Raw genomic sequence first — 110,649 nt, forward strand, 5'->3', positions numbered from 1 at the left:
TTTGATTAAATTCGTTAAAAGCTGTGAACGCTCGGCATTCTCAAGATTTTTGAAGGCTTCATTTAATGAGGCTTCCTCATCATCCGCTTGATATTTCTCTAACATGCTCTGTGCCAAATCTGTTATCAATTGCGGGGGGGGAGGATAAGGTAAATTAAAGATTTCAGCAGTCGCTGAGTTACAAAACTCGGTTATTCGTTGTGCTTTATTTTCCAGGCCACCAAATGTTTTCAGCTTATGCAAATGGCTTTCAACTTCTTTGTAATATTGCGTGCAATCCTCTTCTGATCTTCCCTTTGGTTTTGGTGTTGGATTGGCGCGCAAGAATTTTAAAGTATTACCATCGATAACCGTAGTCTGATACAGTTTCAAAAATTCCACTTCAGGTGGGGCATAATCGACTGTATCGACTTTTGCGTGCTGTCCAACTAACTCTTCAGGGGTTAACTTAACAGATTCAACAACAGGTTCCTTGACTTTTTCTCTCGTGCGGATCTTATCTAATAATCCTCCGGCTTGCATGAGTTTTGATAAAATAACTCGCCCAGCATCCATGCGCTCTTTACGTTTAGCTTCGATATTAATGGGCTGCCACATCTCCTTAATTTGACTCTCGTTGAGGTTTATAGGATATCCGGATTGCACCAGAGCACCGTATTTCATATTTGCTTTTTGTTCTAGAAAGTGATGAAACGCATTATTAATTGCTGTGACCTGGTTTGTACTATTCTGAAGTTTATTTAACTTCTCTGGATGCTCATGTTTCAACCAAATCGAAAACATTTTTTCAACCCATTCTTTCTTGATTGCATCAGGAATGGGTTGCTTGCTGATGCTCCCCGCAACTGTATCCAGTTTTATGTATTCAGCATTTCCGGTAGCGATTGAATCGAAAGTATTTGGACTATACTCATCCGTACTTAATATTACTTTTTGTTCGACAATTTCAAACACTTTTTCTTTTAGCTTCTGATTTAAGCTTTGGATTTCCTGGAATACTGAACCAAATAAGAATGTATTTTTTCCTTGTCTGTAAAACTCAATCCTTTCCTCAGGAGTTTGCTTATACATATCCCTATTTTTATCAATTTCCAATCCAAGCCTTCCTGAGGCGAGTTCATCTAATATCCTGTATTCAGAATTAGCTTCTAAATGATTGCTAATTACTCGCTCACGGAATCTATTAAAGTGATTGAGGCGGTCGTTTGCCTGTTCTTCGATATTATCGACTTCAAATTCTCTTATTGCCCCCTCCGTCTCTTTTTTAACACTATCCAACGCATAAACAGCTGTTCTGAGTACTTTACTTATAGCGTTGATAGTTCGCAAATCCGGGGGAACTTTGGTCTTTAACTCTTGCAATTTTGCCAATAGCGTTTTTGCTGTAGCGATATTCTTTTTGGGGCCAGGAACCTCTTCATCGATTTGAAGTGTTTGAAGTTTGGTTGCAATCGAACGCTGCAATGCGTTTAACTCATCCACTTCTTTATTTAAAAGATCAAGACGTGCTGTCAGATTTCTTAATTTGACTGAGTTTTTATTATCACCAATAAGCTTTTGCTCTGTTTCTATTTCTTTTTTAACTGATTCAATAAGTTTTTTAGACTGATCAATCTTTTCGTCCAGTTTTTTATTAAATTGATTCAACTTATCTATAGTTTCTTTCAAGTTTTTGGCAGTTTGATCAATGCTTGAAGTCATTTTATCTTCAAACGCTTTGATCTGATGTTTATATACTTGTTTTATATAGGTTTCTTTATAAGCAGTAGAGGCATTACATAAATAATTCAACAGATCAACAACTTTAGGACTTGTAAGAGCTTCCCTATCTGCTCGTAAACGCTTGAAGTATGCATTAATATCAATTTCTTTTCGTTTACCATCTATATTTATCTCAATTTTAATCGTTTCTTTTCTGGCTTCACCGGAATTAAAAGTAACTAGGTTTGCATCGATTAAATCTTCTGTCGTAACACGGGATAAACGACTTGTTGAAGATAAGCGCTCTTTTTCAGAATGTATATGTCTTTCATTGACATTTAGTTTTTTAATTTGATGATTCATTAATTGAATGGTGGCTTTCCATGCGAGAAAGTTAGAGTGCTTACTTAATTCTGTTAAAGCATCTGGATCAATTTTTCCTTCTATAGTCTTTAATGGCATTCCATCAGATGGCCAATCTTTAGGCTCTTTATTGTAAAATGCCGGGTCAAAAATTGCTTCAATTCTATCCTGTTGTTTGTTTTCTTTTAAATACAAATAAAATTCTTTAGCATGACTATTAATTTTGTCATTAATACGATCAATTGCTGGTTGATTTGAAGTCTTATTCTGAGCAATTAGCTGTTCTTTCGCTTTGATCAAAGCTTCAAAATAACTTTTATAGTACTCTTCCGTCGGTGGTGTTTTTAATTCACTCAGACGCATAGATACTTCATACAACTCGTCTGGAGATAGTATTTCAGGTTCCAATGCCATTTTCCTCAGTGCAACAGCATAGGATCCACTTAGTAATTTGGTTGCTTTGTCACTTTGTGCGACACCTTCCTTACCGCACACATCATCCAATATACCTTGCCTTTGATCCAGCATCATCGCCAATCTAACTTTTTTATAGGTTGGTTTCCCTAATTCATACAGTTCGCAAGATTGGGCTTTTTTCGCAAAACAGTTTTGCGTATTTTGCGGTCTTTGTAGTAAATCCTGAAACTCAGGAGGTGAATCATCAGAGGCGATTGACGTAAAATTTTTGATGTAATTTGAATAGACGTCTGATTGGGCATTTAAAGCCATCAGCTTTTCCCAATAGCCCATATGGCTACGCTCTTCCATAGTGGTATGTTTAATTTTTAAATCAATATGAGTCTCTGCCCAGCCAGCCATGGAGTTAGATTTTATTAAGGTCCTTAAGTAATCCAATCCGTCTGAAGTGTATAATTTTTCTTGAGGAACAGAAAAAGTTAAGGCATTTCTTCTCATGGATTCTTCGCCCATGCGCCACAACTTGAAGAGACCAGATACAGTGCTGGCAAGAGCACCAAGCCCAGCCCATAAACCTTTTTTAGCAAAGACATCCCTAAAGTCCTTAGCACCCTCCTTGATAACAGAAAGCCCTCCTTTCGCAAGCGCAGTATTCTCTAAAGCGCCAGATGAGTCATACGTTGAAAGCTTGATATTCCCACCTTCTTTCTTGATAACTAACTGCATAGCATGGCCTTCCAGGCCTGTCTCAAGATATAGTGACTCCCCATCCTTTAGATTTTTAATCGCTTCCTGAACAGCTCGGCTTGCTAACAACAGCTTTTTTTCAAATTCTTGTTGTTTCTTTTCAAAATCATGTTCAACCTTCACGTAACTATCTTTGGGTTCCCCTTTTTGGGGTTCTGTTGGTCTATACCCCCCCCAATTCGCACCCACAGCCTTCAGTATATGACTCAAGTCTTGAGTATTTTTCATAGTGTCGTGATATTTCTTAACTTGTTCTTTTTCTGTTTTTGTTAACTTCACACCATACTTTTCAAATTCCTCTGGCTTCTCTACTAGTTTACTAAACAGCTCTCGTTCCATAGAGGTGACCATATCTGGATCGCCACCAGTAGAGCAAGCATGCTCACCATTTAGAGGATTTTCGACGAAAGGATCAATGACTCCTTTAATCGCATTTTCTACTTCCTCAATGGTATCGTTGTCATCAGTGCTTCTTGCTAGTGATTCAATAACGGTATTTAAATCGCGGTGATGTGAATTTTTTGTCCCAGCCATCATCTGCGACGCTATAACCATACCAAATCGAGAGTGTAATGAGGTCAAGACACTCGCTTTATCGCGTTTCTTTTCACCGCCAAAGCCAGTTAAACCTGTAGCCTTTGCGACCTCTTGCGCACCTTTCAGGCGTAATCCATCTAAATTATCCTTATCCTCTTCATTGAGTTCGATAACTGGGGGTTTTTCCCTGACTTCTGATTCTTGGGGAGCATTTTTAAATAAACTACCTACCTTGTAAATGCCATAAGGTATAGCTCCCAAAACAAAAGCAGTGACCTTTAATACCCCAGCGCCCAGAGCAGTCCCTGTATCAGCAAGCCAAGAGCCTGCTCTGGACCAAAAGCCTGGAACGCGCTTGGGAGAATCTTCATATGTTTTGACTGACGGTTTATAAAGTTCTGCTTTAATTTGATTACTATGACTAATCAAGTTTTGCCAGAGCTTGCCCTGCCAATGAAGATTATTCCCGTTTATCTTTCTTTCTTTTAACTCATTTTCCCATATTACAGAGTTTATATTTTCATCTTTTTCCCTTTTTTCCATCTCGGTTTGAACGCTGAGATGCAATTCTTTTGCTGAATCATGGTGAAGCATCGCGCTTAGTTTCTTTTCAAGCACAAATAACTCATTGTAGGACGCTCTTTCCAGAAGAAGTGTTCTTTCAACCTCGCTGTTAAACCCCAAAACCACATTCTGAGTAATCTCATCAAATATCCCTTTAAGTGAATCACTAATGGGTGTGTTTTCTTGAACAGCTACCTTAAGAACTGAATCTTTCTCAGCACTGGCATAAATTTGCTGCTCACGCTCATTAAGAAGCGATCTTAATTGTTTTCTTCTTTCTAAATCTGTTATTTGAGGCAAAACACGAGAACGCATGACCTTGATTTGATCAATGCTCATCTTTTGCAAAGAAGATTCTACCTGTTTTATGTCTAAGCCAGAGAGTAGACCTGCAATTTGTTCAACATATTTAGTCATCACAACCCCACAAGATAGTTGTTTAAATGTTTCACGGCCGTAGGATTAACTCCCATTTTAAATTCAAATTCATATTTATTTTATTATAGAATTATAGAGCACTATGAAATATTATTTATCAAATTTTATATTTTTTTACTTTTTTATTAAAGTATACTCCTAAAAAATTAACGAAAAATTAACTTAGTGCTCTATTGAAATCCATATTGACTTTTATTTCACATAAATGAGTGGTCATATTCTGGCTGCAATTGGACTGTTAACTTGTGTGAATGCGATATAATGCCGTTTATAAGGAGGCTAATCTGATAGATTGCATGTGTGTGAAAAGCGTTACAGGCCCTGTCCTTGAGAATTTGTTTAGAAAGAGGCTTTCCTATAGGTCATTAAAATAAATCAACCATGTGTGTGGTCAATCCGAATAAAGCATGTATGCCCGTGATCGTTAAAAATGCTTGCATTGTTAAAAAAATGGGTTCATGGTGTGGTGTATGAAAAGATTATATTTAAACTCAGAAGAGAAAAATCACCTTGAGCGAGGGCATACTCCGAAAGAAAATGGAAAAGAGCGAGTATTGGCTTTATTAGGTTGGTCATCGAGCAGCTCCACTAGGGGTCGGGTTGTCTAATGGCGCATATTTTTCTATTTCTGCTAAAGTGGCTTTATAGCCCGTAGTTAATAAATCATAATCTTTATTGTCTGCCAAAATATATTCTTTAGCATAAGCAATTGCATCTTGGGCTTGCTCATAAAGCCGGCTATAAACTTCGGGGATCACTTCTAAGTTTCTAGCGGCTAGTAGAAAAAGGGATAATGAGTGGAGCATTCTTGCATAACGGACTGGATAATTATTCCAACTATGTTTTTTAAGTGCTGCGAGATACATTGATATCGAGTTAATGTAAGTATCTGTGAATTGTTTGTCACGAAGTAAAGTTTGAGCTTCAACTAAGTTGATGGAAGCATCATAATTTCTTTGCTCCCACATCCATTCTTTGGGAACATGCATAGGAAAAATCCACCAATCATAATGGTATTTTTTAGTGAAAAATTCATTTGGCTTTTCTTGAAAGAGATGTTTATAAGTATGTTGTTGAACTTTTGCAATGATATTTAAACGTTTATGTTGATTAAAATGCACAATTATCATTTTTTCTCGTGGAGTTAATTCAGGATTCTCTAAACATCTTTCAGTATATTCTTCAATTTTTTTGGGGTCTTTAAAAAATCCTATTGCTTTGTCAACTTCAGTTTTTGAATTGGACATAAACATCTCCTCTAAACTTTGTAATTCTTTGTAACACTATTGAAAAATTTTTCACCTTATTTCTTCAGATTTTATCCAGAAGAGGTGATACCTGCTTCCGAAAAATAATGTTGTATTTTTTCAGGATAATGTTGCTTTAAGAGATGGCTCAAATTAGTTGTATCGCCCTGCTCTAAAGCATGATGCAAATTATTAAATAAAACGGGATTTTCTTTTTTAAAAACGATTTCATATTGTTCAGAGATATTCATTACGGGCACAACAATTTCTATTCGTGGAAAATGATGGTTTTTAATTTCCCTTACTGTTACACATTCAGTATTGTGCTTAATTAAAGAAGCAAGATCTATACGGGGATTATCATAAAAGGGATTTATTGCTACAAAATCATTTTCATTGGCTTCTTTGTGTTTCTGACGAGACATTTTTGTCAATTGTAAATCCTCAAGGTGGCATCTGCAGGTTGTATCCGTTTCCAGATCATAAACAGCTTTTTGAAAATGAATCGATTCTTTCTTTGTTGGCCACTCTCCAAGCAATAATTTTGTAAGGTAAAGTGAGATAAATTGCTCTGATGCAGAATACTCTCTTGTTCCAGTTGTCATATCATTTTTATTGTAGGTGCGTTCGTACAAATCTAAAAATTCAAATGGGATTAAATATCTTATTAAGCCACTGTCTATGGCTTGAGACTCCAGTTTAATCACAGGGATTAATTGTCTGAATTCTTCTTCGATGAAGTACAGCTCATATACAGTGGTATGTGACGTGTCATGATAAAGGGAAAGCGTGTGTCCACATTTGATAGCTAAAGGCTCTTGCAGATCAATGATGTCTATAAAATTATGATTACTGCTATCAAATCCAAAATAAAAGTCATCACCACAATATAAATCAGTTCTTTGAGCCATGATTGTGATTTTATCAGGCTGAGTTAATATTTTGGCCGGTGAAGAAGAGTGAAGGCCAAATCCACTTATATTGATTTTCATAGAAAACCCCTTGACTGAGGCGAAAGGCATTCCTTTGATTTCGGTATATTTTATCAGTAATCGATTGCTGTGTTAAATCTGGCTAATTGATTTTAAATGTTATTCAAATTATAGACTATTCTCGTGAAAAAATGCTTGTTTTTGATCAATCTCTTTTCCTAGCTGGATCACGCTCCGAAAAAGGTGAATTAATGATTATTGCAACGAACCAAGATCACTGAAATGGTATTCCAATTTATCTGCGCGGGTGAATTACAAAAAGATCTGGATGAATGGATGGATTACTATAATAATCAATGCACTCATCAAGGTAAAATTTGTTGTGGGTGTACTCCAATGCAAACCTTGATAGGGGCAAAGAAATCTGGATGGAAAAATTTATAAACTAAATTTGACCTGACAGACACTTCTTGAAAAAAAGTAACTGTCAGATCAAGATTGAACTACTACAACTTATGAAAAATTACCAAGCCCATGCTCGTTCAGAATAAAAGCATTTTTCAGCTTTGGAAAAAATTTGCGGCAAAGCCGTTTATTGCATGTTCACATTGAACAATAATCTCCATCTTGAGAGCTTTCTTTTGCTTTTGTTTAAGTTTGCACTTCTATCAAAAAAGAAACTCTGATTTTTTCAAGTGTTTATTTCAAATTAGTTCCATGGTAATTCAGTCAAGCAAATCTTAGTTTGATAGTTTTTTAGTCGATTCCTCTTTGAGAAGTGCCTCTACATCAAGTTTGTCAACTAATATCCCAATAGAATGAAGAGTTCTTTGTACATTTCTACATAAAAGTGAATCGCCTGTCAAAATATGTTCTCGTTCAAGTAAAGGAGTTTTGGACAGAGCTTCTTTTATAGTATTAGCTTGTTTTAGGCTAGTTCGAGAACCAAAAAAGCCAGATGCGTTGTATTCAAGCCTAGCAATTTCTTTTTTAATATCTTGCATTTCCGGTGAAGTTATTACTCCATGAACTTTTACCAGATCATGGAATCGACCCAATAGGAAAAGATAATCATTTTTATTTTCTTCTACCATTTGCTTCATAATATCACAGAAATTCTTTGTTTTCTTGTCCATTGATCCGAAGCCATTTGCCTCAATGTTTTCAATTAATCCTTCAACCTTTTCACGTATAGCATCAATCCTCGGTTGGAATGATAATGCCTTCGCGTCTTTAAAATACATCTTTGCAATTGACTCTCTACCATACTCAACTAGCAAAAGGTAATTATTGGCATCTTCCATACCACGATTCTCAACAAGAGACATCGCATTTTTCAAATGTTCTTGGCAATTGACAAGTGGCATCACAAGGCTCATTCGCTTATATATTTCAATCAGATCATCTAAGCAAAATACATCTTTTTCCTGAGAGGCTAAAAGGGCGATTGCTTTAGCTGTAAGTTCAACGCCCCAAAGATCATGAGCTTTTAGAATACTGCTTAATGAAACTGATTTATCTGAGGCCGCTAGTACATGAGCGTAACTTTCTTTATATTGTGGATGAGCATTTAATAATTTTATAAATTCATCTAATTTATTTTTATTATTTTCATTGTTTGAAGATGGATTTAATAGTAATTCCACTGTTGTTTTCTGGAGTAAAAGTATGTTATCCAACTTAAGTGAACTTTGATCTCGTAGATTAATTTCTACTATAGCGGCAATACGCTCATGGTGGCTTTTTAACACATTTTGAAGACTTGACAAATCAATAGGTTTTTTCAAATTTTCAATTTCGGATTTTAAATCAGATTTTTCAATAAATGTTTCTTTTCCCACTGATTCAACTTGAGTTGGTTGTGCCACTTTTATGTCTTCTCGGACTTCTTCAATTGATGGTTTGGGAGGAGCAAGAAAATCTCTTACCGCTTTATGATTATTTTTTTCAGCAACCAAGACTGCTTTTTCCAATAACATTGGCGAGATAACAAATGATCGGTTTCTCGCCATTTCTTGCACCAAAGAAAGATTTCCTAATGCGATCTGACGCAAAAAAAACTGTTCTTGTTTCTCTTTATTTTTTTGTGAAAAGATCTGTTGCATCAATTTGCGTTCGCGCGCTAAACCACCAAGAACATCCATTTGCTCAACAATTGAATCGATAGCAACATCAATTTTTACTTCGTCAAGTGTTTCAGAATCAATTTGCCCCTTCTCAAGCTGTGTTATGTCAGTTAAAGGCAGCGCTAATTTAAAAAGATTAACTAATAAGTCTTTTTGATAAACCTGATTTTTTTCTTCATAAACGTCATCGCCACCAGAGGTTTTCTTACGTATTCGATTTCCATCTTTGTCTCTAAGGGCATTCCCTTTGGAATCCAGTTCATAAGCAATAGTTTTCGTTTTGTCGTATGGGAACTCTCCTTTACGCAAAAGATCATAAGCAGTCTTAAGATCTTCCTTAATCATTGCCTCTGTATAATGATAAGGTGGCTTATCCTGACTTAGAACCAAAAGAGGCACATCATATTGATATTTCTTTTTAATTTCGAGAGCATGAAATGCTAAATTAAGGCGATCAAAAAGTTGATCACGAGTTGCATAGAAAGCTTGTGTAGCCCCTTTTGTATTCCCCGCTAGAATTTCATTATGCCCTCCAAGCTCAACGCGTTCCTTTTGCAGTTGAATTAATTGACTAAGATTAATCGCATATTTTGAACTTTTTCTAGCAGCCTCAATATTAATACGTTCAATCATCGCTGAATAAAGTTCTTTAATTTCTTTTTGTGCGACTTTATTCTTAGTAAAACGATTAAGATATATTTTCCGCTCTTGCTGAAGCAAGTTTTTAAAATCTTGCAAGGCTTCATCATTTGGTCGATAAGCTTTGGCCTTAAGTACATCAAAGATCTTTTTCTTTCGCTTTTGCAAATGTTCTATGAGCTCTTCTTTAGTGCTACTTTCTTTTAAAAGTTTACTCTTGTCCAAAGCAATAAAATTAGTTTTTGGGTAACGCTTAGGCTGCCCGGATTTTTCCATCTGAGCATTCAAATAATTACAAAAGTCCAAGTTAGTTTTAGAATGATCCTTTATCCAAAATTTGTTCACCGTATCCATGTTCTCAGACCAGATATAGCGCTCATCTCTCAGATCAACCTGGCGAACGTCTGAAAGAACACCAATAGGGAAATAATTCCATTTTTTATCTGGATAACCAGAAAATGGTATCACTTTACCATGAGGAGGTAGTAAAGTATGAGCCAGTTTCTTAGTAAAAATCGTATTTTGAGGAGCGCCTGGCTTGCCTACTACCCAACCATCTGCAACCTTGTCTTCAAACTTAACCGGCTCAGTTACTGGCTCTTGAAAACGAACCTCAGGAAGTGTAGTGGTAACTACTTTTCGATCATAAACTCTGTTTGTTCTTGGATCGGTGTATTTTCCGTGAATGACCGGGAAATGTATGTTCTCTCGAATAGTAGGAGTATAACGCTCATGAACTGGATCTTCAAAAGCTCTTAAAAGATAATCATAATCAGGAAAAGTCTCGCCGCTTAATGCCGTAGTAGAAACAAGACGAACTAAAGCCCGGCTATTTTGTATCATATCCAAAGCAATAATATTACCTTCGGGATCAACCAAAGAATCTTCTCTATTAATCACTTTGGGAACAGAAACTTGCTTAAATTCAACCAACTTATCATCACGTAATTGCTTGTAATGTTCCCTGTTCACCTCAAGAGAAAATTGTTTAGGTGAGTGTTGAGTAATATCTAACTTAGCTCCAAAAAGAGTATCATACATTTCTTTAAAGGATTGAGCTTGTTCCTGACTCTCGAAAGAAACAGTAACTTTATTGCCCAATCTATTATGTTTTACAGCAGAAATAACAGGTAAATTAACCTTGGTTACTCCTTTTACTGGGGTAATAGATTGCAATCCATTGACTAAGCTGACCGCATTTTTATGATGATCAATTTTATGAGGATTACCTTCTTGGGTGTTTTGAAAGTCAAACATTCGTTTATCAGTCGTTAATTTAGGAGCTGCTGTGATATGTTTTACTATTTCCTGAAGAATTAAATGCTTACGGTAAGCTTCAATCGTTGGATTGCTTTTATTACTAAGTGCCAAACTGCCTTCTAAATTTTTATAATAATTATCTGCTTCACGAGCTTTTGTAATCTCTTCAATCAATTCTGCACGTGTTTCTTTCTTGATAGGAGTTTGGAACCGTTTGTTAATATCCTGAATAGCTAACAAAATACTGTCTTTTTGACTGTCAAAAGTCTCCTGAGAAATCAAGCCAAACATTGACCTCTGCCCTGTTAGCTGCAGGGTATCAAAACTACAACGTAAGAATTTAAACACGGATTCCAATTTTTCTAAATTGGCACTTTTTAACGACTCAGAAAGACCAGATAAATTGACATAATCTTCTATGATACCAATCGCCTTTGCCCCCCCTTTTTTTGAAGGATACAGCGGATAACAACGAGTTAGATCGATACCATGTGCGTCGTTCATCATATCTAACTTGGCATCAGCAAGTTCTTGAATAGGGCCTTTGGGAAAAAATTTATCAAGACTATATTTAGGAGTTTTATTCTTGCGAGATTGGGGTTTGATTGTCAAATTTAGCGCTTCCTCACGTGAAATATCGTTCCCTAATTGCTTTTCTTTTTCAATAATGTAATCGATAAATACTTGTGGTGGATCATCTTCTCTTCTATCTATTCGATCTTGAATATTGGAATAACCCATAAGTTCTACAATAATAGCATCCCGATACATGGCATCCAGATTGTCTTTATACAGATCTGTTAAATGGGCACGGCAGTACTTAAGATACTCTCTTCCTGAGGTTGTTCTAAAACTCTCATAGGTTTCACAACCTTTGACATTGTCACCGGTGTCATTAAAACCAGTTTCATCGCGACGGCCTACGACACTGAAAAGCATCATCATCTGCGACTTTTCAAGTTCTGTATTATCGTCGAGTGCTTTTGAATGTTTATTAAACTCCTGTTTAAAAGCATGAATACCAGTCACAAGATAAGAAACTCTAACTGAGTGGGTTAAACCATGATTTGGGCGATGAACAATTTGAGTTATCTTTGAATCATATTTTTTTTCTAAACGTTCTTCATTTAAAGAAGAAGTACCGCGCTCAACTATGTCTTCATATAATTTTTTTGCTTTTATTTTATTATTATCAAACTCTTCTAATTTTTTTTCTTCTGCTTCCAGTTGTCCCTTTTTCTCTTTATTCTCGGTGACTATGTTTTTCAATTCCTCTTTCAGTTCCTCAATTTTTTTTACCAGAGCAGCTCGTTCTTTTTCATGTTCTGAGCGCTGAGAATGGAATTGAAACACGATTGCCAAATCTTTTTTATCAACCACTTTTCCATCTAAGGTAATATCAACAAATTCGGTTGCGTCTTTACCTGATAGATGTACTATCTTCCCGTTTGCAAGATGCACCATTGACAATTGATTAAACCATCTATCTACCATAGGGGATATGGAATAAGGCTTTGAAAAATGATTCTCACTAACATATTCAATAGCTTTGAGAAACCGATTTTGATTGATTAATGTCCTCATTAGATAATCTCACTAAATTATAATGTACTTTTAATGCAGTATTTGTATATTTTATAATCATATAATTATCTAGTCTAGTTTATTTTTTGTTTTTTGTGACTTTAATTTATAAAATTTGATTTATTTTGGTAAATTGAGTTATTATTTGATCTATTGTTTGGATAAATGTCATTGATGTATGTTTTTTTGACAAAGGAAATGTTCAAGCCTATGATTGAGATCGAAGAGGAATCAAATTGGAGAGAGTAATGCCTAGAATAGAAAGAAATAGAAAAATTGATAATTTCGTTAAAATTGCGTTTCAACGTATCCGAGATACAATGAGGTTACTAACATCTACATTAGCAGATACGGATAGTGAAGAAGAGAAATACCAATTAGATTCGCAATTTAAGGCTCTTTCTGCATATGAAGACAGAGTAGTTTCTGAATTCCGAACCCTGCAAATTGAAAAATCCCCCCCACCTGACTCAGTACTCAGAATTTATCAATCTGCTCTTGAGGAGACTAAGAAAGCGATTAATCATTTAAAAGGTGATAGCAAAGCCTGCGAGCTAATATTAACTAACTTTGAAGAAGTAACCAATTTTTGCACCAATGTGCTCACTAAAGAGAATGGTATGAAGTTTTTCGATACGAAAGGACTTAATGTCGACGAAGTCAAAAGGGTAAATGGTGAAATACAAGAATCATGGGAAACATTCACCAAAGAAAGTAACATTATTAACTCCTCACAACAAATTTTCAATAAAACTATGTAGAGTTTAATATTGTCCAAGCCGAAAAGAAAACACCAGTAATATGGCACTGTTAATAAAGTAGAGAATGGAGAAGAAGTTACGAATTATTTCCCGCCATTAATAACAATTAAAGATTGCATTCGTCTTTATTAGTACATGTCCTGGCAGTTGCTTTATGGTCACATTCAGAACCTTCGTGTAAATGGCGAAGTGGTTTCGCTTTAAAATAATGTTCAGTAACGTTCAGGGTCAGATCTTGCTTTTTTATTTTAAGAATCAAAAAGCAAGATCTGACCCTAGTCCCACTAGTCCCAATCCGCCCCCCAATTATTCAACCTCTTTCATTATTGATTCCTTGATTTACATAGTCGCTTTAGGATCTCAATCGATGTTCCCGATCAGTAACATTTTCATTTAATATGTGAAAAATATCAATTTATTACCGATCGGTAACATTTTATGGAATTTTCTTCAAATAGGGTATAAAATTACCGTACGGGAACATTAGAAGAAAAATGATGATTCAATCCCCAGAAAATATAGGACGTTATATTCGCAAAGTTCGTAAAGAACTTAATGTTACCCAAAAAGATTTGGCTTTAACTGCTGGAACTGGATTGCGTTTTATTATTGATTTGGAAAATGGAAAACCCACTTGCCAAATTGGAAAAACACTGCAAGTACTACAAGTACTTGGGATTCAACTCAACTTATCTCATGCTGATTTCGAAAATGAAAAATCATAAACTGGATGTCTATCTTAACCAAATGCTAGCAGGCCAATTAAGTATTGATACGTATGGCGATATGTCTTTTGTGTATGATGACGGCTACCTGGAAAACAAGAAAAATCTCCCGTTGTCACACTCCCTTCCTCTTCAACAAGACCCTTACTCAACGAAGCAATGCCGTCCGTTTTTTAGCGGACTATTGCCTGAAGCCCATATGCGTACTGCTATTGCTCGTCAATTGGGTATCAGTGAAAAAAATGATTTTGCCTTATTAGCAGCTATTGGTGGTGAGTGTGCCGGAGCTGTCATGGTATTACCTCAAAATACATCCATAACTCAGCTAAAGCCAGACTATAAAATTATCAAAAAACAGGACGTATTAGAAATCCTGCAAACCATGCATCAAAGACCTATGATAGTCGGTGAGGATGGAGTTCGTTTATCCCTTGCTGGAGCTCAGGATAAAATCCCAGTTGCCATTATTGAAGGAAATCTCGCAATACCAATGAACGGTGCACCGAGTACTCATATTTTAAAACCAATTAATCGAGACTTTCCCTCCTTAATTGAAAATGAATGTTTCTGCCTTAATCTGGCACAAAAAATTGGATTAAATGCCGTGGACGCATCAATCCATTATACTGATGGTACCCCTTATCTGTTGGTTAAACGTTATGATCGGGTTGAGACAGAGCAAGGAATCCAACGTCTTCACCAAGAAGATTTTTGTCAAGCAATGGGCATTAGCCCCGAAATGAAATATCAGCAAGAAGGCGACCCCCAAATTAGTGAGTGCTTTGGTTTGATAAGAGAGATATCAAGTCTCCCTGTCTTTGACATAAAAGAATTATTACAAGGGATTCTGTTTAATGTTATTATTGGCAACAATGATGCACATAGCAAAAACTTCTCTTTGCTCTATCATGGTTCAAAAACTCGTTTAGCACCTTTCTACGATATGATTTCAACCGTATATTATCCTAATCTTACCGGTAAAATGGCGATGAAAGTTGGAAGTAAATATGGTTTTGACAGCCTATTTCCACGCCACTTTATACAAATGGCAGAGGAAGCTCGTTTATCGGGTACCCTAGTGTGTAAAGAAGTCTTGAGTCTAATTAGCAAAATTCAAAAGAACATAACGTCTAGCCCCTTTACCAGCATCATTTTGCAACGTGCTGACAAATTATTTCAAAGGTTTCAGAAGACTTCAGCAGGATAATATTTGTAATAATAGTTAGCTACGTCAAATATAATCAACTAAACTCCGCTGTTTCCATCGTATGATCAAGTATAAAATTAACAACCTGCTGCATCGGCTTACGCAACCGTTCAATATCTTTCATGATATATCCTGCTGTAGCATAATTGTTCATTTTATGATTAAGAAGTCGCTTTAACGCATAAGCAGGTAAATCAAGGCTATCTGCGATAGCCGCAAAAGTTCTACGAATATCAGGCAAAGTAAATAGTACACCAGACAACTCAACCACCCTATTCACCGCCTTTTTTAGATTCATAGATATAGCCGGTTTTACTTTCAGCCGGGAATACAAATTCACTGGTTTTATTTCGGCTTCTACGTTCCATTAAAACATAGACAAAATCAGACATAGGCAATGTGTATTTATTGATTTTTGGTGTCTTGCAAAGTGATGGTTTTGGATCTGAGATCAATATCCTCCCAGCGTAAAAAGGCAGCTTCCATTAAAAAATAATCATGCCACAGTAAAGCATTGCGATAATTGTCATTCTCTGCCGATACTATGTGGACTTGCCTGCCCTTTCAAATCACACTTAATGTCTTTGGAACAATAGATTCTGCTCTGTCAAAAGAATTTCTGACAATCGCTGCACTGATTTGGCAAAACAAATACGAATATATTTTGACCAATAGCCGATATAAAAAAAATACGTCCTGGAATCGTGGCTATTTTTGCCTTTTGAAGGAACTGCATTGATGCAGTTTCATCGTCATTAAAGCCGGTAGAAATATCAATTAAAGCATAGTAGGTTCCTTGAGGCAGAATTGGTTTAAAGCCAAATTCAATGAAGGTATTAATCACAATATCACGTTGTTTCTGATAAAATTGAATCAGATTTTTATAGTAGGATTCCTGTAAAAATACGGCATTCATTGCTGCATATTGTAATGGGGTAACGGGACATACGTACAATAAGTCTTGAATTTTAGCCATTTGGCGTATGATGTGAGATGGCCCCGCAGCATATCCTAATCGCCACCCCGTTGCATTATAGGTTTTTGAAAATCCTGAAATTGTAATAGTCCTTGATTTATTAGTCCCTAAGCGAGCAAAAGAAACATGCCGATGAGAATCATAGGTAATATATTCATATATTTCATCAGAAATCACATTAAGATTATACTTCTCAACAATTATACTAATGACATTCAATTCATTTTCCTGAAACACTTTACCTAAAGGATTTGCCGGGTTACAAAGAAGTAATCCTCGTGTCTTACTGCTGATGGATTGTTCCAGTTGCTCCAGATCAAAGGATAAATTACTAAGACGAATTGGAACTAACTTGACATTGACTCCAAAAAACTCCAAAAGACCTCGATGTGCTGGATAAAATGGCTCAAAAAGAAGCACCTCATCTCCCGGATTGAATAAAGCTTTTATAGCACAAGCTAATGCCCCAGTTGCTCCATGTGTAATGATCACCTCCGTTTCCGGATCAACTATTATTTGGTTGAAATGATAGAACTTATTGGCAATCATCTTTCTTAAATCGCCTATTCCTTTAGGAGATGAATAATGGTGCGACATCTCATCAAGCAGTGTGTTATCTACTCCTACTAACATTTCTTCCGGAACGGATAAGGACGAAATACCTTGTCCTAAATCTACTCCATTTATCCTCTGACAATATTCAGTAATCGCGTCTATATCCCACTCGCTATCCATATTACTCAGCAACATACGTTTTCCTTTTTTACAAACCTATTCATTAGCAAAAATAATTTGTACAGTAAAGCCTTATTAGAAAATTGATACCAACCAACAAAATGTTCCTTTATAAAACTCAGGGAAATAGTGTTTGTCACCGAAGAGAACAAACCGATTATTTGCATGTCGATGAATCGAATAGAAAAACGCAATAGATGAATTAGTTGATCACAAAGAAACAGAGCATGCTCATTTAAAGCATATAACTTATTTTTTAGAACATTCAATTGCAGCATGGGAATATGATTCGCCTGGCTCAATAAAAACTGCATACAAGCCTCTTTATCTAAAGACCAAATCGCATGCATTTTTCTTTGAGCTTCGCGAGATATTTTGCATAATACTTTCATGAAACTTCTGATAAACGATGCATCCAAATCAAATTGCGATGCCATCTCCATTAAATGGCGGCATTGTTCCTTTTCAACAGATGGTGCATAAATTGTTTTTTTAAGAATAAACTTCAACGATGCAATAATATGCACATAATCCATTCTCATGTGCATCAATCGAATTAACTCATCATAGGCTGCTCGCATCTCTCCCCCTTAACTCCTAGTTTTGAATCAACCATTTTTGAAAAAAGACTGAGTTCATATTGACGTATTTTTTGATGTTGCCGCATCAGCTTCTCCCGATTCATTCCAAGTGAGTTAACAAAACCAGGACAATTAATCAGTGTACTTGTTTGTTCAAGAACGCCCTGTGTTTTCATAAACACACTGTGAAAATAGGGTAAGCTCTTCACTGACACTAAATCTGGTTGATTACAAATTACTCCTTTGATTGGAGAAATCATAAAGGTACATAGAAGACGTTTACATAAAGGCAACTTATTTCCAGGCCTTAATACTTTATGAAAATGATCTGGGTTAAGATAAGATTCAACAATCATAGAAATGTGGTTATATCCTAATGCTTCCGTATAAGCGGAAAGATCTATTCCTCCAATCGGCCTTGCAGCAGTTTCAATAAGCACAGGAGTCTTATCATTGACTAACATCACCTCACTGTGACCTGCACCAAATTTTATACCCAAGGCATCAAGCGATTTTTTAACGTAATCAGCTAGAACTTTGTAAAGTTCCTGATGTTCTGAAGTAGATAACAACTCTGCGTAATCATAGACAGGAGAAGCGTTGATGGTTATTTTATTGACTCGAATCATATCCGTGATGTAATGCTTCCCATCGTGACTCACCGTATTAACTACATATTCTGTGCCATGAAGGTATGGTTGAACGAGCAGCTCGTCATTGTTCTCCCCAAGGGCATTGACTGTGCCAATCAGTTGATTAAAAGCAAGCTGAACATCTTCTTGATTTTGACAAATGCTTACACCATCAGTTCCTGCACTGGATAAGGGTTTTAGCACAATAGGGTAATCAAGACATTGAGCCTTCAGCCAACTAAAAATTGCATCAATCTCATTCGTTTTAAAAACTGGAATTGATTTGATTCCCGCACACTCAAGTGCTTTTTGCATCTCATATTTATTTCTCCTTGCTATGCTCAGGGTTGGATCATTGGTTGTTGGAAGCGATAATTTTTGACTAAGGCTATCAGCAAGTAAAACAGCTATTTCCGAACCAGGAATCACTGCTTTTACATCAAACTCACAGAGCTCCCGAAGGATTTTTTTATCATCACCGTCCCAAACCAGATTTTTAATAAAATCCTGCGGCCTATACGAGTCTAAAAAATAAGGGCTAATTGTTGTTCCAGGTTGAATATGAATACATTGATACCCTCGAGAAATAAAAGCCGGCGCCAAATACTGACCTGTAGAATAAGCGCCAACAATGATAATTAATTTATTGTTTAAATGCATCACATCATCCTTTTTTATTGATTGTTATAAAGAAGGGAGTTGAGACTTTCACTAATCTAGTACTAAGTCCTACTCCTAATAAACTCAAAATAACGCCTATCATTTGTAATAAGCTAATTGATTGCTGCAAAACAACAGCTGCTAGCAGCAAAGCAAAGGGAGGCATTAACAGAGTAATCACTCCTGTTTGTGAGGAGCCAAGATACTTCACACCATGAGACCACCATAAAAAAGAAAGCACCCCACCCAATATGATGAGATAGCCCATATATAAACCAAAATCTATGCTGAGGTACTCCAGAATAAGGTGGTGATCACCAAAAAAACTGACTGGAAAAAACAAGAGGCTTCCGATAATGGTTGCATAAGCTGTGGTATGCAATGAAGGGAGGTGATTTAGCACTGATTTGCTTAACGTGGAATACAATGAAAAAGAAAAAGCAGCCAAAAGAAGGAGTAAATTACCTAGTATATTGTGCAAACCAGGATGTAAACTCCAATCACCCGTTAATGTGACTATTGCACCTGAGAAACCAGCAAGCAAGCCTAGATGTTGTGACCGACTGAATTGGTCTATTTCTTTAATATGAGTGATAAGCACCGTAGTTAAAGGTTGCACTGTTGGGATTAAAAGTGATGCACTAATCGCTGAAGATAACAATAAGCCCCAGTAAGCTAAGATATTATAAAGCACTACACCAAAGAGCCCCATGCCAAACAGAGGCCATATAGTGGGACGAGGCAACACCAGCCACCTATATTTTTTGGAGCAACAAAGAATCAGGATAAACCCTAAGGAAACGCCCAGATTGCGAATAAGCAGAGTCGTCATGACCGGCTGCTTTGTTAATGCAAGCTGTCCTATTATAAACGCACCACCCCAAATAAGTTGCACTATTATCAACTGCAAATAAACACTAGCCTCTGATTTTTTTTCCATTTTAAAATCCTTAACCCGCTAAATAACCACCATCAACCGGCAAGATGGCCCCAGTAATAAAAGAGGCCTCATCAGATGCCAAAAATAAAACAGTCCGAGCAATCTCACTAGGGAGCCCTAAACGTCCCAATGGATGAATTTTTCCCTTTAGCTTTTTTAGTTCTGTGACATTAGAAATAGCACCAATAGCTCTATCCGTCATCGGTGTATCGATTATTCCAGGCGCTACTGCATTGACACGAATCGTGTAGGGGGCGTATTCGACTGCCATTGCCTGAGTCAATAATTTAACTGCCGCCTTACTTGCGCTATAAAGTGCATCATCGTTCCACGCTAAAAAAGAAGCAACCGAAGCCATATTAATGATGACTCCAGAAGAGCGTTCCCGCATATGTTTCAACACATACTTCGAACATAAAAAAACACTTTTTAAATTAACATCCATAAGTTGCTGATATTCCTCTTCTGTGAAATCAACAACAGCTCCAGAAATCTCTATTCCGGCATTATTAAACAGAATATCTATTCTTCCATATCGCTCAATCACCGTATTCACCAGCCTTTGCACTTCATTGGTGTTGGCTACATTAATGTGATAATAAATACATTCCTGGTTCCTCTTTTTAAAAGCGGCTTTAACCTCTGCTTCTTTTTCAGCATTAATATCCGCAATGATGGTTATTGCTCCTTCTGCTGCAAATTGATGTGCTGTTTCAAATCCAATTCCTGATGCGCCTCCAGTAACAACAACTACTTTATTATCAAATCGATTGTTCATGATTTCTTTCCTGTTATACCCCTTGAGATAAGCCACCATCAATACAAATGGTTGTTCCTGTAATGTAATCTGCCAGACTCGAGGCTAAAAAAGTAATTAAAGCTGCGACTTCCTGAGCCTTGCCAAGCCGTTTCAACGGAATCTCTTCGCAAATATTCTTTTCGATTAATTCATCAGGATGCCTGGAAGCCTTGGATAATGTATGAATCAATGATTGATATCTTGGCGTTAAGATAAAACCTGGATTAATTCCTGTAATGCAGACATTGTACTGCGCGGCTGTCTTTGAAAAAGTTTTAATAAAGTTCATTAATCCTGCATTAATAACACCAGACATCATTAAATTAGAAGAAGGCTCTTTACCAGTTAAACCAACAACATTAATGATTTTTCCTGAATATTGTGTTTTCATGAACTCAAATACATATTGTATTAACCGGATATAACCTAACAATTTTTTTTCACAAGCCTCCAACCAACTTTGATTGCAAAAGACTTCTGTGTCAGGAGTAAAAGAAGCCCCCTCGGTACTGTTCACTAAAATATCTATTGTTCCAAAACAACGAACTGCTTGAGTAACCAATAACTGAGCTGCTTCCACTTCATAAATATCCGTTTCAAAAATTTCAATCATGCAATAAGGAGATTTAGCCAAAATAGAGGCTTTTGCACTTTCTAATCTTGTTTGTGTTCTCCCACATAAAAGTAAACAACAGCCCTCTTGAGCTAATTGTTGAGCAGTTGCCAGTCCAATACCTGAACTACCGCCTGCAATAAGCGCTACCTTTCCAGTAAGATGTAAATCCATGATTAGGAACCTCGTTTATACTTTCTGGGTTTATTGTAGCGATGCGGCAAAAACAAATTGAGAGAAAGTGCAGTTTCTTTAAATGGATTATACGCACTATGAACCACCTCATCTGGGGCATAATAAATTTTCCCAAAATGAAAATGTTCCTCTTCATCACCTACTTGCATGAGGTAATTACCTTGGACTGCGATACCAATTTGTTCACCACTGTGTTGATGAGCCGGCATCGAAGCATGCTGTGGTATCCTACTTAACATCACCTCGCACCAAGAACTAACAAAAAAGCACATATTAATTCCTGTTCTCAATGTGCGTTCATTTTCAGGATAAATAAAATAATCCTGTTTTTCAGGAAGGGTTTCCTCACATATCTTGCGTTTAATATCAAGGCCAACAGCAACTTTCTCTGAGCGATTAAATGCCGCATGGGGTACATTTGGAGGAATAGCATATGCTTTTTTTAGCTCATTCAACTGCTCTTCTTTTCCATCAATTTGCATCGTAAAGGAACCTTTTAATGCCATTCCCATTTGTCGTTCAGGATGCGCGTGCACTTTAAGCTGCGCATCCGGTTGAATATAAGAAATTAGAATTTTTGTTTGTTTTGGATCATTTAGGTCAAACAAATAGGAGTTAATTCCCTCTCCAGAGTTGATGTGCTGAGGAATCGGAAAAAAATCACTCATGCTCTTAGCTCCTTTTTAATAAATACGGACCATCCCATTTGAATCGTACCGTACAAAGCACAGCAAACGAGATCATATTTCTTCATCGCATTCATGTTGGTTAACGCTAAATCAGCCCTCTTTTCATAAACTTCTTCAGCAGCTTTGCTTGTTGAATTGACAAATGTAATTTCATAGCGCGATAAGCCCATCTGAGTTAAAAGAGTATCCAATAAATGAGCCGGTGCCGGATGAGATACGACTCGGCAATAGTGCTGAGAAATAATGCCATCTGACCGCTTTGCCAATCCATAAGGAGGAGTATTGAATGTAAACATTCGATATAAGCTAATTTGGGGATTAATATAAAATAGATTAATTGCACTGTATGCATGGGGAACGATGGCTAATGAAAGATCACCATAAATTAATTCATGCAAAACAGACTGAAAACTATTTAATAAAACCGTTGAATAATTTTCTGATTTTTTTTTAAAAATCTGAATAAAATGGGTTACCGCGGCCTCACTGCTTGTGCCTTTAGGCCCCAAGGTACCTATTTTTATGTTTTGTTTTAATTCGTTCATGTTGAAGTCTCTTATTTAACACGTTTAACGTTCAGCATATTGTTTGGCAACACAATGAATAACATGCATCGTTTGTGCGTAATTTAAACGAGGATCCACTAAACTTTTGTAATTTTTCTTAAAGTCGCAAAGAGAGGATTGGTAATCTACGCATTCCGTCACATCCTGATGTGTTGCTTCAAGATGGATGGCATTAAGTTGACTCCCAATCTTTTTATGAATCAAAAAAGAACTCTTGATTTCCTCAATAATATTGCTGAGCTTCCTGATCTTCATTCCTGCATTAATCGTTTCAGTATTGCCATGCATGGGATCACAACTCCATAAAACAGTACGTTTTGTTCCTTTTATAGCATCAATTAACTGAGGTAAAATGCGATGGACTTGTTGTGCTCCTAATCTTGGAATCAGGGTAATACGCCCAGGAAGATAATTTGGATCTAATTCATTGATGATCTTGATAAGGTTCCTAATAGAGGTGTCAGGACCGATTTTCACAGCAATCGGATTTGCAATTTTTTTCAAATAGTTGATATGTTGGATGCTGCTTACTGTGCGTTTACCCAGCCATGGAAAATGTGTTGACAGGTTATAATATAATCCCGTTCTATCATCCAGCCGAGTTAATGCTTGTTCGTAATAAAGTAAAAATGCTTCATGACTTGTATATATTTTTTGTTGTGGCACTATTCTTCGGTTCCATCGACTCATTTCTCGATAAATAGAAGCTGAGCAATTATAGCTAAGAAGCATTCGCCATGGATCAGGGGTTCGATGTTTTTTATGAGATTGATTCACCATATCGCCAAAATAGGAGTAAATCCTTTCATTTTGAGAAAACTCATAAGGATTGCTTCTAGGCTTTGCATATTGCCCTGCTATTCGGCCAACCTGGATTACAGTAACTCCAGTCTTTCTTTGGAAAAATTCGGCTAGCTGCTGAATAAACCCTAATTTTGCATGAGTTGTTTCTTGATCACACTCATAAAAACTCTCAGCACAATCTCCTGATTGTATTAAAAAATATTCTCCTAGTGATGCTCTTGCCACCAATTGGTGGAGCTTATTAACTTCTTTGATAGAAACTATGGGGGCTTGAGATTTTAAAATGTTTTGGATGTGTATCAGTTCATTAGTAGAATGATAGAATGGAAGGTATTGTTTTCCCGGATTTTTAATTTGTTGGACAGATTCAAACATATTCATCACTCCTTATCATCACGATAGATTCCCAAGACAAGATTCAGCTCAGTACTCATTTTCATTCCATTAGCGAAATAGTCAGAATAACTTTAGCATCACATAATTACATAAAAGTAAAACAACGATAATATTTTTTTACTAAAAAGTAAATTGCTTTAGATACATAAAAGTAAAAAATAATAATATATTTTCAAATAAGTAAAAAAATGTTATCTTGGAGTATTTATAAAAATGAGAATAATTTTGGTAGAACAACTTCTTAATAATCATTCTATAAATAGATTTAATGAGAATTTATCTAACAACCTTTCTTTATTAATGAAAGAGAATAATGTTTCAGAAAGCGATTTGGCTCGTGCGTTAGGTCTTCCTTACAACACGATTCATAGACTTGTAAGTGGACATACGACTGATCCTAGAATTTCAACATTAAAATCAATTGCTGCATACTTTAATGTCAGTTTAGATACTTTGCTTAATCCCATCGAATCTGTTACGAACCCATTAAAAACTAATAGAAATCCAAAAGCGGTCCCTATTATATCATGGGAGCAAATATCAAATAATGAACTTTTAAGTTCAATTGACCATCAAAACTGGGTTAATTGGTTACCAATACCCTTAGTTTCTATCGACAATCTCAGTTTAAATGCTTACGCTTTAGAAAGTCGGCCTTCTATGTACCCAAGATTCCCTACAGGTACTTTTTTTGTTATTGATCCAGAATGTAAGCCAATAGATGGTGACTTAATTCTTATTAAAATTAAAAAAGATGGGGCAGTTTCCCTTCGTGAATTAATGATTGATCCCCCAACAATGAAACTATTGCCGATTATTCAAAACTCGGACTCACTGAACTTCATTGAAAGTGAACATGAGATCATTGGTGTTATAATATTATCAATGCATTATCTAAGAAGAGGCTAAATATGTTACCACTATCAATAAGGAAATTTCTTAATCTTCTAACTAATTTTTTCAAATTATATTTCCCAGAAAAAAAATATCTTTATAAAATTGAAGAAATAAATGAATGTCTAAATCAAGTAGTCATATCATGTCGAGGGAAAGGTGTCACCTTAGTCTCAACTATTGAAGATATTGGATATGATCAATATATAATCACCTCTCTTCCCCCACATCAAGCCTGCTGGATTGGGTATTATTTGGGGAAAAATTGGTGTAAAAATAAAAATCAGCAGAAAATAAACCCTTCTTCACCACAATATCCTAGCCATCAAAACTCAAACTACAGAGTCATTTGCCAAGACCGCATTGGAGATATCATTTATCAGAACTCTCATAATGGATTGATATATAAAATGGACCCTATAGAATTAGCAAAAAGCAAAACCATCATCCTATTTAATTCATCACAAGCATTTTATATTGGTTTTCTTGCTAGCCTGAAAAATAGTAAAGATATAAAGAAAAAAATTAACATTAATAAACCTATTTTAAAATTAGTTAAATAAAACAATTCGATAATGCTAACCAAACTATCACAAATAAAGAGCTCCAATACATACTGCATAGGCACATACAAATATATTACTTTTCTTTCCATGCTTTATTTGGCTTGTGAACTTGCTTCCTTAGTTTTATCTTTTAAGATAATAAAGTTACAATTTTTTTTTGGTGCAGCAGCATCCTTAATTTTTCCGATAACGTACACTTGGAATGATATAATCACCGAAGTATATGGTTTTAAAATTACAAAGAAAATTATTTGGTTTGTTTTCGTATGTGATTATCTCTTCGTATTTCTAGTGTTCTTTGCTATTCAAGCACCTTCACCCATATTAAATCAAGAGGAATCGTATAATCTTGTCCTAGGCTCACTCTGGCGTTCATTATCAAGTGAAATGATCGGCGTACTAGCAGGAGCGTTCATAAATTCAACTATTATTTCAAAATGGAAAATAATTACAAAAGGAAAACATTTTTGGCTGAGAAGCATTTGTTCGTCTGCTATTGGCGAATTAATTATGCTATGTATTTCCGTTCCCTTGGCATTATATGGAACTTTAAACATTAAAGAAATAACGACTTTAATCGCATATGCTTATACATATAAAATTATATTTGCTGTAATTATATCAGGACCAGCTAATTTTCTTGCAACCTTATTAAAATCCAAAGAAAACATTGATATTTACGACTACAATGTAAGCTATAATCCTTTTAAAACCGATTAATTCAAAGATCTTTGCAAATAGGGCAAGCTGGTATTTTTTCCCAAGTCTCTTGAACAGTTATATGTGTAGTTTTGAAATTAAAAACACACAACTTTCCTAAGGCGCTAGGCTCTGAAATATTGGTTACTATTTTTAAAAACTCGGTCGAAATAAGACCCGAAACCATTGAAATCATAGGCATAATAGCTACATTTGGCGAAACAGCAGAAACAAAATGCTCTTCCCGTATTATATCCTGATAAAGAGAACTACAACTACTAGCAGATTGTTTCCAACACTCCATGCATCCACTAACACCTGGAATTATAGAAAAGTAAGTAGCCCATAGACTATCCAATCCCCCACTTATATATGGTATTTTGAGTTTTACACATGCACTATTAACCCAATCTAAAATTTTATCGCGGGGAATATCTGCTGCGGCGATAACAATATCCTGACCTTCCATGATATCCAGAACACCTTTTTCACTCTCAAGCTTTTTATTAAACTGCTCTATATTAGCTTTAGGCAAAAATTGTAAAATTTTAGATTTCGCGATCTCGCATTTACAAAATCCCACATCTGTTTCATTATAAAGAATTTGACGATTTAGATTAGATAAACTTACTTCATCAAAGTCAACAATCCTAAAATTTAGCACACCAAGAGCAGCCAAATTTAGTAATACATTTGAACCTACGCCACCAAGCCCTAAAATGGTAACCTTTATTGTACTTAACGACTTTTGTTTTTGATATTTATTTTCATTTGCCCGACAGTATGAGCCAAAAAACTCAGTATTTTTAGACCATCTCTCTTTATCATCAAGAGATGTATCTGAAACATTATAAAAAGAATCCTCAAGCAAATACTCGTTATCGAGAACTGTCAATAAGTCTTCTATAAACTGGCTTTCTTTAGGATAAATAAGTGATATTTTTTCTTTTAAAATATCTAAATGTGTTGCGCCATCCATCATACAACAAACATTATAAATAAACTTTACTTCATCATTAAGATTGATTGACAGTCCTGGGATTTTGAAAAAAGAAACCATACCATTTCTCCAACAAAATTCCACAAAGGGCTTTATTTTAGGGTATACAAATCTAAATGAAGGCATCTAGGATATAAAGCAGTCGGTTAATATGGAACTGCACTCCCTGCTATACTTACAGGTACATATTTAACTTCAAAACTCATAACTTCCTCCTTAAAATTAAGGAGGAAATTATATCTTTTTAAAATTATTAAGCAATGCCATCTTTATGGTTTTTTTGATTAAAAATCAATAGGGATAAATGAAAGAATTATTGAGCCTTAAATTTAAAAAAACTATAATTCTCAAAATTCGACGCTAAGTTAGAAATAATGAAAAAAAGTCCTGATATTAACGAAAAAAAAATTAATAGTATTTCTATTCGTGAAAATAATGAGCCTCTAGTTGATTTAAAAGAACAACAAGAGCTTGCTTATGGACCTCCTCCAGATACACCCTTAACCCAAAATGATTACACTAAATTAAGAAAAACCGTATATGAAAAACTCTGTCTTGCTCAAAAGCAACTTCCAAATGGTTGGAAATTCAGAATTTATGAAGGGTTACGAAGCTTAAATGTTCAAAAAGTTCTATTCGATGAACACTATAGCAATTTGAGATTAAAAAACTCCAATAAATCGGAGGAAGAGCTTTTCAAAGAAGCCAGTTTATTAATTGCCCCCGTAAACTTTTTTAAAGGAGCACCGAATATACCCCCTCATAGTACTGGTGGTGCAGTAGATCTTGAAGTTATTGACTCCAATGGAAATTTAATTGATTTTGGTATGGCAATTAAAGATTGGTACAAAGTCGATCCAGATATTTGTGAAACCTATTCTCAGAATATTTCAGCTGAAGTATTTCAGAATAGAAAAATCCTTCTTGATATAATGTACGAGCATGATTTTGTTAATTATCCGCGTGAGTGGTGGCATTTTTCATATGGAGATCGTTTATGGGCATTTTTAAAGGGAAAACAAGAGGCTATTTATGCCGGAATTACTTTGGTAAACTCTCATGAGCTGGACGAAAGATGCTTAAGATTTAGCTATGATTCCACATCTACTTAGAACTAGGCTTTTTCAAATTTTAGGCTTTATGACTCAGGAATTAACAGAATAATAAAACAACATCACTATCAAGCCACACTAATCATTAGAGTTAAACACACTAACCCCGATTACGCTGATTTATCCAGAATCAGATAATTGATGAGGGAAGATATTGCTTATAGTTCACAAGAAAATTACGAAACGGTTGAAAGCAATTAGATCGATGGCTTATAAGTTTGTTTCCGCCTCCTTAATTACTTTATCAATTAAAGTATTAGCACGTTGGCATGAATTGCTATAGAAAAGGAAGCGATTTAAAATCGTTGACAGAGCTGCTTAATTAGTTTCTTTTGCCAGTTTAAAATCTCTGACCTTGTTTTAGAGACAACTTATAATTCGCCTCAGTTAAACCAGATAAAAAAATATCCCCTGATTATTTATTTTTCAATTTCCAATTTCGAAACCGTTATTTTCCAAACGAATGCATTCTACAAAAAATCAAATTGTGTAAAATAATGACATTTAGACTTAAATTAGGAATATAATATGGGAAATAAAACAAAGGCATTAAATTTTCTTAACCGTATTAAACGATTTCTTGTACCCCAATCAAATCCTCAAATAATGAAGCAATTATTATCAGCTCTTGGGCTTGATAAGCTAACTACTGGTAATGAAGAGTATAAGTTTTTTATCCAAACAATTAAAAAGAAAAGCATTGATCTGAATCCGTTAATTAGCAAGGTCAAATCAGATATTTTAAATAATGATCCTTTATGGACTTTGCTTGACTATATCGAAGAAAACGAATTAATTGATGACGCTGAAATCGAAAACGCTTCTTCTACGATACAGCTTCAAATTAATTTATTATGCCTTTTAGAGGCGATAACCATTACAATGGCTAACAGTAACGATTTTGCTCATGATATTTATAACCATATGATGAAGCAAAGAGGAAAAGGCGCAACAGGTAATCCTTTTTACAATTTTTTATTTGGAGTACCTTCTCGTGCCACCTTATTTGAAAGATTAAAACTGATTTCCATAGATCCTGGTTTGACAAGCATTATATTCCACCGACTGATGGGAGCAAATCCCGAAACTCAAGCTGATCTCGATGATTTTGTAAGCCAAAATCGTTTATCTGGGTGGAATGCAGATATAGAACTTGCTAATTTTGATGTTGCATCAACAAGTACTTTACCCGCTATGGGAGTTAATATTTTAGAAGCGGTTTGGGAAGATGCAACAGGCCACAATAAAAATACCAGTGGTATTTTAAATGCACAAGCTGGCTTGGGATTAATTGGCGTCATGGAAGAACAAGAATACACCACTTCTTTTAAATTAGCTGAAACTACTTTGCCCCAAGGCACTACACTTCATTCAGATTTAGGTTATTCATTGATGCCTGAGTTAAAAGTTGATAACTCACCTAAAAAAATATCCCAATTTCATATCGATAAACAATGGATGAATTTATACAATAGTTGGAATTTATTGTTTGTGATTGGAAATATTGATTCTGTATTTGTACCACTTAAGTTGTTAATGCCCAGTGTGTTTTCAGCGGAACCATCAAATTATAAAGAAACGAGAGTGCTCACCTTATTTCTTGTTGCTAATCTCTTCTTAAATCAACAAACTCTTAATAACCCTCTATTTTCCAATAATTTTTCCTTTCGAAATGGAGCTGCCATTATGAAAAAATGGGGTGAAATCAATAAAAATCATGCAAGTGAATTATTGCAACAATTTTGTCCAGAAAAATGCAAGGAGCTCGACGATTTATATAATCACGTACTCGGTAAAAACCCTCACTTAAACTTTGGATTAAAACTTTTCTCATATTTTCAGGATTCACATCAATTTAGACTCACTAAAAAAGCACAACCAAGTACATCCAGTTATTATTCATTTTTCTCAGGTAATACCCCATCTGAGAATAATTCAGAGAAAATGGGTGTAGCTCTTCATAGTTCTTTATATACAAAATAAAATGTTATGCTTTATACCCAGGAAATAAATAGCAGAATCGGAGACAAATTATAGGAAATCTTTCACGGGGATACTTGATTATCCGCTTTAACTGCTGTTTTCATGTAATAAACTAATAGCGTTGGTCTATGTCAGGAGATATGCGGTTGATTTACAAAACTGGTATATAGGTCTATACCATCTAAAAAGAGCTCGATTAAGAAAATTTTAAGATGAATATTTTATCCTGTTTGAAAGGCTTTATTGCAACCGTTGATTGTAAAAGCTTTTCAAAAGCAGCGCAGAAATTGTACATATCCCCCTCTAAATTGAGCAAACAAATAACCTGGCTGGAGGAGGAGTTAAAGGTTACTTTATTGATACGCTCTACGACACGATTAACTGTAACTGATTCAGGCCATAGGTTGTATGAAAAGTCACTGCAGCTTTTCGATCAATTAGAGGCCGTCAAAGTCATTACAACACCTGATCAGCTCGAATTAAATGGCGTAATCAGGCTCTATCTTACTGTTACTCCGGCAATTCCCTATTTAACCACATTAAGTATTCAATTTATGCGGCAATACCCCAAGATTGAAGTAGATATTATTGTCGGTTCGGATACAAAAGAACTCTATTCCTCTACCTTTGATCTAGCTATTTCATTTGATGATGTCAAACATCCAAAACTGGTTTGTAAAAGGTTATTTTCAAAGGTCTTTGCCTCACCTGGTTATATTGCTCAACATGGACTTCCTCAGACACTCGACGAATTACCAAAGCATAATTGTTTGATTAATACTCTCTATGGCCTGCAAAATAAATGGGTTTTTAACAGAAAAATCATTCATGTCTCGGGAAATTTATAAGCAACAATGCTGGTGTCTTAAAACAGGCTGCAGTAGCAGACGTGGGGATTTTGTGGGTACCTTATTTTTCAGTTTATGAAGAAATAAAAAATGAAGCATTAATTCCAGTATTGCCCCATGAATCTTCACCAGATATCAATCTTTATGCAATTTGCCCCAAGCCCACTGTAGATGAACAAAAAATTAATTTACTTTTGAACTTTTTTTGTGAAAAGGCCTTGTCAGAAAACATTGCGACATCCTTTATTGATGAAAATAATTAAAGATGGGTCAGTAATTTAATCTATTTTCTATTGCAAATTCAAATAATTAGATTAATTTATCTAAGATTAAAGTACCACTTATTGGAGGGTGGCCCCTCCTTTTGAGTAAAGCCAAACTTAATAAGAGAGCCAACTCAATGCCCTCAATAAGAAACATTGAAAAACATAACGACTCCAATCCTACATTGCGAGCACTAAGTCTATCAGCCTTGGGCATAGTTTACGGAGATATTGGAACAAGTCCTCTTTATACTTTTAAAACGGTGATATTGCTGGCTGGAGGAGGAACTCCGGACGTAGCTACAATTATGGGTTCGGCATCATTGATTATATGGACTCTGATAATCATCGCGTCTGTTAAATATATTTGCTTTGCTTTACGGATTGACAACGATGGAGAGGGAGGTATTCTCGCGTTGATGTCTCTTTTAAGTTTAAAACTAAAACAAAAGCCTTTCATTATTGCAGTTGGACTTATGGGGGCTGCTCTTATCTATGGAGATGGCACAATTACCCCAGCCATATCGGTACTCTCTGCTGTAGAGGGACTTGAGATCCTTTCCCCATCGCTTAAGTATTATGTTTTACCTATTGCGATAACAATTCTGATAACACTTTTTGCGATTCAATCTAAAGGTACCACAACTATTGGAAAGGCCTTTGGCCCAGTGATGGCATTTTGGTTTTTAACCATTGGTATTTTAGGGGCAAGAGGAATTATTCAACACCCTTTTGTCTTAGCGGCGATAAACCCTGTTTATGGCTTAAATTTTTTATTTTCAAATGGCGCAACAGGGTTTTTTATTCTATGTGGGGTGTTTCTTTGTGTCACTGGTGCAGAAGCTTTATACGCAGACCTGGGACATTTTGGTACCACCCCAATTCGCTGCGCCTGGTTTGGTCTGGCATTTCCAAGCCTTATCTTTAACTATCTGGGACAAGCCGCTTTGGTTTTGGAAGGAGCATCTACAGAGCATAATATTTTTTACATGCTGTGCCCAAGTAACTTTTTATTACCGTTAATAATTCTGTCTACCGTCGCAACAATTATTGCCAGCCAAGCCATTATTACCGGGGCATTTTCCATGACAAGACAAGCAATGCAACTGGGCTGGCTACCCAGGTTACGAGTCACGCAAACGTCTTCAGAGGGTTATGGGCAAATTTATATAGGAGTTGTTAACTGGCTTTTAATGCTGGCTACCCTTGGGCTTATTATTGGATTTGGGAGTTCTGAAAAATTGGCTACTGCCTATGGCATTGCTGTTTCAGCGACTATGCTTTGCACCACTGTGCTTTTATTTATTGCACTGCATAAACTATGGAAATGGAATATTATCACATCAGGGCTTGTTGCTGGATTATTCATGATTGTCGATGCCTCTTTTTTTGCGGCCAATCTCACGAAGTTTTTCAATGGCGGATATATACCAATCACATTGGCAATCATAATCTATTCCATAATGTATATTTGGCATAAAGGCTATAAATCCATCGCTATCAGGCAAAAAGGAAAAAATATAACAGTCGATTCCTTTCTGGACAGTATTCAAAAAGAGGGGGTAGTCCGTGTGCCTAAAACTGCTGTTTTTCTTACATCTAAGGAGCAGGATATTCCTCCAACCCTGGTTTGGCATGTAAAGAAAAATCATGTGTTGCAGGATAAGGTTATTATTTTAAATATTAACAACTTGTCCATCCCCTGGTGTAAACCGGGTGATCAATTACAAATTGTAGAAACAGGAGCAGGCATCTGGCATGCCGTAGCAAATTATGGCTTTATGGAACAACCTCATATTCCAAAATTATTAAAGAAATTAGAGGCTCAAGGCTATGGCATGAATATCAAAGACATAACCTATTATATCGGTCATGAAACAATATTTGTCCGCAATGTCCGTCATACTCTGTCAAAATACATTAAAATTCTCTTCGTTTTTATGCATCGCAATGCCCTTCCCATGAGTAACTACTTTCATCTTCCGCCAGAATCAGTGTTTGAAATAGGACGACAGATAGAAATTTAGTGAAAATAATTGATCCCTAACATGGAAAATCTTAGTGGGCAAGCGCTGTTTTATGGTCAGGATTGAATTTTGCACCTGGCCTTATAGCACCTGTGACAAATCAAGATTAAATCCTGGCTTTTGCTCTTTTTCAGATTATACCCAGATCCTGAAAAAGATTAAAAACATACCAAAAAAGTGACCTATAATTATAAAACAAATACTTTGAATGATAGAAATGATTCAATTTGCTAAACCATCTATTGGCCCTCCGGCTGATTGTGGACGAATAAATCTCTAGATTGAACGTGAGTTAGGTCAATATCAAAATATCATCCAAAAATGGATTACTAATCTCGAAGACAACGCGAAACAAAAACCTTGTAATATTTCTGAATTTAAATTTGGAAAAATTTTAGGATATCTTTTACTTCAAAGCTTAAAGAAAGCAAATTTACACCCAGACAACTTCAGATCTTTTGGTTCAGACCCTTGGGAATAACCTCATTATCAATCGGCACGAATCGCTGGAAAATATGTGGTAACTTAAGATACGTACCGAATTTACTTTGATATACCAAGAATTGATCATTCAGATAAGGAAAAAATAAAGGCCAATTAAGACCATGCGCAGATACTTTATTTCCAACAATGACCAATGATGGCCTTATGGTTTTTTCCTTTGAAGAGAAGGTAGAGAAAATAGAGCCTAAATTATTTTTGAAACTGGCAAAAAACATAGAGGTAGAATCAAATGCATGGGCACAATTAATTGGCTTTATAGAAGAAATGTTGGGGATGGCAGAAAAAACGAACATGAATGTTGCATTAGAAAAGTCAATAAATAGTAGGCAAGAGAGCCCCGCGCTGCCTTAACGGCCAACCCTGCAATGGACGAACCCATGATTTTAAGGTATGGTTATTCACTCACCTAATGTGAAGAACATACATTACAAGGGTTGTGAACAATGACCATCTATTTTTTGTTTGGCAAAACTGGCTCGGGTAAAAGTTATATTGGAGAGCTGCTCAGACACCTTAAAATCGTCCATATCGATGGTGATAACCACATCACCCAAAAAATGCGTGACTGTTTAATTGAAGATGAACAAATGACTCCTGAGATGATTGATGAATTTGTCGATGTCTTGATAGATGTTATTAATACTCAAAAAGAAAAAACGCCCAAAGAGAGTTTTGCTATTTCGCAAGCGATGTATCTCGACAAGCACCGTATCAAGTTATTAAACGCCATACCCGAACTCAAATTTGTAATGATTGATGTCACGCCTGTACTGCGAGCAAGTCGCATCACCAACCGATTTCGCAGCCAGGAAAGCAAAGTAAGCTTGCGCTACGCCACCAAAATGGATACATTTTTTGAGTATCCTTCACATGAAACAATCCGGCTTGAAAACAATCAAGGCTCAGATGAAACGCTTACAGAGCAAATCCGTGAAAAATTGCCTGCACTGTTTAACATGGATTCAAAAGAAGAATTAAACCCAAGCATAAAGCTTCAGTTTGCATAATATTCAGATCCATATCCAGATATGGTTGAAATAAAGAACTTATGTAACAACTGTCTTGAAGTTAGAACTTAAGACAGTTGCCAGTTGAGATTAGAGAATTTGACCTTTTAAAAAAGATATTGTAACCCAAGAGCAACAGTATAGTGTTTATTGGATAGGCCTGCTGAATCACCGAAATAACTGCGCTCACCCGTTTCATTGTCAATGATTTCAGTATCCGCTCTCCCATTAGAATAATGATTGTAAGAGGCCTCTACAAAAATCTTCGTATTAGGTTTCAAAAAATAGCCAGAATGAATCGTTGCCGCATAATATCTGGAGCTATTTCCCCGCTCATTGAATGTTAAGTTACGGGCATAATGCTCATCATGATCTTGAGCTGAAACCCAATCACTAAATTTTAAAAGACCACTAAACTCAAAATTATTAATAAAATACTTCCCTGCCAGACCAACATAAGGGGTTCTAAATTTTTGTTGGTATCCTATTCCAGGTTGATCTCCTGGAAAACAACCGGCATAGAGCCCTCCGTTATATTGATAACAACCCCCGGTAGCTTTCCAGTCAAAGGAATTCCATTGATAACCAGTAGCCAGGCCTAACTTGTAATTTTGTTTTTGCATCAACCAAGCCCTTAAGCTCATATCTAACTCATTTGCATAATTGAGATGCGTATCTTCATGATGAGACCAGTGAGTCCACTTATCTTGATAAGGATTTAGCCAATCATAATCATCCATAGCAGCTTTATTTTTTACCAAAGTTGTCCAGCCTCTACTGTTCATGCTAAGCCAATCCATGAAATCATAATTTAATTCCCCTTTTATTATCGGAGCATTTTTTATGCGCCAATCCAGCTGGCTTAACTTAGTGTCTGTCTCTGGATGGTAAACATATTCATGAGCTTTACCTGACAGAATGCCTAGAGAAGCACTTAATGACAAACCATTAAATTCGTAATCCGCAGCATAAGTAGAGAATGAGAAAAGAAAGGATAAAGAGACTGGAGCCAACAAAACTATTTTATTTTTCATATTTTTCCTAGTTAAGGCTGGCAATCCTTGCAGCAAAGTGACTTTAAAAAACCAATCGCATTATCATGATCCATAATGGTCATGTCAAGATCAACATTGAATAATATTAATCATTAAGGGCTCTAATCAAGCAATATTATATCGCTCAATTGAGAAAGCAGGAGCAGTTATATTAGTGTGTGTATTTTGGGCAACCATGTTTTGAGTGTAGGCATTGGGCTTTCTGGACAATAGGGCAAAACCAAATACAAGCAAGCTGAAAACTAATAAATACAACAAATCCCAATACTGTGGAAGGATATGCTTACCACCATAATTACCAAGAAATGAGAAAATACCAAGTCCAAAAAGATAGAATATAAACCATAGTGCTTGTTTGCTATCAATCTCCCGATGTGCATTTTTTATAAGGCAATAGAGGAAAGAACACACTACTCCCAGAATAGTGATCACCAATAACTTTCGTACGCTATGGAAACCTGCCCAATAAACACCAACTGTACAAACATAAAATCCGAGAAAGCCAATAAGGTTACTCCCATGCAAACGAAAAGGACGCTTATAGTGCGGTAATTGCTGACGTAAGCAAACCAGTGCTACAGGCCCTATGGAATAGCTAATCATTAATATTGCCACAAGAAAAGCCGACATTTCTTGCCATCCGCGCAACACGAGCGACATGGTGCCAGCGAGTAAGAAATTTACGCCTAAACTAACCCAGGGAACTTGATACCTGTTTTGTTTGGTAAGAATTACAGGTGTAGGAACAACTGATCCCATACTGCTTAGCATGTGAGCTGCTGTGGTTGAATAAACAAGACCAGTGGAATAAGGTGATATAAAAGCATCGGCGTACAATAAAATACTCAACCAAAGCATACCGGCCATTGCAGCGAGAGCGGCAAATGGTCCTGCATCACCAGTAAAAGACAAATTCACCCACCCTTTTTCCAGGGCTTGCTCGCTGACACTCCCAATAAAGGACCATTGTAAACCAGTGTAAAGTAACGTCACGAACACTAGTGAACCACCCAAAATCAGGGGTATGTATTGTCCTGGTTTCTCCAATTCACCCATCATGATAACCACTTGTCGAAACCCTAACAGTGAAAAAAGCACACCTCCGCTTGACATTGCTGCCATAACGCCCTGCCAACCATAAGGCATAAAACCACCGTGCTGAAAAAAATTACCCGGGTGATAACTCATGGTTACCAAGCTTGCGATAGTAAGAATAGGGATTATTATCTTCCAGATAGTAAATGCGGCATTAATGCGGGCAAACAAACCAATACCAAAATAATTAAACAAAACAAAACTCATTAATACAACCAGGGACAGCATATAACCTGCTGGTGTATTTCGATAGTGCAAAGAGTCATGAGATACCAGATCTGGAATATAATTACTGGCATATTGAATGACACCTTGCGTTTCAATCACTGGCAAAATGGCCAGGGAAAACCACGTCATAACACTCATGATAATGCCAGTCAAACGTCCATGGGTATATAAAGGCAAGCAAGCCAGGCTGTCGGACTGTGGAAACATCGTAGCTAACTCAGCGTAAGACAAAGCAACAAACAGAAGTAAAAAACCTGCCAGTGGCCAAGCGATAATGGCGGCAGGACCAGCAAAATGAGCAGAATATAGAGAACCAAATAACCAGCCCGAGCCTACCATGCTGGTAATTGAAATCCAAAGTAAACTCAAAGCACTTAAATTTTTATTCATCTGATTTTCACATGTCCTTATGATTTTGATGCGAGTAAACAATTCGCCAGTTAGCAAGAGCGAAATCATTATATTTTTGCATTGTAAACAGAAATATCATGACTACCAACCCTATAAGAGTCAAGTTTAACCAGGTAGTTTACGAATACCTTCCAGCATCAGGAAAAATGAAAAACAAGAACTCGCAGCAGTGATTTTCTTTGCTATGGATTCGGCATTTTTCACTCTGCAATCTCTCGCTTGATAGTGTCTTTGCTTCGATTGCTTAGCTACCCTGCCTTAAGCTATAGTTAGGTCTCTAGTGAATTATGATCTGCGACCAGGAGTGTTTATGGATGGAAAAGTTGGAAATACAGCAACCGGGTGTCCGGTGATACATGGCGGGATGACATCTGCAGAAACATCCAACACGGCATGGTGGCCCAATGCCTTGAACCTGGATATATTGCATCAGCATGACACCAAGACAAATCCAATGGGAAAAGATTTCAACTATCGTGAAGAAGTCAAGAAACTGGATTTTGAGGCACTCAAAAAGGATTTGCATGCTTTGATGACTGACAGCCAGGCATGGTGGCCTGCTGATTGGGGGCACTACGGTGGTTTAATGATTCGTATGTCCTGGCATGCTGCAGGTTCTTATCGTGTTGCGGATGGCCGCGGCGGTGCTGGTACAGGCAATCAGCGCTTTGCCCCATTGAATTCATGGCCTGACAATGTGAACCTGGATAAAGCACGTCGCTTATTATGGCCCATCAAGAAAAAATATGGCAACAAGATTAGTTGGGCAGACTTGATTGTCCTGGCTGGCACCATCGCTTATGAGTCAATGGGACTTAAAACTTTCGGTTTTGGTTTTGGCCGCGAAGACATTTGGCATCCCGAAAAAGATGTTTATTGGGGTTCAGAACAAGAATGGTTAGGCGCCAAGCGTTATGATGATAAAGACCGTCAATCCCTGGAAACCCCGCTAGCGGCAGTACAAATGGGCTTAATTTATGTAAACCCTGAAGGAGTGAATGGTCAACCTGACCCGCTGCGCACAGCGAAGGATGTTCGTGTAACCTTTGGGCGTATGGCTATGAACGATGAGGAAACCGTTGCTCTGACTGCCGGAGGACATACTGTTGGCAAATGTCATGGTAATGGCAATGCAAAATTTTTGGGACCAGAGCCTGAGGCAGCTGATATTGAAGACCAAGGGCTTGGCTGGATTAACAAAACCACCAGAGGCATAGGCCGTAATACTGTTTCAAGTGGTATTGAAGGCGCATGGACGACACACCCTACTCATTGGGACAATGGCTACTTCTATTTATTGCTGAATTACGATTGGGAACTGAAAAAAAGCCCCGCCGGTGCCTGGCAATGGGAACCCATCCATATTAAGGAAGAGGACAAACCAGTAGATGTCGAAGACCCCGCCATTCGGCACAATCCAATCATGACAGACGCTGACATGGCAATCAAAATGGATCCTGTTTATCGTAAAATCGCCGAGCGCTTTTACAAAGATCCCAACTATTTTGCAGAAGTTTTTGCACGAGCCTGGTTCAAACTGACCCATCGCGATATGGGGCCGAAGACGCGCTACATTGGCCCTGATGTTCCTAAAGAAGATTTGATTTGGCAAGATCCGGTGCCTGCTGGTAACAGGGCATATGATATTGCTGCCGCCAAAGCAAAAATTGCGGCCAGCAATCTGACCATCGGTGAAATGGTTTCTACTGCATGGGACAGCGCACGCACTTTCCGCGGCTCAGATAAGCGCGGTGGTGCGAATGGAGCACGTATACGACTAAAGCCACAAAAAGACTGGGAAGGCAATGAGCCACAACGCCTGACTAAAGTCTTGCGAATTCTTGAAGACATCGCTGCTGATACAGGTGCAAGCGTGGCAGATGTGATTGTACTTGCCGGAAACGTCGGTATCGAGAAGGCTGCCAAGGCGGCTGGCTTTGACATTATCGTTCCCTTTGCTCCTGGCCGTGGGGATGCAACCGATGACATGACGGATGCAGAATCCTTTGACGTTCTGGAACCGCTTCATGATGGCTATCGCAACTGGCTTAAGAAGGCATATGATGTCCGTCCTGAAGAGCTCATGCTAGATCGCACTCAACTCATGGGACTGACAGCCCATGAGATGACAGTCCTTGTTGGAGGTCTGCGCGTGTTGGGTACTAATCACAACAATACCCAACATGGTGTATTCACTGATCGCGTTGGTGTCCTGACTAATGACTTTTTTGTCAACTTGACCGATATGGCCAATGTATGGATACCAAGCAAAGACAATTTGTACGAAATTCGAGACCGTAAAGCAGGTAACATCAAGTGGACAGCGACTCGTGTAGATCTGGTTTTTGGCTCTAATTCGATTCTGCGCTCCTATGCTGAAGTCTATGCCCAGGATGATAACAAGGGAAAATTCATACAGGACTTTGTTACAGCATGGACAAAGGTTATGAATGCCGATCTCTTTGATTTGGCATAATCATTTGCAAGTTGTCACACCATAGATAATCATACTAGAAATTCTTCCGATTATGTTTAGCTTTGATTGCCTTTTATCGCATCAAAACTAAACATAGCGTACTACCATAAAATGTTGTTTCAAAAGCGAACATTTACGATGGTTTGCATTAGGCCTGATTTGCCTAACTTGTCTCTTTTGTTTTATTTCTGCGTTGCAAACGTTTCTGTAAGTCTCATCTACTGCATGTAAACCCCAATCTTCAAAACGTTTGCTCCTTGCCCTAAAACAAAATAATCAGATCATGCAAGAGGTCTATTTATATTATGTCTCAGCATAAACGACATACTTCAGCATTTATATCACTGGAAGATGCTTCATCATTGCCTTTGTCTTGTGCCATAACCGAATGCATTTCAGACGATATTCTAAGTTGCGTTGATTGAAAGAAGCCAAATGCTTCTTTAGCCTTTACACTTAAACTATGTAAATCACTTAAAATTTCACTACAAACCAAGCTCTTTTTTTCTACCATCTTTGCATCAAGAGCGCCCTCTGCAATAATTGATGCGCGTGCTTGTATTTTAAATGCAAGCTCTACTCGCATTAAAGCATCCTCTTCAATACTCACATTACTTGATAAACACTGTATTTCTGTATGACTTGGAATCCCTTTTCTCGGTGTATTGGAATAACAAATAACTTGAGGATATTTTTCTTCCAGAATTTTGTGAATATTAAGGCTCATTGCAATACCACAACCCTCCTGGCTAAATTGTTTTGCTTGGCAGAAATTGACTTTATCAATCGCTGGATAGTGAAATTTAGCCAATAATGCATTGACCTGTGGGAGAATATGCATTTTGTAATCTTCCATGTAATACATATAAGTATAGTAATCAAACGAAGCTAATAGGTTTTCTGATTCAATATAATAAAGTGAAGGAATATTATTTTCGTCGATAAATAACATACACAAATTCCAGTGATGAAGACCACCTTTTGTTGCCACTGGGATTAATAGCTGCCTAACCACAGAACTGTTGCTTAACGAACACATTTCCTGGACATATGGAAGAAGAACTTTACTCACATCTCCATTATTTTTTTGATTAAATTCATAATCCTCATCCCCATCAGTTCCAAGTAGATGAATAAAAGGAGTGATTGTTTGCAAACAGGTTGAGTTACTCTTGGGATGAAAATTGTTAAGAACCATATGGATTAACAAATTAACATCACGGATATTAAAAGTTTCATCCATATCCAGAATATTGTTATCTTGAAAAATTATGGGATTTCCATCAACCTTTACTTTAATTCTACGGTGTCTGTTTTCACCTTCATCAACTTTAGGTATTTCTATTTCAATTTTTTTGTTAAATGGATTACCATCCAGATCAATATCTTCTTTATAGTAGGTGATAACTTTTGATTGTTTTTCATAATAATCGAGCGGTCTTTCTGAAGCAGAGCCCCAAGGAATAGGGTAGTGAGATTCGGTAATAATTTCTGTATCAATACCGCCTATCTCTTTTTTTTCCACATAAATATATTGGCTTGATTTTTGATCTGCATTTTGATCATTTGTTGTCTTATTTATTTTCATTTATTTCTCTTGGAAAATAGTAATATTTATTACTTCAATACATTCGATCTCAACTATTCCCTGATATTTGGCAAGAAATTTCGGAATACTTGATCTCCAAACTAATTACCGATGAGAAAACACTGAAGTGCCATTAACTTCTTTTATCTGGTGGATTTGAAATTTTAAAAAACCGAGGGCTATCTGATATAGCGAGATTTTCCGCACCTTAGAGATTGATTTCGGATACCAGGGTTGATACCACTCATTTTTAGCATTCGTTGGCCCGCAGTAACTTGCTTTTATCGAGCTGAAAAACTGTTTTTTGTTATGTATTAAATTGCAAATCCTTTTCAGGTTTTGCATTTCTTCCGGAGAAATAAAAACTGGTGCAGTATCTGGCAAATCAATTGGCTTGAGAATCCACAATTTTGGAAACTATTTTTTTCATAAATAGAAATTTTTTATAAGGTGAGACCAACTTCCATATTTCCACAGTCAGGATAAATATATTTTACGCAACCAAACTGGGCACATTTTTGTGTTAGATCACTGTTTTTCGTACCATAAACCAATAAATTAATTCGTGCCTTTTTCTTGAATCAACCGTAGGGCAGGAAGAGTCAACAAAGCCATCACCATCAAATAAATAGAAAATGCAAAATGAATGAAAGCATAACTTAATAGCAAAATAATGAGTGGTGCTGTGCCTCCAAATAGGGAATTAGACAAGTTAAAAAATAAAGTAAAGCCACTGGCGCGCTCTTCCTGCGGTAATTGTTCAAGGCTGGCGGTAAATGCGCTTCCAATAAAAAAAGAGATAATGACAGCCAAAACACTGCAGGCAACAGTAATTTGTAATAAAGTACCTGTATTGATCAAATAATTTATTACCAAAACTGTACATAAAGTTGCAATTAAACTGACTGCCAAAGGAAAGCGCCTGCCTAAAATATCAGAGGTGAAACCTGATAATAAGAGACCCATACTATAACAAATCATCCCTATGATAATGACATCCATCGCTGTAGTTAATGGCAACTCCTGCTGTTGCAGGTATGAAGGCATATAAACAAAAAATGTATAAAAGCTACTGTTGCAATAAATTGCCAAAAGAAAAATAGCAGCAATTGCTTTTTTCCGATAACGCCAGGCATTCAGTATGGGATGAGATTGTCTTTGAACAATTACTTTTGCAAAATCGGTTAATTCTCTGGTTTGACTTCGCAAATAAAGTCCGATAAACCCTACGAATATTCCTATTAAAAATGGGAAGCGCCAGAGAAAATCGGGAGACTGACCGGAAAAAAATATCAGGGTTATTTTGCTTACTATTATTGCAAGCAACAATCCACAAATAGAACCTAAAGTGACGAAACTGACTGCTAAACCTTTATGGCGCATGTTCACATTTTCATAAATGTAAATACTAGCTAGTGTCATTTCCCCTGCTACAGAAACCCCTTGAGTTAATCGACATAGCGTGAGTAATATCGGAGCGAGAATGCCCGCCTCTTGATAGGTAGGTAATAAACCAATAAAACTTGATGAAAAAGTCATGACCATAAGAGTCATAGTCAATGTTTTTTTGCGGCCAATTTTGTCACCCAGATTCCCTAACCAATAAGCAGAGAATGGCCGAACAAAAAAACCTGCGGCAAAAATACCAAATGTTGCGATGAGAGCAGTGTGTTTATCAGTGGCAGGAAAAAAAAGAGGCGCCAAAATAGGCGCCATAAACCCATAAATGGCATAGTCGTACATTTCAAACAAGGTGCCAAAAGAGGCTGCCGCAATAATTTTTTTATCCATGTTCAAGCTGTTGTTTTTGTTTCACAGGTAGTATTACAGCTTACTTTAGCTCCATTAATTTCTGAGCTTGATTCTCTGAATCCACTTCATCCTTGACTGGTTTAGGACGACCAAAAAAACCGGCTATACTAGGCCTTGATGGTAACACAGAGACAATCAATTGTCCCAATGAAACTGTTTCGGACTCAAGAGGACTTGGTAATTCGTCAAGCGAAAGTTTTTGCGGGTGATTGGCGATATAGTCATTACTGTCTTCGAGGTATTTACAAATAAATGATTCATAAACCCCCAGACCTGTATCATACTTTAGCAAATACAAATCGGCCAGATGCGTGTCCAATTGGCCGTCACTATTTCTGCCATATTTCGTCTCGAGAAATGTTATTCCTTGTTCGCTTAATGAGGCCCAATGCCACTGTTTATAGATATCTCTTTTAATACGATACTCTTCAGGACAGGGATCAATGAAATGTTCAAGTTGAGAATTGGATTCAACGCTTTCTGCAAGCGTTGCATGCCCTACCCCTAAGGTAAGATCACCTGTATGATTGATATGAATTTGGTAAGGGGTATCTAGGCCATAGTTATCCCCTGGACGAATATCCCAACCAGTATAGCGAAGCAGGGGGCGAACTGTATATCGCAAAGTAGAGAACGCACCCAGATTTCCTTCGACAGCAGCTTGAAAAGTGGAAAAGGTATTATTCAGAATGCATCTTACTGTTACATTTGATTGCAGTTTGAATTGATCACTGACTTTTTTTGCCACCGCAGCACCAAAGGAATCCCCTTGAAAAAGGATATCATCAATTGATATGCCTTTTTCAAGTAAGGTATTGGCCAGCGCTATTCCAGTGTTAACCATATCATTGACTTCTAACACTTCACCGCCCAGTTTTCTCATGCCCGGGTATTCAAAAGCATAATAATGCGCTCCCGTTATTTGAACAGCTTTTGCTATATCAATCAGGCAATCTTGATATTGTGTTCCGATTCCAGTGAAATAAATCACATGTTTTCCCTTTCCAACAGCTTTGTCCTTCTCATTTAGTAAGGAGCTTGATTGATTGGAATTATTCTGAAACCCTATCACCTCGGTCATACAGGTTTTTTGGCTAGCTAAAGTCACCTCGATTTCAAAGCGATGAAAGTCTATACCGGATAATTGTTCATGGTAGGGACAATCCTCTTGACGTATTGCCTTTACAAAACAAGCAAAACGTTCTTCAAGTGACATCTCTGAATTACCGAAACCATTTTTGACATACCAGTCCTCTCTATTGGGAGGAAAAGTTCTTAAAGCTATTTGTCTTTGCAACCAGATTTGTATACTTGAATTCGGCATAGCACTCCCCCTTTTTTTGATCAATAAGTGTGCACACAATTTGCTAATGAGTCAACATTTCTTTACGCATCTTTATTAGAGATAATTCTTACTTTCAGCACAGCACCGATTTGCATCTGATTGCAACAAAACAAACTCACTTTAACCCTTCGCTTATAAGAAATTTGCATAGACAATATACAAACAATTGATTTTAAAAATGAACTATCGGTTGATATTATTACCCATTTGATTAAAACAAAATCCATGTATTTGGGAGATTTTCACGATGTTTTACGAATTAATATTAACCAGAACCAGCAACCTGATACAAGAATTTATCTCTATCCCTCATGGCGTTACCTCTCTTGATTTGAGTTTGAATGAATTAGGCAATATAAGTAATGCTGAATTAATTCAGGCCTTTAAGTATATACCTGACAGCGTTATATCGTTGGATTTGACTAACAATCACTTATGCGACAAAAGTGGTGCAGAATTGGCACAACTCCTGGCCGCCATCCCTACCAATGTAACTTCTCTCAATTTAAGCTGCAATGATCTCCACAAGAAAAGTGGTGCTGAATTAGCACAAGCCTTTGCTGCTATCCAAGCCAGTGTAACTTCGCTTAATTTGCATTGTAATTACCTGGGCAATAACCGTGGGGTGGAGTTAGAAAAGGCCTTTGCGGCCATCCCCGAAAATGTGACCTCACTGGATTTAAGTATGAATTATTTCGATCTGGAGAGTAGCACTGACTTATCACAAATTTTTACCAGTATCCCTCCTCACGTGGCGTCACTTAATTTGAGCTTTAACTCCTTGCATGAAGTACCCTTTGAAAAGCTGGCACTCCTTAAGGATTCTCTAAAGCATGTGCAAACTGTTTATTTGAGCTTTTATAGTGTCAAAGAAATGTCCAAAGAACAACGAAGAGCACTGGGCGCTGCATTTCCCAATGTGCAAAAAATCATTTTGATTGATGATTATGGCCATAAAATTCAACCGTCTATAACAATTTCTAACCTGATTAGGGAACTTTCTGGAAAGGCAGATGCTCCTTCCTTGTTAAATCAATGTATTCTTTTTACCCAAAGACATCAAAAAGACAGTGATAACAAGATTATCCCTAAGGAATTAGAAGAGAGCATTCGAACTTTTAACTCTCGCTGATTGATAATCTTGAGCAACCATCGATCGCTCTTGTCAATGAATTAAAAAATACCAAAAACTTGTTTGACTCTTCCAAGTCAAACAAGAAATGGAATAATCGACAAAGAAAAGAACTCTTGTTAATCTTTGAAAGTTGTCGGGGAATTAAGCATTTTGGATATTTCTCCAAGATGCATTTCTTCTTCTTGAATCATTTGTCTTGCAAATTCTTCAACTAACACCGACTTATTTTCTGAATATTGTAATAGTTGATAATACAAATCCAGGCTTTGCCTTTCATGCTCAAGTGACTCTTCTAAAATATTGCTAATATTATGCTCATGAGTCTCTAATAACTTACCGATTTTAAGTGTAGGATGATAGGAAAAATGGGTAATAAGCTCACCGATTAGATGAGCGTGGTTCAAACTTTCTTGAGCCTGATCTCGCATCCATTTGCAGATCGGGATGCGATTAAATCCAAAGACCATAAAGGAGTAATGGGTATAGCGCACAACACCCGCTAGCTCGATTTCCAATAATTTATTTAGAGTTTTTATGATGGCATCATCAATGTCTTGAGTTTCAGATCTTCTATGTTTCATAGGATTACCTGTCATTTTACTTATCTAAGTATAGAATAATTTCAAGAAAATCTCGAAGCGTTATCAGTTATTGAGAAGTGCCTCTCATATCTAACATAAGCTGTGACGCAAAGATTACAATTCGCTGTTGCCAATTACTTGTAAAAAATTTAACTAATTTGAACTATAATTAATAATGCAGTGGGTTCGATCAAATAATAGGGATAATGCTTTGAACAAAGTGATAAAGGAATTACAAAAGTTCTCTCTGCGCAATGTAGCTAATATGTTATTTTGCGTTGATAGTAGTGTATTGCCCGCACAATCTAATATAGAACAAAAGATACAAACAAAAGGCATAATGTACAATGATCTTTGTAAAGACAGCTTCGATACTGAGGTCCATCTTAACAGCAGCCCTCTTTCCATAGCCGGATTCACACTGGTTGAATTATTAGTAACCCTATCTGTTTTTGCCATCATCTTAACTCTAATCGTCCCTTCACTAAGAACTATGATTTTGAATAACCGTTTGACTTCAAACATTGACTCACTGGTAAGCTCGTTAAACTATGCGCGTGGAGTGGCACTTGATCGAGCAGTCAATGTGGCAGTATGTCCATTAGGTTCACCAGGTTCAACGGCCTGTGGAGCTAACTGGAGCTCAGGATGGATAGTGGTGACCCAACCAGCAGCAGGAGCACCAACGCTTTTAAAATCGCACCAGACTTCAGTGAATGATCCTGTTATCACTTCAAACGTATCCAGTGTTGTTTTTGACCCACATGGGTTATCAACAACCCAAAGTAACTTCACTATGTGTGATAACAGAGGCAATGCGTTTGCCCGCTCGGCAATGGTTTTGGCCACTGGATTTGTCCAATCCGGAACAACACCCGGCCAGGCAGTCTGGAATAATGGAGCTCTGAACTGCCCTTAACGGAGATAGAATATGATTAACCGAATGGATACATTAGCAAAAGACAAGGGAATGACTTTGCTGGAAGTGTTGATATCTGTAGTCATATTAGCCGTTGGCATGCTAGGGATCGCCAGTATGTTGATAGTCAGTAATCAAGCAAACAATTCCAGTTATGCAAAACTGCAAGCAGTACAAGCAGTTTATGATATTTTTGACAGAATTCGAGCAAATTCGGATGCAGCATCTAATGGTAGTTATAATGTCAGTAATATCGGCAGTAATGGATACCCTACGTCCGTAAGTGCTCCTTCAGTATTATGCAATGCATCGGTGTGCAATCCAAATCAACTGGCACGATATGATACCTGGTATTGGCTCACCAGAGTGGTGTCGCAATTGCCAAATGGAAGCGGTTCAATAACTTCTGCTCTTTCAGGTGTGGCAGGGAATACGGTGATTACCGTGACTGTACAATGGGATGATAGTAAAGCACAAAATGAGTTAGGGGCAAGCAGCGCTTCTTCAGGAACTGCCAATTTCGTTCAATTCAGAGTACAAAGTCAGATATGAATATTAAGTACAGACTACAACAAGGATTTTCATTAGTCGAGTTGATGATAGCCACCTTGGTTGGACTGATACTCACTTATTCAATTTTACAAATATACCTGGCGCAAACCCAACTTTACAAAGCATCGAACTCTCAGGATCTTATTCAAAGTACTGAAAATGCCATATCCAATTTACTCATACCGATGATCAGATCGGCTGGATTTGCCGGCTGCGGATCCATTATCACCGCAGTTTCCAGCCTAAATACTGGGGGCCCAAGGCCTTTGGGAATATTGAATACAACGCCAACAATCCTTATGGGTTACAATGGCAGCGGAGCAAGCTTCACAATAACCCAAAGCAATCCTGCAAATAGCACCAATGCCAGTCATTGGTCACCCGCATTAGACTCCACCCTTGTTGGCAATGCTCAACAAGGTAGTGATGTGTTGGTAGTATTAGGCTCTACCTCTGACAGCTATCCAACAGGAATAACCACGATTGATCCCGGCAGCAATACCTTTGTAGTTCAAGGCACTAGCGGGATGTCCCTTACCTCTGGAATGTTTGGAGCGGTTTCTGATTGTGGTAAAACCGTAATATTTCAAATTACTGCAGTAGCAGGAACAACGATAACTCATGATGCTGGTGCTGGAGTGCTACAAAATGCAAGTAGTGCATTCCCAGTCAATTTTCAGGCCGGCTCCCAATTCATTCCTATCCAACAAACTGCATTTTTTGTGGGTCAAGGCCAAGGAGGGCAAAGCGCATTAATGCGGGCCTCTCTCGTTGGCAACAGCTGGACAATACAACCATTAGTACCTGGGGTGGAAATAATGAAAGTCCAGTATGGTATTGGCAATAATGGAGTCATTTCTCGATACGTATCTGCTAATGCAGTAACTGATTGGGCACAGGTCTATGCTATTCGTTTGGGCTTTTTGATCGCAGGTCAACTCGGATCGGGAAGCCTAACAACCAGACAATACAACGTCTTGGATACGCAAATCACCGTACCTGCTGATAACCGCTTAAGGCATGTAATTGAATTGACCATCAACTTGAGGAATTCGATATCATGAACGTATCTTTCACAGCTCAATATTCAAAGCAGAGAGGTTATGTCCTGATAACGTCACTTGTGCTTATGAGCATGCTCACCGTTTTAGCCCTGACCCAGATATCACAAAACACATCTCAAACCCGGATTGCAACCAATGCAACCGATTCGGAAATCAGTTTTGAAAAAACTGAAGGTGCCATTAACGAAGCCATTAATCTAATCATAAATGGCGCTTATAATCCGCAAAGTTTTCTTGCTTCTAATAATGGATTGTATTTATTTGACCCAAGTGCTACTAATCCACTTTGGAAAACGATTAACTGGTCAAGTAGTTCGTCAGTCATTAACAGCTTTCAGGGCAATACAGGGGCGCAAGCCAGCTATTTCATTGAAAAACTGCCGTCCGTTATTATGCCAGGTCAGAGCATGAAAAAGCTAAGTAATGTCTACAGAGTAACGGCCCGATCAGCAGGAGTAAGTGGAGATAGCTCCGTACTCATACAAAGTACAATTCAAATTCAACAGTAGGTTTTGATTATCATGGACGCGTTAAAACTTTGCATTTTAATCAGAGAAGGAGCTCAGAAAGCAATTAGAGTTCTACCTCGAATATTTCTAGCCATTTCATTGTCTGCCTCAGTTTCTCTTTATGCCGTTCCCTTAAGCATTCCACAAATACCTCTAATCATTGCCAGTCCAATTCACCCTCAGGTCCTGATACTCATAGGAAACTCTCAATCCATGGATGGTAATTTGAGTGGAGCAATCATGACGGGCTCTGGTTCTCTGTCCTCCGGTTTAAGCTCCCTTTACAATTCCAGTTCACCGGTGAATTATACCGTACCGGCTGGATTTACTCCGCCAGTACAAGGCCCTGATGCCAACGGCTTAGCTCCTTATACTGTTATTCAAGGAGGTAATAAAGTAGACAACAGTTCAAGCCGACTCAATGTGGCCAAAGCTGGAGTCAAAGCGATTATTGAAAATTACATGCCTACCACAGACTTTGCATTGGGCACCTACAGTACAAGTAACATCAGTACTTATAACACTTGGGTTTATTACATGTCGCCGCCTGGCAGTAATTTTGTGTTCACTAACTCACCAGTAGCTGGAAATCGATACGTTATCAACCCTTGCTATAACTATGGTTCGGCTTCATCAACTGTATCAAGTAACTGCGCATCCATTGGAAGCTTATATGGTACTAGTTTAGTTTCTTCAAGCCAGTATCTACAAATCGGGGGCTCAAGCGATGATCCAACTATTAATGACGTTCTGTATGCTGGAAGTGGTTTTCCTGGAGTTTTTGTAAGTTTTAATGGCCCATCTCCAGCAACACCTTACCCTCCGAATTTTTCTCTCAGCAATTATAATAACGGTAATGTACTTCTTTCCTATTCTTCAACCAGACCCTCGATTGGAAGTTTTGCTACAGGCCCCACAAATGCAGGTTTTGTACCCTTTTCACAACAGGTAATGTATGTGCAACGTGGTTTTGGCTATTACAGCAATCAATCTTTTAATACCGGCAATATGAGAGTGAACATGACTACGGCAGGAACAAATCCCACTACTACTAGTGTTACTAATGCAATTAATGCGTTTTTGCCTCATCTTCGACCTGAAACAAATTCTACATCCACGACAGAAATCAAAGCAGCCGCTGTACAATCCCCTCTTGCAGGATTATTGACACGATCTCGAAGTTTCATGAAGACTGTCGGTACAACCAGCGGCAATTGTCCGCAAAAACAATACATTATATTAATTTCTGATGGTCTACCCACTCAAGACCTCCAGGCAAGATATTGGCCGCCACTAGGCAGTGCGGCTGCGGCCGGCTATGGCGTCACCGCAACATTTAATGCCGATGGCTCGCTGAATAGTACTAACAGTCAAGCCTTATCGGATGCAATCAATGAAATAAAAGCTTTAAAAAACGATGGCGTTCTTACTTTTGTTATAGGCATGGGAGCTGGTGTAGATCCTGCTGTAAATCCGGAGGCAGCTGCAACCCTTAGAGCCATGGCTGTTGCAGGAGGTACCGAAAACTACTACCCTGCAACAAGTCCTCAAGCTCTAGTCAATAGTTTGAATTCCATTCTCTCAAATATTCAAAATGGATCTTTTTCAACCTCTGCAGCAGCTATCAGCTCAACTCGTATTGACAGTAGTACTGTAGAATATCAAGCCAATTTTATAACCAGAGATACTCCTTATCAAGATTGGACAGGTAATTTGACAGCCATCGAGCTGGATGAGAATACTGGTCAACCAACCAATTCTATACAATGGTCAGCTCAATCGACACTTGACTCCTTAGTGTCCGGAACTGGATGGTCTAATAATCGAAAGATAGCGACTTGGGATCCCATAGCCGCAGACGGAGTACCGTTTCGCTGGGCGAATATTAATGCCACTCAACAGGCACAACTGCAACCAAGTGATCTGTTGGGAGAAAACAGATTAGAATACCTGCGTGGCAATGCCACTCTGGAAAAAAGAAACGGGGGAACATTCCGTGATCGCTCGCATGCTTTGGGAGATATTATCGATAGCCAGGTAATTTATGTTGGTTCCCCAAGTGCCCCGTATTTAACCTCCAGTTATATCAGCTTTGCAAAAGCCAATGCCAATCGACAACCCATCTTATACGTTGGGGCAAATGACGGAATGCTTCATGCCTTTAATGCAACCACTGGAGAAGAGTTATTTGCATTTATCCCTAATGCCGTGTTTAATAATCTTCATCAACTCACTTCTCCGCTGTACAACCAAAATCATTTATTCTTCGTCAACGGATCTCCAGAAAGCGCTGATGTACAATTTTCCGATGGTTCCTGGCATACCATTCTGGTGGGAGGTGAAAATGCAGGTGGTAAAAGCATCTTTGCCCTGGACATTACTAATCCCACAAACCTGAGTTCTGAAGCAGGAGTGGCCAATGCTGTGCTCTGGGAATTTACAGATTCTGATCTAGGGTTAACTTATAGCAAACCTCAAATAGGCCAAATCAGATCCGGAAGTACATCTTCATTAAATTTTGCCGTCTTTTTTGGCAATGGATACAACAGCCCAAACAACACATCCGTATTTTATGCTGTCGACCCTCAAACAGGGGCAGTCCTAAGAAAAATAGATCTTTGTGCTGCTGTCCCTTCAGCCTGCAATGTCAATTTACCCCAGGGATTATCGACAGTCGCATTGGGACAAAAAGACGGACTGCAAGCTGATCCTGTTACCGTAGTGTATGCCGGTGATTTACAAGGCAATCTGTGGGCAATTGATGTTTCCTCGGCTGATCCTGCCAGTTGGAGTGTGCGTGTATTATTCCAGGCAAGAGACTCTGCTGGTACACCGCAACCTATCACTACTCCTCCTTTAGTGACATTGAATCCTAATTATCCTCGCAATCCAGGACTTTTTGTTGTGTTTGGCACCGGACAACTTCTGACCACATCCGATTTGGTCACTACTCAAAGACAAACCATTTATGGAGTTTGGGACAAGCCGCTGTCATCAGTACCATATGTTCGTGCCAATCTCCAACAACAAACTTTGACCTTGGTTAACTCGGCCACATCAGGTTTATCAACAAATATTATCACTGCTACTGCCAATACCATCAATTGGAGTAATAAAGTGGGATGGTTTGCCGATATGCCTGTAGCGGGACAAAGATTAATTACTACGCCTGAACTAATTAACGGGGCATTTATTGCAACACTAAACACTCCTCCTCTCAATTCGTGCGGCTTTGGTTTCACATCCATGCTTCTGGAGCTTAATTTCTTAAATGGCGGTGCTTTTCAATATGCGCGATTTGATATTTCCGGCGATGGAGGCTTTGATATAGCCGATCAGTATAATGGAGCCTACCCCGTTGGAATTGGTTTGTCCAACAGTTATGCCAACTCACCCACTGTGCTTGGGCCTAACAAAGATAACAATCTGGTCATTCTGATCACACAATCGGATGGAACACAAACTACGGTAATTGCTCCTAACATTACACCAAGAAAAATAGGTTGGTGGCAAATTCAATAGAGGATACCCAAATGCTCTGTAATCGACATTTTATGAAGAATAAGCGCATGAGACAATCTGCGTTTACCCTGGTTGAAGTTCTAATCAGCATGGTCATTGTGGGAATTCTGGTTTCAATTGCCTATCCATCCTATTTACAATATATCCAAAAATCCCGTCGTGCCGATGCTCACGCCACATTGACACAAGATCAAATTATTTTAGAACGCTGTTATTCACAGAATTTTTCTTATGCTGTGGCGTGTGGCGCCTTACCAGCATTTCCTCAAACAACTCCGAACGGGTACTATACTATCAATATTTCAAACCTGACAGCCACAACGTATACCTTAACTGCAACCCCTGTTGGAACTCAAGCCAAAGATACCGAGTGTGCCAGCATGTCAATTAACCAAGCCAATGTAAAAACAGCCGTGGATTCCTCCGCTAATGTGCAACCAGAATGCTGGAATCCTGGTTAATACTGTAAAAAATTCTTTACACGAAGGATTCAATTCGAGTAGATTTGCCAGTAAGGGAAAGTCCAACTTAATTTGAAATGGAAATTTTTTGCTTTTTAATAGGCGTACTTTATGCTTATACCTATAATATTTATCTAACTATTGCGATTCCTTTACTCTTTTATATCACACCAAGATATCCAATTGTCCTGTTCTTCATCGCCGGATCTGGCTTTGCCCTGATTCATCAGTGGATTGTATCTCCCAAGGGCATGCCTGATACGCAAGTAATCACACAAGCCCAATTGGAAGGAACAATTGCTTCCATCCCCATGCAACGTCCTAACAAAACCCAATTCCATTTTGCAATTGAAAAAATTAATAATAACCCTGCTCAAGGCTTGATCCAATTAAACTGGTATAACAAACCACCTGTCTTACGAGCCGGTCAGCGATGGCAACTTTCAGTGAAACTAAAAAAACCTCGTAACTTCGACAACCCGGGAGGTTTTAATTATGTACGTTACCTGGCGGCTCGACATATCTATTGGACTGGCTATATTCGTTATGGGAATAATAAGCTAATTAGCAATCAACCCTCTTCTTTCAGTTGGTTAACACTGCGTGAAAAAATTGGGGATGCTTTGACCAAACTGGCACCGGATACAGAAACGGCAGGCATCATCGAAGCATTGACGTTAAATGTTACTCACCATATCCATTCAGATCATTGGAATTTGTTCCGAAGAACAGGAACGGTACATTTATTCGGGATTTCAGGAGAGCACATCGCTCTGGTCTCTGGCATTTTCTTTGTAGTGATAAGATGGATGTGGTCAATGAGCTATCGCTGTTGTTTATTCTTACCAGCCAACACCATAGCGAGTATCGGTGGATTACTAGCTGCCTTGCCCTATGCCTTTTTAGCCGGTTTTGAACCTCCTGTACAGCGCGCTTTGATTGGTTGTGTACTTTACACAATATACGCCATAGGAAAACAACGTTTTACTCCATGGCAAATATGGAGATATGCCTTATTTTTAGTCTTGTGTATTGAGCCCCATGCCGTATTCCTGCAAGGTTTTTATTTTTCATTTCTTGCCGTGGCCTGTCTTCTATTGACTCATCAACGCTGGCCACTGAAAAATTATAAAAAAACACTGGCATTACAATTAAGTTGCCTCATTGGATTGATGCCCTTGACTCTCCATTGGTACGCCTATGGTTCTATCAATGGATTTCTTGCCAATTTATTCGCCATACCTTTAGTCAGTTTTCTGATAGTACCCTTGGCTTTAATGACTATGATAACGAGTCCATTTCATTGGTCCTGGATATTGATGAAACCATTGACGTGGCTTGTTGCCCTGTTACTGCAAGGACTAACGTATGTTGAGCAAATAGCAGGGATCAATATCACCTGGTCCATCACCTCAGTAACAATGATGATGGCTATGACAGCAGGTCTGTTTTTAAGGGTATTATTACCTGTCAAGCCATTCAAACACTTGGCTATCCTTTGGATTATCCTTCCCTTATTTCCGCCTCGTACTGCAATTTATCCAGGGGAAGCATTAATTAATATTTTGGATGTCGGGCAAGGACTTGCCGTTGCGATACAAACGCAACATCATGTTTTACTCTACGATACAGGAGATTCCTATTTTCAGGGGAGTGATTTAGGACAAATGGCGATAATCCCCTTTTTCAGGTCAATTGGAATAAAAACAATTGACAAAATAGTAATAAGCCATCCCGATAAAGATCATAAGGGCGGATTAAATTCCCTTGAAAAAGAGATGCAAGTCAATCAATTAATAGTGAATGATCCCTATTTCTATAAACGTGGAAGTAATTGTCATTCATACCCACAATGGCAATGGGATGGGGTGAGTTTTCGTTTTTTACCCATCAGGGAAGCTTTCAATAAAAAAAATAACAATTCTTGTATCTTACAGGTAAGTAATTCGGCTGGCAGGGTTTTGTTAACGGGAGATATTGAAAAAGCAGCTGAAGAGTACCTGGTAAGAAACTACGGCGGTCAGCTGGCATCCGAAATTTTAGTTGTGCCTCATCATGGGAGCAAAACGTCTTCATCCTATCGATTTTTGCTGGAAGTAAACCCGCTTTATGCCATTGCATCTTTAGGATTTGATAATCGCTTCAAATTTCCACATTCTAAAACTTTGCAAAGCATGAAAACATTAGGTATCACTTTTTTTAGAACAGACGAATGCGGAATGGCAGGAATTAAACTACCTGCGTCAGGTAAGATTAACAAACCAACCTGTATGCAGGCTGAATAAATGGAGTGGCTGACCCATGCTATACCTAAGCCTTATTAGCCGATTGGAACCACCAGTCACTTAATGGCGTATTATTGTAATACTTTAAATGTTCCGTAAAAAATTGTAACGCTTTGTCCTTTTGTTTAGTGTGTATCAACACCAACAAGTAAGTCTGAAAAAAAAGCTCTATCTGCGCATCGCTTCCACCTAATTGTGCACACTCAACAATCACCGGCTCCATCAACATCAAGGCAGTCTTATAATCTGCATCGGCAAAGGCATAGATACCCTGACACAGGGGTAAAACGACATCGCCCCATAGAGCATCAGAAGAAGGTGAACAGGCGTAAAACTTCATTCTTTTCAACGACTCATCCGCTTCGTTTTTATAACCTGATTTCACCAGACAATAAATAAAATGAGCATTCGTAAACCCGGTATAATATTCCAATGGATGGGTACTTAAATGGTCTACAACCTGATTTAATAGCCTGTCTTGGGGTAGACCTGCCATATCCATGCGCCATAGCAGGGAAATAGTATCCAGCTGCTCAAGCACAGTATCAGGCAATGCCCCTGAAATATGGGGGTATAACTTTTTAACTTCCTCTTCATTACGATTTGCCAAATAAAATAGTGCTAAATGCCAGGTATTATGGCCTTTCAACAAAGGCAAAATATCCTCCCAGGTTTTTTGTAAATCTCTAAGTCTATTGATACCACCAGTAATATCACTTGTTAATAAATGCACATGAGCCAGGGTATGATGTGCCCAAGGGGTAAGCAAATTCATTGTGATAGCTTCCTCAGCCATTTCCCTGGCTTTGGAATACTGGCCGCACAGTTCCAAGGCAAAGGAATGTATGGCTAAAAAATGGGACTCATCCTGATTCTCGTGAGCGCACCTATCACATACTTTAAGAAAATACTCTGCATTAAAAGCCTGTCCCGTACAATAAAAAAGCCATTCTGCGAATTTAAGCGCCAGAGTATCTCTGGGATACCTTTCAAGCAGAGTAACTAACAAGCTAATGGCATTGGCATAATCTCGCTTAGACCAATTCGTTACTGCTTCAAAAATTAATTTTTCACGTTCATTCGCTGATGTTAATAACCTGGATGCTGCTTGCAAATAATTGCTGGCTTGTTCATTCGCTGCATCTTCTTGTGCATACAAATAAAAAGCAGCCGCATAAGTTTGAATTAATAAATTCTCAGGATATTTTTTTGCCGCATCCAGAATTTGGATTGCGTTTTGACCGGAACTTAATACTTGTTCATGAAAATAATTGATACTATCTACTGTCTCTATGGAGCCTGTCGTTACTTCCAATCCACGTTGAGTATGCATTCTCGAAATCCTGTCAATGAATGAAGCAATGATTAAATGATAGCACAAATAATAAGCAACAAGGGCGGCAGTAACTCTCCAATTAGATGATAATACGGCCTGAGATCTCGACGACAGGGGCAGGGTTCCAAATACTCTTACTAAAATTGTTTTTCCTGACCCTGACCAGGAATTAATACAACATCAGATTACCCACTGCCCACTAATCATGCTTTATCATTGAGTTGAATTACCATCACCTGAATTGGATGGTTAGTTACGTTTTCATCATTATGTAATTCGTCAGGAACGTCTTTGGTAAGATAATACGCCTTACCTTTCTTTAATTTTAAATAGTGTACTTTTCCTTTGTTGTTTGTAATTTTCAATGTCCCATCCGTCAACGCGACCAAAACCCGATCGTTATCATGTCTGTGCATGGGCAAAACGTGTTTTGAAGAGGGATAGATAATTGTTTTCCACACGGTTACCCTGGCATTAGATAATTGTTCAATACGTTGAGTTGATAATCCAGCAGCCTGGAGCGTGCTTGTACCCAGAACAAAGATCATAAGCAATTTGAATAAATTAATTTTTTTCATCATGTTAGATTACTCTCCATTTTCAAATAAAATAAAACCGTATCATTCCGCTAATTCCTCAATTTTCCTTTAACTTTCCAACACATAGCTCACAAAATTGCTATAATTATAGTAGGAGGTCATTGTAAGGAGTTTGAAGATGTTAACTACATTTCTAGCCACAGTGATTGGCTGGTATTTAGTCATAGTAAGCTTATTCTTATTATTCCATAATGAGCATGCAAAATCAGCTATGGCAGAGATTATAGCTCATCGCGGATCGCAATTGATTATGGCTATAGTAACTTTGATTACAGGTTTGCTTTTAGTCGTCAGTCATAATATCTGGGTAATGGGCTGGCCTGTTGTTATTACTCTTTTTGCATGGTTAGTCTTGCTTGGTGGTTTAATAAGATTTTTATGCCCCGATACCGCAGTTAGAGTAGGCCAATCATTTGTCGATAATCCAATGAGACTAAAAATAGCAGCTGTAATATTCTTTATTATTGGTTTGTTCCTGTTATTTAATGTCTATTATGTTTATTTGAAATAAAGGAAGAGTTATGGGGGTACTATGACTCATTCTGTTTATGGGAAAAGGAAGCGATAAAGTCCTTGTCAATTCAGCAGCAAGGAATGCTATGATATGATGCTTGATATGATATGCCTACAAAAAAATGACTAGAACCCAAACCTGCCCTCATCAAACGACCGTTATTTCAAATCTTAAAATAATTCCACTCACTTTGGGTTGGTTATTAAAATCTGCTTTGCTCATTATTATAATCGCCGTTTTTATTCCACTATCCCCCAAAATGCCAGCTCCCGGTCTCGATGCCTCTTGGGCTGTAGGACTTAATCAAGCAGTTGCCCAAGGTTTAGCTTTTGGTAAAGACATTTTTTTTACCTTAGGACCTTATTCTTCCATCTATACGAAATTCTACCATCCAGCTACCGATTTCATGATGGTTTCGGGAAGTTTGTATTTGGCTTTATGTTACTGGATAGCTATTATCCTTTTAATGCAAGGCATTAAATGGCGTTGGAGTATTGCTTTTGCAATACTTCTCTTTAGTATGATCTATGCTCGGGATTCTTTGTTTTTTTCCTATTCATTAATCATTGGCTTACTCATTCATAAAGAAATTTCTGGAAAAGAAACACCCTTGAAAAGCAATTTCTGCACTTTATTTGCTTTGCTTTTTACGCCATTCGGTTTATTTCCTCTGATCAAGGGCTCTCTTTTAATATTAAGTATTATTACCATGCTCTTATGCTCTTTATTTTTGAGCCTATATAAACAGCGTAATCTTGCTGTGCTTTGTCTGGCATCTCCAGTAGTTTCCATATTGTTTTTTTGGATAGCATCCGGGCAATCTATTTTCAATCTGCCAGCTTATGTCAGTAACACTATCTTGCTTGCATCAGGTTTTACTGAAGCCATGGCAACTGAAGGAGACAATAAAGAACTGTTATTTTTTGGAATTACATCTTCTTGCATTCTCTTATCAATACTCTTGCAAAAACATCTCTCACCATTATCCAAAGCATTTCTATTTTGTATCTATCTCGTTTTTCTTTTCCTCTCATATAAAACGGGTTTCACAAGACATTTTGGCCATGCCTTCATTGCTGGCACCTCTGTTTTGCTAGCCTCTTTTTTGTTACCGTATTTTAATTCCAACAACAAAGTAATAGTCCCATTATTAGCTTTATCCCTTTATACAGCGAGTTATATCAACGGGCACTATACCAAAATATCTGTTCGAGATAATTTCATTTCCACCTATACCGCCGCTTACTATGGCCTTAAAAACAGAATCCAGAATAAGAATTGGTTAAAAGAAAATTTTTCATTAACGATGAATTATTTGAAAGCCCGCGATGATTTTCCCAGATTACCAGGTACTACTGATATTTATTCTTACAATCAAACTTCATTAATCGCCTCGGGAATGACATGGTCGCCAAGGCCAATCTTTCAGAGTTATTCCGTTTTTACTGCAAAAATGGCAGAAATCAATACGAATTACCTTTTAAGTGAGAACAAACCGGATAACATCCTTTTTAAAGTAGAACCAATTGACAATAGAATTCCTTCAATGGAAGACGGAATGAGTTGGCCGATACTGATTAATCATTATCAACCAGTACGGTTAGAAAATGATTTTTTATTTTTAAGAAAAAAATTAGTCAACAAACCTGTAACATCTTTAGTGCCATTAAAAACAGAAATTCATACTTTTGGAGAGCAACTTAAAATACCTGATACCGATAAACCTCTTTTTGTCGAAATAGATATTCAACCAACGCTCTGGGGGATGTTAGCGACGACCTTTTTCAAGCCTCACCAGATTGAAGCCAATTTGGAATTAAAAAATGGCACCCAAAGACAATATAGACTCATTTCCAATATGGCAAAATCGGGTTTTCTATTATCCCCATTCATAGAAAACAGCGCTGAGTTTGGACTATTATTTAGCCAGAATAATTACCTGGCAGGTAAAAAGGTTATTTCATTTTCCATTAACTCAAAGCAAGTGCCTTCGTCGCACTGGCAAACGAAATATACTATTCATTATAAAACTTTTGCCAGCAATAATTAAAACAACAAGGATGCGTCAATAAAAATAGTATACCAAGCTCTTCTTTGTTGATTTTTGTTTAAATTCCAAACAAATATCTTCCCAAAAGACAAATTAACAAGTAAAATATGTACTAAATTAATTCATATAGTTTTATATGTGACTTTAGGGTTCTTTTTATGTACAAAAAATATCGAGCTCCCATCCGATTGTCAGACAAGATGAAAACTCTTAAAAAGAATCTTCAGGATCAACTTGCACAATCACAATCGTTAGGTGAGCAAATTCATGCTGGAACTACAGCAGCATCAACAATAACAACGGGAGTTAGTCATGTGTTTAATGTCATTGGCTCCTTTTTAAGCGCCTATCGACAAATTCCACTGGTAGGCGGAATACTGCAACTAGTGGCCACACTTGCCAAATCAATTTCTATTGTGAGTGATCCAGAAAAACCGATAGCTGAAAAAATAATATCATCGATTCTAATTGCTGCCATTATAGGCCTTTCTATTGCAGCGAGCACTCTCGGTGGATTGACTGCCGCAATCATAGGGACAGTAATTGCCTCTACTGTAACCATCATCGAAGGATTTGGATTTTTTGGGAAAATTGCTCAAAAATTTCAATTGGCAAATTCCTACAAAATGAAAAAAGAATTTATAGATCTTGTAGCGAAACGTATAGAGCCAAACAATGATAAATATAATGACTTATTCGAAATTCGTGCCATAGAACTCCAACATGATCTTGAGAAATCTTATCCCAATCAAATTGAACAGCAACAATTAAAAGAAGAGTTGAATTTTATTAATGCGGTACTTAGGAAAAAAAAGATCACCCCAGGAAAAAACAAAGAGAATGACGCTTACAAATTAAACCAACTCTATGCTAAACGCGCTGAGCAATTAAAAACCCTTGTAGATAAAATTGCTTTAATCAATCCAACTGGAAAGCGATCTGAGCAAAACAAACTGTTAAGCGAAATCAAATCATTACAAAAAGAAATAACCAAAACCGACGATAGCATAGAAGAAATCATAGCCCCGCTTGCTAAAATAGAACGAGACAATTTGAAATCTACCATTAATTTGCCATTAAGTTACAGTACCTTTGCTATAGCAGCGGCCAGTACTTTAATATCGATAGCCGGCTTATTGGTGGTAGCTGGCGTGATTGCCGCACCTCCGATTATGGTCCCTATCATGTTTGCAGTAGGTAGTGTTATGGCAATCATTGGTTTAATCAAGTGGACTGCTGAAAAAATGGCTGAAATAGAGGATGCTCAATTAAAAGCAGAAGAAACTGCGAAACACGAGGATGCAGTTTTGGATGAAGCATTAAACGTTTATGAGCAACAATTAAATCTTGAGTTAGTCAGTCCTTCAAACCCTGCGAGACAGGTGAAAAATATATTAACAGTTCAAGATAAAGTGCCTGCTTTGTCGCCAACTGAAAGTACTGTAAACTCATTAGATTCCAGATTTACTTTATTTGGCTCATCTTCTCGAGAGCACACAAAAATAGCAGAACAGAAAACCACTGATACAACTAATGAACAAGCACCTACAACTTTTGATTCCATATCCAAATCAACTCGTTAACAAATATGACAACTTTTTATAACTTTGTTATAATTGACTTATAAATAGGCAGTTTATAGATAATAACTGATTCGTGAATATAAAAATTAATGAAATCAAGAGAAAAATTCATGGCCAGAAATAAAAGACTCGATCGTTTTCATAATGCTCAAAATAGTAATACTTGTGGCTACGATCAAGCATTCAGAGAAATACAAGGCGGAAGAAAAAGAAGCCATTGGATATGGTATATTTTTCCTCAATTGGAAAATTTAGGTAAAAGCCCATCGGCCAAACTATATGGAATTAAAGATTTTAATGAGGCATGTGATTATTTAAAAGATCCTGTACTGTTTAATCGCTATTTTGAGTTAATAAAACTCATAGAGGAAAAATTAAATAACATCCCTCTACCTCATCTCATGGGTGGTTTTCCTGATGATCGTAAATTCATCTCAAGTTTGACCTTGTTCCAAGCCACTTCAAATTACCTGAGTTCAAAAGATACGGATTCTCAAAACAAGTATCATGAGCTTTATGAGACTTGTAATAGAGTTTTTAAACAAATTGCTCCACAGGGTTATTCTCCATGTCAACAAACTGAGTTATTGGTCAAACATCAATTAAATTCCCCTCTGAAAAAGACAACAGAAAAATCAAGTCAACCTCCCCAAGTGACTATCTTTTCACCCAAACGGTCCAAACCGAATACTGCTCACCCTATCATTAAGGATCTTGCTCAATATATAAACAAGAGGGGAAATGAATGGAGTTATCATTACAATTTTCTAGGCCTAGTGGCTTTCGTTTATTTCATACAGGATTTAATTCTTGGAACCGATTATTTGAATGATAAAGCTCGTCAAGTCAAATTAACTGCTGCAAGCAAATTACGGAAAATTCTTGATCCCGAATGCAATGAACGATGTAATCTAAATCCATCAGAAAGAAAGGCGCTTTCCGATGGTCGCTTGGGGGAGATTATTAATAAACATGGGGGATTGAATAAAATCCTGACAGAGGCTCCTGACAAACCTCCAAAAAATAACCGAGCCCAGGAAATCAGCAGTAATCCCTTTTTATAAAAGAATTTCCTTATAAACCCAATAGCTTTTACAATTTTTTAATCTCCAGGAATTAACCACAAACTAAATTAGACTTCATACGTCACCTGTCTATTTTGTATTATTCAAAGGACTCCCATAAGGCAACATGTGCACCGGTCGGATCGACTATAATAGCAAAACGTCCCATTTCACCAGCCTGCGTTATTCCTTTGACTTCCTGAGCGCCATGTTGTTTTGCTTTTTTTAAAGCCTCTGATACATCCTTGACATAAATATAAGCCATCCAGTGAGGAGGAATATGACTTTGTTGATCTTTGGGAATTTGCCATATACCAGCCATTTCCTTATCATTGCATTGAATAAGAGTGTAGGTCATTTCCTCTGATTCAATCTCTCTAAATTGCCAACCAAAGACCTTGCCATAAAAATCCTTTGCCTTTTTAACATCAGAAGTGGCTAATTCATTCCAACAAAACTCTCCAAACGCAGCTTGAGTCATAATAATCTCCTTTAATTTGTTTTTTTAGAACAACTTGATTGGTATTCGGATTTATGCAAAACACCAAAGTCAAGGCAAAAAATATTTTTTAATGAGGGGATCTAGATAAACTAAATGACCGAATTAAAAACTTTTTTAACAAAGAGATTGGGGTTTTCGTAAGTCCTTATACTGTTAATAAGCGATTTCCTGATTACCTTCATTACTTGACAAGGAATACAATTTAATGAATAGTTCACACAGAATAGTAGACTAATGTTATAAATACTGCCATTACCAGGATTAAATATTTTTAACCCAATCTAATAATTACATTATGAGTCAAAACATCATTCTAAACCGATGCGAATGGGTAGGGCAAAACAAACCCCATTATGAACTATACCATGATACTGAATGGGGAATTCCTGTTCATGATGATGAAAAACATTTTGAGATGCTCATTCTGGAAGGTGCTCAGGCAGGGTTAAATTGGGAAACTATATTAAAAAAGCGCGACGGATACCGGAGAGCTTTCAAGCAATTTAACCCGCAAGCCGTAGCTCAAATGACTGATGATGAATTGAATGCTTTGTTAACTAATCCTGAAATTATCCGCAACCGGCTTAAAATCTTTTCTACCAGAAAAAATGCGAAGGTTTTTCTATCTATTCAACAAGAATATGGATCGTTTGATTCTTACGTTTGGCAATTTGTTAATGGGACACCTATCATAAATCGTCCTGAAAGCATACTCGAAGTACCTGCGACCAGCAAAGAATCAGATGCCTTATCCAAAGATCTGAAAAAACGAGGGATGAGCTTTGTTGGCTCAACCATCATCTACGCTTACATGCAAGCCATTGGTATGGTGAATGATCACATCGTAACCTGTTTTCGAGCCGAATAAAAAAATCACTCGAACTCCTGAAGGTGACTCATATTCCCCATAAGCTTTTTAGCGAAATCATTTAAACCGGATTATCTGTCGTATCTCGGCTTAACCACAAATTAGAAATTCAGTTTTCATATTTTGTTAAGCCAAGGAATGATAGTTTGACCACCCTAATCAGGTTCTCAAGCTAACTGTAATGTAAGGGCCACCTACAGAAAAATTACTTTGTGTGTGTTTGGCACTTGATGTCGACAAAGAGCCAGTGTCCAAGGCAATAACATTGGTATTTGTTTCATAACTGGATAAAGGATTAAAATACAAAGCTCCCATATACCCTGCTTCAAAATTCAAATCCCAATTTTGTTTCAATGAGTAAAGATAACTTAATCCAATTTTGGCATCCAGAGCAGGAACCAGTTGATTGACACTGGGATTAGCAAGTCCTTCACGATTTACAAAGATTCCAGCGATAATCAGTTGCTGAGAGGTTCCTGTGAATTGGTATTGAGCTGGTTGCATTCTGCCGTACAAGACTGAGCCGGCAAGTTGTCCAACCAAATTGAACCCATGAGAAACAATATAACTATTATTGAATCCTAATCTTGGCCCAACACCTTTGTATGTGGATGTATTGTTTAATGACAGTATAGGGAGTGAAAAGCCCCGAAAAGTTGATATCAACTCTTCCTTTATCCAGGCACTGCTTAACCCTGTAAAAAGCCTTGTCTGTAATTTGGAGCCAAAGTTAATAAATTTTCCAACATCGAGACTGACCGCATCATAACTAAAATCAAGACTGGCATGTGCAAGCTTCAATAAAGCCACTCCTGTAATTTGGCCAGAAGGCGTAGGAGGAGTACCGGTCTGAGAAAAAGGAGAGATCCATTGCGATGAGGGATTCACAAAGACATTATCAGTATCATTGGTACGCAGATGAGACCAGTTTAATTGCAAATCGCTTCCAGAATTGACAAATACATAACGTCCTCCCAAATTAAACCCAACTTGATAATCTGGATTAAAAGTAACAACCTGCCAATTAGGCGATGGTATTGGCAGTACTGTCGTAATCACCCCCCAGCCTAAATTATTCGCTCCCGGTTGCAGATAAAAGGCTGTCGCAGAAAATTCATATCCCGGTTTCAAATTAGGAATGAACACTCGGAAAAGGTCGCTATTTTCAACTGGCCCTGTATCACCGGCATAATTGCATACACCAAACAACAGTAAAGTAATTCCCATAAGTAATTGATGATATTTCTTCATATTTAATAAATCCTCCCTAATGCATGATTTCTATCAATCAAAATAAACTCCAAAACCAAGTTTTTATTCTTTAATCTATGGATTTTAGCGATGGACCAATCGAACAGCGATGAGTAAATCTGTGGAGTTAAGTTTAAGATTTATGCCTGAATTGGTACAAATTTCCAGGCAATCTTAGCATAGGAAAAATGTAATGTATTGAAAATTAATTATTAAATTCCCAGGCGTGTTTAAAACTTATCCCTTATACTGCTGGAAGGGATAAGTACCCTCCTTTATTGACGTATTAAACGAATATTTTGCCCATCAAAAACACAAGGTTCTGTTGACCTGATTGGATTAATATCCAGACCTCCTCTTCTTGTATATCGTCCATAAACAGTCAATGATTCAGGTTGGCAAAATCGCATAATGTCTGCAAATATCCGTTCAATGCACTGCTCATGAAATTCATTATGATTTCTAAATGAAATCAGGTACTTAAGCAACCCTTCATGATTTATCTTTTTACCTTTATAAATAATTTGAACGCTCCCCCAATCCGGCTGGTTGGTAACCAGGCAGTTTGATTTAAGTAAATCAGAATACAATACCTCTTCAACTAATTCAGACGAGGTCGAAAGAAAATCAGGCATTACATGATATACAGAGCATTCAATATCAAGCTTATCAAGGCAAATACCATCGAATGCAGCATAGATAGTTTGACTAGCGATTTCCGACAAGGGGTACACATTAACCACCACTTCAGAACCAATGCAGTGACTTAAATCTTTGCTAATAGTTTGCACAACGGTTTCCACGTCAGGGAAAGTACTATTATTCAACGAGTTAAAATAGAGTTTTAATGACTTTGATTCAATAATGCACGGGGAATGACAATCATAAGAAATAACAGCTATCGCAGCAACTGGTTTACCTTTGGAGTTTAACCAGGACACCTCATAATGATTCCAGCAATCAAAACCATAGAAAGTGGTGGAGTTGGGATCCAAATTAATTTCCTGGCGTTTTGGGGCTCTAGGAATAGGATACAGCCTTTTAGGATTATAGTGGTCATCATAATTTGAACTTTGCCCCAGTTCCGATTGATTTGTTATATTCTGATAAGTGCTTTCAAGTTCCTTATTCATTATTGATGCCTTTTGTAACTCTAAAAAACAAAGTGATTATAATCTATCATGTTACCTAAGGGTCAATTTTTTCTTAAAAAAAAAAGGAAATAGCCTATATTTAATTAAAGATACTGAAATTAGCATCTAAAGGAGTGCATTTACCCATGATTAATCAACAGATAGAAGTATTCTTGAAATCTCCTGCTTTTGCCGTAGTTGGTGCCTCTTCCAATAGGGAAAAATACGGCAACAAAGTATTGCGATGCTATCTTCAGAATGGCAAAAAAGTCTATCCTGTAAATCCACATGAAACGCTGATTGAAAGCTTGCCTGTTATTCATTCAGTAAACGATTTACCTGATGATGTACACAGTATTTCTATTATCACCCCTCCATCCATTACTGAAGAAGTCGTCAAGGAAGCAGTCAAAAAAGGAATCCAACATATATGGATGCAGCCTGGAGCAGAGAGTGACTCGGCCATTCAATATGGCTTGGATCACAAGCTTAATATCATTTCTGGGGGACCTTGTATATTGGTTGTCATGGGGTATGAAGAGAATTAAGGCAAAACAAAAAGCTATTTTGTAGTCCAAAATAGCTTATTTGATTTTTTATAATCCCAGCCGATTATTTAGAACTCCTGAAATGCTTTAATGATTCATTGACCACACTTTCAAGAGTTCTATGTTCTGCATATTTTTCTCTTAAAAAGCTGGCATCACTCCCTTTATGAGTTATTTCATAAATATGCTCCAAAGCCATAGTACTATTTAGCTGATTAGCATAAGGCTTTAATCGGCGAAGTGTTGTTAAAATATCTTCTCGAAGCAAAATTTGCTCATATGTTTTGGGGTGCACCAGAGTGCCATCCAGACCGAATCGGCATGCTTGAAAACGATTGTAATTGTACACAAGATAATCATCTTCGTGAGGCAGAGGTTCTTTATTTTCCAATAAATAACTACAAAGCGCTTGCATATAACAAGCTAAAGCGGCTGCTCGCTCAACCGTAAGGGGACTATCACACACCCGCATTTCAATTGTCCCAAATTCAGGTTTAGGTCTTAAATCCCAATAAAAATCCTTCATACTTTTCACTATGCCGGTATGCTCCATTTTTTCGAAATAACCGAGTGAGAATTCATCCCAGTTTAATACAAAGGGAGCCCTTCCACTTAATGGGAAGGCAAATACCGAATTCAATCGAGCAGAGTTATACAAGGTATCCTTACTCTGAACGAAGGGAGATGAAGCAGACAATGCAATAAAATGAGGGATATAACGATTTAAAGAATGAAGTAAAAAAAGTGCTTGATTACCGTCCTCACAACCAATATGTATATGTTGCCCAAAAATAGTAAATTGCTTGGTCAGATAACCATATAATTCAGACACCTCTATAAACCTGGTTTTATTAAAAATTCGCTGATCAGACCACATTTGAAATGGATGGGTTCCCCCGCCACAAATACCAATATTTAATCGGTCTCCAACTGTCACCAGGGCATCGCGTATATGAAACAGTTGTTTCATTAGTTGATCATATTCTTCATGCACATCTGTCGCTATTTCTAACATACTTTCTGTGATTTCTGGCGTGAAACTGCCGGGAAAAGACGATCGTCCCAAGAGCTCCAATATATCAGGGCTAGCGGCAGTCAAGTCAAAATTACTTAAGCTGATTAATTGTAATTCCAGCTCAACCCCCATAGTCAGTAAATTAGATGTTTTGAATGGTTGTAAAGGCATTTCAAAATTCCTTGATTACAGAGATCTCGTTCGCTTTAATTAAAGCACGTTGAACCATTATTGGACCCAATATTTCCAAAGTCAGAGCAACCATAGCCAGTGGGGCCAGTGTATCTACCAAATTAATACCAATATATCGACTCTGCTCTAAAATCAAAATGACAAAAACAGAGATGGGGGTCATAGCCAAACCAGTCAATATACCTTTTTTAAAGGAAATCCCACTAATATGAGCAAATAAACTAATCCCGATAATTTTAGCTACCAACCTTACAGTTATAATTGATAATCCTATCCATACACCAGTTACTACCCTTTGCCATTCTATGGTTGCTGCAATAAATACAAACAATAGTACCGATAACAAATCACCTAAAGTGCCAAATCCTGGCTGTGAAGGAGAAAAGACCATTCGCCCATGGCGGGAAACCAATCCAAAGGTTAATGTGGCTAAAACCGGGGACAATTTTAAATTATGGGTTAAGATAACCAGCAGTATCACAGCGCAGGCAAATGCCAACGTATTGTCTTGACAGGTACTTTTAACTGTTTTAAGCAAAATGGGCATTATCACTCCAAAAATAATCCCCCAAATAGTTGAAATGGCTGTCACCGTTAAGCTGGCATAAGCTGCTTCCCAAAGATTTCCTGAAGTTCTGAAAACAACCAAGCCAATGATGACTTTGAATAAAAATACTGCCAACACACAATTGATCACGGAGAGATGTAAAACACGTTCTGTCACTTGGCCTGAACTACGTTGTTCATTAATCACCCTGACTACAGTGGCTGGTGAAGTCGCCATAGACAACGAGGCCAATAAAAGGCAGGTCGAAGTTTGTAACCCAAAGGATTTCACTAAAATATAAACCAGGCAAAAGGTTAAAGTCGCTTCGGTAATACTGGATGCTGCAACCCAGGGGTTATAACTTAACCAGCGTAAATTAATTCTATAGCCTGATTCAAACAAGATTAGCCCAAAACCAATATTGGCTAAAAGTAAAATAGATGGTGGTTGAATAGACGGTAATAATCCTATTTGAGTTGATGCTAGTGAAAATCCTACAATCGCATAGATACTGATATGAGGTAATTTTGCCCATCGATATCCAAGTTCCCCTGCAAACCAAGCTATCAATAAACTGATAGGCCAAGCCAAATCGGTTATAATTTTTCCAACATCAATCATCCATACCTCCTATGAAAATCCGACCTTACTTTATAACACACATCGATTTGTTTTGCAGAATTGAAGTATTTTTAAGACAATATAAAATAATCAGGACTTACGAAAAATCCTAAGGCCGAGGCAGAAAATGTTTTTAATGAGGGAGTTTAGATAAAGTAAATGACCGAATTAAAAACTTTTTTAACAAAGAGATTGAGGTTTTTCGTGAGTCTTGATAGTTTTTTTATCCAATTAGGAAAATCATTGCTACTAACCACATTAACGAGAACCAAAAAGAAATCTCAACAACTCCTTATTTTAATAGGCTTCTTATTAGGGATATCACCAGTCATGGCTTTAGAAATTATTACTATAGAAAAAACAGAAAACCACCATATGCTAAAAACTCGGGCTGAAAATATTCAATTTCCCTTAAATCAAGAAGATAAAGATTTAATAGAAGCGATGAAAAAAAAATTATACGCATTGGGAGGGGTTGGTTTGGCAGCACCACAAGTCAATTCCGCCAAACAAATTATCGCAGTTTACATCCCTGAAGAAGCTCAGCTTTTACGTGATAATGCGAAAATCTTTCCAATGCACATCCTAATCAATCCAAGTTACGAGCCCCTGCCCCACACTCGTATTATTAGCGACTTTGAAGGTTGTTATTCAGTATCCAGTAAAGCAGGGAAGGTGCCAAGATATGATGAAATTCAGCTAAAGTACTATGATGAAGAAGGGAATGCTCACCAACAAATCGAAAATGGCTTTTACGCCCGTGTTTTGCAACATGAAATTGATCATCTGAATGGTGTATTAATCACCGATCGTTTAACTCCAGATTGTGTACAAGGGACTATTGAAGAAATGATGGTTATTCGTCGTGCGGAATTGCCTGTAGAAAAACGAAAATTATTTGATCAAATCATGGCAAAAAAACAAAAAAAATAACACTGCGTTTCCAAGTTATCTTTTATGAATTGATTTCAATGATAAACTGCCCTGGGTAATTTTTTTGCTTGTTCAACCCAGGTAACAACTTGAGATAATCCAGGTACATGTTGCGCCAAATGACATTGCTCATTTTTCTCTTTTAATGAGCTATAAAGTTGCTCAGGATTGCAATGTGCTAACTCTGGGATTGAGTCAATACCAGCCTGCTCCAGAAGCTCAGCATATTCTTCATTAATACCATTTACTCGTGCAAGATCAGCTTGATTGGTCCATTTCAAAATCAATTTATGACTGATTCCCGTTTGCTCGGCTACTCTAAAACGCCCCCGGCGACCACTACAAACTCTTAATAAATCGTCCTGGCTTTCAATTCCTACTCGCTTTAACATTTCAGCATATTTTGGGCCTACGCCTTGTAGCTCAATTAACTTGTGCATTTTATTTCCAGTCTTCTAATACGGTATTACATATATAAAATTATAGAATATAATGATTAATTATTAACCAAAATAAATGTTGAAAAAATTTATGCCTCACGTATTAAAAAAAATCAATTCATTTGGCAAAATGAAACAATTTCATTATGATAATTACTTTCCTTTCAGTCCCTGGTGAGGTAGAAAATGCGCAAGCACAAGAACAAAATGGTCAGGATATTTTTATTGGCTTTAGGACTATTTTCCAGCACCACCATTAATGCTTGGTATGGCTCAGGGATAACCATTGGTGTTGCCAGAGCGAATGTTCACTATTATGGAGATGATATCCGAGTATATGACCCGTGGGGCTATGGATACTACGACAGAAATTATTACTATAATGGGGTAAGAAACATTATCGTTCCTAATGTAATTGTGCCGAATGTAGTGATCAATGTACCAGTTCAAAGGTATTATGTACCCTCATGTGAGGAAATGGAAGTTTGTGATCCTTATGGACAATGTTGGTTAGAGCAATTTTGCAGATAAATTAAAAACTCAATCAACTAATGTTTTGGGACTCAGCCCATTATGGGATGAGATATTAGCAGGACTTACAAAAATCCCAAGATCAAGACAAAAAATGCTTTTAATGGGGGAGTTTAGATAAACTAAACAACCGAATTAAAAACATTTTCTAACAAAGAGACTGGGGGTACGTCCTGATTATAATTTTTTAAGGACAAAAAATGTCAGAAACTATTGGTTATGCCGCCTACAAAGCGGGAGCTCCTTTAAAACCTTTCACTTTTGAACGCCGCCCTGTTGGTGCACACGACGTAGCAATTGATATTCTATTTTGTGGTATCTGTCATTCCGATTTGCATCAAGTCAATAATGATTGGGCAGGAGCGTTCTATCCTATGGTTCCTGGACATGAAATCATTGGACGAGTCAAGGAAGCAGGACATCAAGTCCACCGGTTCAAAGCAGGAGATTTAGTAGGCGTTGGCTGTATGGTTGACTCCTGCCGTCAATGCACCTATTGCCATCAACATGAAGAACAATATTGTAAATCCGGGGCAACTTTTACCTATAATAGTCAAGACAATCATCTGGGAGGGGTGACCTACGGGGGGTATTCCAAGCATATTGTCGTCACGGAAGATTTTGTATTAAAAATTGATGAATCACTTGATCCTGCCGCCGCTGCACCATTGCTCTGTGCCGGAATAACCACTTATTCCCCCTTAAAAAGGGCTAAAGTAGGTAAAATGAGTAAAGTAGGAATCGTTGGTTTGGGTGGCTTAGGGCATATGGCTGTCAAATTAGCCCGAGCCATGGGTGCTTATGTGACTGTATTTACCACTTCTATAAACAAGATAAAAGCGGGTAAAGATTTGGGGGCTCATGATGTTGTCTTGTCCACCGACAGCAATGTCATGCAAACACTAGCCAATCAATATGATTTTATTCTTGATACTGTTTCTGCCAAACATGATCTTGGCCAATATTTAAACCTTCTTAAAGTGGATGGACAACTAACCCAGGTTGGGCTTCCATCAGATCCACTTGAAGTTACCATGTTACCTGTTATTTTAAAAAGACTGAGCATTAACGGCTCATTGATTGGCGGCATTAAAGAGACACAAGAAGTTTTGGATTTTTGCGCCAGGCATGGGATCACCGCAGACATTGAATTAATAAAAATGCATGAAGTAAATTCTGCCTATGAAAGACTGTTAAAAGGAGATGTGAAATATCGATTTGTTATCGATATGTCAACCTTGGATTAAATGAACCAGGTATAAAAGGCTTCCAGTTGGCCTTTTATACCACGGAGCAAATATTATTCCTGGTTTTTGATCTTGGGGAACACTTTAATTTTGGTTATAAAAGAATCCTGTACCTTTTCAATCAAGGCATCAAATTCAACAAATTGAATTATTTCACCTTCATTGGGCAATTTTCCGTGGCGCGTGATAATAAGTCCATATAGTGTATTCAGTTCTTCTTCATCTGGCGATAAAGTAATATCGCAATCAAGAGCCCGTTCTAGAGAATAAAGGGAGCAATCTCCTTTTGTCGTTATAGTTCCGTCCGCATTTTTTACCCAATCTTCATGTGTTTTATGAAACTCATCTTTAATCCGCCCAATCAGGATATGGAGCAAATTATCCAGAGTTACAAATCCAAGTAAACTCGATTTGTGTTTGTATACCAAAGCAAAATGAGGCATACCAGCTCTGAATTTACGCAGCAAATCCATGGCAGGTAATTTATGACTAACTTTAAGTACTGGTCGCACATAAGGCTTTAATGTATTGATATTTTTCTGGAGCAACAAATCGGCAAATAAATCCTTAACATGGATGACACCAATCATTTCCTTAGTCCCGGAATCATAGACAGGATAACGACTATAACGATATTTTAAAATTTTATCTTTAATCGTTTCGAATGGCTCATTGATATCTATTATGATCATTTGATCTTCAGGGCGCATTACCTCAGTAACATTTAACTCAGCCAAATCAAGAGTATGCTCGAGGATTTCACGTTCATCCTCTTTTAATTCCGATTGCAGATGCTGCCCGCTTAAAATTAATTTAAGTTCTTCACTTGAATAAAAACCTTCGTATTCGTTTTTTATATCCATGCCGGACAGTTTGAGAAAAAAATTCGAACAGGTATTTAACAACCAAATGGCAGGATACATTATCCAGTAAAACCAATACAACGGGACTGCAGTCCATATTGAAATCAATTCAGATTGCCGAATGGCAATGGACTTGGGCATGAGCTCACCGATTACAATATGTAGAAAAGAAATAAGAAAAAATGCAATTAAAAAAGAAGATATAGTAACAATATGAACCGATGAAATACCCAAAGTAACAAATAATGGCCCCAATAACTCCGCAAAAGCAGGCTCTCCAATCCAACCCAATCCTAACGAAGCAAGAGTAATGCCTAACTGACATGCTGATAAATACGCATCCAGATTTTGATGGACTTGCTCAAGAATGCGACCTCTTAGCCCGTAATTTTCTTTGATGGCTTGAATTCGCGTAGCCCTGAGTTTAACCATCCCAAATTCGGCGGATACAAAAAATGCATTGAGAAGCACCAGCAGGAATGCTATAAAAATTAACAGAATGTTATACATTAAAAATAGTCCGGTTTATGATTTAATTTCACAGAACTTACGAAAAATCCCAATCTCTTCGTTAAAAATATTTATAATTCGGTGATTTGGTTTATATAAAATCACTCATTAAAAATATTTTTTGCCTTGACCTTGTGTTTTTTCGTAAATCCTGTTTTCTATTCAGTCGTACCTTCACTAAAAACATTCACTCTCTACAAATGTGATCGAATCCTTTATGTTAATAGAATATCGCAGTCCTGGCGAGTTTAAAATGACTAAGCCAGAACCCAAAGATACAATAATTATCATCCGGTTTAATGGCAAATTATTTAATCAAAGCAACCGTATAGAAATGACACCAAATACCAGTAAATAGCAGCCCCTATTGACAAATAGAAGCACAATTTGTTAATTTGACTCATTAAAAGACAAAATTAACTCAACCTGAAAAGATTATGAATCGTCCAAATGACAAAACATGCCATGACTTTTGTGCAAATTCTTATGCCAATGTTTTGCTTTGCGACGCTTCCCAGTCTATAGATAATCTTTCAATCATTATTATTATCTTGCCCTCTTTCCCCTAGAGCGGTCAGCTGTTGCTAATTCTCTGCCTCTCTAGGGAGGCTTCCAAAGAGTTAGCACCAACTGATTTCAACTGGAGGGCGTCATGAATCAAAACTGTTTCAAACCAAAGAATAATTTCGTCTCATTGGTGATGTGGGCATTACCTTTATCTTTTTTTACTTTTCAATTCTTATTACGTCTTTGGCCTGGATTAACCATGCAAGACATTATGGCGCAATTTTCAATTGATGCCGCAAGCTTTGGCCTTATCGCTGCATTCTATTATTATGGATACGCAGGAATGCAAATCCCTGTAGCCTTACTTCTGGATAAATTTGGAGCCCGCTTTGTTGTATTTGCCTTTGCAATGTTGTGTGGTATTGGAACTTTAGTTTTCATAGGAACCAATAATTTTTACTTGGCTCTGTCAGGCAGGTTTTTGATAGGTGTAGGCTCCGCCGCAGGTTTTCTTGGCGTATCCAAAGTCGTATCAGAGTGGTTCTGCCATTCACAGTACTCCAGAATGATCGGTTTCTCCTTTAGCGTAGGCTTGTTGGGAGCAATCTATGGAGGAAAGCCGCTTGCCCACCTGATACAGAATTTTAGTGGACAACAAGTTGGTTTCGCTTTGGCGGTTTTTTCCATCCTCTTAGGATGTTGTGCGCTTTTGATCTTGCGCTCTCCCCCAAATAATACTCACTCAGTAACAAAAACAATGAATTTGTCTCACTGTTCCTTTTTATTTTCATCTTGGATCATCTGGACTCTTGCTCTTGCTAATTTATTAATGGTCGGTGCCTTGGAGGGTTTCGCTGACGTATGGGGAGTACCTTATCTTATCGCCAAATACACATTGAACAAAACTGATGCTGCCTTTCTCATCTCGTTTATTTTTATGGGGATGATATTTGGCGGTCCTTTACTCGCTTTCCTCAGCCAAAAATTAGGAAACTACTTTGTAATAGCCCTCTGTGGTACTGGTTTGGCCTTCTTGTTCCTGATTCTTCTTTACACTGCTACACTTCACTGGTGGCAGCTGGGCACCCTCTTCTTTGCAATCGGCCTGCTGTGTTGCTATCAAGTTATTGTATTTGCCGCAGGTTCTACTTTGGTTCCTTATGAAGGTTTAGGCGTCACCATTGCCTTCTTGAATTGCATCAATATGTTAGGCGGGTCTTTTTTCCATACTTTGATTGGTAAATTAATGGATAGCAGTTGGAACGGGCAAATGAGCGCTAATGGACTTAAATTATATGAAATGGAATCGTATCAATGGGCTTTGTCACTCATTCCATTCTGTGCCTTATGCGGCAGTTTGCTTATTGTATTAATTCATATCAAAACAAGAGCTTATGCAGCTCCAGAGCTTATGAAAAAGACTTCATTGACGGGAGTGTAGCTATGGAAAAAATTTTTTGGTCTAATCCCTACCAGCATACACTCGATACTAAGATAATCTCAATTAATAGCAACGAGATTCTATTAGAAAAAACCATCGCGTTTTCATTTTCAGGAGGACAGGAAAGCGATAGAGCGTTCATCAATGGCCTTGAAGTACTCAGTTCACGAATAGATGGAAATCTTATTTATTATACCCTGCCTGATGACCATAATCTTACGCCCAATGATGTAATCACCATGACTATAGATTGGCCTCGAAGACACCGGCTGATGCGTCTTCATTTTGCAGCAGAACTGATTCTGGAACTTGTAACCAGAACCAGTAGGCTTGAAAAAGTAGGAGCTCACATCTCAGAATCCAAAGCGCGAATAGATTTTAAAGCGAATTTTAATATCTCTTCTATTTTTAGCCAGCTGCTTGATGAATATAATACCATCATTAGACAAGATCTTGTTATCCATAAAGGATACCATGATGTGACAAATCAACGTCGGTTTTGGAAAATTGACGGTTTTGCTGAAGTACCTTGTGGGGGAACACATGTTCATTCCACTTCTGAAGTGGGTTTTATTTGTCTCAAACGCTCACATCCTGGCAAAGCTATTGAACGCATTGAAATAACCCTGATGGATGATAGTAGATAATGCACCTCACGCATAAGCTGATTGCTTTGCTTTGGGGCAAGGTAAGAATGTTATGTGGCAATGAGTTTATATACATTGAATGAGCGTTGCTGAAACGTTTGGAGAGTGACAGTAAAATAAACAAGGCGGGTTATTCAGGAGGCCAGGTCAAGCGCTAATCGAGACAAAAATATAGAAAAAGAATACAAAATCGCCTAAATTACAGCATTTGACTTTGTCGCCATTAACCTGCGAGCGTTATTTATCATGGAACTGCCCAATCATTTCTCTACTGTCTATGTGTCAAAACCAGAGTTTATAGAAACACTTTCTGAAGAGTTAGGCGAGGTATCCAATAAAATAGGCTCTCTCGTTTTTTCTCCTCATCAGAAGCTTGATGTTTGTTTTGCACTGGATGTATGGCTTGAACCTGAGGTAGTAACCTTTCAATCCATTTCAGAAGCAGCAAAAATATTGAGGCAAGCCGGAAAATTGTGGTATTTGCACCCCGCTACTGAAATTCGCCGATCGCGCTTGATTGAGGAACAACTTCGCAAGTGCCCATCACTAATGTCCCATTTTCCAGTTACAAGTGACATTCCACCCATAGGCGTATTTAGTCTTCTTGATAGAAACACTCTGCTCTTTAGCGCCAAACGACTAAAAAAATGGCCGGATGGACAATGTTATTTTATTGAAGACAAAGTCAATCCCCCAAACCGGGCTTATTTAAAATTATGGGAAGCCTTGTTCCTGTTAAATAAATACCCTCGCCCCGGTGAAACAGTTTTAGATTTGGGCGCATCCCCGGGAGGTTGGACATATGTGATGCAATCACTCGGAACCCAAGTCACTTCTGTCGACAAAGCAGAACTGGATACAAAAATCATGGTGCTTCCCAGAGTCAGTTTTTTAAAGCAAAGCGCCTTTGCCCTAGATCCCGAACAACTCACAGAGTCTTATGACTGGGTACTTTCCGATGTTGCCTGCTATCCTGACAGAGCCTACACCCTCATCAAAAAATGGATAGCATCAAAAAAAGCAAAACAGTTGATTTTTACCATCAAACTACAGGGACAAACTGACTTAAACACAATCAGACGATTTCAATCCATACCTAATTCCAAAGTAATCAATCTGTTTTATAACAAACATGAAGTCACGTTTTTTTATCCAGTATAAACATAACCAGGATTTAGTGATTATGTCTGCAAAATATCATAATGACGAGCTGATATTTAATTTTCTATGACTTATGACCTTGAAAAATCAAATGAGAGAATTTTTTCTATGCTTGGTTGTTTTAAGGCGAGCGCCAACAATCGATCAACCCCCAGGGCAACCCCGCTGCAAGGTGGTAACCCATATTCCAGGGCTTTCAAAAAATATGCATCGGCTTCCATTGTCGTCAATCCCTTTTGCTTTCTATGTTGCTGATCTAGCATAAAACGCTTTTTTTGCGCCTCGACATCAGTCAACTCATGAAAACCATTAGCCAATTCAACTCCCTGATAGTACACTTCAAAGCGCTCAGCCACGCCCTCTTTTACTTGTGCCAAGGCAGCCTGAGAGGCAGGGAAGTGATACACAGCAACGGGGGTTGATTCTTCTGCCAAAAAAGGCTCCACGATATGGCTCATTAATAAAAACAGATATTGATCCCTGTCTTGTTCGTCAGGAGGTAAGACACCATCCAAATCATGCTGTGCTAATACCTTGTTGAATTGTTCTATGGGTGTAGAAAAAGGGTCAATGCCGCAAGCCTCTTCAAAAGCCTGTTGATAGGTTTTTCTGATCATAGGCCGGGATTTAAGAATAATTTGTAATAATAAATCCACTTCATCCATCAAAACATGATGATCAATATGTAATTGATACCATTCAAGCAAAGTAAATTCAGGATTATGCCAGCGCCCCAGTTCGTCATCACGAAAAACTCGTGCTAATTGAAAAATAGGACCGCTGCCAGCAGCTAACAGCCGTTTCATATGATATTCCGGGGAAGTTTGTAAATAGCATGTTTCACCTCTGAAAATCGCTTTGATATTGCTCAGGTAAACATCTGTAACCCCATGCCGCGCCATCACAGGGGTTTCCACTTCCAGATATTGGCGTTCAGTAAAAAATTGACGGATTTTACCTATTAGCTCGGCTCGCGTACGTAATAATTGAATTGAAGCTGAGGGTAACCAGGAGTTATCAGACATGATCAATAAAATATTCCCAACTCCAGGCGGGCAGCCTCTGTCATGCGGTCTTGAGACCAGGGCGGCTCCCACACCAACTCAACAGTGCAATCACTAACTCCTTCAACCTGATTGACTGCCTGTTCCACCGTACCGGGAAAGGTTTGCGCCACAGGGCACCCCGGGGTCGTTAGCGTCATCTGAATATGAACATGACCTTCGTCATTAACGGCAATGTCATAAATCAAGCCCAGATCATAAATATTGACCGGAATTTCGGTATCAAAAACTCCCCTCAACGCAGTAATAACGCCTTCCTTTATTGATTCGTTACTCTGTTTTTTCTTAAAGCCAAACATGAGCTGCCTCTGGTCTATTTTGCAATATACAGACAAACTCTTTCACGAGCTCTGCCACTATTGCCATAACATTATTCTGTTTTCACCACTTCTGTTTCTTTGTTTAAAGCCGCTTCCAAAGTATGCCACGCCAAAGTAGCGCATTTTACACGCGCAGGGAATGCTTTAACTCCGGCTAAAACTGTTAATTTATCCATGGAAACCAAAGAGTCTTCTTCCTCTTGTGTTAGCATTCGATGAACACGATGAAATAGCTCATGAGCTTCTTTAATTGATTTACCCTTTAACGCATCAGTCATTAACGATGCAGAAGCTTGTGAGATAGCACATCCACATCCAACAAAACTGACATCACGAATCAAATCACTCTGCAACTTGAGGTAAACAGTCAGTTTATCTCCACATAAAGGGTTAAACCCTTTCGCCTCGGTGGTCGCATCCTCCATCGCATGGTGGTTACGAGGATTACGATTGTGATCGATGATGATTTCCTGGTAAAGTTCCCGCAACTCCATACTCATGCGAATACCTCTTTAACTCGTTGTAAGGCTTCCATACAATAATCAATTTCTTTAAACGTATTATAAAAGGACATGGAAATACGGGAAGTCGCAGCAACATCGTAGAAATCCATCAAAGGCATAGTGCAGTGATGTCCGCTGCGTATCGCTATACCTTCACTATCCAGAATAGTTCCAATGTCATGGGCATGAATTTTTCCGTGGACAAAAGATATAATGGGTACTTTGTTGGCAGCCGTTCCAATAATATTGTACCCTTTTACTGCTTCAATAGCCTTGGTAGCATAGTTTAATAATTGTGTTTCGTATTCAGCTATCGCATCCAAATCCAATGACCAAATATAATCAATTGCAGCAGCTAAACCAATCGCCCCTGCAATATTCGGGGTACCTGCTTCAAATTTATGGGGGATAGCCGCATATTCCGTTGCTTCAAAACTCACGGAGTTGATCATTTCGCCCCCGCCCTGATAAGGAGTCATGCCATTTAATAATTCTTCTTTTCCCCATAAAACACCTATTCCAGTGGGACCATACATTTTATGTCCGGAAAAAGCATAAAAATCGCAATCCAGATCCTGAACGTCCACAATCAGGTGAGCCGTTGCCTGTGCCCCATCCAGTAACACTTTAGCCCCTACTTCATGGGCCATCTTAATCATTGTTTTAACAGGATTAATGGTTCCTAAAGAATTGGAGGCGTAATTAATCGCAACCATTTTAGTGTTTTCATTTAACTTTCTTTCAAACTCTTCAAGTATTACCTCACCATTTAAAGAAATAGGGGCAACTTGCAGCTTGCAACCCATTTTCTTGCAGACCATTTGCCAGGGAACTATATTGGAATGATGTTCCATATGCGTTATCAAAATTTCTTCATCAGGTAATATGCGAGGGGCTACGAGACTCTGGGCCACTAAATTAATAGCTTCAGTGGTACCACGTACAAAAATACATTCTCTCGGTGACCTGGCATTAATAAATCGTTTTACCTTTGCTCTGGCTGCCTCATACATTTCCGTAGCCCTGACACTCAAGGCATGAACTCCACGATGTACGTTTGAATTATCCTTTTCATAAAATTGAGCAATAGCATCAATCACAGCCCTGGGTTTTTGAGTAGTAGCCGCGTTATCAAAATATACCAAATCATACTCATTGATTTTCTGATGCAATACAGGAAAATCTTTCCTGATTTTATTGACATCAAAGGATGTCATTAGGGAAGGATTAGTACTCATTTGCGTACCCCAACTGTTGAGTTAATAAATTACCCATCCAATCAGCCAAATCACGATTTGGAATAAGGCGCAAATTATCATTGGCAAATGCCTGGATCAAATAATGAGAAGCTTCATCCCTGCTAATACCACGTGTTGCCAGATAAAAGATTGCCTCTTCATCCAGTTGCCCAACCGTAGCACCATGTGAACATAAAACGTCATCAGCGAAAATCTCTAATTGCGGTTTTGTATCAATTTCAGCATTTGCGGAGAGAAGTAAATTTTTATTTTGTTGCTTGGCATCAGTATGTTGCGCATTCTTGGCTACAATAACCTTGCCATTAAATACCGCTCTGGAATGCCCCTTTAAAATCCCTTTGTAATCTTGATCGCTTCGACAGTTAGGCACCAAATGATGAACCACAGTATGATGATCTATGTGTTGCCCATCCCCCGGCGCATAAATTCCATTCATAAGGCATTGAGCCTGTTCTTCCTGCATGGACACGCTAATATCACTGCGTACTAACTTTCCACCCAAACTTAAAGAATGGCTGGAAAATTGACTGGCGGCAGATTGCCTAACCGATAAATGACCTAAATGGTAAGCTGATTTACTTTCTTTTTGAATTTTATAATGATTAAGTTTTGCGCCTGCTCCAAGAAACACTTCAGTAATACTGTTAGTGAAATAGCAAATGTTTTCTTCGCCATGATATTCTTCAATCAGACTAGCCTGAGATTCTTCTTCCATAAGGATCAGATGTCTTAAATACATAGCCTGGTTCGTTTGATCTTGGATATGCTTTAAAACAATGGGTTCTTCCAAACAAATTCCCGCAGGAATATAAATAAAGACTCCGCATTGGAGCATGGCTGTATTTAAATAATGAAACCCATGCTCATGCTCTACAATTTTTTCAAGGTGAGGCATAACCAAATCAGCATAATGTATTAAAGCAAGAGATAAAGGCAGAATTAAAACGCCTTCAGGCAGATTCTTAATCCATTCTTGCTCTTGGGAAATAAATCCATTCTGTATTAAAAACAGGTTTTTGACTGGTGAATCGTCAAAAACGGTTTTAAGAGCAGGCTTTACTGTAGGATCAGGTGGTACAAAATGTTGCTGTAATAGTGAGTCAACGAGAGTGTACTTCCATTCCTCATCATATCGGGTGGGAAAACCACAGCGCTTCAAATCAGTTAATGCTTTAGACTGCAACTGCGCAAGCCAGGGTATTTGCGATAGGCCTGATTGGGCTTGCTGTTGATAATAATCCAAAATATCACTCATAACTGCTCCACTTCTTCAAGCCAGCTATAACCCTTTTTCTCCAATTCCAGCGCCAAAGATTTATCCCCTGACGTAATAATACGACCATTTGCCAAGACATGAATAAAATCAGGCTCAATATAATCCAGTAAGCGCTGATAATGGGTAACTAAAATAATAGAACGCTCTGGAGAGCGCATCGCATTAACTCCTTGAGAAATAATTCGTAATGCGTCGATATCCAGGCCAGAGTCGGTTTCATCAAGAATAGCTAGCCTGGGCTCCAAAGCGGCCATTTGCAATATTTCATTACGTTTCTTTTCCCCACCTGAAAATCCCTCATTAATACTTCGGTATAAAAAGCTTTCATCCATATCCAGAAGCTGACATTTTTCCCGAATAAAACTTAAAAATTCTATGGCATCAAGGGTGTTTCTTCCTTGTCCTTTGCGAACCGCATTCACTGAGGCTTTAAGAAAATTGATATTGGTTACACCAGGAATTTCTACCGGATATTGAAAAGACATAAAAATACCGGCCCGCGCTCTCTCTTCCGGGGACATAGGCAATAAATCTTGTCCCAAGTAGGATATATCACCACGAGTTACTTCATAAGAAGGATGCCCAGCCAAAACCTTGGAGAGAGTACTTTTTCCTGAACCATTAGGTCCCATAATCGCATGAACCTCTCCTGGTTTAACCTCAAGATTAATACCTTTTAAAATAGACTGTCCATTGACAGCAACATTGAGTTCTTTAATGTTTAACATATTAGCCGACTGCCCCTTCTAAGCTTATACCTAATAATTTAGTGGCTTCCACCGCAAATTCCATAGGTAATTCTTTTAAAACTTGCTTACAAAATCCATTCACGATCATAGAAACCGCATCTTCTGTATCGATACCGCGTTGCTGGCAATAAAACAATTGCTCTTCACTAATTTTTGAAGTAGTGGCCTCATGCTCTACTTGTGCCGTTGGATTTTTGACTTCTATATAAGGAAAAGTATGTGCTGAACATTGACTACCCATTAACATGGAATCGCATTGGGTATAATTACGCGCGTTAGTGGCTGTTGGTGCGATGCGTACCAATCCTCGATAAGCATTATGCGCATGCCCGGCACTGATCCCTTTCGAAATAATCGTTGATCGGGTATTTTTCCCTAAATGAATCATTTTCGTACCTGTGTCGGCTTGCTGAAAATTATTGGTTAAGGCAACAGAATAAAACTCGCCAACAGAATCATCACCTTGCAAAATCACACTGGGGTATTTCCACGTAATGGCTGAACCTGTTTCAATTTGTGTCCAGGAAATTTTCGATTTCTTACCCCGACAAGCTCCTCGCTTGGTCACAAAATTGTATATCCCCCCTTTACCTTCTTTATCACCGGGATACCAGTTTTGTACCGTTGAATATTTTATTTGAGCCCCATCTAACGCAATCAATTCAACGACTGCGGCATGCAACTGGTTTTCATCTCGCATCGGGGCAGTACACCCTTCCAGGTAGGACACATAACTGTCAACATCAGCAACAATAAGTGTTCTCTCAAATTGCCCGGTAGAAGCAGCATTGATCCTGAAATAGGTCGATAGCTCCATAGGACATCGGACACCTTTAGGGACATAAACAAATGATCCATCACTAAACACAGCAGAGTTCAAAGCAGCATAAAAATTATCCCTGTAAGGAACAACTGACCCCAGATATTTCTTAACCAAGTCCGGATATTGATGTACCGCTTCCGATAATGGGCAAAAAATTACTCCTTTTTCAGCTAATTTCGCTTTAAAAGTAGTCGCAACTGAAACACTGTCAAACACCGCATCAACGGCAACACCTGCCAGCATTTCCTGTTCGCGTAAAGGAATACCTAATTTCTCATAGGTTTTTAACAACTCCGGATCAACTTCATCCAGACTTTTAGGAGCGTCTTTTTTACTTTTAGGCGCGGAATAATAGGAAACGGACTGATAATCAATCGGAGGATAGTGCACACTCGACCATTCGGGGTGAGGCATAGTGAGCCAGTGCCGAAATGCTTTCAACCGCCACTCAAGCAAAAATTCAGGTTCGCCTTTTATTGCGGACAAACGACGAATGACATCCTCATCCAATCCGGGAGGAAAAGTTTCAACTTCTATGTCGGTTATAAAACCATGTTGATATTCTCTATCGAGCAGAGAATTTAGTTGCTCACTGCTTTTAGCCACGATTTACTCCACTTGCTAATTGCCGAACTCGCTCAACATCCCTTGTTGGAAGAGTTGGTTTTGCCAATGCCTCCAAACTGACACTATCAAGAGCAGTTTCTATCGCATGGCTTATTAATCGCCAATTTCCTTGAATGGTACATACTCCCTGTAAAAAACAATCATTAGGTTGCATACTGCATTCTGTGAAACCCCTGTGCTCTTCCAAGGCAAATATGATTTGAGACACCGAAATTTCAGCTGCTGGTCTTTGCAGTCTATATCCTCCGGATACACCTCGTACCGAAGTTAACAAACCCGCGCTAGTCAGGCGTTTTAGTATTTTACTAACAGTAGGTACCGTTAAATGCGTATGCAAGGCAATATCTCGAGCATTGCATAATTCCTGCGAATGCTTGGCTAGATAAACCATTACCACTGTTCCATAATCGGCCAATTTACTGACGCGCAGCATAACACCCCCTACTCGAATAATCTAGTACCAAATAAGTCTTATTTTCAGATAGAGGAAAAGAATATCTTATCAAGAACAAGGATTAGACAATTGCTTACTGATCCAATATCACCTGATCCTCTAAATGAGCTTTTCTGGCACAATCATCCAAAGCAAAATTCTATTACCTTATTATAAATATAGTACTAATTTGGTTCTATATTCGATAAAAGAGACATTTTACCTTATTGATAAGGAAATAAGCAAATAAAATCTTCTGCTCTATCTTGGCGATTTCATGCGTTTTAATATTTTTTACAATAGGTTAGTCATAAAGGGAATGAGCTTGCCAATATTCCATCTGTCTATAATGTGCTCTCGATTTAATATAGAATACTCTTGATAAACACAACCAAACCCATAAGAATAAGCTATTCGATTATTTGCTTTCAGGAGCTAGGATGACTCACGATACTGAACTAAGCGAACTGATGCAGGCTGTAGCTAAAAAAAGCCTGCAGATTATGACCGATTTCAAAGAAAAACCCATCCCGCTTTCATCGCTGGTCAGTCAATACATCGATCTCACGGAGCATTTCCAAAATTTGATTGCTGTCATTCTAAAAAATCCTGAAAAAGTATGGCAAATGCAGTTGAATTACCTCGAAGATGCCTTAAGTCTGGCTCAAGAACAATTTAATTATTGGCTTGAAGGAAAACCACTGCCTATTAACGATCAGCGTTTTAATGGTGAAGATTGGATAAACAATCCTTTTTTTAACTTGCTAAGCCAACATTATCTTTTGGCAAATGAGCATATGAATTCATTGCTGGAAAATATGGAATATGGTGACGAGAATCTGGCAAAAAGAGTACGTTTTTTCACCCGGCAATATCTTGATGCTTTATCCCCAGCTAACTTTATTCACACGAATCCTCAGCTCATGGCAGAAACATTACAAAGCCATGGCAAAAACCTATTACGTGGATTACACAATTTGCTGTCCGATGTTGAAGCAGGATCTTCCAGATTAATCATTAAAATGACTGATACGGAAGCATTTAAAATCGGTGAGAATCTGGCTACAACGCCTGGTAAAGTCATATTTCGCAATTCCATGATGGAGTTAATCCAATATTGCCCCAGAACAACAAAAGTAAAATCCATACCTTTACTTATCGTTCCTCCCTGGATTAATAAATACTACATTTTAGACTTAAGTCCGCATAATTCATTAATACGCTGGTTGGTCGAACAAGGGATTACTGTTTTTATTATCTCCTGGGTCAATCCTGACAAAACGTATGCCAATAAAAGCTTCTATGATTATTTAAATGAAGGCCCCAGAGAAGCCATTTCAATAATTCAAAAACAATTGCGTGTTAAACAAGTGAATATGCTGGGATTCTGTATAGGCGGGACACTTCTGGCTTCTCTTTTAGCCTACAATAAGGCAACTAAGGATCTTTCCATTCGCAGTGCAACTTTTTTAGCAGCAATGATTGATTTCAGTGATCCTGGAGACATTGCTGTTTTTATTGATGAGCAGCAGATTAACAAACTTGAAGAAGAAATGAAATCCAAAGGTTATCTGGCTGGCAAATTTATGGCGTCCAGCTTTAATTCCTTAAGGGCCAATGACCTAATATGGTCATTTTTCATCAAAAATTACCTGCGCGGTAAAAACCCTGTTCCTTTTGACATACTATATTGGAATGCTGATTCAACTAATATGCCTGCAACCATGCATTCTCAATATTTACGTTGGATGTATTTGCATAATGACTTGATAAAACCTGGAAAAATTCACCTTAATCATACTCCTATTGACGTAACAAATATCGACATACCCACTTTCTTTCTGTCTACTCAAAAAGATCATATCGCTCCCTGGAAAACAACATATAAAGGATTTGAATTAATGAAGGGGCCAAAACGTTTTGTTTTAGGTGGATCTGGCCATATTGCGGGAATTATCAATCCGCCAACCCAGCAAAAATATGGTTATAGAACCAATAACAACATGGATTTATCTGCTGAGCAATGGTTTGAAAAATCCAAGGAGCACTCCGGTTCATGGTGGCCAGAATGGTTAAATTGGCTTAAATTGCATTCCGGAAGACTCATCAATTCCCCTGATATCAATCACTTGCCATTCGAGCCTATAATGGATGCCCCAGGGAGTTATTTACTAAAAAAATAATATTTTGAACCCAATAACCATACATTAAAACATAAAAGGAGTTGTATTGTGAGAAAAAAAAACAGGATACTTTTGGCAAGTTTATTCTCGCTAGGCAGCCTGAATACCTTTGCTTCTCAAGATCTGACAGTTGTTAATACGTCCGATGATCTGGGATATGTGACAATAGGATCCTATTCCTGTGAATTGACTTCCAGTTGTGCTATTCCCCCTGATAATTCGATTCGTATTAACTATGATATCGTAGAAGCAGCTTGTGCGAATACCCCAGCTGATTGTGAAATTGTTTTTGGGGTTGACAGTATAAAAGCAAGAATCGCGACCGGAAGCTTAAGTTTGAATGAGGGGATACAATACATCGCCCAATCTCGTTGGCTGAATTATTCGGCTAAGCGTTTATCCAAAACCGTGGCTGAAATCTATAAAAGATAATTTGATTTATTCCCTGCTGATGTCCTGGTTGAAGCACACAGCAATAGCTATGACAAGGTGCATTGACATGGATTGATTAAGATAAATCATAAACACAGGGTTCTGATTTTCTCCACCAACTCTCTGTTCTTGCCAAAATCAGAATACCCCATGGTGGCACTTGAAATAACATTCCCATCCGCATGGATGCATAACCAATCAACAAAATGGAAAAAGGGGCTTTGTCTATACCCCACTAGAAAGGATGCCTCCTGTTTCTGGATTTTCAATTCCGGGATCTTGCGTTCAATGCATGCTAACAAATGAGGCATACTCTCAACCTTCAAAGGAGCAATGTAGTGAGAATCCGATTCATTCACCAGGCTACTTACCCAGTTTGGCTTATCATCTGGCAATTGCCCCTCAACTAACCCCTTCGGCATTTCTCGAAAATTGATTTGAGGAAATAAATAAAGAATAACAACAAGGGCTAAAATAAGGGCTAATACTATCCATATCAATTTCATTTATACTGTTTCCATGGTTTCTTTCTGTTCTAAAAATTGCTTTTCAAGCGTTATGTAATCAATTTTTCCTGAAGGCAGGACAGGAATTTGGCATACCGGATAAATCATATGAGGAACCAGCAATTCTGATTGCCCTCTCTCCTTAACCTTTTTTATAAATGATACTTTATCTGCATACTCTGCTTCAGTAAATAAGAAAATTTGCTCCCCCTTTCTTGGAGATTTTTGCACAACAGCGGCATGTAATAATTCAGGCCAAATTGAAGCTGCAATTCCTTCCACTACTGTAAGAGATACCATTTCACCAGCAATCTTGGCAAAACGTTTGGCGCGACCTGCTATAGTAATGAATCCATCCGTATTCACGGTGACGATATCTCCCGTATCATGCCAACCATCTTCAGGTTCTATAATTACTCCAGGTTTATCCTCATCAAGATAACCTAACATGATATTGGGTCCGCGTAATTTTAAACGCCCACCTTGTACAATTCCCTCTACTGGTTCTACTTTGAAATCCATAAAAGGTAAAATCATTCCAACACTACCCGGTACTGATGCCAACGGACAATTAAGCGATATGACTGGCGATGCCTCAGTAGCACCATAGCCTTCATAAATTCTTGTCCCAAACGCTTCGCTCCAGTGTCTAATGGTTTCCGGTTTCACTTTCTCGGCGCCAGCAAAGATATAGCGGACGCTGTTGAAATCATGTTTGCCCGCGGCCCTTGCATAACCCGTTAAAAAAGTATCTGTGCCAAACAAAATAGTAGCCTCTGTTTGATAAACCAATCCAGGAATTACCTTATAATGAAGAGGGGAAGGATAGAAAAAACAATTCAAACCATTAACCAAAGGAAGCACACTTCCTGCTGTAAAGCCAAAACAATGGAATATAGGTAAGGAATTAAATAAAACATCTCGTGGATTAAAGTCGACTCTGGAAGTCATTTGCCAACAATTAGCCAATATATTGGCATGACTAAGAGCAACCCCTTTGGGTTTTCCCTCAGAACCAGAGGTAAACAAGATTATACCTGTTGTATCAGGGGATATTTTGTCACCAAGAAAACGGTAGCTTAGGGTGGGAAAGAATCCTTTGAATACCCCGGAAAGCTTGTTACCTAAATGAATGGTTGATTTAAAATCTTCTAAATAATGAATTCTTATACCCGCCTGTTGTAACTCTTCTATCAAGGGTTCTAATCTGGCGGTTTCTATGAATTGTCTTGCAGTATAAATTGATTTAATTCTTGCTGTATTACAAGCTGAATATAAGTTATAAAAACCCATGCTAAAATTTAACATGGCAGGTATTCGTCTATAAGCTTGTAAAGCAAAAAAAGTGACCATGCCAGCTATAGTAGTCGGTATCATTACTCCAACAGTTTCACCTATAGCCGTTTGCTTTTTAATTTGGCGCCCCAGAATAAAACAACGAGTCAAGAACTGTCTGTAAGTTAATGGAATACGATTATTGTCTTCTATTTTAGTTTTGTTTTTAGTTCCTATACTTACTCCTTCAATTAAAGCAGAAAATAAAACATATGGCTTAAAACTATTGGCGAATGATAAATCGCTTATTAGTTGAAATAAACGTAAACTGATACCTTCTGTGTCGACACCTGTATTTTCAGCTTGACTCAATTTTTGAGCAGGTAATATATGAAGAGTAATTTTCGGAAAAATCCGTATTCGATGTTTATTTTTGCTATTAGAAAAAATACTGTGCTCCGCCCCTTCAATACGAACAGGGATTACCTCGGCGCCAGCCTTTTGGAGCATCAATCCAGGTCCTTCAAAGACCTTTAAGCTGTCTTCCTGCTGTCTTAATAACCCTTGTGGAAATAGAAGACAACGCTTGCCAGCCCGTATTGCTCTTATTAAAATTCTTGTTGCCTGAGCGCTGCCTGGATCAACTACTATGACATCAGCAAAAAATAATAACGTTTTTACCCATATTTTTTTAAAAATATCAGGATGTAAAGCTAAAGTTAATCGTTCGGGTAAAAATACAGAAAGGATTAACACATCAATTATAGAAGCCCTGTTGGCAATAATGACAGAATGGCTGTTGGCCTGATATTGTCCTTTAACCTCTATGCGAAACCATTTCTCCAGAAAAATTTTTATCCATGTCTTAGCCCGCTGTTTTTGTTTTCCCTTCCAGGTCAAATTTTCCTCATTTGTTTTTGTCATCATGTCGCATCAGTTATCTCTATATTGACTTTTATTCTGCAAGATTCAAAACGATTTGAATAGGGGTTTATGAATCATGTTGATTTCATTTAAAAAATTTAAGCGAAAGCAACATCTGTTCTTATGATAATTTACCCAGAATATTGAGAGAAGGCTTGCGAGTCCTTAATTCCTGTAATAAAGTGAGGGGCATCTTTACTTTAACACAAAAAACCATTAAGACGTTCTGTTTCATTTTAGCCATATTAGTTTTAATTATTTTCGCAGTGGTCTTTCATAATCATTCGTTAGAGATCATTGATTATATAGACGATCTGGGTTGGCTTGCCCCTGTTCTTTTCTTAATAACCTACTGTCTCGCGACTTTATTGCTTTTACCCACAATGGTATTAACTCTGGCTGGGGGAGCTGTATTTGGGCCTGTATTTGGTACCTTGCTTAATTTATTGGGAGCCACTAGCGGCGCTGCGTTAGCATTTCTGATAACAAGACACCTGGTTTACGATTGGTTCTCAATCAAAAAGGGTGAAAAACTAAACAAATTGATTGCCGGGGTAGATGAAAAAGGTTGGGTTTTTGTGGCTTTCTTGCGATTGTTTCCAATAGTCCCTTTTAACCTGGTCAACTATGGATTAGGAGTAACTGGAATATCATTTCGTCTTTATTTGCTTACTACTTTTATTTTTCTAATTCCTGCAGAAATTATTTATACTTATTTTGGATACGTCGGCATGGATGCTCTGACAAGGCCAAGCAATTTATATAGGAATGGTGGAGTTTTTCTAAGTGGATTAGCGATTTTCTTTTTACTTATTATCAGAATAATGAAAAAAAGATAGTTCTTTTTTTCAATTAATAAGAATTTATCAAGACTCATCCTGATTTAATAAAAAGATCAACTTATCGATAATTGGATGATTGACTTCAAAAATAATGTTATCCAGGGAGAGAACCCTTCTGATACCCTGCAGACTATTAGTTAAAAAAACAGCATCGGCGTCCTCAATCCTCTTTTTCGTTAATGATATTTCGTGCACTGACATTTTGTGTTGCTGACAATGTGAAATGAGGCGTGCCCTCGTAATGCCGGGTAAGATCCCATCCTCTACTCGCGGGGTATACAAAATGTTATTTTCAATCAAGAATAAATTGGCACAAGTTGTTTCAGTAACATGATTCACTGTGTTGAAAAATAAGGCATCGTCTGCACCAACCGCAATTGCTTGACGTTGAGCAATAATCGCCTCTAAATAATTCACTGATTTTAATTGATAAAGAGGATTGGCCTTATCCCTTAGCCAATTAATACTGATTAACCGAACAGGATGCTTTTGTATTGAATAATTAAACGTCTGAAATATTAATTGGCTGACTTGCCCTCGTTCTGCCAAACCTCTCGAAGCAGGACCACCACTCAAAATGGCTTTAATGCCACCATGGTACAGGTTATCTTTTTGGATTTTTTGAATAAGATGCTCAAACCAATCATCAAATGAAATTTCAAAAGGAATACCCAACTGACGAGCTGAATTGCCTAGTCTCTCCCAATGCATATAAGCAAAGGAAGGCTTGGAGCTATTTACTCTAATTGTTTCAAATAATCCCTCACCTAAAAAAATTCGATCATCAATTCCAAATGATGGCGTCATATCTCCTTTGTCTTCAATAACACGAGTAGGCATTATGATCTCATAATTAATAATCTACAAAATCATCCAACTCATCTCGCAATCGCTTTTCCTCCAACATATTTTCCAGTCTTCTGCGCGCATCCAAACTGACCCCGGGAGCTTCTATAATTTCAGTATCCACTTCAACATCATCAAAATCGTCGACGACTTCAATTACTTCTTCTTCATCTTCTTCAAACAAGTCACTCATAACATTCCCTCAAAGAATTAAAAGTAACATTAAATAATTGCTTAAATGGAACAAGATTCCAGGACGGCTATATACCTTATTTTTAATTTTTTGCATAGTATTTTTTAATTATTTTATATTATAAACTTATCGCATCGCGCATTTACCATCACCCAATGCATAAAACAACATATTGATACCTGGAAACACTTGAACTTTAAGCCCAATCCATCTAATAATAAAAAAGAATATTAGTGATACCAAATCATGTCAGACCAATATAAAGTTGCTCTAAGAAATACCATAAAACAGGTAAGATCCAAGCTTTCTGTATCCTACAGAACAGCATCTTCCAATCAAATTTGTACTCGTATCCGCTCGCTGGAACAATACAGGCAAGCAAGGCGAATAGCCTTGTACTTTGCGGTTAATGGAGAAGTTGATTTAACTTTTCTCTGGAAAAGCGCGCCCCTCCAGGGGAAGTATTGTTATTTTCCGGTATTAAATAATGATTCCACTCTTTCTTTTTTACCAGCCACCCCCAGCACTCCTTTTAAAACGAATAAATACGATATCCCGGAGCCGGACGTTGATATTGAGTTGGCGTTGCCTGTTGATGAATTAGACTTGATTATCATGCCTCTAGTTGCATTTGATGCACACTGTACTCGTTTGGGTATGGGCTCAGGCTACTACGATCGTACCTTGGCTAATAAATCAAAAGCGCATTTCTTAGGAGTCGCCTACCAATTTCAAAGGGTTGATTACATAGAACCACGCCCTTGGGATGTTCCCCTGGATGCCGTAATAACTCAAAAAGCTATTTATTGGCGAAATCCCTTGGCCTAAAATGACATTCTATAGAGCGTCTGTACCGACTTCCCCAGTCCTAACCCTCACTACCTGTTCCAAAGCATAAACAAAAATCTTGCCATCACCAATTTTACCGGTGTAGGCAGACTTGCAAATAGCTTCTATGGCTGCTTCAACCATATTATCTGGCAATGCCAGTTCAATTTTAATTTTAGGGAGGAAGTCTACCACGTACTCCGCCCCTCGATATAATTCGGTATGACCTTTTTGACGCCCAAATCCTCGAGTTTCAGATATAGTAATTCCTGGCACTCCTATTTCCATTAAAGCTTCATGTACATCATCCAGTTTAAATGGTTTGATAATTGCGGTGATCATTTTCATATTTTTTTCCATCACGTTAAATGCAGAGTCACCCATGATATTTGTAACACGCAATTTTTACGTTATTGCTTTTCAATACATCTTGGGTATAGTTGTAATCCAACAGTTTTGCTAGACTGTATTCAAAAATAATCCGGAGCCAGCATGTTTGACCCCAAGCAATTTGATGAATTAGCTAATAAGCTTTTCGCTACTTTACCTACGAGTCTACAAAATTTTGAAAAAGACATTCAACAAAAATTTAAAGAAGTACTGCAATCAACATTCAGCCGAATGGACCTTGTTACCCGAGAAGAATTTGATGTGCAATGTAAAGTACTTGCCAGAACTCGAGAAAAACTGGAGCAATTGCAGCACCAGCTTGAAGACTTCATTAAACGGCAAGAAATTAAAAATAATAAATAATAACTATTAGTCGTCCATAGGAAATTGGATCGACTTAAGTCCAACATAATAAGGAAAAAATCTTATGAATCTCGCATTTACCAAAACGCGAAGTATTATCGGTATTGTCGCACAACCAGTATCTGTGGAAGTCCATTTATCAAATGGATTGCCAAGTTTTACTATGGTAGGACTTGCTGAAACAGCAGTGAAAGAAAGTAAAGACCGCGTGCGCAGCGCTATTATAAATAGCCAATTCGAATTTCCATGCCGTAAAATTACTGTTAATCTTGGCCCTGCCAATTTACCTAAAACGGGAAGTGGTTTTGACTTGCCTATTGCACTAGGGATACTCGCAGCATCGGAACAAATTCCTCTCACCAACCTTGCAAACCACGAATTTATTGGAGAATTGGCTTTAAGCGGCGAGCTTAGAGGAGTTTCTGCCATTATACCGGCTGTTCTTGCCGCTCATCAAGACAATCAACATCTGATTATAGCGAATGCCAATGCTGCCGAAGCTTCTTTAACTGGTCATCAAAAAGTATTTACTGCCAATAACTTACGTGAAGTTTGTGATTATCTATGCCAGGGCACTTCTTTACAAAGCTTACCTCCCAAACCAGATTTTTTATTAAATAACCATGAATTGGATTGGTCTGATATAAAGGGACAACAGCATGCCAAAAATGCTATGGTCATTGCTGCCTGTGGGGGACACAGCATTCTGCTAAGTGGTGCACCAGGCAGTGGAAAAACGATGATGGCAAAAAGATTTAGTACCTTGCTACCTGAGCTATCTGAAACACAAGCTCTCGAATGCGCAGCCATTAATTCAATTCGAGGCAAATTACCTGATTTCAGGGAATGGCGTTTGCCTCCTTTTCGTGCACCACATCATACTGCTTCACCTGTCGCGTTAGTCGGAGGAGGCAACCCGCCGAAACCTGGTGAAATTTCATTAGCCCATCACGGCGTATTATTTTTAGATGAATTACCTGAATTTAATCGGCAAGTATTGGAGACACTTAGAGAACCTTTGGAGTCAGGGCATATTTGTATTTCCAGGGCAGCTGCACAAATAGAGTTTCCTGCCAAATTTCAATTAATTGCAGCAATGAATCCTTGCCCTTGTGGCCAATGGGGTAATTCACAAGCCAATTGCATATGTACTCCTGATAGAATCAGCCGCTATTTGGCAAAACTTTCTGCTCCATTATTAGACAGAATAGACATGCAGGTTACAATTCACGCATTATCTCAAGAGGAGTTAATTAAACCCAATACCCATATAGAAAAACAAAGTCCTGCTATTAGAGAAAAGGTAACAAAGATGCATGAAATACAAATGGCACGACAAGATAGTCTCAATGCCAATTTAAATTCCAAAACATGCGAAATGGTTTGCGAATTGGGATCAGAAGAACAAATGTTTCTCCGAGAAGTGATGAGTAAACTGAAATTGTCTGCTCGTGGTTACCATCGCTTACTAAAAGTCAGCAGGACAATTGCTGATATGAATGAATGTAATAAGGTCATGCTAAATCATCTGCAACAGGCGTTATCCTATAAACAAATCTTGCATTTGCCTAAATAAAATTTTTTCTCAAGTATCTGGGTATATAAAAAAACAATTCCGTATTAATCATATACACCAAAGTTGTCCTATAATTATACATAAATATAAATTACGGGGCCATGATGAGAAACATACGACTCTTGTTTCCTTGCATTTTATTAATGATACCATGGCAACTTGCAACAGCCAATAGGCCTACTGATAATGCGCTAGCGATTATAAAATCATGCTATGATGAATCAGTAAACCTCAGCAATGACTTTACTCCCTGTGTTACCAAGAAACTCAAGATTATGCCTAACGCAGAGGATTTTCAATTGATTATGAATTTTAAAACTGACGAAAAAGGCACGAATGAAAGAATACCAGTCTTTATGGTCGATAAAACAGGGTATATGTATTACTGCATAGTAACCACAGGAAAAACTTTAATCATAAATGCTTGTGCCGGAGAGCAGGGAAAACCGTTGACGCAAGGTCAAATATTATCCATCGATCTACCTGAATAATTTTGCGCTTTCCTATCTCTTGCGAAGAATGGCTAACCATGAGATCTTAGAATATAGATAAAATGCATGATCAAGCAGAAAAAATTATATTACTCGCGAAATACACATATTCGAATTTATCAAATTAAAAGAGAAAAAGTTAAATAAAAATTTAAAAAGTTATTATCCAACACCTCCAAAACAATTCTATAATTAACCATATAAATTAAATAAAATACAGTATATGCAAATATCAAGACTATTCTATTTACTGTTTTTAGTATTTTATCCATGGCAAGTTACTATGGCAGATCAATATACAGACACTGCCTTATCGCTATTATCACAATGCTATGATGCGTCAGATGAAATTAATTCAAATATTACTCATTGCTTTAATGAAAAACTAAAAAAAATCCCTAATCCTTTAAATTATAAAATTAGCGTACATGCTACGAAAACAAAAAAATCTGACCATGGGAAAATAACAGTATTTATGATAAATAATAAGGGAATTATGCTTTATTGCATCGGCACTGCAGGGGAAAAACTAAAAATAAATGCCTGTGCTTCTGATGTAGGCAAGCCACTTACTCCCGAACAAGAATTGTCAATTGAGGGTTTCTTTTAACTAGCCACTAATCGGCAAGAAACGAAAGAAAAATCATGACCGGATATAAAGAAATTCAACTTCCTATCAGCGATTCAAGGATAGCCATTCTTGCATAAACACCGTTAGTAACCTGTTGTAAAATAAAAGATTGGTTGCCATCAGCCACTTCACTATCAATTTCAACCCCGCGATTCATAGGCCCAGGGTGCATAACCATAGCGTCAGGTTTTGCATAAGACAGACTTTTTTGAGTAAGTGCAAAATTGTTTCTATAAAAATCCAAATCCAAATGATCATCTTCCAGCAAACGTTCCCTTTGAACTCGCAGGCAAATTACCACATCCGCACCATCCAGACCTTCATTGAGATTATCAGTAACCCGTCCAAAGTGCACTTGTGATGGTTGCCAAATCTCTGGAGAAATCAAAACCAACTCACCAACCCCTAATTTACTGCAAATGCATTGGAAAGAATTAGCAACACGTGAATGTTTAATATTTCCCAAAATAGCAATTTTTAATTTATCTAATCGCTTTTTTTGTTCAATAATTGTCACCATATCCAGTATCGCTTGGCTTGGATGAGCATGAGTTCCATCACCTGCATTTATTATATGAACTCTATCACTTAACTTATTAGCTAAATCTTGCTGCAGCCCATCTTGCTTATGGCGAATTACCAAATACTGGATACCCATAGCAGCTAGCGTTCTGATGGTATCTTCAATGGCTTCGCCTTTAGTTTCTGATGAGGTCTGAAGATCCAGATTCACTACAGACATTCCAAGATGGCGCTCTGCTAACTCAAAGCTTATGCGGGTTCGGGTACTGTTTTCATAAAATAAATTAGCAATAATACTTTGGGAATAAGAAGGGTATCGCTTTGTATGTTTAAAATATAAAGCTCGTTGCAATAAGGATTCAATTTGTTCAGATGACAATTGACTAATTTCAAGAAAATGTTTCATGTTCCCCCGCCAAATTTCATTTTACGTCAAAAGAAAAATACTCTTTGAGTTATTCCGATTGTTGCAACCACTGCTCCAGTATAACACAAGCTGCTATACTATCTACCTCGGCTTTTTTAATCTGGCGATATCCCCCCTGCTCAAACAAATACCCTCTTGCCTCTACAGTTGAAAGTCGTTCATCGACTAAATGCACAGGTAAAGAAAACCGCTTGTGCAATTGCTTTGCAAAACGACGAGCAGCTGATGTTGTATACAATTCACGGTCATCAATACAGGTAGGAAGACCTATAATTAAAGCTTGTGGATTCCATTGGGTTATCACTTTTTGAATGGTATTCCAATCAGGGATTCCGGCTTTAGCTTCTATAGTAGATAAGGGAGAGGCACTACAAGTTAGCCGCTGTCCTACAGCGACTCCTATGCGTTTATACCCGAAATCAAAACCTAAATACACACCCCTAGGCATGGCCAGCATCAGAAGAGAGTTGATTCATTTTGATGCCCAGCGTTAATCCCGCGTATTCCCAACGCTCTTCAAAGGGCACTTCATAAAGAATTTCAGATTTATAGGGACAAACTAACCACGTGTTACTCATAATTTCTCTTTCCAATTGCTGCTCTGTCCAAGCAGCATAACCTAAAGTGATTAATACATCTTTAGGTCCTTCGTCGTAAGCTATGGCACGAATGATATCATTTGAGGTAGTAACCGTCACTTCATCTTGCAAAAACAAACTGGAGCGCCACCCGCCTATTTGTTTATGAATAACAAATCCTCTTTCTGGTTGTACTGGTCCGCCAAACAATAAAGGCAACCCATTTTTTTCTACTCGAATAGGTTCAATTTCCAATTGCTCAAAAACAATAGATAGTGGAAACTGTAAAGGTCTGTTAATAATTAAACCAACTGACCCTTGCTCATTATGCTCGCACAAATAGACCACTGACCTTTCAAAGTTTGGATCTTTTAAGGAAGGCATGGCAATCAATAGGTGATTGGCCAGTGAACTGATAATTGCCATAAGAAATCCCCCCCAAAATTCTCTCCGCTCACTTTAATTATACACCATTAATGATTTTAATTTTATCATTTTGCTTTTAATTTAATCTATTTGTGGTGGCATGAGCCCACAATACCGAATTATTATGATTTTCATGGCTTAAAGATGCTTACGAGAAGCTCCAGGATCAAGGCAAAATATTTTTAATTAAGGGATTAGGAGTTAGTTAATCAGTAAATCTTGGCTTATTCTCCAGTTCAGGGAAGAAAAGCCCATTGAGAGAAGATCCAAGTAAAAGGATTATGAAACGCGTTTCCATCATTTTATTTGGTGGTCCCAGAAGGGGTGGATTTTACAACTGATACCTTAATGTACAAAGTTGAATTTTGAGAAAAAGGCCTTCCAGCTGTATAAGAAGTTGAAGAAGAATCGGTATTTTGAACCCCCTCTGCTGTACCTAATGGAACCCATTTATTCAATGGCGCCATGATCGTAGTATCTATTTGTTGATTATCAAATTGTTGATCACTCTCTACATTTTCCTGCTCTCGCACTCTTCTCACTGTCAATTTGACCTGTGATCCTTGCAAAACAGGATGTACTAGCAAACCGTTTTGGATATTATGCTGCTCATAAGATACTCCTGTGGCTAAAAGACCAACACCAACTGAAGTAACTACTGGTACTTGTTCACCGGTCGCAACAAAAGCAGATTCCCCACTCATGACTTTAACGGATTGACTGCGCTGCACTTCATATTGTGGTTGTGTGCTGTAAACGACATCATTCCCATCCTGTGAGCTTAACCATTCAGGATCCCCTTGATAAACAGTAATATTAAAAACAACAGGCGGAACATCTATTTTATGTAATACGTTTCTGATTTGCGTTAAAGTTTGGGGACTCACATTAACAATTAGTGTTTGCCCTGAACCACTTACTTTCTCATCAGTCTGCAATAATGGTTGGATTAACTGAATGACCTTATCTGCCTGCAAATAATTCAATTCGATAACCTTGGTTATCATCTGTTGGGAAAAAGCGTTGCCAGAAATTAATAATATCACTAATAGCCATCGCTTAATCATAGAAACACTCCTGTTATTTCAATTTAATTATAAAATCTTTTATTGAATTGTAGCACTAATAGTTGGACTCACAAGGTTACAAATAGCCCCCTTTAATCTCTAATCTGTATTCACTGTAGATAAGTAGTAGTTTTGTTCCTCAAAAAGTTTAGGTATAATCCTTAAAATCTGTTATCCGAGATCAAAAATTATGGGTAGTATATTCAATATGTTCGGGCCATCACCAATAAAGCCCATTGAACAACACATACGTAAAGCACATCAGTGTGCCAAGCAATTGTACCCTTTTTTTGAAGCGGTGCTCAAAAATGATTGGGATACTGCAAACAAGATCAAGGATAAAATCATCGCTATTGAAAAAGAAGCGGATCTAATTAAACGTGATTTGCGCCTTCATCTACCTACTGGCTTATTTTTACCAGTCGCCCGCACAGACATATTAGAACTGCTCAGTGCTCAAGATAGAATTGCCAATAAAGCAGAAGATATAGCTGCTTTAATTATAAGCAGACAAATGAGGATACCTAAAAAATTAATTCCGTCTTTTATGCCTTTTTTAAGCCGATGTCTTGATGCCTCTAAACAAGCTTGCACAGCGATTAATGAATTAGATGAATTGCTTGAAACCGGATTCAGAGGCAGTGAAGTCAAAATCGTTGAAGAAATGATAGTTAAATTAGACGAAATTGAACATGACTGTGATGAAAGACTGGCAGACATTAGGCACAAAATCTTCGAATTAGAAAAGGAACTCCCAGCTATAGATGTAATTTTTCTATACAAACTGGTCCAATGGATTGGCGAATTGGCTGACCATGCCCAGACAGTTGGTGGTCGACTTCAAATTCTAATTGCCCGGTAGTTATCACTCATGGATTATTCAATTTACCTACTTTTTGCTGCTCTTATTCTTTGTTTTCTTATGACCTGGGGGGTCGGCGCCAATGATTTGGCTAATGTCATGAGTACCACTATGGGCTCAAAGGCAGTTACCGTCCGTCAAGCCATGCTTATCGCCATCATTTTCGAGTTTGCAGGCGCTTTTTTAGGGGGTGAAGGTGTCACTGAAACCATGCGTGATGGGATTATCAATACCAGTCAACTTTCTAATGAACCTTTAATCCTCATCGAAGGCATGCTGTGCGTTTTGTTTGCCTGCACAATATGGATGAATCTTGCGAGTTATCTGGGGGTCCCTGTTTCGATAACCAACGCATTAGTAGGCTCCATGGTTGGTTTTGGCACTATAGTCTTGGGCCCTGACGCAATACATTGGAATCAGGTAGCGCGAATCGCTATTGGATGGGTTTCATCTCCGTTGATTTCAGGGATTACGGCCTACGCTTTGTTCATTAGTATACAGCAAACCATATTTGTAAAAAGTAACCCGTTGACTAAAGCCAAGCTATATATTCCTATTTATCTTTTTTTGATTGGTTTTATATTATCTTTTATCACTGTATTTAAAGGACTTAACCATTTTGATATTCACTTGAATTTAAAGCAAGATTTGGCGGTGACTCTGGCCACCAGTATAATAATTACTATTCTGGGTATGATCTTTATTAAGCGTATTCCTGAATACCATAAAATAAGACGCAGGGAACGATTTATTCAGGTAGAGAAATATTTTGCTGTGCTCATGGCAATGACGGCATGCGCTATGGCTTTCGCCCATGGCTCCAACGATGTTGCCCTGGCAGTTGGACCATTAAGTATTGTGCACAGCCTGGTCATGCATTCCAATCAAATATTTGACGCAGATAATTACCCTTCCTGGATTATTTTATTAGGCTGCGTCGGAGTAGTAACTGGTTTCCTTATGTATGGAAGAAAAGTCATTGAAACCGTAGGAAGTTCTATCACTGCTTTAACTCCCAGCCGTGCATTTGCTGCAACACTTTCTGCAGCAACTACCGTAGTTGTTGCAACCAGCACCGGAATCCCTGTTTCGGCGACTCAAACTCTGGTTGGTGCCGTTTTAGGTGTAGGTTTGGCAAGAGGTATCGGCGCTTTGAATCTCATTGTAATCCGTAATATCTTTATGTCATGGGTACTGACATTACCTGCAGCCTCCATGCTAACGATCTTATCCTATAAACTTTTACATGCTTTGTTGGGATAATCCTCATCGCCTATCAGGCTCACCTTAAGCAATGGATTGCCTAAAACTCAACGCCTACTGTAATATATGAAAATGAATTGAATATCCTCTAAAATATAAGTTTTCAGGCAAACCATATGCTTTTCTCAATCTTACCAAAGAAGATGCCTCCACTATAATGGCATAATATTTTTTTAATTCTAAATTTGCCTTAATAATAGTCTTAATTTTAAAGCGATGCTCTTGATCTAACTCTTTTGGATTAATTGTTGTATTTTCTTCCGGATAGATAATACTAATATGAGCACCGATGGATTCATTACCAAAATAATCAGGTTTACGGATCTGCTCATTTTGTAAGAGCGGAAATAGTTCGTGGATCCATTGATCATGAATCTTAAGATAAGTTAATTGATTTTGAGAAATGGCTACTTTCCCAGTTGATTTAAGCTGCATAGCCTTATTTAATAAAGCAGGATTATTTAGTTGCAGAATGGTTGGATTTTTCATCTTTATCTTTACTAATATAATAAAGACCTGTCATTTCTGCTACTAGGTCTTGATTAACATGCTAGCAGCTTACCAAAATAGCTATAGAGTAAAAACTCTTAAAACCCTTCCCAAATTTCACTTTGATCGATCTTGTAGTCTTTATCGTCTCTCATTTTGGAGATGCGCTCATGTTTTTTAATTTCTTGTAACTGCGACGCTGACTTTTTATGTGTCGCATCAAATTCATATAAAAACTTATCGTAAGGACTGACATAAGCTTTATTTATATCATCTGTGTTCATACTCAATCCAAAATAACTTTATTTAAAAAATATATTTTATCGTTTTTTTATCTAAGTTACCATTAATCTTCTTTCAAGTAAGATAATAGGCTATATCATGAATTTAAAAAAAGCAGAATTACACGTACATCTAGAAGGAACTATTTCCCCAGACCTGGCCAAAAAACTAGCAAAAAGAAACCATTTAACTCTCCCTGATGGTCTTATTGCTCTCGATGAGAAAAGTTACTTATCAAAAGACTTTCTCGATTTTCTTAAGGTTTATGATACGCTGGCATCCGTAATTAAAAATCCACAAGATTATTATGATATTACCTTTGATTATCTTAAATCAAACGCTCAAGAACATGCTATCTATATTGAAATGATGTACTCTCCGGACCATGCCGAGCAATCCAGTGGAATTCCTTCAAAAGAGCATTTAACAGCAATTCAACAGGCTATTGATGATGCTAAAAGTCAATTTGATATTGTTGGACGTATTATTATCACTGCAGTACGCCATTTTGGTGTAGAAGCATGCGAACGCGTCGCAAAACAAGCTTCTATAGATAAATTTCCTTGTGTAACAGGATTTGGATTAGGAGGAGATGAAGCAAAATTTCCTCCTCAATTGTTTGCCAAAGCTTATCAGATAGCAGCAGACTCCGGATTGGAATGCACCGTTCATGCCGGCGAATTTGATTCAGCCAAAGGAATGGAAGAAGCAATGAAAACTCTGCCAATTAAAAGAATTGGACATGGGGTTCGAGTGATTGACTCACCTGACATCATGGCCATGGTTAAAGATCATGGTATTGCATTGGAAGTGTGCCCAACCAGTAACATATTTTTGGGATTATTCAAAAACATGAATAGCCACCCTTTTCCAAAGCTTTATGAAGCAGGGATTAAAGTCAGTATTAATTCCGATGATCCTCCTTTTATGAGCACAACACTTGCTCAAGAGTACAAAAGAGTTCAAAAAGCTTATGGCTATAGCGATAACACAATGAATAATATTACGCGTATGGCTATAGAAGCTGCTTTTGTTGATAAAAAAACCCGGAAGGAACTTTTAACAAAATTGGAACAATAATCTCAGTCCTATATTACTGTTGCCAGTACTAATTCCGTGCTAGTTTGAAGCTAAAACGATACTGTTATATTTTTACAGGTTGGTGTTGATATATGGCTTAAACACCAACCATAACTAAAACTATCTGGTTGAAATTAAAAAAATATTTAAGTTTTTTATAAAATTCAGTTTAATTCCTTGGTAGACCAAGTGCGACCTGCTACTATTATTTTATTTTCCTATTAATTGACTATGAAAACAAAGCATTTTGACCTTATAGTTCTTGGAGGAGGAAGTGGCGGAATAGCCAGTGCTGTTCGTGCTGCTCAGTATGGAGCCAAAGTGGCGGTTATTGAGCAAAACCACTTGGGAGGGACCTGTGTGAATTTAGGATGTGTACCCAAAAAAATTATGTACAATGCTTCATCAATTGCAGAAACACTCCATAAATCTCCTGATTACGGTTTTTTCCTGGAAAACAATGCCAAGTTAGATTGGAAGCGACTAGTGAATAAACGCAATGCGTATATTGAACGCTTAAGAGAAAATTATGCAAAACGATTTTTACAGTACAAAATTACTCTGATTCAAGGCAAAGGCATTTTCCACGATCAAAGTTCTATCACGATAGATCATACTATTTATCAAGCAGAACATATTATTATTGCAACTGGCGGTGAGCCAGCTCTACCAGCAATTAATGGCATTAAGCATGCTATTGATTCTGATGGTTTTTTTTCATTAACAAAATTACCAGCTAAGGTAGCTGTTATTGGTAGCGGTTACATAGGTGTCGAATTAGCAGGAATCCTTAACTCTCTTGGCAGTGAAACTCACTTGTTAATGAGAGGTACACGACCACTGAGTCGCTTTGATCATATGATTGGCGATACTTTAATGGAAATTATGCAAAAGCAAGGAATCTGTATTCATCAAAACCATAAAGCCCAAGCTATTCATCTCCATAGCGACGGCAGAAAAAGTATTTTCTGTCAAAGTGGCTCTATTATTGAGAATATTGATGTCATTATATCTGCTGTAGGTCGAAAACCGCGGACTGGCAATTTAAATCTTGATAAAATAAACGTTAACATGGATGACAAAGGATTAATCCTGGTTGATGCATTCCAAAACACATCGGTTAAAGGTATTTATGCTATTGGCGATGTCACTAATGCTCCCGCATTAACTCCTGTAGCAATAGCAGCAGGGAGGCATTTGGCAGACCGAATTTTTGGGAATCAACCTGATGCCTGCTTAAATTATGATAATATTTGTTCAGTAGTATTCTCTCATCCTCCATCTGGTTCTGTCGGTTTAACCGAGCATGAAGCCATTGAAAAATATGGTAAGAATAAAATTAAAATATATCAAACCCGTTTTATCCCTATGTATGATGCCTTGAGCATTGATAAAACCCCTACTGCGATGAAATTGGTTACCTTGGGTAAAAAGGAAAAGATTATTGGTTTACATGTCGTCGGATACAGCGCCGATGAAATGCTACAAGGCTTTGGGGTTGCCATAAAAATGGGCGCATGCAAAAAGGACTTCGATAATACAATTGCAATTCATCCAACCAGTGCTGAAGAATTTGTAACTATGGTGTAAATATACATGAACTATTCCATTCGTAAATTTGACGACAAGTATCCTGAATTAGGTGAACGAGTTTATATTGATCCGCAATCCACTGTCATTGGTAACGTAACCTTGGGAGATGACGTATCCGTATGGCCTATGGCTGTTATCCGTGGTGATGTTAATTACATTCAAATAGGCCATTCCTGCAGTATTCAAGACGGTGCTGTTCTGCATGTTACTCATGATGGTCCTTATACTCCAGGCGGTAGGTCATTAATTTTAGGGCAAGGAATCACGGTAGGGCACAAAGCTCTATTACACGCCTGCACTATCGATGATTACTGTTTAATTGGCATGGGATCTATAATTTTAGACTCAGCGCACATACAGAAACATGTTATGATTGCTGCAGGAAGCATCGTACCTCCGGGAAAAATACTCAAAAGTGGGCATTTGTATTTGGGAAGCCCTGCTCAAGCCATCAGAAAATTAACCATAAAAGAGATAGAGCAAATTGAGTATTCTGCCGGGCACTATATAAGATTAAAGGATAGATACCTTACATAGTGTGATGCAGATAAGGTGCCTGCTGTTTTTCCAATTCCGTCACTTCTCCTGTAGGTACTCTTTTAAACTGACCAAATGTTGTTATACATGGTGCTACTACGGTTTCAATCAACGATGCTCGTTGTATTCGAGTTTCACTACTAGTCGCCTCTTTGAAATGACTGTCAGATAATTGTGTGCTTGTTACATGGTCATTCTCAATTAATTTAATATTGGCGCCAAGTGCTTTTAATTTTAATATTAAATCTTCATAACCACGCTCTATATGCTCTATGGCAAAAATCTGCGTGATACCCTCCGCTGCCAAACTGGCACATACTAAAGCAGCACCTGAGCGTAAATCAGTAGCCTTGACTTGAGAGCCCCTTAATCTTGAAACACCCTTTATGTATGCAATGTTATCCTTTAAAGAAATATTGGCTCCCATTTTTTTAAGCTCTTGGACTATTTGAAAACGATCTTCAAATAGAGTCTCACACAAATAAGAGTTACCCCTTAAAACACAAGTCAGACTTAAAAAGAGAGATTGTAGATCCGTTGGAAAGCCTGGATAGGGTTTTGTGGTTATATTTAACGATTCACCATACTCTTCTCTCATATCAAGCTGGATTGAGTCAGAATCACAAGTAATTTTTGCACCTGCACATTTTAATTCGCTCAAAACTGCAACTAGATAATCCGGATTGACTCCTTTAACGGAAATAGAACCACGAGTCATCGCTGCTGCTACTAAATAGGTACCAGCCTCGATTCTATCTGCCATGATGGAATAACTTCCACAAGAATTTAATTTATCTACACCGGAAATTGTGATTCTGTCGCTACCCGCCCCATCAATTTTTGCTCCAAGCCTATTTAAAAAATTAGCCAAATCAACTATTTCGGGTTCCATTGCAGCATTATTTATAATGGTTGTTCCTTCTGCCAATACAGCCGCCATCATCGCATTTTCTGTTCCAGTCACAGTTTTGCTGGAAAAGTTAATAGTATTTCCTTGAAGCCGAGCATAACGGCGAGAACATACTAAACAATCTGGTAGCTCAACAATATCTACACCCAAAGCATTAAGCGCACTGATGTGCAAATCAATAGGACGTTTCCCAATAGAGCATCCACCTGGTAATGGCAATATCACCTTTGGATACTGCGCAACCAAAGGGCCTAATAAAATAATTGAAGCACGAATTTGTCTGGCTGCCTCCTTTGGAATAGTCAGTGCATTTATTTCTCTATTGCCAATTTTAATCGTATTAGTATTGATGAATTCAAATGTTTTACCTAATGCTTCTATGCATTGAATCATATTGGTAACATCTGATATTTTCGGTAAATTGGTTAACTGCAGCGGCTCTTTGCATAATAAACTCGCTGCCAGTACAGGCAGAGCAGCATTTTTAGACCCGCTTACTTTGACTTGCCCTCTAAGCGGCTTGCCACCAACTATTTCATACATTTTTGTGATATTGCCGTAACTGGATCCTATGTCAGGTTTAATTAGCTCATATTTGCTTAACATAAACCACCAATGATCTGCACTGGATAAAAAGAAATTCTATCGGTTAATTTTAACACAAATGTAGTAAATTAACATCTGTTTGTGCGGTATCGATCATAAGGCTTTTCATTTGATACAGATGATACAGATAAAAGAAAAATTCCCTACCCGAATGCATGAAACGATACAAGCTAAAGAAAATTAAGCTTAAGGGTGGTATATAAATTTGTTTAGATAAAAGAAGCGGCTTGTAAGCCGCTATAAGGAATAAAACCCTGGCGATGACCTACTTTCGCATGAGGAGACCTCACACTATCATTGGCGCGGAAATGTTTCACTTCTGAGTTCGAGATGGTATCAGGTGGTTCCAAATCGCTATAGTCGCCAGGAAAACTGGTTTACCTGAGGCTTTGATTGCTTTATTAAGCCACAGGTTTGGTAAAGAGTCAGAGTTTACACGATACGTTGCACGTATACAAATCAATATCACATTCTGAAGTCACTCAGATTATATGGTCAAGACAATCAGCCAATTAGTACAAGTTAGCTTCACGCATTACTGCGCTTCCACACCTTGCCTATCAACGTCGTAGTCTTCAACGGGCTTCATGGGAAAACTCATCTTGAGGGAGGCTTCCCGCTTAGATGCTTTCAGCGGTTATCCCGTCCGAACTTAGCTACCCGGCCATGCCACTGGCGTGACAACCGGTGCACCAGAGGTTCGTCCACTCCGGTCCTCTCGTACTAGGAGCAGCTCCTCTCAATTTTCCTACGCCCACGGCAGATAGGGACCGAACTGTCTCACGACGTTCTAAACCCAGCTCGCGTACCACTTTAAATGGCGAACAGCCATACCCTTGGGACCTGCTTCAGCCCCAGGATGTGATGAGCCGACATCGAGGTGCCAAACACCGCCGTCGATATGAACTCTTGGGCGGTATCAGCCTGTTATCCCCGGAGTACCTTTTATCCGTTGAGCGATGGCCCTTCCATTCAGAACCACCGGATCACTAAGACCAACTTTCGTTCCTGCTCGAGCCGTCACTCTCGCAGTCAAGCACCCTTTTGCCTTTACACTCTTGGTACGATGTCCGACCGTACCGAGGGTACCTTTGTGCTCCTCCGTTACTCTTTGGGAGGAGACCGCCCCAGTCAAACTACCCATCATACACTGTCCTCATCCAGGATTACTGGACCAAGTTAGAACCTCAATAACAACAGGGTGGTATTTCAAGGGCGGCTCCATGAGAACTAGCGTCCTCACTTCACAGCCTCCCACCTATCCTACACAGTCATCATCAAAGTCCAGTGCAAAACTATAGTAAAGGTTCACGGGGTCTTTCCGTCTAGCCGCGGGTACACTGCATCTTCACAGCGATTTCAATTTCACTGAGTCTCGGGTGGAGACAGTGTGGCCATCGTTACGCCATTCGTGCAGGTCGGAACTTACCCGACAAGGAATTTCGCTACCTTAGGACCGTTATAGTTACGGCCGCCGTTTACCGGGGCTTCGATCAAGAGCTTCTCCGAAGATAACCCCATCAATTAACCTTCCGGCACCGGGCAGGCGTCACACCCTATACGTCTTCTTACGAATTTGCAGAGTGCTGTGTTTTTAATAAACAGTCGCAGCCACCTGGTCTCTGCGGCCCTCTCCAGCTCTGAAAGTAAATCCCATCACCAGAAAGGGCGTACCTTCTCCCGAAGTTACGGTACCATTTTGCCTAGTTCCTTCACCCGAGTTCTCTCAAGCGCCTTAGTATTCTCTACCTGTCCACCTGTGTCGGTTTGCGGTACGGTTCTCTATAAGTTATGGCTAGCAGCTTTTCCTGGAAGCCGGGCATCAATGACTTCTCTGTACCAAAAGGTCAGAACCACTTCGCACCTCAGAGTATCGGAAAACCGGATTTGCCAAGTCTTCCCCCCTACATGCAAGTACCAGGACAACCAACGCCTGGCTCACCTAGCCTTCTTCGTCCCCACTTCACCACTTATAAAAAGTCCAGGAATATTAACCTGGTTCCCATCGACTACGCTCTTCAGCCTCGCCTTAGGGGCCGACTCACCCTGCTCCGATTAACGTCGTGCAGGAAACCTGGGACTTCCGGCGTGTGGGCTTTTCACCCACATTATCGTTACTCATGTCAGCATTCGCACTTCTGATACCTCCAGCACACTTCTCAATGCACCTTCATCAGCCTACAGAACGCTCCCCTACCACGTGCGCCTTCGCGCACATCCGCAGCTTCGGTGACTAGTTTTAGCCCCGTTACATCTTCCGCGCAGGCCGACTCGACCAGTGAGCTATTACGCTTTCTTTAAAGGGTGGCTGCTTCTAAGCCAACCTCCTGGCTGTCTATGCCTTCCCACATCGTTTCCCACTTAACTAGTACTTGGGGACCTTAGCTGGCGGTCTGGGTTGTTTCCCTCTCCACGACGGACGTTAGCACCCGCCGTGTGTCTCCCGTGATCCAATTAGCCGGTATTCGGAGTTTGCATCGGTTTGGTAAGCCATGACAGCCCCCTAGCCGAAACAGTGCTCTACCCCCAGTAATCATTCACGAGGCGCTACCTAAATAGCTTTCGGGGAGAACCAGCTATCTCCGGGCTTGATTAGCCTTTCACTCCTAGCCACACGTCATCCGATAATTTTTCAACATTACCCGGTTCGGACCTCCAGTTGGTGTTACCCAACCTTCATCCTGCACATGGCTAGATCGCCCGGTTTCGGGTCTACTCCCAGCGACTATCGCCCTATTCAGACTCGATTTCTCTACGGCTCCCTTATTCAGTTAACCTCGCCACTGAAAGTAACTCGCTGACCCATTATACAAAAGGTACGCAGTCACACAGCCTAAACCATGCTCCCACTGCTTGTACGCAAACGGTTTCAGATTCTATTTCACTCCCCTCTCCGGGGTTCTTTTCACCTTTCCCTCACGGTACTGGTTCACTATCGGTCAGTAAGTAGTATTTAGCCTTGGATGATGGTCCACCCATCTTCAACCAGGATTTCACGTGTCCCGGCCTACTTGCTCGCGTGCCTAGTTCCTCATCAAACCTTCGTATACGGGGCTTTCACCCTCTACGGCCAACTTTCCCAAATTGTTCTACTCAGTTCAATAATAAATCACGCCAGGCTCCTCCCCGTTCGCTCGCCGCTACTTGGAGAATCTCTCTTGATTTCTTTTCCTTCGGGTACTTAGATGTTTCAGTTCCCCGAGTTCGCCTTTGCACCCTATGTATTCAAATGCAAATGACCGCATCGCTGCAGCCGGGTTCCCCCATTCGGACATCTATGGCTCAACGCTCGTTTCCAGCTCCCCATAGCTTTTCGCAGGATTCCACGTCCTTCTTCGCCTCTTACTGCCAAGGCATCCACCGTTTGCGCTTCTCTTCTTGACCATATAATCTCAATCACCTCAAAATCACATGATGCATATACCAATCGCTTGTGTTACCTCTTCTTCTTTACCATCTTGTTAATGAACTCCGGCTATACCAGAATAAAATGCTCTCCATAAAAAAAAACACTTTGTTCTGGTCAATCCCCTCAATCTATTGGTGGAGCCGAGGAGGATCGAACTCCTGACCCCCTGCGTGCAAGGCAGGTGCT

At 38.2% G+C, this 110,649-nt stretch carries 97 protein-coding genes, 1 tRNA gene, 2 rRNA genes and 2 pseudogenes (2 of these 102 only partly in view); 48 read left to right on the forward strand and 54 right to left on the reverse strand.

Going from position 1 to position 110,649, the window contains the following annotated elements; all coding sequences use genetic code 11:
• The 3 genes from OQI99_RS08525 to OQI99_RS08535 all read right to left on the reverse strand — a co-directional run.
• On the reverse strand, nt 1-4,746 hold the 5' end (the start) of the coding sequence (locus OQI99_RS08525; protein ID WP_265731712.1) for a DUF3638 domain-containing protein. Its footprint begins 9,459 nt before the window's first position; 4,746 of the gene's 14,205 nt are visible here — the first part of the coding sequence; the start codon lies at nt 4,744-4,746; its stop codon lies off the left edge, out of view.
• A 593-nt stretch (nt 4,747-5,339) separates the two neighbouring features.
• The gene (locus OQI99_RS08530) at nt 5,340-6,014 is read right to left on the reverse strand and encodes a hypothetical protein (RefSeq protein ID WP_265731713.1); all 675 of its coding nucleotides are present in this window, start codon (nt 6,012-6,014) and stop codon (nt 5,340-5,342) included.
• A 71-nt stretch (nt 6,015-6,085) separates the two neighbouring features.
• Nucleotides 6,086-7,006: a hypothetical protein gene (locus OQI99_RS08535; protein ID WP_265731714.1), complete on the reverse strand. Its 921-nt coding sequence runs from the start codon at nt 7,004-7,006 to the stop codon at nt 6,086-6,088.
• 249 nt (nt 7,007-7,255) lie between these two features.
• Here OQI99_RS08535 and OQI99_RS08540 point away from each other — a divergent pair.
• Nucleotides 7,256-7,395: pseudogene (locus OQI99_RS08540) on the forward strand (IS481 family transposase); the annotation flags it as partial.
• Between the two features lie 291 nt (nt 7,396-7,686).
• On the opposite strand, the gene OQI99_RS08545 reads toward OQI99_RS08540, so the two are convergent.
• Nucleotides 7,687-12,555, reverse strand: coding sequence for a SidE phosphodiesterase domain-containing protein (locus tag OQI99_RS08545; RefSeq protein ID WP_265731715.1), 4,869 nt, complete (start codon nt 12,553-12,555; stop codon nt 7,687-7,689).
• A 248-nt stretch (nt 12,556-12,803) separates the two neighbouring features.
• Here OQI99_RS08545 and OQI99_RS08550 point away from each other — a divergent pair, with 248 nt between their 5' ends.
• The 3 genes from OQI99_RS08550 (at nt 12,804) to OQI99_RS08560 (ending at nt 15,248) form a co-directional block, all read left to right on the forward strand.
• A complete protein-coding gene (locus tag OQI99_RS08550; RefSeq protein ID WP_061514134.1) occupies nt 12,804-13,316 on the forward strand; it encodes a hypothetical protein in 513 nt (170 codons plus the stop codon).
• Between the two features lie 494 nt (nt 13,317-13,810).
• Complete coding sequence (locus tag OQI99_RS08555; protein WP_230305609.1) at nt 13,811-14,041, forward strand: helix-turn-helix transcriptional regulator; 231 nt, start codon at nt 13,811-13,813, stop codon at nt 14,039-14,041.
• On the forward strand, nt 14,028-15,248 hold the full coding sequence (locus tag OQI99_RS08560) for a type II toxin-antitoxin system HipA family toxin (RefSeq protein WP_265731716.1): 1,221 nt from the start codon (nt 14,028-14,030) through the stop codon (nt 15,246-15,248). The genes OQI99_RS08555 and OQI99_RS08560 overlap by 14 nt, the downstream gene beginning before the upstream one ends.
• A 34-nt stretch (nt 15,249-15,282) precedes the next feature.
• Here OQI99_RS08560 and OQI99_RS16190 read toward each other — a convergent pair whose 3' ends face one another.
• From OQI99_RS16190 to OQI99_RS08610, 11 genes are all read right to left on the reverse strand, one after another.
• Nucleotides 15,283-15,546 carry a hypothetical protein gene (locus tag OQI99_RS16190; RefSeq protein ID WP_322783696.1) on the reverse strand — a complete coding sequence of 88 codons (264 nt, stop codon included), beginning with the start codon at nt 15,544-15,546 and terminating at the stop codon, nt 15,283-15,285.
• On the reverse strand, nt 15,521-15,703 hold the full coding sequence (locus OQI99_RS16195) for a hypothetical protein (protein WP_322783697.1): 183 nt from the start codon (nt 15,701-15,703) through the stop codon (nt 15,521-15,523). Before OQI99_RS16195 ends, OQI99_RS16190 begins: the two co-directional genes overlap by 26 nt.
• 152 nt (nt 15,704-15,855) lie before the next feature.
• Nucleotides 15,856-16,974 carry a pyridoxal phosphate-dependent aminotransferase gene (locus tag OQI99_RS08570; protein WP_265731717.1) on the reverse strand — a complete coding sequence of 373 codons (1,119 nt, stop codon included), beginning with the start codon at nt 16,972-16,974 and terminating at the stop codon, nt 15,856-15,858.
• Entirely contained in the window at nt 16,965-17,540 is a 576-nt protein-coding gene (locus tag OQI99_RS08575; protein ID WP_265731718.1) for a chorismate mutase, read from the reverse strand. Before OQI99_RS08575 ends, OQI99_RS08570 begins: the two co-directional genes overlap by 10 nt.
• Nucleotides 17,516-18,832 (reverse strand): ATP-grasp domain-containing protein, encoded by a 1,317-nt coding sequence (locus OQI99_RS08580; RefSeq protein ID WP_265731719.1) that lies wholly within the window; start codon nt 18,830-18,832, stop codon nt 17,516-17,518. Before OQI99_RS08580 ends, OQI99_RS08575 begins: the two co-directional genes overlap by 25 nt.
• Before the next feature lie 4 nt (nt 18,833-18,836).
• Nucleotides 18,837-19,772, reverse strand: coding sequence for a DMT family transporter (locus tag OQI99_RS08585; RefSeq protein WP_265731720.1), 936 nt, complete (start codon nt 19,770-19,772; stop codon nt 18,837-18,839).
• A gap of 10 nt (nt 19,773-19,782) precedes the next feature.
• Complete coding sequence (locus OQI99_RS08590) at nt 19,783-20,550, reverse strand: SDR family NAD(P)-dependent oxidoreductase (RefSeq protein ID WP_265731721.1); 768 nt, start codon at nt 20,548-20,550, stop codon at nt 19,783-19,785.
• A 13-nt stretch (nt 20,551-20,563) separates the two neighbouring features.
• Nucleotides 20,564-21,358 carry an SDR family oxidoreductase gene (locus OQI99_RS08595; protein WP_265731722.1) on the reverse strand — a complete coding sequence of 265 codons (795 nt, stop codon included), beginning with the start codon at nt 21,356-21,358 and terminating at the stop codon, nt 20,564-20,566.
• A gap of 2 nt (nt 21,359-21,360) precedes the next feature.
• Complete coding sequence (locus OQI99_RS08600; protein WP_265731723.1) at nt 21,361-22,047, reverse strand: cupin domain-containing protein; 687 nt, start codon at nt 22,045-22,047, stop codon at nt 21,361-21,363.
• Complete coding sequence (locus OQI99_RS08605) at nt 22,044-22,613, reverse strand: hypothetical protein (protein ID WP_265731724.1); 570 nt, start codon at nt 22,611-22,613, stop codon at nt 22,044-22,046. The genes OQI99_RS08600 and OQI99_RS08605 overlap by 4 nt, the downstream gene beginning before the upstream one ends.
• A gap of 24 nt (nt 22,614-22,637) precedes the next feature.
• Nucleotides 22,638-23,813, reverse strand: a complete 1,176-nt coding sequence (locus OQI99_RS08610; RefSeq protein ID WP_265731725.1) for a 3-deoxy-7-phosphoheptulonate synthase — start codon at nt 23,811-23,813, stop codon at nt 22,638-22,640.
• A gap of 234 nt (nt 23,814-24,047) precedes the next feature.
• On the opposite strand from OQI99_RS08610, the gene OQI99_RS08615 reads away from it, so the two are divergent.
• Genes OQI99_RS08615 through OQI99_RS08625 form a run of 3 tightly spaced genes read left to right on the forward strand, consistent with a single transcriptional unit; the run spans nt 24,048 to nt 26,014 of the window.
• Entirely contained in the window at nt 24,048-24,743 is a 696-nt protein-coding gene (locus OQI99_RS08615; protein WP_265731726.1) for a helix-turn-helix domain-containing protein, read from the forward strand.
• 2 nt (nt 24,744-24,745) lie between these two features.
• Nucleotides 24,746-25,291 (forward strand): phosphoheptose isomerase, encoded by a 546-nt coding sequence (locus tag OQI99_RS08620; RefSeq protein ID WP_265731727.1) that lies wholly within the window; start codon nt 24,746-24,748, stop codon nt 25,289-25,291.
• 12 nt (nt 25,292-25,303) lie between these two features.
• Entirely contained in the window at nt 25,304-26,014 is a 711-nt protein-coding gene (locus OQI99_RS08625) for a queuosine precursor transporter (protein ID WP_265731728.1), read from the forward strand.
• A 1-nt stretch (nt 26,015) separates the two neighbouring features.
• On the opposite strand, the gene OQI99_RS08630 is transcribed toward OQI99_RS08625, so the two are convergent.
• Entirely contained in the window at nt 26,016-27,053 is a 1,038-nt protein-coding gene (locus OQI99_RS08630; RefSeq protein WP_265731729.1) for a HesA/MoeB/ThiF family protein, read from the reverse strand.
• Nucleotides 27,054-27,367: 314 nt separating this feature from the next.
• Between OQI99_RS08630 and OQI99_RS08635 the strand changes: the two genes are divergently transcribed.
• From OQI99_RS08635 to OQI99_RS08665, 6 genes and pseudogenes are all read left to right on the forward strand, one after another.
• Nucleotides 27,368-28,105, forward strand: coding sequence for a M15 family metallopeptidase (locus OQI99_RS08635; RefSeq protein WP_265731730.1), 738 nt, complete (start codon nt 27,368-27,370; stop codon nt 28,103-28,105).
• 528 nt (nt 28,106-28,633) lie between these two features.
• Nucleotides 28,634-30,088 (forward strand): lpg2382 family Dot/Icm T4SS effector, encoded by a 1,455-nt coding sequence (locus OQI99_RS08640; RefSeq protein ID WP_265731731.1) that lies wholly within the window; start codon nt 28,634-28,636, stop codon nt 30,086-30,088.
• A 212-nt stretch (nt 30,089-30,300) separates the two neighbouring features.
• Nucleotides 30,301-31,199, forward strand: a pseudogene (locus OQI99_RS08645) (LysR substrate-binding domain-containing protein).
• A gap of 137 nt (nt 31,200-31,336) precedes the next feature.
• Complete coding sequence (locus OQI99_RS08655; RefSeq protein WP_265731734.1) at nt 31,337-33,226, forward strand: potassium transporter Kup; 1,890 nt, start codon at nt 31,337-31,339, stop codon at nt 33,224-33,226.
• Nucleotides 33,227-33,874: 648 nt separating this feature from the next.
• Nucleotides 33,875-34,081, forward strand: a complete 207-nt coding sequence (locus OQI99_RS08660) for a hypothetical protein (RefSeq protein ID WP_265731735.1) — start codon at nt 33,875-33,877, stop codon at nt 34,079-34,081.
• Between the two features lie 92 nt (nt 34,082-34,173).
• Nucleotides 34,174-34,737 carry a hypothetical protein gene (locus OQI99_RS08665; protein WP_265731736.1) on the forward strand — a complete coding sequence of 188 codons (564 nt, stop codon included), beginning with the start codon at nt 34,174-34,176 and terminating at the stop codon, nt 34,735-34,737.
• A 107-nt stretch (nt 34,738-34,844) separates the two neighbouring features.
• Here OQI99_RS08665 and leo read toward each other — a convergent pair whose 3' ends face one another.
• Complete coding sequence (gene leo / locus OQI99_RS08670; protein WP_265731737.1) at nt 34,845-35,771, reverse strand: omptin family outer membrane protease Leo; 927 nt, start codon at nt 35,769-35,771, stop codon at nt 34,845-34,847.
• Nucleotides 35,772-35,897: 126 nt separating this feature from the next.
• Nucleotides 35,898-37,505 (reverse strand): APC family permease, encoded by a 1,608-nt coding sequence (locus tag OQI99_RS08675; RefSeq protein WP_265731738.1) that lies wholly within the window; start codon nt 37,503-37,505, stop codon nt 35,898-35,900.
• Between the two features lie 331 nt (nt 37,506-37,836).
• On the opposite strand from OQI99_RS08675, the gene katG reads away from it, so the two are divergent.
• Complete coding sequence (katG, locus tag OQI99_RS08680; RefSeq protein WP_061514142.1) at nt 37,837-40,002, forward strand: catalase/peroxidase HPI; 2,166 nt, start codon at nt 37,837-37,839, stop codon at nt 40,000-40,002.
• Nucleotides 40,003-40,312: 310 nt separating this feature from the next.
• On the opposite strand, the gene OQI99_RS08685 is transcribed toward katG, so the two are convergent.
• From OQI99_RS08685 to sdbB, 3 genes are all read right to left on the reverse strand, one after another.
• A complete protein-coding gene (locus OQI99_RS08685) occupies nt 40,313-41,590 on the reverse strand; it encodes a hypothetical protein (protein ID WP_265731739.1) in 1,278 nt (425 codons plus the stop codon).
• A 558-nt stretch (nt 41,591-42,148) separates the two neighbouring features.
• On the reverse strand, nt 42,149-43,381 hold the full coding sequence (locus OQI99_RS08690; protein WP_061514144.1) for an MFS transporter: 1,233 nt from the start codon (nt 43,379-43,381) through the stop codon (nt 42,149-42,151).
• A 40-nt stretch (nt 43,382-43,421) separates the two neighbouring features.
• On the reverse strand, nt 43,422-44,726 hold the full coding sequence (gene sdbB, locus OQI99_RS08695; RefSeq protein WP_061514145.1) for a Dot/Icm T4SS effector alpha/beta hydrolase: 1,305 nt from the start codon (nt 44,724-44,726) through the stop codon (nt 43,422-43,424).
• Between the two features lie 268 nt (nt 44,727-44,994).
• Here sdbB and legL6 point away from each other — a divergent pair, with 268 nt between their 5' ends.
• Complete coding sequence (gene legL6, locus OQI99_RS08700) at nt 44,995-45,879, forward strand: Dot/Icm T4SS effector LegL6 (RefSeq protein ID WP_265731740.1); 885 nt, start codon at nt 44,995-44,997, stop codon at nt 45,877-45,879.
• A 119-nt stretch (nt 45,880-45,998) separates the two neighbouring features.
• On the opposite strand, the gene OQI99_RS08705 is transcribed toward legL6, so the two are convergent.
• Nucleotides 45,999-46,463 carry a ferritin-like domain-containing protein gene (locus OQI99_RS08705; RefSeq protein WP_011216283.1) on the reverse strand — a complete coding sequence of 155 codons (465 nt, stop codon included), beginning with the start codon at nt 46,461-46,463 and terminating at the stop codon, nt 45,999-46,001.
• Nucleotides 46,464-46,674: 211 nt separating this feature from the next.
• On the opposite strand from OQI99_RS08705, the gene OQI99_RS08710 reads away from it, so the two are divergent.
• The 7 genes from OQI99_RS08710 to OQI99_RS08740 all read left to right on the forward strand — a co-directional run bounded on the left by OQI99_RS08710 (nt 46,675) and on the right by OQI99_RS08740 (nt 55,775).
• A complete protein-coding gene (locus tag OQI99_RS08710) occupies nt 46,675-47,382 on the forward strand; it encodes a GspH/FimT family pseudopilin (RefSeq protein WP_080447506.1) in 708 nt (235 codons plus the stop codon).
• Nucleotides 47,383-47,394: 12 nt separating this feature from the next.
• A complete protein-coding gene (gene pilV, locus OQI99_RS08715; protein ID WP_061514147.1) occupies nt 47,395-47,934 on the forward strand; it encodes a type IV pilus modification protein PilV in 540 nt (179 codons plus the stop codon).
• Nucleotides 47,931-48,998, forward strand: a complete 1,068-nt coding sequence (locus OQI99_RS08720) for a PilW family protein (protein ID WP_061514148.1) — start codon at nt 47,931-47,933, stop codon at nt 48,996-48,998. The genes pilV and OQI99_RS08720 overlap by 4 nt, the downstream gene beginning before the upstream one ends.
• Entirely contained in the window at nt 48,995-49,507 is a 513-nt protein-coding gene (locus tag OQI99_RS08725) for a pilus assembly PilX family protein (RefSeq protein WP_061514149.1), read from the forward strand. Before OQI99_RS08720 ends, OQI99_RS08725 begins: the two co-directional genes overlap by 4 nt.
• 12 nt (nt 49,508-49,519) lie before the next feature.
• A complete protein-coding gene (locus tag OQI99_RS08730) occupies nt 49,520-53,029 on the forward strand; it encodes a pilus assembly protein (protein WP_061514150.1) in 3,510 nt (1,169 codons plus the stop codon).
• Nucleotides 53,030-53,040: 11 nt separating this feature from the next.
• The gene (locus OQI99_RS08735; protein WP_061514151.1) at nt 53,041-53,490 is read left to right on the forward strand and encodes a type IV pilin protein; all 450 of its coding nucleotides are present in this window, start codon (nt 53,041-53,043) and stop codon (nt 53,488-53,490) included.
• A gap of 77 nt (nt 53,491-53,567) precedes the next feature.
• Nucleotides 53,568-55,775, forward strand: a complete 2,208-nt coding sequence (locus OQI99_RS08740; RefSeq protein WP_265731741.1) for a DNA internalization-related competence protein ComEC/Rec2 — start codon at nt 53,568-53,570, stop codon at nt 55,773-55,775.
• Nucleotides 55,776-55,800: 25 nt separating this feature from the next.
• On the opposite strand, the gene OQI99_RS08745 is transcribed toward OQI99_RS08740, so the two are convergent.
• The gene (locus OQI99_RS08745) at nt 55,801-57,108 is read right to left on the reverse strand and encodes a tetratricopeptide repeat protein (RefSeq protein WP_265731742.1); all 1,308 of its coding nucleotides are present in this window, start codon (nt 57,106-57,108) and stop codon (nt 55,801-55,803) included.
• Nucleotides 57,109-57,314: 206 nt separating this feature from the next.
• A complete protein-coding gene (locus OQI99_RS08750; RefSeq protein ID WP_061514154.1) occupies nt 57,315-57,692 on the reverse strand; it encodes a hypothetical protein in 378 nt (125 codons plus the stop codon).
• Between the two features lie 136 nt (nt 57,693-57,828).
• On the opposite strand from OQI99_RS08750, the gene OQI99_RS08755 reads away from it, so the two are divergent.
• The 4 genes from OQI99_RS08755 to OQI99_RS08770 all read left to right on the forward strand — a co-directional run bounded on the left by OQI99_RS08755 (nt 57,829) and on the right by OQI99_RS08770 (nt 62,921).
• Nucleotides 57,829-58,221, forward strand: a complete 393-nt coding sequence (locus OQI99_RS08755) for a hypothetical protein (protein ID WP_027266704.1) — start codon at nt 57,829-57,831, stop codon at nt 58,219-58,221.
• Nucleotides 58,222-58,345: 124 nt separating this feature from the next.
• The gene (locus tag OQI99_RS08760) at nt 58,346-60,274 is read left to right on the forward strand and encodes a hypothetical protein (protein ID WP_265731743.1); all 1,929 of its coding nucleotides are present in this window, start codon (nt 58,346-58,348) and stop codon (nt 60,272-60,274) included.
• A gap of 158 nt (nt 60,275-60,432) precedes the next feature.
• Nucleotides 60,433-61,857 carry a T4SS effector SidA gene (sidA, locus tag OQI99_RS08765; protein ID WP_061514157.1) on the forward strand — a complete coding sequence of 475 codons (1,425 nt, stop codon included), beginning with the start codon at nt 60,433-60,435 and terminating at the stop codon, nt 61,855-61,857.
• Nucleotides 61,858-61,967: 110 nt separating this feature from the next.
• Nucleotides 61,968-62,921 carry a DUF1810 domain-containing protein gene (locus OQI99_RS08770; protein WP_265731744.1) on the forward strand — a complete coding sequence of 318 codons (954 nt, stop codon included), beginning with the start codon at nt 61,968-61,970 and terminating at the stop codon, nt 62,919-62,921.
• 100 nt (nt 62,922-63,021) lie between these two features.
• Here the strand turns inward: OQI99_RS08770 and OQI99_RS08775 are convergent, their stop codons facing one another.
• Nucleotides 63,022-63,402 carry a VOC family protein gene (locus tag OQI99_RS08775; RefSeq protein WP_061514159.1) on the reverse strand — a complete coding sequence of 127 codons (381 nt, stop codon included), beginning with the start codon at nt 63,400-63,402 and terminating at the stop codon, nt 63,022-63,024.
• A gap of 316 nt (nt 63,403-63,718) precedes the next feature.
• On the opposite strand from OQI99_RS08775, the gene OQI99_RS08780 reads away from it, so the two are divergent.
• A complete protein-coding gene (locus OQI99_RS08780) occupies nt 63,719-64,291 on the forward strand; it encodes a DNA-3-methyladenine glycosylase I (RefSeq protein ID WP_265731745.1) in 573 nt (190 codons plus the stop codon).
• 159 nt (nt 64,292-64,450) lie between these two features.
• Here OQI99_RS08780 and OQI99_RS08785 read toward each other — a convergent pair whose 3' ends face one another.
• Both OQI99_RS08785 and queF read right to left on the reverse strand, forming a co-directional pair.
• Entirely contained in the window at nt 64,451-65,542 is a 1,092-nt protein-coding gene (locus tag OQI99_RS08785) for an Lpg1974 family pore-forming outer membrane protein (protein ID WP_265731746.1), read from the reverse strand.
• Nucleotides 65,543-65,817: 275 nt separating this feature from the next.
• Nucleotides 65,818-66,675, reverse strand: a complete 858-nt coding sequence (queF, locus tag OQI99_RS08790) for an NADPH-dependent 7-cyano-7-deazaguanine reductase QueF (RefSeq protein ID WP_061514162.1) — start codon at nt 66,673-66,675, stop codon at nt 65,818-65,820.
• Nucleotides 66,676-66,821: 146 nt separating this feature from the next.
• Between queF and OQI99_RS08795 the strand changes: the two genes are divergently transcribed.
• Nucleotides 66,822-67,223 carry a CoA-binding protein gene (locus OQI99_RS08795; protein WP_061514163.1) on the forward strand — a complete coding sequence of 134 codons (402 nt, stop codon included), beginning with the start codon at nt 66,822-66,824 and terminating at the stop codon, nt 67,221-67,223.
• A 64-nt stretch (nt 67,224-67,287) separates the two neighbouring features.
• Here OQI99_RS08795 and OQI99_RS08800 read toward each other — a convergent pair whose 3' ends face one another.
• Together OQI99_RS08800 and OQI99_RS08805 are read right to left on the reverse strand one after the other, a co-directional pair.
• The gene (locus OQI99_RS08800; protein WP_061514164.1) at nt 67,288-68,409 is read right to left on the reverse strand and encodes a YbdK family carboxylate-amine ligase; all 1,122 of its coding nucleotides are present in this window, start codon (nt 68,407-68,409) and stop codon (nt 67,288-67,290) included.
• A 1-nt stretch (nt 68,410) separates the two neighbouring features.
• Complete coding sequence (locus OQI99_RS08805) at nt 68,411-69,598, reverse strand: cation:proton antiporter (RefSeq protein ID WP_265731747.1); 1,188 nt, start codon at nt 69,596-69,598, stop codon at nt 68,411-68,413.
• Nucleotides 69,599-69,928: 330 nt separating this feature from the next.
• On the opposite strand from OQI99_RS08805, the gene def reads away from it, so the two are divergent.
• Entirely contained in the window at nt 69,929-70,531 is a 603-nt protein-coding gene (gene def, locus OQI99_RS08810) for a peptide deformylase (protein ID WP_061514195.1), read from the forward strand.
• A 35-nt stretch (nt 70,532-70,566) separates the two neighbouring features.
• Here the strand turns inward: def and OQI99_RS08815 are convergent, their stop codons facing one another.
• Nucleotides 70,567-70,971 (reverse strand): DUF4332 domain-containing protein, encoded by a 405-nt coding sequence (locus OQI99_RS08815; protein ID WP_011214833.1) that lies wholly within the window; start codon nt 70,969-70,971, stop codon nt 70,567-70,569.
• Between the two features lie 186 nt (nt 70,972-71,157).
• On the opposite strand from OQI99_RS08815, the gene OQI99_RS08820 reads away from it, so the two are divergent.
• Together OQI99_RS08820 and OQI99_RS08825 are read left to right on the forward strand one after the other, a co-directional pair.
• Nucleotides 71,158-71,502, forward strand: coding sequence for a hypothetical protein (locus tag OQI99_RS08820; protein ID WP_011945775.1), 345 nt, complete (start codon nt 71,158-71,160; stop codon nt 71,500-71,502).
• A gap of 200 nt (nt 71,503-71,702) precedes the next feature.
• Complete coding sequence (locus tag OQI99_RS08825; RefSeq protein WP_061514166.1) at nt 71,703-72,749, forward strand: NAD(P)-dependent alcohol dehydrogenase; 1,047 nt, start codon at nt 71,703-71,705, stop codon at nt 72,747-72,749.
• Nucleotides 72,750-72,802: 53 nt separating this feature from the next.
• Here OQI99_RS08825 and OQI99_RS08830 read toward each other — a convergent pair whose 3' ends face one another.
• Nucleotides 72,803-74,122, reverse strand: coding sequence for a hemolysin family protein (locus OQI99_RS08830; protein ID WP_265731748.1), 1,320 nt, complete (start codon nt 74,120-74,122; stop codon nt 72,803-72,805).
• A gap of 217 nt (nt 74,123-74,339) precedes the next feature.
• Here OQI99_RS08830 and OQI99_RS08835 point away from each other — a divergent pair, with 217 nt between their 5' ends.
• From OQI99_RS08835 to OQI99_RS08850, 4 genes are all read left to right on the forward strand, one after another.
• A complete protein-coding gene (locus OQI99_RS08835) occupies nt 74,340-74,480 on the forward strand; it encodes a hypothetical protein (protein WP_265731749.1) in 141 nt (46 codons plus the stop codon).
• A gap of 294 nt (nt 74,481-74,774) precedes the next feature.
• Nucleotides 74,775-76,070: an MFS transporter gene (locus tag OQI99_RS08840; protein ID WP_061514168.1), complete on the forward strand. Its 1,296-nt coding sequence runs from the start codon at nt 74,775-74,777 to the stop codon at nt 76,068-76,070.
• A 2-nt stretch (nt 76,071-76,072) separates the two neighbouring features.
• On the forward strand, nt 76,073-76,717 hold the full coding sequence (locus OQI99_RS08845; protein WP_061514169.1) for an alanyl-tRNA editing protein: 645 nt from the start codon (nt 76,073-76,075) through the stop codon (nt 76,715-76,717).
• A gap of 246 nt (nt 76,718-76,963) precedes the next feature.
• Nucleotides 76,964-77,878 (forward strand): SAM-dependent methyltransferase, encoded by a 915-nt coding sequence (locus tag OQI99_RS08850; RefSeq protein ID WP_061514170.1) that lies wholly within the window; start codon nt 76,964-76,966, stop codon nt 77,876-77,878.
• A gap of 71 nt (nt 77,879-77,949) precedes the next feature.
• Here OQI99_RS08850 and epmA read toward each other — a convergent pair whose 3' ends face one another.
• From epmA to OQI99_RS08890, 8 genes are all read right to left on the reverse strand, one after another.
• Nucleotides 77,950-78,903 carry an elongation factor P--(R)-beta-lysine ligase gene (gene epmA, locus OQI99_RS08855; protein WP_061514171.1) on the reverse strand — a complete coding sequence of 318 codons (954 nt, stop codon included), beginning with the start codon at nt 78,901-78,903 and terminating at the stop codon, nt 77,950-77,952.
• 2 nt (nt 78,904-78,905) lie between these two features.
• On the reverse strand, nt 78,906-79,241 hold the full coding sequence (locus OQI99_RS08860; RefSeq protein ID WP_265732358.1) for an SUF system Fe-S cluster assembly protein: 336 nt from the start codon (nt 79,239-79,241) through the stop codon (nt 78,906-78,908).
• A 71-nt stretch (nt 79,242-79,312) separates the two neighbouring features.
• On the reverse strand, nt 79,313-79,762 hold the full coding sequence (gene sufU, locus OQI99_RS08865) for a Fe-S cluster assembly sulfur transfer protein SufU (RefSeq protein ID WP_061514172.1): 450 nt from the start codon (nt 79,760-79,762) through the stop codon (nt 79,313-79,315).
• Entirely contained in the window at nt 79,759-81,003 is a 1,245-nt protein-coding gene (locus OQI99_RS08870; RefSeq protein ID WP_080447499.1) for an aminotransferase class V-fold PLP-dependent enzyme, read from the reverse strand. Before OQI99_RS08870 ends, sufU begins: the two co-directional genes overlap by 4 nt.
• Nucleotides 80,993-82,279 (reverse strand): Fe-S cluster assembly protein SufD, encoded by a 1,287-nt coding sequence (sufD, locus tag OQI99_RS08875; RefSeq protein WP_265731750.1) that lies wholly within the window; start codon nt 82,277-82,279, stop codon nt 80,993-80,995. Before sufD ends, OQI99_RS08870 begins: the two co-directional genes overlap by 11 nt.
• A complete protein-coding gene (gene sufC, locus OQI99_RS08880) occupies nt 82,276-83,028 on the reverse strand; it encodes a Fe-S cluster assembly ATPase SufC (RefSeq protein ID WP_011945765.1) in 753 nt (250 codons plus the stop codon). Before sufC ends, sufD begins: the two co-directional genes overlap by 4 nt.
• A gap of 1 nt (nt 83,029) precedes the next feature.
• Entirely contained in the window at nt 83,030-84,478 is a 1,449-nt protein-coding gene (sufB, locus tag OQI99_RS08885; protein ID WP_014843446.1) for a Fe-S cluster assembly protein SufB, read from the reverse strand.
• Nucleotides 84,471-84,932, reverse strand: coding sequence for an SUF system Fe-S cluster assembly regulator (locus tag OQI99_RS08890; RefSeq protein WP_010946337.1), 462 nt, complete (start codon nt 84,930-84,932; stop codon nt 84,471-84,473). Before OQI99_RS08890 ends, sufB begins: the two co-directional genes overlap by 8 nt.
• 440 nt (nt 84,933-85,372) lie before the next feature.
• Here OQI99_RS08890 and OQI99_RS08895 point away from each other — a divergent pair, with 440 nt between their 5' ends.
• Entirely contained in the window at nt 85,373-87,115 is a 1,743-nt protein-coding gene (locus OQI99_RS08895; RefSeq protein ID WP_061514176.1) for a PHA/PHB synthase family protein, read from the forward strand.
• Between the two features lie 48 nt (nt 87,116-87,163).
• Entirely contained in the window at nt 87,164-87,547 is a 384-nt protein-coding gene (locus tag OQI99_RS08900) for a hypothetical protein (RefSeq protein ID WP_061514177.1), read from the forward strand.
• 86 nt (nt 87,548-87,633) lie between these two features.
• Here OQI99_RS08900 and OQI99_RS08905 read toward each other — a convergent pair whose 3' ends face one another.
• Both OQI99_RS08905 and OQI99_RS08910 read right to left on the reverse strand, forming a co-directional pair.
• Complete coding sequence (locus tag OQI99_RS08905; RefSeq protein WP_061514178.1) at nt 87,634-88,053, reverse strand: DUF1499 domain-containing protein; 420 nt, start codon at nt 88,051-88,053, stop codon at nt 87,634-87,636.
• Nucleotides 88,054-90,255 carry an AMP-binding protein gene (locus OQI99_RS08910; protein ID WP_265731751.1) on the reverse strand — a complete coding sequence of 734 codons (2,202 nt, stop codon included), beginning with the start codon at nt 90,253-90,255 and terminating at the stop codon, nt 88,054-88,056. It lies immediately after the preceding gene.
• A gap of 152 nt (nt 90,256-90,407) precedes the next feature.
• On the opposite strand from OQI99_RS08910, the gene OQI99_RS08915 reads away from it, so the two are divergent.
• Nucleotides 90,408-91,091, forward strand: a complete 684-nt coding sequence (locus OQI99_RS08915; protein ID WP_322783698.1) for a TVP38/TMEM64 family protein — start codon at nt 90,408-90,410, stop codon at nt 91,089-91,091.
• Nucleotides 91,092-91,118: 27 nt separating this feature from the next.
• Here OQI99_RS08915 and OQI99_RS08920 read toward each other — a convergent pair whose 3' ends face one another.
• Both OQI99_RS08920 and OQI99_RS08925 read right to left on the reverse strand, forming a co-directional pair.
• Nucleotides 91,119-91,934, reverse strand: a complete 816-nt coding sequence (locus OQI99_RS08920) for an aminotransferase class IV (protein WP_080447502.1) — start codon at nt 91,932-91,934, stop codon at nt 91,119-91,121.
• A gap of 13 nt (nt 91,935-91,947) precedes the next feature.
• On the reverse strand, nt 91,948-92,133 hold the full coding sequence (locus tag OQI99_RS08925; RefSeq protein ID WP_010946331.1) for a PA3496 family putative envelope integrity protein: 186 nt from the start codon (nt 92,131-92,133) through the stop codon (nt 91,948-91,950).
• Between the two features lie 246 nt (nt 92,134-92,379).
• Between OQI99_RS08925 and OQI99_RS08930 the strand changes: the two genes are divergently transcribed.
• Nucleotides 92,380-92,961, forward strand: a complete 582-nt coding sequence (locus OQI99_RS08930; RefSeq protein WP_061514182.1) for a 5-formyltetrahydrofolate cyclo-ligase — start codon at nt 92,380-92,382, stop codon at nt 92,959-92,961.
• Nucleotides 92,962-92,970: 9 nt separating this feature from the next.
• Here the strand turns inward: OQI99_RS08930 and OQI99_RS08935 are convergent, their stop codons facing one another.
• A complete protein-coding gene (locus OQI99_RS08935) occupies nt 92,971-93,309 on the reverse strand; it encodes a P-II family nitrogen regulator (RefSeq protein WP_011213200.1) in 339 nt (112 codons plus the stop codon).
• Between the two features lie 144 nt (nt 93,310-93,453).
• On the opposite strand from OQI99_RS08935, the gene ubiK reads away from it, so the two are divergent.
• The 4 genes from ubiK to OQI99_RS08955 all read left to right on the forward strand — a co-directional run bounded on the left by ubiK (nt 93,454) and on the right by OQI99_RS08955 (nt 96,391).
• Complete coding sequence (gene ubiK, locus OQI99_RS08940) at nt 93,454-93,714, forward strand: ubiquinone biosynthesis accessory factor UbiK (RefSeq protein ID WP_061514183.1); 261 nt, start codon at nt 93,454-93,456, stop codon at nt 93,712-93,714.
• Nucleotides 93,715-93,778: 64 nt separating this feature from the next.
• On the forward strand, nt 93,779-95,290 hold the full coding sequence (locus tag OQI99_RS08945; protein ID WP_265731753.1) for a YifB family Mg chelatase-like AAA ATPase: 1,512 nt from the start codon (nt 93,779-93,781) through the stop codon (nt 95,288-95,290).
• Between the two features lie 104 nt (nt 95,291-95,394).
• A complete protein-coding gene (locus tag OQI99_RS08950; RefSeq protein ID WP_061514185.1) occupies nt 95,395-95,781 on the forward strand; it encodes a hypothetical protein in 387 nt (128 codons plus the stop codon).
• A 223-nt stretch (nt 95,782-96,004) separates the two neighbouring features.
• Nucleotides 96,005-96,391, forward strand: coding sequence for a hypothetical protein (locus tag OQI99_RS08955; RefSeq protein WP_265731754.1), 387 nt, complete (start codon nt 96,005-96,007; stop codon nt 96,389-96,391).
• Between the two features lie 55 nt (nt 96,392-96,446).
• On the opposite strand, the gene OQI99_RS08960 is transcribed toward OQI99_RS08955, so the two are convergent.
• From OQI99_RS08960 to OQI99_RS08975, 4 genes are all read right to left on the reverse strand, one after another.
• Complete coding sequence (locus OQI99_RS08960; RefSeq protein WP_265731755.1) at nt 96,447-97,340, reverse strand: aspartate carbamoyltransferase catalytic subunit; 894 nt, start codon at nt 97,338-97,340, stop codon at nt 96,447-96,449.
• A 49-nt stretch (nt 97,341-97,389) separates the two neighbouring features.
• Nucleotides 97,390-97,809: a Holliday junction resolvase RuvX gene (ruvX, locus tag OQI99_RS08965; RefSeq protein ID WP_061514197.1), complete on the reverse strand. Its 420-nt coding sequence runs from the start codon at nt 97,807-97,809 to the stop codon at nt 97,390-97,392.
• Nucleotides 97,802-98,365 (reverse strand): YqgE/AlgH family protein, encoded by a 564-nt coding sequence (locus OQI99_RS08970; protein WP_061514187.1) that lies wholly within the window; start codon nt 98,363-98,365, stop codon nt 97,802-97,804. The genes ruvX and OQI99_RS08970 overlap by 8 nt, the downstream gene beginning before the upstream one ends.
• Nucleotides 98,366-98,667: 302 nt before the next feature.
• The gene (locus OQI99_RS08975) at nt 98,668-99,432 is read right to left on the reverse strand and encodes a hypothetical protein (protein ID WP_010946322.1); all 765 of its coding nucleotides are present in this window, start codon (nt 99,430-99,432) and stop codon (nt 98,668-98,670) included.
• 190 nt (nt 99,433-99,622) lie between these two features.
• On the opposite strand from OQI99_RS08975, the gene OQI99_RS08980 reads away from it, so the two are divergent.
• Both OQI99_RS08980 and OQI99_RS08985 read left to right on the forward strand, forming a co-directional pair.
• Entirely contained in the window at nt 99,623-100,294 is a 672-nt protein-coding gene (locus OQI99_RS08980; RefSeq protein WP_061514188.1) for a TIGR00153 family protein, read from the forward strand.
• A 9-nt stretch (nt 100,295-100,303) separates the two neighbouring features.
• Nucleotides 100,304-101,557 (forward strand): inorganic phosphate transporter, encoded by a 1,254-nt coding sequence (locus tag OQI99_RS08985; RefSeq protein ID WP_011213192.1) that lies wholly within the window; start codon nt 100,304-100,306, stop codon nt 101,555-101,557.
• A gap of 54 nt (nt 101,558-101,611) precedes the next feature.
• Here OQI99_RS08985 and OQI99_RS08990 read toward each other — a convergent pair whose 3' ends face one another.
• On the reverse strand, nt 101,612-102,046 hold the full coding sequence (locus OQI99_RS08990; protein ID WP_061514189.1) for a hypothetical protein: 435 nt from the start codon (nt 102,044-102,046) through the stop codon (nt 101,612-101,614).
• 98 nt (nt 102,047-102,144) lie between these two features.
• Complete coding sequence (locus OQI99_RS08995) at nt 102,145-102,330, reverse strand: CBU_0585 family protein (RefSeq protein WP_061514190.1); 186 nt, start codon at nt 102,328-102,330, stop codon at nt 102,145-102,147.
• A gap of 97 nt (nt 102,331-102,427) precedes the next feature.
• Here OQI99_RS08995 and OQI99_RS09000 point away from each other — a divergent pair, with 97 nt between their 5' ends.
• The 3 genes from OQI99_RS09000 (at nt 102,428) to OQI99_RS09010 (ending at nt 105,538) form a co-directional block, all read left to right on the forward strand.
• Nucleotides 102,428-103,408, forward strand: coding sequence for an adenosine deaminase (locus tag OQI99_RS09000; RefSeq protein ID WP_061514191.1), 981 nt, complete (start codon nt 102,428-102,430; stop codon nt 103,406-103,408).
• Nucleotides 103,409-103,639: 231 nt separating this feature from the next.
• Entirely contained in the window at nt 103,640-104,998 is a 1,359-nt protein-coding gene (gorA, locus tag OQI99_RS09005; protein WP_061514192.1) for a glutathione-disulfide reductase, read from the forward strand.
• Between the two features lie 6 nt (nt 104,999-105,004).
• A complete protein-coding gene (locus tag OQI99_RS09010; protein ID WP_061514193.1) occupies nt 105,005-105,538 on the forward strand; it encodes a gamma carbonic anhydrase family protein in 534 nt (177 codons plus the stop codon).
• On the opposite strand, the gene murA is transcribed toward OQI99_RS09010, so the two are convergent.
• The 4 genes from murA to OQI99_RS09030 form a co-directional block, all read right to left on the reverse strand.
• Nucleotides 105,531-107,054, reverse strand: coding sequence for a UDP-N-acetylglucosamine 1-carboxyvinyltransferase (murA, locus tag OQI99_RS09015; protein WP_265731756.1), 1,524 nt, complete (start codon nt 107,052-107,054; stop codon nt 105,531-105,533). The genes OQI99_RS09010 and murA overlap by 8 nt on opposite strands.
• Nucleotides 107,055-107,306: 252 nt before the next feature.
• Nucleotides 107,307-107,422 (reverse strand): 5S ribosomal RNA (gene rrf / locus OQI99_RS09020).
• A 123-nt stretch (nt 107,423-107,545) separates the two neighbouring features.
• Nucleotides 107,546-110,438 (reverse strand): 23S ribosomal RNA (locus OQI99_RS09025).
• 157 nt (nt 110,439-110,595) lie between these two features.
• A tRNA-Ala gene (locus OQI99_RS09030) sits at nt 110,596-110,649 on the reverse strand; it runs 22 nt beyond the window's last position.

The organism is Legionella sp. PATHC039 (assembly GCF_026191275.1).
GTDB lineage: Bacteria > Pseudomonadota > Gammaproteobacteria > Legionellales > Legionellaceae > Legionella > Legionella pneumophila.

What these genes read in the sequence shown, in the direction of transcription:
- OQI99_RS08725 (WP_061514149.1), top strand. Translation starts at nt 48,995, where the DNA reads ATGAACGTATCTTTCACAGCTCAATATTCAAAGCAGAGAGGTTATGTC.
- sufC (WP_011945765.1), bottom strand. Translation starts at nt 83,028, where the DNA reads ATGTTAAACATTAAAGAACTCAATGTTGCTGTCAATGGACAGTCTATT.
- leo (WP_265731737.1), bottom strand. Translation starts at nt 35,771, where the DNA reads ATGAAAAATAAAATAGTTTTGTTGGCTCCAGTCTCTTTATCCTTTCTT.
- OQI99_RS08530 (WP_265731713.1), bottom strand. Translation starts at nt 6,014, where the DNA reads ATGTCCAATTCAAAAACTGAAGTTGACAAAGCAATAGGATTTTTTAAA.
- OQI99_RS08990 (WP_061514189.1), bottom strand. Translation starts at nt 102,046, where the DNA reads ATGAAAAATCCAACCATTCTGCAACTAAATAATCCTGCTTTATTAAAT.
- OQI99_RS08555 (WP_230305609.1), top strand. Translation starts at nt 13,811, where the DNA reads ATGATGATTCAATCCCCAGAAAATATAGGACGTTATATTCGCAAAGTT.
- OQI99_RS08845 (WP_061514169.1), top strand. Translation starts at nt 76,073, where the DNA reads ATGGAAAAAATTTTTTGGTCTAATCCCTACCAGCATACACTCGATACT.
- OQI99_RS08830 (WP_265731748.1), bottom strand. Translation starts at nt 74,122, where the DNA reads ATGTATAACATTCTGTTAATTTTTATAGCATTCCTGCTGGTGCTTCTC.
- OQI99_RS08630 (WP_265731729.1), bottom strand. Translation starts at nt 27,053, where the DNA reads ATGGTTTCTTTTTTCAAAATCCCAGGACTGTCAATCAATCTTAATGAT.
- OQI99_RS08895 (WP_061514176.1), top strand. Translation starts at nt 85,373, where the DNA reads ATGACTCACGATACTGAACTAAGCGAACTGATGCAGGCTGTAGCTAAA.
- OQI99_RS08955 (WP_265731754.1), top strand. Translation starts at nt 96,005, where the DNA reads ATGCAAATATCAAGACTATTCTATTTACTGTTTTTAGTATTTTATCCA.
- OQI99_RS08535 (WP_265731714.1), bottom strand. Translation starts at nt 7,006, where the DNA reads ATGAAAATCAATATAAGTGGATTTGGCCTTCACTCTTCTTCACCGGCC.
- OQI99_RS08760 (WP_265731743.1), top strand. Translation starts at nt 58,346, where the DNA reads ATGACTAGAACCCAAACCTGCCCTCATCAAACGACCGTTATTTCAAAT.
- OQI99_RS08775 (WP_061514159.1), bottom strand. Translation starts at nt 63,402, where the DNA reads ATGACTCAAGCTGCGTTTGGAGAGTTTTGTTGGAATGAATTAGCCACT.
- OQI99_RS08660 (WP_265731735.1), top strand. Translation starts at nt 33,875, where the DNA reads ATGGTTTTTTCCTTTGAAGAGAAGGTAGAGAAAATAGAGCCTAAATTA.
- queF (WP_061514162.1), bottom strand. Translation starts at nt 66,675, where the DNA reads ATGAATAAGGAACTTGAAAGCACTTATCAGAATATAACAAATCAATCG.
- OQI99_RS08600 (WP_265731723.1), bottom strand. Translation starts at nt 22,047, where the DNA reads ATGAGTGATTTTTTTCCGATTCCTCAGCACATCAACTCTGGAGAGGGA.
- sufD (WP_265731750.1), bottom strand. Translation starts at nt 82,279, where the DNA reads ATGAGTGATATTTTGGATTATTATCAACAGCAAGCCCAATCAGGCCTA.
- gorA (WP_061514192.1), top strand. Translation starts at nt 103,640, where the DNA reads ATGAAAACAAAGCATTTTGACCTTATAGTTCTTGGAGGAGGAAGTGGC.
- katG (WP_061514142.1), top strand. Translation starts at nt 37,837, where the DNA reads ATGGATGGAAAAGTTGGAAATACAGCAACCGGGTGTCCGGTGATACAT.
- OQI99_RS08860 (WP_265732358.1), bottom strand. Translation starts at nt 79,241, where the DNA reads ATGTTTGGCTTTAAGAAAAAACAGAGTAACGAATCAATAAAGGAAGGC.
- OQI99_RS08640 (WP_265731731.1), top strand. Translation starts at nt 28,634, where the DNA reads ATGGGAAATAAAACAAAGGCATTAAATTTTCTTAACCGTATTAAACGA.
- OQI99_RS08920 (WP_080447502.1), bottom strand. Translation starts at nt 91,934, where the DNA reads ATGCCTACTCGTGTTATTGAAGACAAAGGAGATATGACGCCATCATTT.
- OQI99_RS08605 (WP_265731724.1), bottom strand. Translation starts at nt 22,613, where the DNA reads ATGAACGAATTAAAACAAAACATAAAAATAGGTACCTTGGGGCCTAAA.
- OQI99_RS08890 (WP_010946337.1), bottom strand. Translation starts at nt 84,932, where the DNA reads ATGCTGCGCGTCAGTAAATTGGCCGATTATGGAACAGTGGTAATGGTT.
- OQI99_RS08595 (WP_265731722.1), bottom strand. Translation starts at nt 21,358, where the DNA reads ATGGATTTACATCTTACTGGAAAGGTAGCGCTTATTGCAGGCGGTAGT.
- OQI99_RS08815 (WP_011214833.1), bottom strand. Translation starts at nt 70,971, where the DNA reads ATGCACAAGTTAATTGAGCTACAAGGCGTAGGCCCAAAATATGCTGAA.
- OQI99_RS08835 (WP_265731749.1), top strand. Translation starts at nt 74,340, where the DNA reads ATGTTAATAGAATATCGCAGTCCTGGCGAGTTTAAAATGACTAAGCCA.
- OQI99_RS08975 (WP_010946322.1), bottom strand. Translation starts at nt 99,432, where the DNA reads ATGATTAAGCGATGGCTATTAGTGATATTATTAATTTCTGGCAACGCT.
- OQI99_RS08675 (WP_265731738.1), bottom strand. Translation starts at nt 37,505, where the DNA reads ATGAATAAAAATTTAAGTGCTTTGAGTTTACTTTGGATTTCAATTACC.
- OQI99_RS08620 (WP_265731727.1), top strand. Translation starts at nt 24,746, where the DNA reads ATGTTACCACTATCAATAAGGAAATTTCTTAATCTTCTAACTAATTTT.
- OQI99_RS08825 (WP_061514166.1), top strand. Translation starts at nt 71,703, where the DNA reads ATGTCAGAAACTATTGGTTATGCCGCCTACAAAGCGGGAGCTCCTTTA.
- ubiK (WP_061514183.1), top strand. Translation starts at nt 93,454, where the DNA reads ATGTTTGACCCCAAGCAATTTGATGAATTAGCTAATAAGCTTTTCGCT.
- OQI99_RS08750 (WP_061514154.1), bottom strand. Translation starts at nt 57,692, where the DNA reads ATGATGAAAAAAATTAATTTATTCAAATTGCTTATGATCTTTGTTCTG.
- sdbB (WP_061514145.1), bottom strand. Translation starts at nt 44,726, where the DNA reads ATGCCGAATTCAAGTATACAAATCTGGTTGCAAAGACAAATAGCTTTA.
- OQI99_RS08770 (WP_265731744.1), top strand. Translation starts at nt 61,968, where the DNA reads ATGGCCAGAAATAAAAGACTCGATCGTTTTCATAATGCTCAAAATAGT.
- OQI99_RS08755 (WP_027266704.1), top strand. Translation starts at nt 57,829, where the DNA reads ATGTTAACTACATTTCTAGCCACAGTGATTGGCTGGTATTTAGTCATA.
- OQI99_RS08745 (WP_265731742.1), bottom strand. Translation starts at nt 57,108, where the DNA reads ATGCATACTCAACGTGGATTGGAAGTAACGACAGGCTCCATAGAGACA.
- epmA (WP_061514171.1), bottom strand. Translation starts at nt 78,903, where the DNA reads ATGTCTGATAACTCCTGGTTACCCTCAGCTTCAATTCAATTATTACGT.
- OQI99_RS08580 (WP_265731719.1), bottom strand. Translation starts at nt 18,832, where the DNA reads ATGCATTTAAACAATAAATTAATTATCATTGTTGGCGCTTATTCTACA.
- ruvX (WP_061514197.1), bottom strand. Translation starts at nt 97,809, where the DNA reads ATGCCTAGGGGTGTGTATTTAGGTTTTGATTTCGGGTATAAACGCATA.
- OQI99_RS08785 (WP_265731746.1), bottom strand. Translation starts at nt 65,542, where the DNA reads ATGAAGAAATATCATCAATTACTTATGGGAATTACTTTACTGTTGTTT.
- OQI99_RS08735 (WP_061514151.1), top strand. Translation starts at nt 53,041, where the DNA reads ATGCTCTGTAATCGACATTTTATGAAGAATAAGCGCATGAGACAATCT.
- OQI99_RS08850 (WP_061514170.1), top strand. Translation starts at nt 76,964, where the DNA reads ATGGAACTGCCCAATCATTTCTCTACTGTCTATGTGTCAAAACCAGAG.
- OQI99_RS08705 (WP_011216283.1), bottom strand. Translation starts at nt 46,463, where the DNA reads ATGAAACATAGAAGATCTGAAACTCAAGACATTGATGATGCCATCATA.
- OQI99_RS08635 (WP_265731730.1), top strand. Translation starts at nt 27,368, where the DNA reads ATGAAAAAAAGTCCTGATATTAACGAAAAAAAAATTAATAGTATTTCT.
- OQI99_RS08995 (WP_061514190.1), bottom strand. Translation starts at nt 102,330, where the DNA reads ATGAACACAGATGATATAAATAAAGCTTATGTCAGTCCTTACGATAAG.
- OQI99_RS08780 (WP_265731745.1), top strand. Translation starts at nt 63,719, where the DNA reads ATGAGTCAAAACATCATTCTAAACCGATGCGAATGGGTAGGGCAAAAC.
- OQI99_RS08840 (WP_061514168.1), top strand. Translation starts at nt 74,775, where the DNA reads ATGAATCAAAACTGTTTCAAACCAAAGAATAATTTCGTCTCATTGGTG.
- OQI99_RS08550 (WP_061514134.1), top strand. Translation starts at nt 12,804, where the DNA reads ATGCCTAGAATAGAAAGAAATAGAAAAATTGATAATTTCGTTAAAATT.
- OQI99_RS08730 (WP_061514150.1), top strand. Translation starts at nt 49,520, where the DNA reads ATGGACGCGTTAAAACTTTGCATTTTAATCAGAGAAGGAGCTCAGAAA.
- murA (WP_265731756.1), bottom strand. Translation starts at nt 107,054, where the DNA reads ATGTTAAGCAAATATGAGCTAATTAAACCTGACATAGGATCCAGTTAC.
- OQI99_RS08910 (WP_265731751.1), bottom strand. Translation starts at nt 90,255, where the DNA reads ATGATGACAAAAACAAATGAGGAAAATTTGACCTGGAAGGGAAAACAA.
- OQI99_RS09010 (WP_061514193.1), top strand. Translation starts at nt 105,005, where the DNA reads ATGAACTATTCCATTCGTAAATTTGACGACAAGTATCCTGAATTAGGT.
- OQI99_RS08970 (WP_061514187.1), bottom strand. Translation starts at nt 98,365, where the DNA reads ATGGCAATTATCAGTTCACTGGCCAATCACCTATTGATTGCCATGCCT.
- OQI99_RS08575 (WP_265731718.1), bottom strand. Translation starts at nt 17,540, where the DNA reads ATGCGAGCAGCCTATGATGAGTTAATTCGATTGATGCACATGAGAATG.
- OQI99_RS08685 (WP_265731739.1), bottom strand. Translation starts at nt 41,590, where the DNA reads ATGAAAATAAATAAGACAACAAATGATCAAAATGCAGATCAAAAATCA.
- OQI99_RS08795 (WP_061514163.1), top strand. Translation starts at nt 66,822, where the DNA reads ATGATTAATCAACAGATAGAAGTATTCTTGAAATCTCCTGCTTTTGCC.
- def (WP_061514195.1), top strand. Translation starts at nt 69,929, where the DNA reads ATGGCTTTAGAAATTATTACTATAGAAAAAACAGAAAACCACCATATG.
- OQI99_RS08925 (WP_010946331.1), bottom strand. Translation starts at nt 92,133, where the DNA reads ATGAGTGACTTGTTTGAAGAAGATGAAGAAGAAGTAATTGAAGTCGTC.
- OQI99_RS08870 (WP_080447499.1), bottom strand. Translation starts at nt 81,003, where the DNA reads ATGAGTACTAATCCTTCCCTAATGACATCCTTTGATGTCAATAAAATC.
- OQI99_RS08545 (WP_265731715.1), bottom strand. Translation starts at nt 12,555, where the DNA reads ATGAGGACATTAATCAATCAAAATCGGTTTCTCAAAGCTATTGAATAT.
- legL6 (WP_265731740.1), top strand. Translation starts at nt 44,995, where the DNA reads ATGTTTTACGAATTAATATTAACCAGAACCAGCAACCTGATACAAGAA.
- OQI99_RS08930 (WP_061514182.1), top strand. Translation starts at nt 92,380, where the DNA reads ATGTCAGACCAATATAAAGTTGCTCTAAGAAATACCATAAAACAGGTA.
- OQI99_RS09000 (WP_061514191.1), top strand. Translation starts at nt 102,428, where the DNA reads ATGAATTTAAAAAAAGCAGAATTACACGTACATCTAGAAGGAACTATT.
- OQI99_RS08560 (WP_265731716.1), top strand. Translation starts at nt 14,028, where the DNA reads ATGAAAAATCATAAACTGGATGTCTATCTTAACCAAATGCTAGCAGGC.
- sidA (WP_061514157.1), top strand. Translation starts at nt 60,433, where the DNA reads ATGTACAAAAAATATCGAGCTCCCATCCGATTGTCAGACAAGATGAAA.
- OQI99_RS08625 (WP_265731728.1), top strand. Translation starts at nt 25,304, where the DNA reads ATGCTAACCAAACTATCACAAATAAAGAGCTCCAATACATACTGCATA.
- OQI99_RS08655 (WP_265731734.1), top strand. Translation starts at nt 31,337, where the DNA reads ATGCCCTCAATAAGAAACATTGAAAAACATAACGACTCCAATCCTACA.
- OQI99_RS08570 (WP_265731717.1), bottom strand. Translation starts at nt 16,974, where the DNA reads ATGTTGCTGAGTAATATGGATAGCGAGTGGGATATAGACGCGATTACT.
- OQI99_RS08985 (WP_011213192.1), top strand. Translation starts at nt 100,304, where the DNA reads ATGGATTATTCAATTTACCTACTTTTTGCTGCTCTTATTCTTTGTTTT.
- OQI99_RS08590 (WP_265731721.1), bottom strand. Translation starts at nt 20,550, where the DNA reads ATGAACAATCGATTTGATAATAAAGTAGTTGTTGTTACTGGAGGCGCA.
- OQI99_RS08610 (WP_265731725.1), bottom strand. Translation starts at nt 23,813, where the DNA reads ATGTTTGAATCTGTCCAACAAATTAAAAATCCGGGAAAACAATACCTT.
- OQI99_RS08805 (WP_265731747.1), bottom strand. Translation starts at nt 69,598, where the DNA reads ATGATTGATGTTGGAAAAATTATAACCGATTTGGCTTGGCCTATCAGT.
- OQI99_RS08935 (WP_011213200.1), bottom strand. Translation starts at nt 93,309, where the DNA reads ATGAAAATGATCACCGCAATTATCAAACCATTTAAACTGGATGATGTA.
- OQI99_RS08740 (WP_265731741.1), top strand. Translation starts at nt 53,568, where the DNA reads ATGGAAATTTTTTGCTTTTTAATAGGCGTACTTTATGCTTATACCTAT.
- OQI99_RS08800 (WP_061514164.1), bottom strand. Translation starts at nt 68,409, where the DNA reads ATGCCTTTACAACCATTCAAAACATCTAATTTACTGACTATGGGGGTT.
- OQI99_RS16190 (WP_322783696.1), bottom strand. Translation starts at nt 15,546, where the DNA reads ATGAATCTAAAAAAGGCGGTGAATAGGGTGGTTGAGTTGTCTGGTGTA.
- sufU (WP_061514172.1), bottom strand. Translation starts at nt 79,762, where the DNA reads ATGAGTATGGAGTTGCGGGAACTTTACCAGGAAATCATCATCGATCAC.
- pilV (WP_061514147.1), top strand. Translation starts at nt 47,395, where the DNA reads ATGATTAACCGAATGGATACATTAGCAAAAGACAAGGGAATGACTTTG.
- OQI99_RS08950 (WP_061514185.1), top strand. Translation starts at nt 95,395, where the DNA reads ATGAGAAACATACGACTCTTGTTTCCTTGCATTTTATTAATGATACCA.
- OQI99_RS08615 (WP_265731726.1), top strand. Translation starts at nt 24,048, where the DNA reads ATGAGAATAATTTTGGTAGAACAACTTCTTAATAATCATTCTATAAAT.
- OQI99_RS08585 (WP_265731720.1), bottom strand. Translation starts at nt 19,772, where the DNA reads ATGGAAAAAAAATCAGAGGCTAGTGTTTATTTGCAGTTGATAATAGTG.
- OQI99_RS08690 (WP_061514144.1), bottom strand. Translation starts at nt 43,381, where the DNA reads ATGGATAAAAAAATTATTGCGGCAGCCTCTTTTGGCACCTTGTTTGAA.
- OQI99_RS08960 (WP_265731755.1), bottom strand. Translation starts at nt 97,340, where the DNA reads ATGAAACATTTTCTTGAAATTAGTCAATTGTCATCTGAACAAATTGAA.
- OQI99_RS08720 (WP_061514148.1), top strand. Translation starts at nt 47,931, where the DNA reads ATGAATATTAAGTACAGACTACAACAAGGATTTTCATTAGTCGAGTTG.
- OQI99_RS08905 (WP_061514178.1), bottom strand. Translation starts at nt 88,053, where the DNA reads ATGAAATTGATATGGATAGTATTAGCCCTTATTTTAGCCCTTGTTGTT.
- OQI99_RS08945 (WP_265731753.1), top strand. Translation starts at nt 93,779, where the DNA reads ATGAATCTCGCATTTACCAAAACGCGAAGTATTATCGGTATTGTCGCA.
- OQI99_RS08980 (WP_061514188.1), top strand. Translation starts at nt 99,623, where the DNA reads ATGGGTAGTATATTCAATATGTTCGGGCCATCACCAATAAAGCCCATT.
- OQI99_RS08820 (WP_011945775.1), top strand. Translation starts at nt 71,158, where the DNA reads ATGCGCAAGCACAAGAACAAAATGGTCAGGATATTTTTATTGGCTTTA.
- OQI99_RS08665 (WP_265731736.1), top strand. Translation starts at nt 34,174, where the DNA reads ATGACCATCTATTTTTTGTTTGGCAAAACTGGCTCGGGTAAAAGTTAT.